Origin of the sequence: Streptomyces enissocaesilis, from assembly GCF_039533765.1 — a bacterium.
In the GTDB taxonomy this organism is placed as follows: domain Bacteria; phylum Actinomycetota; class Actinomycetes; order Streptomycetales; family Streptomycetaceae; genus Streptomyces; species Streptomyces enissocaesilis.
The window spans coordinates 1-113,568 of record NZ_BAAAUD010000005.1; the positions used below are offsets into that span (position 1 = coordinate 1).

A 113,568-nucleotide genomic window follows, 5' to 3' on the forward strand; every position below is an offset into this window, starting at 1 on the left:
CCCTTTACCGATAAATCCGCAGGTCAGGGCCTTGATCGAATGCTGCCGAGCCCCCTCCGAACCTCGGCATAGACAGAGGTGTCTTGATTGGATATTGGGGTTCCCCGTGCCCGTGCCTCCGCTGATCAGGAACGAGAGCCGGGCCTCGACGAGCGCCCGCAGCATCCGGTCACCGCCGGGCGGCACCGTCCCCGCTTCGACCAGCTCCGCCGGTGAGAACGCCTTGGGGCGCACCACCCTCAGCGACAGGCACGTGGATCCGACCGCCACCGGCGGCAGTACCGCGTGCATCCGCGTCCCGTCGGGCAGCCTGGCGTCCACCCACGGCCTCGCGTCGTCGAGCCGGCGTCCCGCCACCGCCGCGAGCCGCTGCGCGAGCCTGCGGACCGCCGCCGCGTCGGTGAAGGAGACACCGGTGAGTTCGAGCCCGCATCCCCGGTCCACCCACACCCGGTCGGGCGCGGACACCAGCACGTCCGTCACCGAGGGATCGGCGAGCAGCGGCTCCAGCGTCCCCGTCCCCACCAGTTCGCACCGCAACTCCTCGGCCGCTCCCAGCACCTCCGCGTCGCCCAGCAGCCGCCCCTGGGCCCGCAGCGCGGCCGCCACCCGGGCCGGCGTCGGTTCGGCCCCGCTCTCCGCGAGCCGCTGCCTCACGGCGTCCAGCAGTCCCGCGCTCATGAGACACCGCCCCCGGCGAGCGCCTGCTCCCAGAACGCCGTGCAGAAGCGGGCCAGCGGTCCGCGCACGCTGCCGCCCGGCGGCGTTCCGTACGCCTGCGCCTCCAGCAGTCCCGGCTCCACCGGCAGCTCACCGGCCAGCGGAAGCCCCAGCAGCCTCGCCACCGACTCCTCGTCCAGTCCCACGGCGTACGGTCCGCGTACGACCGCGCGCAGGTCCCTCAGCACCATGCCCGCCGTCGACGCCACCCGGCTCGCCGCCGCGACGGCCCGCAACTCCGCCGGCACCACCAGCAGGCCGAGATCCAGCTGGGCCAGTGCCTCCGCCACGGCCTCGTCGACCCGGCGCGGCAGGTCCACGACCACCACCCCGCCACGCCGTCGCGCGGCGGCCAGCACCGCGCGCATCGCTTCCGGCGGAATCACCACACGGTCGCCCCGGTCCCAGCTCAGCACACGCAGCGCGTGCAGCTCCGGCAGCGATTCCTCGAGCGCGCCACTGCCGACCCGCCCCCTGGACTCGGCGAAATCCGGCCACCGCATGCCTTCGGCGGCCTCCCCGCCGAGCAGTACGTCGAGCCCGCCGCCCAGTGGGTCGCCGTCGATGAGCATCGTGCGCCGGCCCGTCCGGGCGGCGGCCACCGCCAGCGCGCAGGCCAGAGTCGAAGCCCCTGCCCCGCCCCGTCCGCCGAGCACCCCCACGGTCAGGGCCTGGCGCCCCACGCCCTCCGCCACATCGGCGATGCGCTCGACGAGCCAGCTCTCGGCGTCGGGCAGGCGCAGCACATGGTCGGCACCGATCTCCACCGCCCGCCGCCACACGCCGGGGTCGTCCTGGTCCTTGCCCACGAGCAGCACACCGGGTCTGCGCGCGCCGCCGCGTCCGAGCACCGCCCCGCGCACCCGGCCGGCGGCGTCGTCGCCCACCAGGATCAGCGGCGCGCTCTCCCAGGTACCCCTGTGCTCGGGCACCGCGTGGTGGACTTCCGGTTCGACGCCGGCCGCGGCACACAGCCGCAGCAGATCGTCGAGCAGGTCGACGTCCTCGGTGACGATCAGCGGTCCGCCCTGCCGCGCTCCGGCGGCCGGCGGTCGGTCGGGTGTGATGGATCCGGCCACGATCTCCGCCCCCTCTCACTGCGATTCCTTCGGTCCGCGAACTTCGTGGACGGAATCACCGTGCGGGGATCTGGGAAATCGTGTGGATCTTGCTAAAAAACTGGGGACAACCCGTTGGTTGTGAATATCCCGCTCACCTATACCAGTGACTTCCGGAGAGCGGCGGAACCACTACCCAGCGTCACGAGTCTCATGAGCGGGAGGCAGACGCCAAGGCAGTCCGGAGGGAGGGAGATGATCGGAACCGGAGGGCGAAAACGCGTCCGGACATGCGACGACCCCCGTCGGGGGGGAGAACGGGGGTCGTCTCCACGGCCGACTCGGGGGGGAGGAGTCGGACCGGGGTAGCACGGTCGCGAACGATCCGTGACTTCCATGGTATACCCGAGAGCCTTCTCAGGCAAACCCACACGCCACAGCGTACGCCGAATGGCGGGCGCCTATGCTCGCCTCGTGGAAAACCACTCCCTGCCCCGAACAGCCGCCTTCTTCGACCTCGACAAGACCGTCATTGCGAAGTCGAGCACGCTGACCTTCAGCAAGTCCTTCTATCAAGGCGGACTGATCAGCCGCGGGGCTGCTCTCCGCACCGCCTACACCCAGTTCGTCTTCCTCGCCGGCGGCGCGGACCACGACCAGATGGAGCGCATGCGCAACTATCTCTCCGCGCTCTGCAAGGGCTGGAACGTCCAGCAGGTCAAGGCGATCGTCGCCGAGACCCTGCACGACCTGATCGACCCGATCATCTACGACGAGGCGGCCTCCCTCATCGAGGAGCACCACACCGCCGGCCGCGACGTCGTGATCGTCTCCACCTCCGGCGCCGAGGTGGTCGAACCGATCGGTGAGCTCCTGGGGGCCGACCGGGTCGTGGCGACCCGGATGGTCGTCGGTGACGACGGCTGCTTCACGGGCGAGGTGGAGTACTACGCGTACGGCCCCACCAAGGCCGAGGCGGTCAAGGAGCTCGCCGCGTCCGAGGGGTACGACCTGGCGCGCTGTTTCGCGTACAGCGATTCGGCGACCGACATCCCGATGCTCGAGTCCGTCGGCCATCCCTACGCGGTCAATCCGGACCGGGCGCTGCGCCGTGAGGCACTCGCCCGCGAATGGCCGGTTCTCGTCTTCAACCGGCCCGTCCGCCTCAAGCAGCGGCTGCCCGCCTTCTCCATGCCGCCCCGCCCCGCGCTCGTCGCCGCGGCAGCGGTAGGAGCGGCCGCCGCCACCGCGGGCCTGGTCTGGTACGTCAGCCGCAGACCCGGTCAGCGGGCCCGCCGACCGCGACATGACCAACCATACGAAAACTTTGCCCAGATTTAGACCAAAAAGTAAAGAAGCGCGCCCAGGGCTTTCCCTTCGCGGGCTCCAGGAGTACAAAGGACTCAACGGCCCGCGAGACCAAGGACATCCGAGAGGATGACCTTTGAAGCACGAAGGCCCCACGGACCGAGCATGGAAGTTGAGCACCCACGCGACGTCGACCCGTCGATTACGGGCCAGCCGCACCAGGTGGCGGGCAAAGTTCCCGGCCTGATGGGCAAAATTCGAGGACGCTTGGTAACTCGGCGGACATGCCAGCGGCGGTACCGCTCAGCGGTACCGCCGCAACCCTTTGCCCGCCCGCTCTCCCGCCCGTCCGCCCGGGCGAGTTCGGCGGGCGAGTTCAGGCAGCTCCGCGCTGGAGCGCCTCGCACACGGCCGTCGACTCCCTGACGCCCAGCCCCACCGCGCGCCCGCAGTGCGCGATCCACGCCGCCATGCCCTCCGGCGTCCCCGACGCATAGCCGTCCAGCGCCGCCACGTACGCCGCGCGCCCCAACTCCCCGTGCCCGACCTCCGCCGGGCAGACCGACTTCGGGTCGAGGCCGCTGCCGATCAGGACGATCCGCTCGGCGGTGCGCGCCACCAGGCCGTTGTGCGAGCCGAACGGGCGCAGCGCCAGCAGTTCGCCGTGCACCACGGCCGCCGTCACCAGCGCCGGCGCGGAACCGCCCGCGATGACGAGTTCCGAAAGCCCCTCGAGCCGGCCCGCCACCTCGTCGGCGCCCGGCAGCGGAAGTTCGACCAGAGGCTCGTCCACCGGCTCGCCCGCGAGCCGCGGCCGCCCCACCAGCTCGTCCGACACGCCCGCACCGCCCGCCGCCACCAGATGCAGCCGGGCCAGCACCCGCAGCGGCGACTGACGCCAGATGGACAGCAGCTGTCCGGCCTCCGCGGTCAGCCGCAGCGCCGCGCCGACCGTCCGCGACTCCTCGTCGACGCTGAAGTCGGTACGCCGACGCACCTCTTCCAGCGCCCAGTCCGCGCCCGAGAGCGCCGCCGAGCCACGCGCCCCGCGCAGCGCCGCCTCCGCGGTGATCTCGTTGCTGCGGCGCCGCATGACGCGGTGTCCGTAGACCCGGTCGACGGCCTTGCGCACGGAGTCCACGACCTCGGGCACACCGGGCAGCGCGCCGAGCGCCGCGAGGGGATCAGCGTTCGTACTCATAAGTAAGGAGCCTACGCATCCCTGGCACCCGCCCCACCTTGGAGTGGTCTTCTTCACTCGGGAGGCACACGGCACGCAATCGTGCGATTACCCTTGGTGAACATGAAGATCGCTTTCGTGGGGAAGGGCGGCAGCGGCAAGACGACGCTGTCCTCGCTCTTCATCCGCCACCTCACCGCCAACGAGGCCCCGGTCATCGCCGTGGACGCCGACATCAACCAGCACCTGGGCACCGCGCTCGGCCTCGACGAGACGGAAGCCGCCGCGCTGCCCGCGATGGGCGCGCACCTCCCCCTCATCAAGGAGTACCTGCGCGGCACCAACCCCCGTATCGCCTCCGCCGAGAAGATGATCAAGACGACGCCACCGGGTGAGGGGTCCCGCCTCCTGCGGGTGAGCGAGGACAACCCGGTGTACGACGTGTGCGCCCGTACCGTGCGGCTCGACGACGGCGAGATCCGGCTCATGGCCACCGGCCCCTTCACCGAGTCCGATCTGGGCGTCGCCTGCTACCACTCCAAGGTCGGCGCGGTCGAGCTGTGCCTCAACCACCTCGTCGACGGTTCGGACGAGTACGTCGTCGTCGACATGACGGCCGGGTCCGACTCCTTCGCCTCCGGCCTGTTCACCCGCTTCGACATGACCTTCCTGGTGGCCGAACCGACCCGCAAGGGGGTCTCCGTCTACCGCCAGTACAAGGAGTACGCCCGGGACTACGGCGTGTCCCTCAAGGTCGTCGGCAACAAGGTGCAGGGCCAGGACGACATCGACTTCCTGCGCGAGCAGGTGGGCGACGACCTCCTGGTGACCGTCCGCGCGTCCGACTGGGTCCGCACGATGGAGAAGGGCCGCCCCTCCCGCTTCGAGCTGCTGGAGGCGGACAACCGCCTCGCCCTCCAGACCCTGCAGAACGCCGCGGAGGACTCGTACGCGCACCGCGACTGGGAGCGCTACACGCGCCAGATGGTGCACTTCCACCTGAAGAACGCGGAGAGCTGGGGCAACGCGAAGACGGGCGTCGACCTGGCTGCCCAGGTCGACCCCGCCTTCGTACTCGACGAGCGTCTCGCGGAGGCCGGTGCCGCTCAGCCGGCGTGACCGGGGAGGTCGCCCCGGCGCTCGGGCGGGCGGCCGTCCGGGTGGGCGGTGCCCGGCCGGGCACCGCTCGGGGCGGCCGCGGCGGGCCGGGCGGCCAGGAATGACGCCCAGCCTCCCTTCGGGGCCTCGCCGACCCCCAGGGTGCGCATCTTCGCCAACACCTTCGGGTCCTGCGCGTCCAGCCAGTCGACGAGCTGCCTGAAGGAGACACAGCGCACGTCCCGCTGCACACAGACCGTCTTGATCGTCTCCTCGACGGCACGCATGTACGTGCCGCCGTTCCAGGACTCGAAGTGGTTGCCGATGATCAGCGGGGCACGGTTTCCGTTGTACGAGCGGTCGAAGGCATCCAACAGGCCGTCACGCATCTGGTTGCCCCAGAACTCGTGCTGGGACGGATCGCCCTTGACCGTTCCCGACTGGTTGACCATGAAGTTGTAGTCCATCGAGAGCGTTTCGAAGGCCCGTCCCGGCACCGGGACCAGCTGGAGCGGAATGTCCCACAGGCCCAGGGTCTTCTTCGGCCACACCTGCTTGCCGACACCGCTCGAGTCGTAGCGGAAGCCCAGCTCCTTTCCGGCCCGCATCATGTTCTTCTGCCCTTCCAGGCAGGGCGTGCGGGCGCCGATGAGCTCCTTGTCGTAGTCGAAGGGCAGCGGCTTCGCCTCCTTCAGGCCCGAGTTGGTCTTCCAGCGCTTCACGAACGCCTTGGCCTGCGCGATCTCGCTCTTCCACTCCTCCTCGGACCAGGTCCCGACGCCGCCGTCCTTGCCGCAGAAGTGGCCGTTGAAGTGCGTGCCGATCTCGTTTCCGTCCAGCCACGCGCCGCGCAGCTGGTCCACGGTGTCGCTGATCCCCGCGACGTCGTTGAAGCCGATGTCGGAACGGCCCGGTGAGTGCTGAGGCGGGTCGTAGAAGTGCCGCTTGTCCTCCGGCAGCAGGTACACACCGCTGAGGAAGTACGTCATCGTCGCGTCGTACTTCTTGCCGACCTCGCGGAAGTGGGAGAAGAGCCGCTGGCTGTCCTCACCCGCCCCGTCCCAGGAGAACACCACGAACTGTGGCGGCTTCCGACCCGGCTTCAGCCGCTCGGGCCCGGGCAGATGCGGCTGCCTGCCCGTGTACGCCGTGGAGCCGTCGCCGATCAGGCGTACCGCGTTCTCGGGCGCCGCGGCGGGGGAGCCCTTCCTCTCCCCATGGGCGCCTCCCCCGGCTCCGGCGGCCTCGGGGGGTTCCGGGCCGACGGGTCCGGAACAGGCGGCGAGCACGCCCGCCATGGTCATCGCGGCGACGCCGAAGGCGATCCTCTTCGTGGCGGCCATCATCCGCCCACCCTCTTCCCTCAGGTTCCCTGCGTTGAAGTGCCGACACTGCGCGGCAAACCTCGCACGCCCCACCGAGGAGAAAAGTATGACAAGCCGCTTAAATTCTTTATTCACTAAAACAGGTTAAATATAGGGCCATTTGCTCCTAATGAGCCCCTTGGTTCTTTACTCTGCATTACCATTCATTTACTGAGAGTTGAAAGTCCCGCTGCTGCACGCCGTGACCCACGGCCGCGTCCCCCATTCCGCGACCGCGCTGCCCCGGAGGAGACGGGAACCATGTCCGCTTGCGTCCCCACCCGCACCGACCACTCTTCGCGCACCCCGCGCCCATCCCGATTCCGCCGTCCCCACAGCCCCCCGCCCGGGGACGGCGGCAACCGCCCCCGCCGATTCCGTATCGCGGGAGCCGACTTCTCGGCCTCCATCTGTGTCTTCCTGATCGCGCTGCCGCTCTCCCTGGGAATCGCCCTGGCCACCGGCGCCCCGCTCCAGGCCGGCCTCGTCGCCGCCGCCGTCGGCGGCATCGTCGCCGGCCGGCTGGGCGGAGCGCCGCTCCAGGTCAGCGGACCGGCCGCCGGACTCACGGTGGTTACGGCCGAGCTGATCCTGCAGTACGGCTGGCGCACCACCTGCGCCATCACCGTCCTCGCCGGCGCCGCCCAACTGGCGCTGTCATGCGTGCGCGTGGCCCGTTCCGCGCTCGCCGTCAGCCCGGCGATCGTGCACGGCATGCTGGCCGGCATCGGCGCCACCATCGCCCTGTCCCAGCTCCACATCGTCCTCGGCGGCACACCGCAGAGCTCCGCCGTCGACAACGCGCTCGGCCTGCCTGCCCAGTTGGCCGATCTCCATGGCCCGGCCATCCTGGTGAGCGCCCTCACCGTCGCCGTGCTCCTCTTCTGGCCGCACATTCCGGGGCGTGCGGGCCGGATCGCCCGCACGGTCCCGGCAGCCCTCGTCGCGGTGGCGTCCGCCGCCGCGCTCGCGGCACTGACCGGGATGAAAGTGCCGCGCGTCGACCTGCCGTCCTGGAGCAGCCATGCGCTGCCCGGGCTCCCGGAAGGGCCGGTGCTCGGGATCGCCGCGGCCGTGCTCACGGTCACGCTGGTCACGAGCGTGCAGTCACTGCTCTCGGCCGTAGCCGTCGACAAGCTGGTGTCCGCGCGCAAGGAGCCGCGCACCGAGGGGATGCGCTCGGACCTCGATCGCGAACTGGCCGGACAGGGAGCCGCGAACATCGTGTCCGGGGCGCTCGGCGGGCTGCCGGTCGCCGGTGTCGCCGTACGGAGCGTCGCCAATGTGTCGGCGGGCGCGGTCAGCCGGCACTCCACCATGCTGCACGGTCTGTGGATCGTGCTGGCCGCGCTCTTCCTCGTCCCGGTGCTCGACCTGATCCCGCTGCCCGCGCTCGCCGCACTGGTGATGGTCATCGGTTTCCAGATGGTGAACATCACGCACATCCGCAGCGCCTCCCGCCACCGGGAGATGCTGGTGTACGTGGTGACGGTCACCGGGGTCGTTCTCATCGGCGTACTGGAAGGTGTGGCGATGGGGATCGCGGTCGCGGTCGCGGTCGCACTGCACCGGCTGGCCAAGACCCACGTCACCACGGAGGCCACGGCGGAAGGCGTCCACCACATCAGAGTGCGGGGCCAGTTGACCTTCCTCGCGGTGCCCCGGCTGAGCCGTGCGCTGAACCAGGTGCCCCCGGGGGACGGCGTGGTCGTCGAACTGGAAGGGTCCTTCATGGACCACGCGGCGTACGAAACGCTCCAGCACTGGCGGGACTCGCATGCCGCACAGGGGGGCCGGGTCGAAATCACCGGGCGTTCGGGCCACCGATTCGCCGAGCCGGCCCCCGGCACCGGCTCCGCCGGCCTCCCCCACTCCACCGAACCCACACACCCCGCCCGTTCCAGCCGTTCCGCCCACACCTGCTGCCGGCCGTGGACCCCCTGGCGCAACCACCACTGCGCCGACCACGCCGCCGCGCCGCCCCTCACGCCGGGTCGGGCGAGCGCCGGCGTCGGCGCCGGCCAACTGGCCACCGGGGTCAGCGCCTTCCAGCGGAACACGGCGCCGCTGGTGCGCGAGGAGCTGGCCCGGCTCGCCCGCGAGGGGCAGACGCCCTCCCAGCTCTTCATCACCTGCGCGGACTCCCGGCTGGTCACCAGCATGATCACGTCCAGCGGCCCCGGCGACCTCTTCACCGTGCGGAATGTGGGCAACCTGGTTCCGCCGCCCGGTGTGGAGAGCGCGGACGACTCGGTCGCGGCGGCCATCGAGTACGCCGTGGACGTACTGGAGGTGCAGTCCATCACCGTCTGCGGACACTCCGGTTGCGGTGCGATGCAGGCTCTGCTCACTGCACCGCAGGAGGGGGCCCAGACCCCGTTGCGGCGCTGGCTGCGGCACGGCGCGCCCAGCCTGGAGCGGATGAGGGACAAGCACCACTCCTGGGCGAGGATCTCGGGACGGATGCCGGCCGACGCGATCGAGCAGCTCTGCCTGACCAATGTGATCCAGCAGTTGGAGCATCTGCGCACCCACGATGCGGTACGCCGGCGGCTCGCCGAGGGCACGCTCGAACTGCACGGCATGTACTTCCATGTCGGCGAAGCCCAGGCATATCTGCTGAAGGGCGGTGTCCGGGCCGACGGGACCGGAGAGGTCTTCGACCGGGTCGGCCCCTCGGAGGCGGAGGACAGGACGGAAAACGGGGTGGAAGGCGGGGCGGAAGGCACGCTTGAGGAGTCGCGCGCCTGAACCGATCCGCCTCCGCGTCCGTGAGACCGTATGGCCCCTCCCCGCACCGCCCTGCGGGGAGGGGCCGCACGCCGCCACAAACACCGGCCGGATGCGGCCCGTCCCGGCTCACAGGTCTAAACCAATTTCCGGAGAGCCCTTGTCACCCGGGCACGAGACTGATGAGCTAGGGCACGGGACACATCGGACGCCCTGGGAATGGGAGATGTCGTGAGCAACGAAAGCCTGGCCAACCTCTTGAAGGAGGAGCGCCGTTTCGCGCCGCCCGCCGAACTGGCAGCGCACGCCAATGTCACGGCGGAGGCGTACGAACAGGCCAAGGCGGACCGGCTGGGCTTCTGGGCCGAGCAGGCCCGGCGGCTCACCTGGGCCACCGAGCCGACCGAGACACTCGACTGGTCGAACCCGCCCTTCGCGAAGTGGTTCGCCGACGGCCGGCTCAACGTCGCGTACAACTGCGTGGACCGCCACGTCGAGGCCGGCCACGGCGACCGCGTCGCCATCCACTTCGAGGGCGAGCCCGGCGACAGCCGCGCCATCACCTACGCCGAGCTCAAGGACGAGGTCTCGCGCGCCGCCAACGCCCTCACCGAGCTGGGCGTACGCAAGGGCGACCGGGTCGCCGTCTACCTGCCGATGATCCCCGAGGCCGCCGTGGCGATGCTGGCCTGCGCCCGTATCGGCGCCGCGCACTCGGTCGTCTTCGGCGGTTTCTCGGCCGACGCCATCGCCTCCCGCATCCAGGACGCTGACGCCAAGCTCGTCATCACCTCGGACGGCGGCTACCGGCGGGGCAAGCCCTCCGCCCTCAAGCCCGCCATCGACGAGGCCGTCGCCAAGTGCCCGCAGGTGGAGCACGTTCTGGTCGTACGCCGCACGGGCCAGGACACCGCGTGGGACGACAGCAAGGACGTCTGGTGGGACGAGGTCGTCGCCCGCCAGTCCGCCGAGCACACCCCCGAGGTCTTCGACGCGGAGCACCCGCTCTTCATCCTCTACACGTCCGGTACGACGGGTAAGCCGAAGGGCATCCTGCACACCTCCGGCGGCTACCTCACCCAGGCCGCCTACACCCACCACGCCGTCTTCGACCTCAAGCCGGAGACCGACGTCTACTGGTGCACGGCCGACATCGGCTGGGTGACCGGCCACTCGTACATCGTGTACGGGCCGCTGGCCAACGGCGCGACCCAGGTCATGTACGAGGGCACGCCCGACACCCCGCACCAGGGACGCTTCTGGGAGATCGTGCAGAAGTACGGCGTCACGATCCTCTACACGGCGCCGACCGCGATCCGCACGTTCATGAAGTGGGGGGACGACATCCCCGCCAAGTTCGACCTGTCCTCGCTGCGCGTCCTCGGCTCGGTCGGTGAGCCGATCAACCCCGAGGCCTGGATGTGGTACCGCAAGCACATCGGCGCCGACACGTGCCCGGTCGTGGACACCTGGTGGCAGACCGAGACCGGCGCGATGATGATCTCGCCGCTGCCCGGCGTCACCGCGACCAAGCCCGGATCCGCCCAGCGCGCGCTGCCCGGCATCAGCGCGACCGTCGTCGACGACGAGGCGAACGAGGTGCCCGACGGGGGCGGCGGCTACCTGGTCCTGACCGAGCCGTGGCCGTCCATGCTCCGTACGATCTGGGGCGACGACCAGCGCTTCATCGACACCTACTGGTCCCGCTTCCCGGGCAAGTACTTCGCGGGCGACGGCGCCAAGAAGGACGACGACGGCGACATCTGGCTGCTCGGCCGGGTCGACGACGTGATGCTGGTCTCCGGCCATAACATCTCGACCACCGAGGTCGAGTCGGCGCTCGTCTCGCACCCGTCCGTCGCCGAGGCGGCCGTCGTCGGCGCGACCGACGAGACGACCGGCCAGGCCATCGTCGCCTTCGTGATCCTGCGCGGTACGGCGTCCGAGACGGACACCCTCGTCGCCGAGCTGCGCAACCACGTCGGCGCCACCCTCGGCCCGATCGCCAAGCCCAAGCGGATCCTCCCGGTGGCCGAGCTGCCCAAGACCCGCTCCGGCAAGATCATGCGGCGACTGCTGCGGGACGTCGCCGAGAACCGGCAGCTGGGCGACGTCAGCACGCTCACCGACTCCTCGGTGATGGACCTGATCCAGACCAAGCTGCCGAGCGCCTCCAGCGAGGACTGAGAACGAGCGCCGGCGGGCCGGGGCCGGCCCCGGCCCGCCGGCCCGACCGTCCGGGGCCGCCTCGGCCCGCCGGCCTCTCGGTCCCGGCCGCGTTGGTACGCCCCAGAACGGGCACCCGGCTCCCCGCGCCGGGTGCCCGTTCTGCTCGTAAAGTGATGATCACCGGATTCCGCCCTTGCACACCCCCGGTAGAGTGGGTGCCCGCGTCAGGAACGCGTCGATACTCCACAGGTGTGCCGGGAAGTCTGGTCGGCAATGTGCTCCATGCTGCCCACCGACCGGAGGTTTTCACTCGTGGCCGCGCCTACCTCAACCACCCCGCCCAACCCGTCCGGCCCCCGCAAGTTCCTCGGACGGCTCTCGCTTCCCGAACGTACGTTCGTGGCGGATGCCCTGCGCACCGAGACCGTCGGCGGCGTACTGCTCCTCATCGCCGCGATAACCGCGCTGATATGGGCGAACACCGGGCTCAGTGACAGCTACGCGTCCATACGCAACTTCCACCTGGGGCCCGCCTCGCTCGGCCTCGACCTCTCCGTCCAGCACTGGGCGGCCGACGGCCTGCTCGCCGTCTTCTTCTTCGTCGCGGGCATCGAGCTCAAGCGCGAGCTGGTCGCCGGCGAACTGCGCGATCCCAAGGCCGCCGCACTGCCCGTCGTAGCCGCCCTCAGCGGCATGGCGATGCCGGCCCTGGTGTACGTCCTGGTCAACGTCCTCGGGGGCGGGTCCCTGGGCGGCTGGGCCGTCCCGACCGCCACCGACATCGCCTTCGCGCTCGCCGTCCTCGCGGTGATCGGCACCTCGCTGCCGTCCGCACTGCGCGCCTTCCTGCTCACCCTGGCCGTCGTCGACGACCTGTTCGCGATCCTGATCATCGCGGTCTTCTTCACCAGCGACCTCGACTTCCTCGCCCTCGGCGGCGCGGCCGTGGGTCTCGTCGTCTTCTGGCTGCTGCTGCGGGGGCGCGTGCGCGGCTGGTACATCTACGTACCGCTCGCCCTGGTGATCTGGGGCCTGATGTACAACAGCGGCGTACACGCCACCATCGCCGGTGTGGCGATGGGCCTGATGCTGCGCTGCACCCGGGACGAGAACGGCGACGCGCACTCTCCCGGTGAGCGCATCGAGCACCTCGTACGTCCCCTTTCGGCGGGAATCGCCGTGCCGCTGTTCGCCCTCTTCTCCGCCGGTGTCACCATCTCCGGCGAGGCGGTCGGCAACGTGTTCACCCGGCCCGAGACCCTCGGTGTCGTCCTCGGCCTGGTGGTCGGCAAGGCCGTCGGCATCTTCGGCGGCACCTGGCTGGCGGCCCGCTTCACCAAGGCCGAACTCAATGACGACCTGGCCTGGCCGGACGTCTTCGCCGTCGCCTCGCTGGCCGGCATCGGCTTCACCGTCTCGCTGCTCATCGGCGAACTCGCCTTCACCGGGAACGCCGCGCTGACCGACGAGGTCAAGGCCTCCGTGCTCATCGGGTCGCTGATCGCCGCCGTGATCTCCGGGATCCTGCTCAAGCTCCGGGTGCGCAAGTACCGCTCGATGGTCGAGGACGAGGAGCGCGACGACGACCACGACGGCATCCCGGACGTCTACGAGCTCGACCAGCCCGAGTACCACCTGCGGATGGCCGCGATCTACGAGGAGAAGGCCGCGGCCCACCGCAAGCTCGCGGAACTCGCGGGGGCATCCGGCGGCAAGGGCGACGGTCCGGCATGATCTGACATCAGATCCATCGAAACAGCAGACGTAGAAGAGGGAGAGAGCGATGAGTGACCCCGCCCGCACCGCTGACAGCGTCCGCACCGCTGCCACCGTCCGCACTGCCGGTACCGTCGGCACCGTTGACACCGTCGACCGCAGTCTCGGCCAGTTGGTCGCCTCGGCGACCGCCGAGATGTCCGCGCTCGTGCACGACGAGATCGCGCTGGCCAAGGCCGAGCTGCGGCAGGACGTCAAGCGCGTCGGCATCGGCGGCAGCGCCATCGGCGTCGCGGGGGTGTTCGCGCTCTTCTCCCTGCCGGTGCTGAGCTTCGCCGCGGCGTACGGCATCCACAACCTGGGGCTGGGTCTCGCCTGGTCCTTCCTGATCGTCGGCGGAGCGTTTCTGCTGCTGGCGGGCCTGCTGGCGCTGATCGCCGTGTCGAAGTTCAAGAAGGTCAAGCCGCCGGAGAAGAGCATCGCCTCGGCCAAGCAGACGGCGGCCGTGCTCCAGGGTGCCAAGCCTCATCCCCGCCAGGTCGGTGACAAGGCAGTGGCTGTGGCACGCTCGTCCACATGACGGCCCCTGATTCCGACTCCGGCGCTCCCGCGCCCGCACTCGCGTCCGTGCCCACCCCGACACCCGCTTCAGCCGTACGCCCCGACGGCCCGTGGACCCACCGCGAGGTCGCGGCGAACGGCGCGCGCTTCCACATCGCGGAAGTCGGGGACGGGCCGCTCGTACTGCTGCTGCACGGTTTCCCGCAGTTCTGGTGGACATGGCGGCACCAGATGACGGCGCTCGCCGACGCCGGGTTCCGGGCCGTCGCGATGGACCTGCGGGGCGTGGGCGGCAGCGACCGTACGCCGCGGGGTTACGACCCGGCGAACCTCGCGCTCGACATCACCGGCGTGGTGCGTTCGCTCGGCGAGCCGGACGCGGCGCTCGTCGGGCACGACCTCGGCGGGTACCTGGCGTGGACGGCGGCCGTGATGCGGCCCAAGCTGGTGCGCCGGCTCGTGGTCTCCTCGATGCCGCATCCGCGGCGCTGGCGCTCGGCGATGCTCTCCGACCTGTCCCAGACACGGGCCGGGTCGTACGTCTGGGGATTCCAGCGCCCGTGGCTGCCCGAGCGTCAGCTGGTCGCGGACGACGCGGCGTTGGTGGGGCGGCTGATCCGTGACTGGTCGGGGCCGCGACTGCCGGACGACAAGGACATCGACGTGTACCGGCGGGCCATGTCGATCCCGTCGACGGCGCATTGCTCGGTCGAGCCGTACCGGTGGATGGTGCGGTCCATGGCACGGCCGGACGGCATCCAGTTCAACCGGCGCATGAAGCGGCCGGTGCAGGTGCCGACGCTGCATCTGCACGGCTCGCTGGACCCGGTGATGCGCACGCGCAGCGCGGCGGGTTCCGGCGAGTACGTCGAAGCCCCGTACCGATGGCGGTTGTTCGACGGGCTCGGGCACTTTCCGCACGAGGAGGACCCGGCGGCCTTCTCGACCGAGCTGGTCAACTGGCTGAAGGATCCCGAGCCGGACCGCTGACTCACCACCGAGCCACCGGAACGCTTGTCCTACCAACGGCCAATTGCCCGGCGCATAGGCCAATTGGCTGCCCCCGGCGCGATTACGGACCATGAGGCACGGGCACAGGTCGGGTATGGGCTGGACGCACGACTACGGTCACGCAGCACGCAATCGCCGCTCGGCCACCGCGCTGAGCACCCAGGAAAGGGGCGGTCCGCAGGACCAGAGCCACGGCCACGGCCCGCCTTCCCGCACGATCGGAATCCCCCGTATTCTCCGCCGCCGGGCCCGCTGGGTCTCGGCGCGGTTGCGTCATCCCCGCGACTGACGCGACGTACTCGACGGACACGACTGGCACCTCTGTCACACCGGCACACACCTGACGCTGCCGGAGCCACTGGAGCTACCGCACCCCGGACGTGAGATAGGCGAGTCCGGGGTGCGCGCTCCGGTAACCGTCGAGCAGCCTTCGCGCCACCGTGACCGAGTCGACGAGCGGATGCAGGGCGAACGCCTTCACCGCCGCCCGCGCCGATCCGCTCTCCCCCGCCTGGAGTACGCACCGCTCCACCGCCTTGACCGCGGCCACCAGGCCCGCCTCGTGGCCGGTCAGCGGTGATACGGCGAGGGGGTGGGCACCTGCCGCGTCGACCCGGCAGGGGACTTCGACGACGGCCGCGTCGTCGAGCAGCGGCAGCGTGCCCCGGTTGCGGACGTTGAGGATGAGCGTGGCGCGTTCGTCACGGGCGATGGCCCGCATCAGCGCGAGCGCGACGTACTCGTACCCGCCGGACTCCAGGTCGTCGGCGGCGCGCTCGCCCGCGCCCGCCGCCTCCCGGTTCTCCGCCATGTACGTGGCTTCACGCTCGGCCCGGGTACGGTCCCACGCGGCCAGGGCGCCCGACGCCGACGCGCGGTCCGCCATGTCGTCGTAGAAGCGCGCCTGCTGGTCGCGCAGGAACGCGCCGCGGGTCTGCTTCGCCTCGCGGTAGGCGGTGACCGTCTCGCGGTTGAAGTAGTAGTAGTGCAGGTACTCGTTGGGGACGGAGCCGAGCGAGCGCAGCCACTCGGCTCCGAAGAGCCTGCCCTCCTCGAAGGAGGTCAGGGCGCGCTCGTCGTCGAACAGGGCCGGGAGCAGGTTCCGGCCGGGCTCGTCGTCGGCGTACACCCCGCGCAGCCAGCCGAGGTGGTTGAGGCCGGTGTAGTCGAGCCGTGTCCGCGCCGGGTCGGTGACGCCGAGCGCGCGGGCGACGCGGCGCCCGAGGCCCACGGGCGAGTCGCAGATGCCGATGACGCGCTCGCCGAGGTGACGGGACATGGCCTCGGTGACGAGGCCGGCGGGGTTGGTGAAGTTGATGACCCACGCGTCGGGGGCGAGCCGCGCCACGCGCCGCGCGATGTCGACGGCCACCGGAACCGTACGCAGTCCGTAGGCGATGCCGCCCGCGCCGACCGTCTCCTGGCCCAGGACGCCCTCGGCGAGGGCGACGCGCTCGTCGGCGGCCCTGCCCTCCAGGCCGCCGACCCGGATGGCGGAGAAGACGAAGTCGGCGCCGCGCAGGGCCTCGTCGAGGTCGGTGGTGACGGACACGGCCGGCGCGTCCGGGACGCCGGCGGCCTGGTCGGCGAGGACATGGGCGACGGCGGCCAGGCGGGCGCGGTCCAGGTCGTGGAGGGTGACGTGGGTGACGCGGCCTCCGGCGCGGTCGCGCAGGAGCGCTCCGTACACGAGGGGGACGCGGAAACCGCCGCCACCGAGGATCGTCAGACGCATGTGAGGGTGAACCGGCCTCTCGGAATCGTCAGCGTGTCGGAACCGTCAGAGCGCGCATCCCCGACTGTCGACCTGCTGGTTGGCGGCGCTGCCGAGGCGGATGTCCTCGCGGACCTCGTCGGCGGTCAGGGCGTACCCCGTGTCGGCGTCGTCGAGGGACTTGGCGAAGACGACGCCGTAGACCTTGCCGTCGGGCGTCAGCAGCGGGCCGCCCGAGTTGCCCTGGCGGACGGTCGCGAAGAGCGAGTAGACGTCGCGCCGGACCGTGCCGTGGTGGTAGATGTCCGGGCCGTCGGCGTTGATCCGGCCGCGAACGCGGGCGGAGCGGACGTCGTAGGCTCCGTTCTCCGGGAAGCCGGCGACGATCGCGCTGTCGCCGCTGCGCGCGTCGTCGTCGGGGCCCGTGAACTCCAGCGCCGGGGCATCGAGGTTCGGGACGTCCAGTACGGCGATGTCGCGCTCCCAGTCGTAGAGCACCACCGTGGCGTCGTACCGGCGGCCCTCTCCGCCTATCTGCACGGTCGGCTCCTCGACGCCTCCCACGACGTGGGCGTTGGTCATGACGCGGCGTTCGTCGAAGACGAAGCCGGTGCCTTCGAGGACCTTGCCGCAGCTCGGGGCCGTACCGACGACCTTGACGATGGACTTCTTCGCGCGGGCGGCGACGGGGCTTCCCGCGAGCGCCGGGTCCGGGGCCTCGACCTCGGTGATGGGCTCGTTGGAGAAGGGGCTGAAGACCTGGGGGAAGCCGTTCTGCGCGAGGACGGACCTGAAGTCCGTGAACCACATGTTCGCCTGATCGGGCATCACGCGCGAGACGCCGAGGAGCACCTTGGAGTTACGGACCTCCTTGCCCAGCGTGGGCAGCGAGGTCTGCGCGAGCATGGAGCCGATCAGCCAGGCGACCAGGAGCATCGCGACGACGTTGACCAGCGCGCCGCCCGAGGCGTCCAGGACGCGCGCGGGCGACCAGGTGATGTATCTGCGGAGCTTGTTGCCGAGGTGGGTGGTGAGGGCCTGGCCCACCGAGGCGAAGACGATCACGACGACGACCGCGACGACGGCGGCCGTCGAGCCGACTTCCGATCCGTCGGTCAGCCGGTCCCACGCGAGGGGCAGCAGGTAGACCGCGACGAGGCCACCGCCGAGGAAGCCGATCACCGACAGAATGCCGACGACGAATCCCTGTCGGTACCCGACGATCGCGAACCACACCGCCGCGACCAGCAACAAGATGTCCAGGACGTTCACATGGCCACCCTGTCACGCGTGCCAGTCGAGCGGGACCTGCCGGGAACGGTCCCAGGGCCGCTCCCAGCCCGCGTAGTGAAGGATCTTGTCGATCACACCCGCGGTGAAACCCCAGACCAGCGCCGGTCCGACCAGGAACGCCGGGCCGCTGTGACCACGCGGGTGCACGCTCGTCACGCGGTTGGCCGGGTCCGTGAGATCCGCCACGGAGACCGTGAACACGCTCGCGGTCTCGGCGGGATCGACGGCGCCGACCGGGCTCGGCTCGCACCACCAGCCGAGGACGGGCGTCACGACGAAGTCGCTGACGGGGATGTAGAGGCGGGGCAGTACGCCGAAGATCTGGACGCCCGAGGGGTCGAGTCCGGTTTCCTCCTCGGCCTCGCGGAGCGCGGCACGCAGCGGACCTGTCGATTCCGGGTCACCGTCGGCGGGGTCGAGGGCGCCGCCGGGAAAGCACAGCTGTCCCGCGTGCGAGCGCAGGCTGCCCGCCCGCTCCATGAGCAGCAGCTCGGGGCCCTTCCCGCCCTCGCCGAAGAGGATCAGTACGGCCGACTGGCGCCCGGCGCCGCTCTCGGGCGGCAGGAAGCGGCTGAGCTGCTCGGGGCGCACGGACCGGGCGGCCTCGGCCACCGGATCGAGCCACGCGGGCAGCCCGGTGCTCGTCACGGCGACCTCGGGCAGGCCGCCCGCCTCCACGGTCCCGGCAGCCCCGGCCGTCCCGCTGTCGTACGTCTCGCTCCTACGCGCCATGGGCACCCCCGTCGTTACAACGCCCGAAGCGGGCCTGTTCGTTCCGCACCATTTCGTACGCCCGTCACTCGGTGGCCCCCAGTGGGGGCGCCGGCTCTCCCGGGAAGCCCGGCGGGGGCTTCAGCCGCTGCCCGGGGTGGCCGCCCATCTCGTACTTGAGGAGCTTCTTCGCCTTCTCCGGGTCCGTCTCGCCCTCGCCGTAGGACGGGCACAGGTGCGCGATGGGGCAGGCGCCGCAGGCCGGCTTGCGGGAGTGGCAGACGCGGCGGCCGTGGAAGATGATCCGGTGCGAGAGCATCGTCCACTCGCTCTTCGGGAAGATCGCGGCGATGTCCGCCTCGACCTTCTCCGGGTCCTCGTGCCCGGTCCACTTCCAGCGGCGCACGAGCCGCCCGAAGTGGGTGTCGACCGTGATTCCCGGGACGCCGAACGCGTTGCCCAGCACGACGTTGGCGGTCTTGCGGCCGACGCCGGGCAGCGTGACCAGGTCCTCGAGGCGGCCGGGGACCTCGCTGCCGAAGTTGTCCCGCAGGGCCGCGGACAGACCGAGCAGGGAGCGGGCCTTGGCGCGGAAGAAACCCGTCGGCCGGATGATCTGCTCCAGCTCCTCGGGGACCGCGGCCGCCATGTCCTCGGGCGTCGGGTACTTGGCGAAGAGGGCCGGGGTGGTCTGGTTGACCCGCAGGTCGGTGGTCTGGGCGGAGAGGACCGTGGCGACCAGCAGCTCGAACGGGTTCTCGAAGTCGAGCTCGGGATGGGCGTACGGGTAGACCTCGGCCAGCTCGCGGTTGGTCCGGCGGGCGCGGCGGACCATGCCCAGGCGCGACTCCGCCCCGGCGGCCTTCACTGGCTTGGCGACTTTGACAGGATTGGGTGTTTTGTCCTCTTTTTTGGCTTTTTTGGGCTGGGCCGGAACGTGTTCGCCCACAGCGGAATCATGGGCTTCAGTCACCTGTCCGGCCCCCTTGGCCTGCACTCTCACCGGCGATTTGGACACCCGGCCAGCCTAAAGCCCAGCACTGACATCCGCCCCGGTCACAGCCAATTGCCCACCCAATGGGCCCCCTGCCGCACGGTCAGGCACGCCGGTACGTCAAACTTGTGATTGATCGCACCGTTTTACCGTCCGGCATCATGGTGACCACGGTTCCTGTGAGCAGGTCGACAAGGAGAGAACTCGTGGACGACGTTCTGCGGCGCGCCCCGCTCTTCGCGGCGCTCGATGACGAGCAGGCCGCGGAGCTCCGCGCCTCGATGAGTGAGGTGACGCTCGCTCGCGGCGACGCCCTCTTTCACGAGGGCGACCCCGGCGACCGCCTGTACGTGGTGACCGAGGGCAAGGTGAAGCTGCACCGCACCTCCCCCGACGGCCGCGAGAACATGCTGGCCGTCCTCGGCCCCGGCGAGCTGATCGGTGAGCTGTCGCTCTTCGACCCGGGCCCGCGCACCGCCACCGCGACCGCCCTGACGGAGGTCAAGCTGCTCGGTCTCGGCCACGGCGACCTCCAGCCCTGGCTGAACGCCCGCCCGGAGGTGGCCACGGCGCTCCTGCGGGCCGTGGCCCGCCGGCTGCGCAAGACCAACGACCAGATGTCGGACCTGGTCTTCTCCGACGTGCCGGGCCGTGTCGCCCGTGCGCTCCTCGACCTGTCGCGCCGCTTCGGCGTGCAGTCGGAGGAGGGCATCCACGTCGTGCACGACCTGACGCAGGAAGAGCTGGCCCAGCTGGTCGGCGCGTCCCGCGAGACGGTCAACAAGGCCCTCGCCGACTTCGCGGGCCGCGGCTGGCTGCGCCTGGAGGCGCGGGCCGTGATCCTGCTGGACGTGGAGCGCCTGGCGAAGCGCTCGCGCTAGTACGCGCCCGTACGGCTGCCGGAAGGGCCGCCCCCGGTGGGGCGGCCCTTCCGCGTTCCCGGCCCGGCTGTCAGTGGCCGCGGCGTACCGGCCCGCCCGATCACCGGCCCCTTCGGGAGCGAGTGCACCCCGCTCGCCCGTCCCCGTGGCAACGACCGCACGGCGCGTGAGTCCTTCACCTACGGCATACGGCGAGACCGCCATCCCGCGCCCGGCGGACGGGGCGGCCCCCTCCCCGCCCACCGGTTCGAGCGCGAGGAGCTCTGATCAGATCAGGCCGTGGTCCCGCAGGTACTCCAGCTGCGCCCGCACCGAGAGCTCGGCCGCCGGCCACAGTGACCGGTCCACGTCCGCGTACACATGGGCGACGACCTCGGACGCGCTGACGTACCCGTCCTCGACGGCCGTCTCGACCTGCGCGAGCCGGTTCGCGCGGTGGGCCAGGTAGTACTCGACCACGCCCTGCGCGTCTTCCAGGACGGGCCCGTGGCCGGGCAGCACGACCCGCACCCCGTCGTCGACCGCCAGCGACCGCAGCCGCCGCAGCGAGTCGAGGTAGTCGCCGAGCCGCCCGTCCGGGTGCGCCACGACCGTCGTACCGCGCCCGAGGACGGTGTCGCCCGTCAACACGGCCCGGTCGGCGGGCAGGTGGAAGCAGAGCGAGTCGGCGGTGTGCCCCGGTGTCGCCACCACGCGCATCTCCAGCCCCCCGGTGGTGACGACGTCCCCCGCCGCGAGCCCCTCGTCCCCGAGCCGCAGCGCGGGGTCCAGGGCCCGTACGGGCGTACGCGTCAGCTCGGCGAAGCGCGCCGCGCCCTCCGCGTGGTCGGGGTGCCCGTGGGTGAGGAGGGTCAGGGCGACCCGCTTGCCCGCCTCCTCCGCGGTGGCGATCACCGCCCTCAGGTGTACGTCGTCGAGCGGCCCCGGGTCGACGACGACCGCCAGGTCGGAACCGGGCTCGGAGACGATCCAGGTGTTGGTGCCGTCGAGGGTCATCGCGGAGGCGTTCGGAGCCAGGACGTTGACGGCGCGTGCGGTGGCGGGCCCGGAGAGCACGCCGCCGCGTGGCTGCCCGGGAAGCGCTGCCGCGTCGGTCATGCGGTGCCTCCCGTGTTCTCGTTGCGCCCGGCACTCTCCATGGTCCCGGTGTTCCCGACGCGCTTCGTGAACTCCTCGTGGCCCGGCCAGCTCAGCACCAGCTCGTCACCCTCCAGGCGTGCCCGCGCGAGCACCGGCGTCAGGTCCTGGTCCGCCGCGCCCGCGAGGGCCTCGGCGGCCGTGGCGTACGGCTGGAGCGTACGCAGCGTCGAGATCGTCGGCGGCATCATCAGCAGCTCGCCCCTGTCGTAGCGCTCGGTGGCCTCCACCGGGCCGATCCACACCGTGCGGTCCGCCTCCGTCGAGGCGTTGCGGGTCCGCTGACCGGCCGGCAGCGCGGCCACGAAGAACCACGTGTCGTACCGCTTCGGCTCGAACTCGGGGGTGATCCAGCGCGCCCACGCGCCCAGCAGGTCGGAGCGCAGCACCAGCGACCGCCGCCGGAGGAAGTCCGCGAAGGACAGTTCCCGGGCGACCAGCGCCCGGCGGTCCGCCTCCCAGTCGTCGCCCGTGGTGTCGCCGACCACGGTGCCGGCCGTCGGGCCCGCGAGCAGCACGCCGGCCTCCTCGTACGTCTCGCGCACCGCCGCGCACACGATGGCCTGCGCCGACGCCGGGTCCACGCCCAGCCGCACGGCCCAGTCGTCCAGCGACGGGCCCGCCCAGCCCACGTGGTGGTCGTCGTCACGCGGGTCCACCCCGCCGCCCGGATACGCGTACGCGCCTCCGGCGAAGGCCATGGAGGCGCGTCTGCGCAGCATGTGCACGACGGGACCGCCCGCCGTGTCCCGCAGCAGCATGACGGTGGCGGCCCGCCGGGGGGACGCGACGGTGAGCTCACCGCCGGCGAGGGCGCGGATCCGGTCCGGCCACTCGGGCGGGTACCACTGACCATTGGACATGGCCGGAGGCTATCCGGTCCCGGTTGGATGTTCGAGAGGACCCGGGCCCTCAGGCGGACCCGGACCCTCGGACAGGCATGGGCCCTCAGGCAGAGGTGAGCTCGACCTGGATCTCGATCTCGACCGGCGCGTCGAGCGGCAGCACCGCCACGCCCACCGCGCTGCGCGCGTGCACGCCCTTGTCGCCGAGCACCGAGCCCAGCAGCTCGCTCGCGCCGTTGATCACGGCCGGCTGGCCGGTGAAGTCCGCGGCGGAGGCGACGAAGCCGACGACCTTCACGACACGCGCGATGCGGTCCAGGTCGCCGGTGACCGACTTGACGGCGGCCAGGGCGTTCAGCGCGCACGTACGCGCCAGGTTCTTGGCCTCCTCCGGGGTGACCTCCGCGCCGACCTTGCCGGTGCACGGAAGCTTGCCCTCCACCATCGGGAGCTGGCCCGAGGTGTAGACGTACACGCCCGACCGCACGGCAGGCTGGTACGCGGCGAGCGGCGGAACGACCTCCGGAAGCGTCAGGCCGAGCTCCGCGAGCTTCGCCTCCACCACACCGGACACGGCTGTCATGCCTGCTTCTCCCGCTTCAGGTAGGCCACCAGCTGCTCGGGGTTGTTCGGCCCGGGCACGACCTGGACGAGCTCCCAGCCGTCCTCGCCCCAGGTGTCCAGAATCTGCTTGGTCGCGTGCACGAGAAGGGGCACGGTCGAGTATTCCCACTTGGTCATACGGCGACTGTAGTGCCTGCCACAGGCAGCCTCCTGCGTAGGCCGGGCCCCGACTGGTTAGGCTCCAGGACGTGAGCAGGCTCCAGGTCGTCAGCGGCAAGGGCGGTACCGGAAAGACCACGGTGGCCGCGGCACTCGCGCTCGCCCTCGCGACGGAGGGCAAACGCGCCCTCCTCGTGGAGGTCGAGGGCAGGCAGGGGATCGCGCAGCTCTTCGAGACGGAAGCGCTTCCGTACGAAGAGCGCAAGATCGCTGTCGCACCGGGCGGCGGGGAGGTGTACGCCCTCGCGATAGACGCCGAACGCGCGCTCCTCGACTACCTCCAGATGTTCTACAAACTCGGAGGAGCCGGCCGGGCGCTCAAGAAGCTCGGCGCGATCGACTTCGCGACCACCATCGCACCGGGCCTCAGGGACGTGCTGCTGACCGGCAAGGCCTGCGAGGCCGTCCGCCGCCGGGACAAGCAGAACCGTTACGCGTACGACTACGTCGTGATGGACGCGCCGCCCACCGGCCGCATCACGCGCTTCCTCAACGTCAACGACGAGGTGGCGGGACTGGCCAGGTTCGGCCCGATACACAACCAGGCCCAGGCCGTCATGCGCGTCCTCAAGTCACCGGAGACCGCGGTCCACTTGGTGACGCTGCTGGAGGAGATGCCGGTCCAGGAGACCGCCGACGGCATCGCCGAGCTGCGCGCCGCCGAGCTGCCCGTCGGCAACGTCATCGTGAACATGGTCCGGCCCCACCACCTCGACGAGGACGCGCTGCGCACCGCGGCCGGTGAGCGGCGCGCGGACGTCGCCAGGGCGCTCTCGCGGGCCGGACTGGGCGGCGCGCGCCGCGGCGGTCTCGCCGAGCGCCTCATCGACCCGCTCCTCGAACAGGCCGCGGAGCACGCACAACGCGTCGAGCTGGAGCGCGAGCAGCGCGCCGTACTGGCCCGGCTGGGTCTGACGGCGTACGAACTGCCGCTGCTCGGCGAGGGCATGGACCTCGCCGGGCTCTACCGGCTGGGGAAGGAACTGCGGAACCGTATCGCCCCTGGGGGAACTGCATGACCGCGAACGCGACGGACACGGCGGACGCGATGGACGCGGCACCCGTGCTGGACATCGACCCGCTGCTCGACGACCCGGCCACCCGCATCATCGTGTGCTGCGGGTCGGGCGGCGTCGGCAAGACGACGACCGCGGCGGCCCTGGGGGTACGGGCGGCCGAGCGCGGCCGGAAGGTCGTCGTCCTCACCATCGACCCGGCCCGCAGGCTCGCCCAGTCCATGGGCATCGACGCGCTGGACAACACCCCGCGCCGGGTGAAGGGCATAGACGAGTCGGCCGGCGGCGAGCTCTCCGCGATGATGCTCGACATGAAGCGGACCTTCGACGAGATCGTCGAGGCGCACGCGGACGCCGAGCGGGCCCGCGCGATCCTGGAGAACCCCTTCTACCAGTCCCTGTCGGCCGGTTTCGCGGGCACGCAGGAGTACATGGCGATGGAGAAGCTGGGCCAGCTGCGGGCGCGCGACGAGTGGGACCTGATCCTCGTCGACACCCCGCCGAGCCGGTCCGCCCTCGACTTCCTCGACGCGCCGAAGCGGCTCGGATCGTTCCTGGACGGCAAGTTCATCCGGGTGCTGATGGCGCCCGCGAAGGTGGGCGGCCGGGCCGGGATGAAGTTCCTCAACGTCGGCATGTCGATGATGACGGGCACCCTCAGCAAGCTGATGGGCGGCCAGCTGCTGGGCGACGTGCAGACGTTCGTGGCCGCCATGGACACCATGTTCGGCGGCTTCCGCACGCGTGCGGACGCGACGTACCGGCTGCTCCAGGCGCCCGGCACGGCGTTCCTGGTGGTCGCCGCACCGGAGCGGGACGCCCTGCGCGAGGCCGCGTACTTCGTCGAGCGGCTGGCGGCGGAGGAGATGCCGTTCGCCGGACTCGTACTCAACCGGGTTCACGGCAGCGGCGCTTCCCAGCTCTCGGCCGAGCGGGCGCTTGCCGCCGCGGAAAATCTTGACGAGGGCCGCATTGTGGATCAGGAGGCCGGGAAGGCTGGTGTTCGTGACTCCTCGGCCACCTCTCCCGACGCGGAAGTCGATGACGAGACCCCTCCCGGAACCGCACCGGACCCCACTCAGGACCACGGCCCCGGCGACACCCACAGCAGTGACACCCACCGCACCGTGGAGCAGTTGACGGCGGGTCTGCTGCGCCTGCATGCCGAGCGCATGCACGTCCTCGCGCGCGAACAACGCACACGTGACCGCTTCACCGCACTCCACCCCGAGGTGGCGGTGGTCGAAGTGGCCGCCCTCCCGGGCGACGTGCATGACCTGGTGGGACTCCGGGCCATCGCTGACCGGCTCGCCGCCGGTGAGGCCGCCGAGCCCGATGGGGCCGCCCGGTCGGACTAACCCACAGCCGCGTACTCGATGTACGCCCCGGTCTCGTCGTCCTCGACCAGGATGCCCGTGCTGCGCTCGTACTCGGTACGAGCGGTCTCAAGGAGCCGGCGCCAGGAAGTGACGGTGGGGCGCCGGCGCAGAAGTGCGCGCCGCTCCCGTTCCGTCATGCCGCCCCACACGCCGAACTCGACGCGGTTGTCCAACGCGTCGGCCAGGCACTCGGTCCGCACCGGACATCCGGTGCACACCGCCTTGGCCCTGTTCTGCGCTGCTCCTTGTACGAACAGTTCATCCGGATCGGTAGTGCGGCAGGCTGCCTGCGCACTCCAGTCGGTTACCCAGCCCATACCGGCGCCGTCCTCTCCCGAATCGAGGCTCCCCCACGGCGACAGCGGCATATTCACCGCTGCCAGTTGAGGACGTTACGGAAGGTGGACACAGCGCAACACCCCCTTCGGGCCCAATCTTGAATGGCCCGAACGGACTATGCGTAAGCGACAGATCACCCGACGGAGTGATGCGAGGGCATACGTAACCAACCCGGCAAAGCGGGGAAGTTCGGTCGTGTCACAACGGAAACCACGTGACGCACGAGGCGGAATCGGACATGTGTGTGCCCCATTCCGGAGCTGACGGAATTTGACACCGGCGATGTCAGGGGGCTTGATGCGAAACCGCACTGCTGTGACAGTTGGCAGCAGCTTAGGCCAAGGCCTATACGCGTGTCCGGCGAATGAGAACGTAGGCTGCCCCCATGCCAAAAAAGCGCTCGGGCGGGGGTCTCACCAAGGCCCAGCAGGCCGCCAAATTCATCGGTGTCGCCGCGCTCTCCGGAGCCGTACTGGCGGGCATCGCACTGCCGGCGGCCGGAGCGCTGGGTCTCGCGGCCAAGGGGACGGTCGAGGGATTCGACGAGATTCCCGCGAACCTCAAGACGCCGCCGCTGAGCCAGCGCACCACCATCCTCGACGCGCAGGGCGGACCCATCGCCACGGTCTACTCGCGTGACCGCACCGTCGTGGACCTGAAGGACATCTCCCCGTACATGCAGAAGGCGATCATCGCGATCGAGGACGCGCGCTTCTACGAGCACGGGGCGATCGACCTCAAGGGTGTGCTGCGCGCGGCCAACCGCAACGCCCAGACGGGCGGCGTCTCGGAGGGCGCGTCGACCCTCACCCAGCAGTACGTCAAGAACGTCTTCGTCGAGGAGGCCGGTGACGACCGCACCAAGGTCGCCCAGGCCACCCAGCAGACGATCGGCCGCAAGGTCCGCGAACTCAAGTACGCGATCCAGGTCGAGGAAGAGCTGGGCAAGAACAAGATCCTCGAGAACTACCTCAACATCACCTTCTTCGGGCAGCAGGCGTACGGCGTCGAGTCCGCGTCCAAGCGCTACTTCAGCAAGTCCGCCAAGGACCTCGAGCTGGAGGAGGCCGCGCTGCTGGCCGGCATCGTGCAGTCGCCGACCCGCTACGACCCGGTCAACGACTCCGAAGAGGCGACCAAGCGGCGCAACACCGTGCTCCAGCGCATGGCCGACGTCCACGCCGTCCCGCAGGCCGAGGCCGACCGGGCGATGGCCACCCCGCTCGAGCTGAACGTCAGCAGGCCCAAGAACGGCTGCATCACCGCCGTCAGCGGCGCGGGCTTCTTCTGCGACTACGTGCGCGAGGTCTTCCTGTCCGACCCGGTCTTCGGGAAGACCAAGGAGGAGCGGATCAAGGTCTGGAACAAGGGCGGCCTGAAGATCCGCACGACGCTGGACCCGAAGGCGCAGGGGTCGGTGCAGGCGTCGATCAAGAACCACGTCTACCAGTCCGACAAGGTCGCGACGGCCGTCACGCTGGTCGAGCCCGGCAGCGGCAAGGTCCTCGGCATGGGCCAGTCCCGGCCGTACGGCTTCGGGAACAACGAGACGACGATCAACTTCTCCGCCGACAAGAAGATGGGCGGATCGGCCTACGGCTTCCCGACCGGCTCGACCTTCAAGCCGTTCGTGGCGGCCGCGGCCCTGGAGCAGGGCATCCCGGCGACGAAGACCTACTCGTCACCGTTCGAGATGGACTACCCGACGGTGCAGACCTGCGGCAGCAGCCCCTGGGTCAACGTCGGCGGCGAGCGGGTGCCGAACGAGTCCGAGTCCGAGGTGGGCCCGTACCCGTTGCAGGAGGCGATGGCCCTCTCGGTCAACACCTACTTCATCCAGATGATCGAGGACATCGGCATCTGCCCGGTGACGAAGATGGCCGGCAAGCTCGGCGTCGTCACGGCCGACGGACAGAAGCTGAAGGAAGTGCCCGCGATCTCGCTGGGCACGGAGGGCATGTCCCCGCTGACGATGGCGAACGCGTACGCGACCTTCGCCAACCGCGGCACGTACTGCACGCCGGTCTTCATCGAGGCGGTCACGACCGCGCAGGGCAAGAGCCTGCCGGTGCCCAAGTCGTCCTGCTCGCGGGCGATGTCCGAGAGGACCGCCGACACCATCAACACCCTGCTCATGGGTGTGGTCGACTCCGGTACCGGCCAGGAGGCCGGGCTCACCAGCCGCGACAACGCCGGCAAGACGGGTACGACGGACAGCCGCCACAACGCCTGGTTCGTCGGCTACACGCCGAACCTGTCCGGCGCGGTCTGGGTCGGCGCGGCCGGCGCCGAGCAGGTCTCGATGGAGAACATCACCATCGGCGGCGTCTACCACTCCAAGGTCTACGGCGGCCAGGTCCCGGGGCCGATCTGGAAGGACGCGATGAGCGGCGCGCTGGACGGCGAACCGGCGCCCGATTTCAACACCGTCCACATCCCGAAGCCGGGCAAGGACAAGGGCAGGGACAAGGACGACCGGGACGAGGGCGACGACAACAAGCCCGGTGACAGCAGGCCCGGCGACAGCGACCGGGGCAACGGCGGTGGCCGGGGCAATGGTGGCGGCCGGGGCGGGAACGGGCCGTAGGCAGCGGCGGCACACACAGCGGAAGGGGCGCCCGGTGAAGACCACCGGGCGCCCCTTCCGCCGTACCGCGCCTGCGTGCACCCCTACGCCTGTGTACGGGTGCGTACGGGTGTACGACGTGCTCAGCCCGCCAGGAGCTTCTTCACCGCGGCCGCGACCCGGCCGCCCTCGGCGCGGCCCGCCACCTTCGGGTTCACGATCTTCATGACCGCGCCCATCGCGCGCGGCCCCTCGGCGCCCGCGGCCTTCGCCTCTTCGACCGCCTGCCCGACGACGGCTTCCAGCTCGCCGTCGCTCAGCTGCTGCGGCAGGTACGCGTCGAGGATCCTGCCCTCCGCCAGCTCACGCTCGGCCGACTCGGTCCGGCCGCCCTGGGTGAAGGCCTCGGCCGCCTCGCGGCGCTTCTTCGCCTCCTTGGCGATCACCTTCTGCACCTCGTCGTCGGAGAGCTCGCGCGCCGTCTTGCCGCCGACCTCTTCCTTGGTGATCGCGGTGAGGGTCAGCCGGAGCGTGGACGAGGTCAGCTCGTCGCGCGCCCTGATGGCGGCGGTGAGGTCTTCCTGGAGCTTGGACTTGAGCGTGGTCATGGGCCAAGTGTGGCAGGTGCGCACCGGCTGACGCCCACCGATTTCGTGCGCCCGGGCCGTCTGCGACGATGGGCACATGCGCGCACGTTACGGGGTACCCCTGAAAGTCACCGCAGGAATCACGGCTGTTGGCGCGGCCGGCCTCGCCTACGCCGCCGGATTCGAGGCCCGCTCGTTCCGGCTCCGCCGGGTGACCGTGCCCGTACTCCCGCCGGGGGCCCGGCCCCTGCGCGTACTCCAGGTCTCAGACATCCACATGGTGAGCGGGCAGCGCAAGAAGCAGCGCTGGCTCCAGTCGCTGGCCGGCCTGCGTCCCGACTTCGTCGTCAACACGGGCGACAACCTCTCCGACCCGGAGGGCGTGCCGGAGGTGCTGGACGCGCTCGGCCCGCTGATGGAGTTCCCGGGGGTCTACGTCTTCGGCTCCAACGACTACTACGGCCCCAAGCTCCGCAACCCCGCGCGCTACCTCATCGAGAAGGCCCAGGGCAAGCACGGCCTGAACGGCAACGCACCGGCCGTCGGCGTCGTGCACAACCCGTGGGAGCGGCTGCGCGACGGCTTCGACGCGGCGGGCTGGGTGAACCTCACCAACACCCGGGGCCGGCTCAAGCTCGGCGGGCTCGACGGCATGGAGATCGCCTTCACCGGCGTCGACGACCCGCACATCAAGCGGGACAGGTACACCGAGGTCGCCGGCGGCCCGGACCGCTCGGCCGACCTCTCCATCGGCGTGGTCCACGCCCCGTACCTGCGCTCGCTCGACTCCTTCACCGGCGACGGCTACCCGCTGATCCTGGCCGGTCACACGCACGGCGGCCAGCTCTGCATCCCCTTCTACGGGGCCCTGGTCACCAACTGCGACATCGACACGGACCGGGCGAAGGGCCTCTCGACGCACTCCGCCGAGGGCCGGCGCGCCTACCTCCACGTCTCGGCGGGCTGCGGCACCAACCGCTACACCCCGGTCCGCTTCGCGTGTCCGCCGGAGGCGACCCTGCTGACGCTCGTGGCGCGCCCCTGAGGGAGCGGGCCCACCGCGGGGCGGCGACGGACGACACCACCCGCGTGGTCACCGGCCCTGCGGCCCGGCCCGCGAGGCCGCAAAACCGGATTTCGCCTCCGGGCGTGCGTCCGCTAAAGTAATCGATGTCGCCGCAACGCGCGCGACAATCGGGGTGTAGCGCAGCTTGGCAGCGCGCTTCGTTCGGGACGAAGAGGTCGTGGGTTCAAATCCCGCCACCCCGACAGCTGAAACACCAGGTCAGGCCCGGTTTCCTCCTCAGGGAACCGGGCCTGACGCGTTCCCTGGGCTTGCCTCGGGAGTGAGCGGGGAGCGGATCATGAAAATCCCCCCGGGGAGTGGACCTGAAATGCGCCCGCCAGGCGCCGCCCGCTGGCGCCCCTTCAGCGGCTCCCTCTTGCACGCCTGGCGCGGCATCGAACTGTGCGTGATCGACATCCGACACGGCCAACGATGTGAACGGCGGCGTGCGATCGCTCCCGCGTCGGACAGCCGCGCACCGGCCTGCACGCCCTGTCGCGTCGTTCGGCACCGGTCCCTCCCCTCGTGGGGACCGGTACCGAACGACGCGACAGGGAGTCGATCCGCGCTGGCACGGCGCGGATCGAGGAATGGCCGGACCCGTGGTCGACGCGTCGGCGGTCCGGATGGGACCGGCTCCACGGATCTTCAGGCTGACGCGACGAGATCGTCGCCACCGTCTCGCAACTCCGGCGGAAACTGACCGAGGACATGCGCGTCATGAGCCGGCGCTCCGAGCACTGAGCTGGTGGCCTGTCCGGACGACGCGTGGCTGCTTCGCTGCTTCGTGATCCTGTCAGCTGTGGCTCCCGCCGAGGAGGTCCCGGCATAAAGCCAAGGGCTTAACCGCAGGTCAGCCATATAGAGTGAGTTTTCCGGTCCGGATGTCCAGGTGCGGGGAAGTAAGGGGTGGAGGCCTTGAGTTCCGACTCAGAGGCACGCACAGCCTTCGCGGAACGTCTCGCGCTGCTGTACAAGGAGGCCGGCAACCCTCCCCTCAAGCGCGTGGCTGAGGCGGTCGTCCAGCTTCAGCGGGTCGACGAACGTGGCCGGCCAGTGCGGGTGTCCGCTCAGCGGATCAGCGACTGGCGACGAGCCAAGAACGTGCCTGCCCAGTTCGCCGCCCTCGCAGTAGTGCTGCACATCCTGATCCCCCAAGCACGGCGCTCGCAGCCCACGCCGGTGTCCACGGGACTGTACGACCTGGCCCAGTGGCAGCGGCTGTGGGAGCGCGCGGTGGCCGACCCAGTCGGCGACCGCGCCGCGACATCCTCGGAAAAGGAGGAACGTCCCCCGATCGAAGCCCCGGCTGTCCCCCGTGGTGTGTGCCCATACCGGGGGCTGGCTCCGTACCGTCAGCAAGACGCCCGGTGGTTCTTCGGCCGAGAGCGGAGCACGGATGTCCTCGTTGATCAGCTCCGCGCAGCGGAGAAGACAGGTGGCTTGGTCATGCTCGTGGGCGCCTCAGGGGCGGGAAAGTCCTCCCTGCTGAACGCCGGCTTGGTGCCCGCATTGCAGAACGGCGCATTGGGCGACGGGGACAGCCAGGCGAGGGAGGTACTCCAGCTCGTGCCGGGAGGCGATCCTCTCGCGGAGCTGACCCACCAGATCCCTGAGCTCGCACCTGTGGTCTCTGCCGCGGAGCCTGATATTCCGCAATTCGAGCACACGGTGAGGGATGCCTTCACCGCGTGGTCGCAACGCCGGACGTCCTCCCCCGCCCGTCCCGTTGTCATCGTGGATCAGTTCGAGGAGGCGTTCACCCTCTGCTCCCACGAGGCGGCCAGGCGTACTTTCATCCAGCTCCTCCACGCTGCGTGCACGCACGCCGACTCGGGTGACCCCGCCCCCGCGCTCGTAGTCCTCGGCATACGCGCCGACTTCTACGAGCAATGCCTCGGGTATCCCGAACTGGCCGACGCGCTTCAACACCGGCACATGGTGCTCGGGCCACTGACCACCACGGAGCTGCGCGAAGCGGTGACGGGCCCGGCCAAGGCCGTGGGTATGGAACTCGAACCTGGGCTGGCAGAACTGATCGTCCGGGAAGTGAGCGCTGACGGCCCCCGCGGAGGGCACGGCGCGGGGGCACTGCCGCTCCTCTCCCACGCCCTGCTCGCCACCTGGCAGCGACGAAAGGCGGGGAGGCTGACGCTGGCCGGCTACCGCGCGGCGGGCGGAATCCAGGGAGCGGTGGCGGCGACCGCCGAGCGGGCCTGGTCGAGCCTCGACCCTGCAGCACGCACGGCCGCGAGACTGCTCCTCCTCAGGCTGGTCAGGCTGGGCGAAGACACCCAGGCCACCCGTAGGCGGGGGACGCGGCGCCAATTGGCGGAAGAGTCCACAGACCCGAACAAGACCAAGGAATCACTCGAAGCACTGGTTCACGCCCGATTGGTGACGCTCGACGCGGAGACCGTGGAAATCACCCATGAAGCTCTGCTTCACGCCTGGCCACGCCTGCGCGACTGGATCGACGAGGACAGGACCGGCAACCTGCTGCGCCAGCGACTGGAGGAGGACGGCAGGGCCTGGGAGGGCGCGAACCGCGACGTGTCACTGCTCTACCGGGGTTCCCGTCTGGAGCAGGCCGACAACTGGGCGAAATCTGCTGGTGACGCCTCTCTGACCCGGAGCGCGGTGGAATTCCTGGCTGCTTCGGTCAGACTGCGCAGGCGCACAGTCTGGATTAGCCGTGGTGCGGTGTCGGCTCTGATCGTCCTGGCGATGCTGGCCGTCGGTTCGGCGGTCGTCGCGTGGCAGCAGCGGGGCGATGCCGTGTTCGAGCAGGTGGTCGCCGAAGCCGATCGCGTCCAGTACACCGACCCGTCGTTGTCCGCTCAGCTCGACCTGGTGGCTCACCGCTTGCGGCCGGACGACGAAGGCACGAGCAATCGGTTGATCTCGATTGTGAACGCGCCGCTGGCCACGCCGCTTTTTGGCCACACCGGTGCCGTCTACCTCACCTCGTTCAGCCCGAACGGGCGGGTCCTGGCCACGGCCAGCTACGACCGGACCGTTCGACTGTGGGACGTGACAGACCCGTCTCGCCCCGAACAGCTGGGCAAGCCCCTCACCGGCCACACGAGTTGGGTGAGTAGCGCGGTCTTCAGCCCGGACGGCCGCACCCTCGCCAGCGCTTCGGACGACGGCACGATCCAGCTGTGGGACGTGCAGGATCCCAGTCACCCACAGCCGCTCGATGCGCCCTCGACCGGCCACGGCAGCACGATCTACCTGCTCACCTTCAGCCCGGACGGGCACACTCTGGCCTCCGCCGGTGAAGATCGCACCGTTCGACTGTGGGACGTGGAGGACCCGCGCCGTCCCAAGGCGCTCGGCGCCTTGACCGGCCACACCGACGCTGTGCGCTCCGTGGCGTTCAGCCCCGACGGACGGACGCTGGCAGCTGGTGGCGACGACGACACGATCAGGCTGTGGGGCATGGCCGATCCCCGTCGTCCGACGCCGATCGACACGGTGCTGACCGGCCACGAGGGCACGGTGCACTCCGTGGCCTTCAGCCCCGATGGCCGCACTCTCGCCAGCGGCAGCGCGGACGACACCATCCGGCTCTGGAACGTGGCCGACCCACGTCATGCCGCCCAACGCGGCGCGCCGCTCACCGGCCACACCGGGCGCGTATGGTCAGTGGCCTTCAGCCCCGACGGAGCCATGCTCGCCGCCGGCAGCGCAGACAGCACCGCAACCTTGTGGAACGTCAGCGATCCGGCATACCCGTCTCAGGTCGGCGAGCCCCTCGCAGGGAGCAGCGGCGAGATGTACGCCTTGGGCTTCAGCCCCGATGGCCGAACCCTCGCCACCGGGAACGGCGACAACAAGGTCCGCCTGTGGTCGATACCGACGTCGGACATGATCGGCCGAATCGGAGCGTTCCGCCCGGACGGGCGAGTGCTCGCCACGGCCGCGCGCGACGGGAGGGTTCGGCTGTGGAACGTGGAGAACCCCAAGCGGCCCGTGTCGCTGGGCAAACCGTTCATGCCTGGGAAGGGTGACGTGCGTTCGCTGGCCGTCTCCCCCGACGGCCACACACTCGCGGTGTTGACGGGAAGCCGCGCAGTACAACTGTGGGATGTCACCGATCCGACCGGGCCTGTCCCCCATGGGCCGCCCGTCGCGCTGCAGACACGGTTCGCCGGCCCCGGCGCGCTGGCGTTCAGCCCGGACGGCCGCACGCTGGCAACCGCCCATGACGACCGCACCATACAGTTGTGGAACGTTAGCGATCCGTCCCGCCTTCTCCCACTTGGCGCTCCGCTCTCCGGTCACAAGGGCTACGTCAACGCCCTCGTGTTCAGCCCGGATAGCCGCACTCTGGCCAGCGGCAGCGCGGACGACACCATCCGGCTGTGGAAGGTGGGCGACCCACGTCGTGCCGCCCAACTCGGCGCGCCGCTCACGGGACACCTCGGCCCCATCAACGCGCTCGCCTACAGTCCGGACGGCCATACATTGGCCAGCGGGAGCGACGACAACACGGTCCGGCTCTGGAACGTCACCGACTCCCGCAGGGCGACCCGGCTGGCCTCTTCCCTCACGGGCCACACCGAAGCGGTCGTATCGCTGACGTTCAGCCCGGACGGCAGCACCCTGGCGAGCGGTGGCAACGACAACACGGTCCGACTCTGGAACGTCGACCTCCCGTCCAAGGCCGCTCCCATCGGTCAATCGATGAGCCCCAACGCCAAGACAGGCAATTTCTTGGCGTTCAGCCCCAGAAGCCACAGGCTCGGAGTGTCGAGCGGGACCGATACGGTCCGGCTGTGGAACCTGGACGTCGACGAGGCCATTCGTCGCATCTGTTCGACCACGGGGGGCGTACTGACTCCGGAGAAATGGGCCGAGTATCTGCCCCGCCTCTCGTACGAGCCTCCCTGTGACCAGTAGCTGACCCGAGGCTCAGCCGACGGCATGTTCCCAGGGCATCATGCGGGATGCTGCAATCCTCTCTGCAGCGGCCCTGGTCCCTGATTCCCCCTGCGGCTTGCGCTGCGTGATCCCGATCACAACGCCTCGTTTCAGCTGAGCATCCGGGTCCCGCCGCACAAACGGCCTTGTTACTGTTGGCTACGGCCCGATCGCTGGTGCATCCCCCGTCGCCAGCGGTCGGGTTCTTCCGTGTCGTGCGGAGTGCATCGGCAACGTGGACAGAGGTGCGCGGAGCACTCAGCACACACCTGACATGACGAAGTTCCGCCGTCGGCTGGGCCCGTGAGCTCATGTGGTACCAGCACCCGATTGTGACGCGCAGGCGTGAGCCGGGGGCGGCGGCCAGTTGTTCATTCGGGACGGGTGGGGAGGCGATTGAACTCGACCGCATCGAAGAGCTGGTCATCGCCCGTCCGCCGACTCCCGAAGAGGCCGAGGAACTGGAGCTCCCGCCGGGGACGGCGGTCGTCGTCCTCCGCGAGACCTCGTACGACACCGACAACCGCGCCGTGGAGATCTCCGATGTGACGCTGCCCGGCGACCGCACGGAGATGCTCTTCACCCCTCCCCTGGAAAGGTGGTGAGTGCTGCCGTGAGCCGGCGCATCATCATCGTCACCGCTGTCCACGCTCCGTCGGCGCGTTTCCTGCCGGACGCGTACAAGTCCATCTGCGAGCAGGAACTCCCCGACGGCTGGGAGTGGCACTGGCTGATCCAGGAGGACGGCAGGACCGACCAGGTCGCCCCGCACGTGCCCGACGACGAGCGCGTGTCCTTCCGCCAGGGCCGGCCGGGCGGTCCCGGTGTCGCACGCATGATGGCGATGGCCCACGCGGACGGCGACTACGTCAAGGTCCTGGACGCCGACGACCAGTTGGCCCCGGGGGTACTGGCTCGCGATCTGGCCGCACTCGAAGCGGACGCGTCGCTTGGTTGGGCCACGTCCCGCGTGCTCGACTTCCTGCCCGACGGCTCGACGGCCGGCTTCCCCGGCGACCCGGAGGCCGGCGCGATCGAGCGCGGCAAGGTCCTGGAGTACTGGAAGGCGAATGGTTTCCGCGCCCAGGTCCACCCAGCGACCCTCTTCGTCCGCAAGGACCTGCTCCTCGCCCTGGGCGGCTGGATGGCTCTTCCCGCCTCCGAGGACACCGGGCTGCTCATGGCTCTGAACGCGACGAGCCGCGGCTGGTTCTCGGCGGAGGTCGGCCTCCTTTACCGCAAGTGGCCCGGACAGGCCACGAGCCAGGCCTCCCACACGGAGGCCGCGGAGCGCGACGCGCGCATGGCAGTCGTCCAGGCCCGGGCGGAGAAGCTGGCGGAGTTCGGTTGGCGCTACCCAACGCAGGGGTGACCGCCGCACGGATGCCCGAGCCTCCGCAGCCGGCCCGCGCCCGTCTGCGGCAGCCTTCTGCTGAGCACCTGAGAAAGAGCGGCCCTGGTTCCCGAGGGACCCGGGCCGCTCTTTCTCAGGGGAGCGTGTCCGCGTCGACCCTGGAGAAGATCAGATCGCTCTCACCCGTCACGGATCCCCTGAGCCGTTCCGGGACACCGACGGCTCCGTGGAGCGCCGCCACATAGCTCTCCGGCGTGTAGTCGTTGACGAGCCGGTACGGGTGGAAACCGTGCTCCCGCATCATCTCCATAAGCTCGTCGGCGGAGTCGCCGACCTGCGACATCCGTTCCGGGGTGACCTCGACTGTGATCTCCGCGTCGGGTCGGAGCCGGGAGAGCACGGGCGCCATTCCCCGGATGACGCTGCCCTCGGCGCCTTCCACATCGATCTTGATCACCCGAGCGCGAGTGATCTCGTCGTCGGTGAGGAGATCCGGGAGCGGTCGCGCCGCAATCTCGAACGTGGACTCCGCCTGCCCGTCGTACGGGACGATGCTGTTCGCGCCCATGTTGGCGGAGCTGGCGAGCACGAACTCCAGGACCTCATCGGTGTCTGAGACGGCACTGTTGATCGCGCGAACGTTGCCGTACTCGTTGAGCGTGACGTTCCGCAGGAGACGCTGGTGGAACACCGGCGAGGCCTCGATGGCGACGACCCGGCCGTCCGCCCCGACGAGCCGCGCGGCGAGGAGGCTGTAGTAGCCGATGTTCGCGCCGACATCGACGTACGTGTCCCCCGGCCGCAGTCGCCGTTGGAGCCAGCCGGTCATGTACGGCTCCCAGACCCCGAACAGGTAGAGGTACCGCTGGATGAGGTCCTGGGTGTCGACCGCGACCCGGGCACCGAACCGCGTGTCGGTGACACGGCGGCGGGGATGCTCCCGCAGGTGTCGGTTGAGGACTCGGCCGGTGAGCGGGGCCTTGCCGACGGAGACCGGCACGTCACGTACGTAGCGGCGCCCGAGGGTCACCAATGCCTCCAACACTGGGGTGCTCATCCGCTTGCCTCTCTGCCGGGCGTCACTCAACCGTAGCCCTCGGCTGGACGACGCCTTCGGCCCCTTCCAGTAACCGGGGGCCGCCGACCTGCTGAGGGGCTGGCAGTGCGGTTGAAGCTGGTGATGTTCAGTTTGACGTCCCTCACGGTCTTGAGTGTTGTGGGGAGCTCGCCCCGCGCCGTTCGGCCGGGCTGCACGGAGGCAGCACACGAGTTGAACGCTGTCGCCCTCCAGGTCGACTGGCAGGCCAGCGGCGAGGCCGGAGGGACCCTGGAGGAGTGGCGGGAGCGGAACCGTGCTGTGTTCCGGGCCATCGACAACTTCCACGAGGGAGCACGCGTCGACCTCGGGGTGGACGGCAGCGTCTCTGGCGAGAAGCACCCGGAGCGGGACCTCTTGCTCCCCTCCGCAAGACGCGAGGGAGACACCAGTAACGTCTGACCGCTCAACCGCTCCCGGGAGTGCCGGGGAGTGACCGGGGAGTGAGCGGGGAGTGAGCGGGGAGTGGATCATGAAAGCCCTTCCCTTCGGGGTCTCACCAGACCAACGGATACCAATGCCCTGACCTGCGGCGAAGCCAGGGAGCACAGGTCAGCGGGTTATCCGTACTCCGTTCGGGACGAAGAGGTCGTGGGTTCAGATCCCGCCACCCCGACAGCTGAGCATCAGGACCGTCTACTCGCAGAGCAGGTGGCCCTGATGTGTTGTGTGCACCTGTTCCGGGGCGGCGCAGAATGGGGGGATGACTGAGAGCACCGGGTCCGCACAGGCCATGTCCATACCCGACTGGGAGAAGCGCTTCAGGGCGCCGCGCGTCTCGCTGCCCGACTGGGCCGAGGACGCGCCGGACCGCGCGTTGTTCGTGTCCAACGCGACGGGGACGTACGAGCTGTACGCCTGGGACCGGGCGACCGGAGTGCAGCGACAGGCCACCGACCGGCCGAACGGGACCACCGACGGGGTGCTGACGCCCGACGGCGAGTGGATCTGGTGGTTCAGCGACACGGACGGGGACGAGTTCGGCGTCTGGATGCGGCAGCCGTTCGCGGGCGGTGCGGACGAGCCGGCGGCGCCGGGGCTGGAACCGTCGTACCCCGGCGGGCTCGCGCTCGGGCGGGACGGGACGGCGGTCGTGGGGCGCTCGACCGACGAGGACGGGTCCACGGTGCATGTCGTACGGCCGGGCGCCGGGCCCGTCGAGATCTACCGGCACCGGGAGTCGGCCGGCGTCGGAGACATGTCGTACGACGGGACGCTGATCGCGATCGAGCACACCGAGCACGGCGACACGATGCACTCCGCGCTGCGGGTGCTGCGGCTGGACGGCAGCGGTGTGGCCGAGTTGGACGACACCCGCGGCGGGGAGGCCGAACTGGGGCTCGAGGTGCTCGGCTTCGCTCCGGTCGACGGGGACACCCGGCTGCTGGTCGGGCATCAGCGGCGCGGGCGCTGGGAGCCGATGGTGTGGGACGTGGCGTCGGGCGAGGAGACCGAGCTGGGGATCGAGCTGCCGGGCGACGTATCGGCCGAGTGGTGTCCGGACGGGTCCGCGCTGCTCGTCGTCCACAGCTTCGAGGCGCGCAGCGAGCTGTGGCGGTACGACTTCGCCACGCGGCAGCTGGTGGAGGTCGAGACGCCGGCCGGTACGGTGTCGGGCGCCACGGCCCGGCCGGACGGGTCGGTGGAGTTCCTGTGGTCCTCGGCGGCCCGGCCGCCGGTGGTGCGGTCGACGTCGGGGCGCGTGGTGCTCGACCCGCCGGGGGCGAAGGCGCCGGCGTCGGTGCCGGTGGAGGACGTGTGGGTGGAGGGGCCCGGCGGGCGGATCCACGCACTCGTACAGAAGCCGGGCACCGGACAGGGACCGTTCCCCACGGTCTTCGAGATCCACGGCGGGCCCGCCTGGCACGACAGCGACGCGTTCGCGGCCGGGCCGGCGGCGTGGGTGGACCACGGCTACGCGGTCGTGCGGGTCAACTACCGCGGTTCCACCGGGTACGGGCGCGCGTGGACGGACGCGCTCAAGCACCGGGTCGGGCTGATCGAGCTGGAGGACATCGCGGCGGTCCGGGAGTGGGCGGTCTCCTCCGGCCTCGCGGACCCGGCGAAGCTGGTACTGGCGGGCGGTTCGTGGGGCGGGTACCTGACGCTGCTCGGTCTCGGTACGCAGCCGGATGCCTGGACGGTGGGGCTGGCGGCGGTGCCGGTCGCCGACTACGTGACGGCCTACCACGACGAGATGGAGGCGCTGAAGGCGCTGGACCGCACGCTGCTGGGCGGCTCGCCGGAGGAGGTCCCGGAGCGCTTCGAGGCGTCCTCGCCGCTGACGTACGTCGACGCGGTGCGGGCCCCGGTCTACATCTCCGCGGGTGTCAACGACCCCCGCTGTCCGATCCGCCAGGTCGAGAACTACGTCGACCGGCTGGCGGCGCGGGGAGCGGTGTGCGAGGTGTACCGGTACGACGCGGGGCACGGGTCGCTGGTGGTGGAGGAGCGGATCAAGCAGGTCCGGCTGGAGCTGGAGTTCGCCGCCCGGCATCTGGGGTAGCGGGAGCGGGGGCCGGGGGCGGAGTCCTGGGGCGGGTCCCCGGCCCTGGCCCCGGTGCCCGCACGGGCCGGGGCGCCCGCGTCCGGAGACCCCGGGCTGTGTGCGGGGCGGGGTGGGCCCGTACCTTGGTGGGGTGTACCGGTTCCTGCTGACGCCCCGCTGGTGGGGGATCCACCTCTTCGTCGTGCTGGCCATTCCCTTCTGTGTCTTCATGGGGTCCTGGCAGCTCGGGCGGTTCGAAGACCGCGTCGAGACCCACCAGGCCGCCGAGGAGAGGCCCGATCCGGGCACGCAGGCCGCCGTACCCCTCGAAGAGCTGCTTCCCGTCGACAAGGAGACCTCCGGGCGGCCCGCCACCGCGACCGGGCGCTACGCCGAGCAGTTCGTCGTGCCCGGACGGGAGCTCGACGGCAAGCGCGGCTCCTACGTGCTGACCCTGCTGCGTACGGACGACGGCAAGGCACTGCCCGTCGTCCGCGGCTGGCTGCCCGCCGGGGGCAGGGCCGCGGCCGCGCCCCCGGGCGAGGTCACCGTGACCGGCGCGCTCCAGGCGTCCGAGAACTCGGGCACCGACGGCGTGCACACCGGCGGCGGACTGCCGGAGGGGCAGGTGGGGATGGTCAGCGCCGCCTCGCTCGTCAATCTCGTCCCGTACGACGTGTACGACGCCTGGATCACCCTCACCGAGGGCGATCCCGGCCTGCGGCCCGTCCCCGCGGTCGCACCGCAGGGCAGCGGCCTCGATCTCAAGGCGTTCCAGAACCTCGGCTACACCGGCGAGTGGTTCGTCTTCGCGGGCTTCGTGCTCTTCATGTGGTTCCGGCTCATGCGCCGTGAGGCGGAGGCCGCCCGGGACCTCGCCCTCGGAATCCTGCCGGAGGGCCCGCAGGCGCCAGAGGTGACAGAGGTACGGCAGAGCGAGGACGGGCAGCAGGCTGCCGAGGTGGCGGTCGGCGCGGGCACCGGCGACGCCGCCGGTGCCGACGGCAGGCGCGACTGAGGGGTGCGGCGACGGGGCGGGCGCCGTCTCCGGCCGTGCCCGCCCCGTCGCCGCACCCCCGCGCTCCGTTACTGCGCCGCCAGCACGCCCGTACGGTAGATCGTCCCCGCGCACGCGTTGGAGATCGTCGCCGCCGCGCTGGACGCACCGGCCTCCGGTGTGTGGCTCACCGAGACGCTGCCGTCCGCCGTGCCCAGTTGCGGCTCCATGCCGGCCTCCTGCGCCTCGCTCCCGTCGCCCGTACCGCCGGCGCCACCGGCCCCGGCGTCTTCCGTACCGCCCGTCGGGTCCGGGTCCGGGTCCGGGTCCGGGTCCGGACCCGGGCCCGGGCCCGGGCCCGGATCGCTGGGCTCGGGGTCGGGAGAGGGGTTGGTCGTCGGACAGCTCTCCGTCGGCACCCAGGCGAACTTCACCTCGTACGCCATGTCGGGCTCCAGCAGCAGGCCGGTCGTCTCCAGGGACGGGTCCGGCAGACCGGCCGCCGCGTCGCCCGAGGTGTGGTCGACGACGTTGACACGGCTGGGGTCGGCCGCGCCCATCGGCTGCGCGTACACCGAGCCCCGGCCGGCGACCGTGCACTGCATGCCGGAGACGTTGACGACCCGGAACGTGCCGTACACCTTGCCCTCGGCGTCGGGCGCGCCGGTGCCCGCCGAGACGACCGCGAGCTGGCTCGCGCCGCAGGTCGGCGTCGCCGCGGGCAGGCTGTCCGGAGCGTCGGCGCCACCGCCGCCGCCACCGCCGCCACCGCCGGTGCGGCGGCTCTTGCCGGTGTCCGAAGAACCCTTCTCGGCGTCCTTCTCCTTCTCCTTCTGCTGCTTCTTCTCTTCTCGGGAGAGCTCCTTCTCGGAAGGCTTCTCCACCACTCTTTTGCCCTTGCCGCCCTCGACGCCCTTCTCCCAGCCGGTGCCGCCGTGCGCGTCCCGCCCGTGGCCGGCTATCGACGAGCGGCTGTCGGCCGCCTCGTCGGAGTTCGCCACATGGACGAAGGCAGGGACCGCCGTGCCGATGAAGAGCGCGGCGGCCGCCATGCCGACGACGGCCTGGCGCCGTCTGGCGCGCCGGGCGGGGACCGCCCTGCGCAGGTGTTCCAGGGCGTCTCGCGAAGGCTCCAGCTCTTCCACGGCGCCGCGCAGCATCCGGCGCAGGGCGAGCTCGTCGCCCATGCCGAGGTCGTCGTCCGTGCCCGGGCCGTCGCCCGCAGGGGGAGCGTCGCCCGTGCCGGGAGCCTCGTCCGTATCGGGAGCGTCGCCCGCAGCGGAAACCTCGCTCGTGCCCCGGCCGTCGTCCGTGCCGGGCTCGTCGCGCTCGTTCGGACTGTCGTTCACTGTCGTTTTTCCAGTCAGGTCGTTCAACGGCCCGTCCGGCCCGTGCCGCTCTTGCTTTTCACTCATGCCGAAGCCTCCATGGCGACGCGGAGCGCCGCTATGCCGCGTGAACCGTACGCCTTCACCGAACCCAGGGATATCCCCAGCGTCTCGGCGCACTGAGCCTCCGTCATGTCCGCGAAGTACCGCAGGACCAGCACCTCGCGCTGACGCCGCTGGAGCCCCCGCATCGCCTTGATCAGCGCGTCACGCTCCAACTGGTCGTACGCCCCCTCCTCCGCGCTCGCCATGTCCGGCATCGGCTTCGACAGCAGCTTCAGGCCGAGGATGCGGCGGCGCAGCGTGGAGCGGGAGAGGTTGACGACGGTCTGGCGCAGGTAGGCCAGGGTCTTCTGCGGGTCGCGGACCCGGTTGCGCGCGGAGTGCACACGGATGAAAGCTTCCTGCACAACGTCCTCACACGAGGCCGTGTCGTCGAGCAGGAGGGCCGCGAGTCCGAGCAGGGAACGGTAGTGAGCCCGGTAGGTCTCGGTCAGGTGATCGATTGTGGTGCCCGCGGTCATGACGTCCTCAGCGCCCTCACGCGCGGACGGTATACGGGCGGGGCGTGCGGTCGGCATGGGGGCGATCACCGGCATGCCGCCGGGCGTGCGGGGCCGCCGGAGCGGGCGCACTGCTGCGCCTCGAGCCGGGCCCACTGTGATGTCGAGTACCTCTGCCACGCCTGTTGGACACGCTTCCCCCCGACAGGGTTGTACGCACGAGGCACCGCTTTTGACGGTGTTGCAAACGCCCGCATGCGCACCCGCCCTCCTGAATGCCCCGATTGTCGCGGCGTTTTGCCGGGGCGACCGCAAAGACGCTCCCCTCCCAACTGCCGGTTCCAGTAAGGCGGGGAGCGAATAGTCGAACAGAACCGCGCTCGGGTTCAAGTGGTACAGACTTCTTCTTGATCACAGAGCGTTCACAGATCCTACAAAGGATTCCGCTTTTCACCGCTCCGGTTTCACCGCCGGACTACACGGCTCCCAGCTCGGCGGCCACCAGCTCGGCGATCTGCGTGGTGTTGAGCGCGGCGCCCTTGCGGAGGTTGTCACCGCACACGAAGAGTTCGAGCGCCGTCGGATCGTCCAGCGACCGCCGCACCCGTCCCACCCATGTCGGGTCGGTCCCCACCACGTCGGCCGGCGTCGGGAACTCCCCCGCCGCCGGGTCGTCGAACAGCACCACGCCCGGCGCGGTCGCCAGGATCTCGTGCGCCCGCCCGACCGAGACCTCGTTCTCGAAGCGCGCGTGCACCACCAGGGAGTGCGTGGTGAGCACCGGCACCCGGACGCACGTGACCGACACCGGCAGACCGGGCCGGTCCAGGATCTTGCGCGACTCGGCGCGGATCCTGAGCTCCTCCGAGGACCAGCCGTCGTCCGCGAGCGTGCCGGCCCACGGCACCACGTTCAGCGCGATCGGGGCGGCGAAGGGCCCGGTGTCGTCGCCCACCGCGCGTCGTACGTCACCGGGGTGCGTCCCCAGTTCCGTACCCGCCACAAGCGAGAGCTGGGTGCGCAGCGCCTCGACGCCGGCCCGGCCCTCGCCACTCACGGCCTGGTACGAGGAGACGACGAGCCCGGCGAGACCGAACTCGGCGTGCAGCGCGCCGACCGCCACGATCATCGACAGCGTCGTGCAGTTGGGGCTCGCCACGATGGACCGCGGGCGGGTCCGTACGGCATGCGGATTGACCTCGGGAACGACCAGCGGGACATCCGGATCCATCCGGAAGGCCGCGGAATTGTCCACCACCACCGCGCCCTGGGCGGCGGCGACGGGCGCCCACCGCGCGGCCACCTCGTCGGGTACGTCGAACATCGCGACGTCGACGCCCTTCAGGGTCTCTTCCGAGAGCGCCAGGACCTCGGTCTCCTCCCCGCGCACGACCAGCTTGCGGCCGGCCGAGCGCGGGGAGGCGAGGAGTCGGATCTCGCCCCAGACGTCGGCGTGCTGGGACAGGATCTGGAGCATGACGGCGCCGACGGCTCCGGTCGCTCCGACGACCGCGAGCGTCGGCTTGCCGGTCACCGCCCGGTGCCTCCGTAGACGACCGCCTCGTCGGAGTCGCTGTCCAGGCCGAAGGCGGAGTGCACGGCGCGCACGGCCTCGTTGACGTCGTCGGCGCGGGTGACGACCGAGATGCGGATCTCGGACGTCGAGATCAGCTCGATGTTCACACCCGCGTCGGCCAGCGCCTCGAAGAAGCCCGCCGTCACCCCCGGGTTCGTCTTCATACCGGCGCCGACCAGGGAGATCTTGCCGATCTGGTCGTCGTAGCGGAGGGAGTCGAAACCGATGGTGCTCTTCGTCTTCTCCAGGGCGTCGATGGCCTTGCGGCCCTCGGTCTTGGGAAGGGTGAAGGAGATGTCGGTCAGACCCGTCGACGCGGCCGAGACGTTCTGCACGACCATGTCGATGTTGATCTCGGCGTCCGCGATCGACCGGAAGATCGCCGCGGCCTCGCCCGGCTTGTCCGGTACGCCGACGACCGTGACCTTGGCTTCGGAGACGTCGTGGGCGACTCCGGAGATGATGGCGTGCTCCACCTGCTGGTCCCCTTGCGGCTCGTTGCTGACCCAGGTGCCGCGCAGCCCCGAGAAGGACGAGCGGACGTGGATCGGGATGTTGTAACGGCGTGCGTACTCCACGCACCGGTGCAGCAGCACCTTGGAGCCGGAGGCGGCGAGCTCCAGCATGTCCTCGAAGGAGATCCAGTCGATCTTCCGGGCCTTCTTCACGACCCGGGGGTCGGCGGTGAAGACACCGTCCACATCGGTGTAGATCTCACAGACCTCGGCGTCCAGCGCTGCCGCGAGGGCGACCGCGGTCGTGTCCGACCCGCCCCGGCCGAGGGTGGTGATGTCCTTCTTGTCCTGGGACACACCCTGGAAACCGGCGACGATGGCGATGTTGCCCTCGTCGAGGGCGGTGCGGATCCGGCCCGGCGTGACATCGATGATGCGCGCTTTGTTGTGGACCGAGTCGGTGATGACACCTGCCTGGCTGCCCGTGAACGACTGGGCCTCGTGGCCCAGGTTCTTGATCGCCATGGCCAGCAGGGCCATGGAGATCCGCTCACCCGCGGTCAGCAGCATGTCGAATTCACGTCCGGCAGGGATCGGGGATACCTGCTCGGCGAGGTCGATCAACTCGTCCGTCGTGTCGCCCATCGCCGAAACCACGACAACGACCTGGTGGCCGTTCTTCTTGGCATCGACGATTCGCTTGGCGACCCGCTTGATGCCTTCGGCATCGGCTACGGAGGAGCCTCCGTACTTCTGCACGACAAGGCCCACGTGCGCTCCTCGTTAGTCATTACTGCGGTCGGCTCATTTTACCGAGCGGGCCGGGACCGCCCACGTGATATCGCATCGTGAGATGTCCCGCTCACGATCCGACCGCACGGCGACCCGCCCGCCCGGTGGGAATGCCTGCCCCGGCGGACTGCGGGTACGCGGAACGTGGGGCGGGTCACACGCTCGCGCGCTCCCGCGCACCGCAGGTCACCGCAGGTCTCAGGTCGCCGTGTGCAGGCCCAGTGGACCCGCCAGCTCCTCGGCCATGACCTTGCCGGCTTCCTTCTCCAGGTCCTCCTCGTCCAGGTCCTCGTCCGTGTCCAGGCCGTCCAGCTCCTGCAGCGGCTGGTCCAGGCGGACGTGCGCCACCAGGGACTGGAGGGCGCGCAGACAGGCGGAGGCGGTGGGGCCCCAGTTCGAGAAGTACGAGAACTGCCACCACCACAGCGCTTCGGTGGTCCGCCCCGCCCGGTAGTGGGCCAGGCCGTGGCGCAGGTCGGTGATGATGTCGGCCAGGTCGTCGGAGATGCGGCAGGCGACGGGCGCCTTGCGCGGCTCGTACGGGTCGAAGACCTCGGAGTACACGTCGATCGGGTCGAGCATGACGGCGAAACGCCGGCGCAGGTCGTCCGGGTCCGGCTCCGGACCGGTGTCCGCCTCGTAGCGGTCGTCGGGAACGATGTCCTCGTGCGCGCCCAGCCGGCCGCCGGCCAGGAGGAGCTGGGACACCTCCAGCAGCAGGAACGGGACCGCGCTGTCGGGCTCGTCGCCCTTCGCCACTTCCGTGACGGCGACGATGAAGCTCTCGATCTGGTCGGCGATCTGGACCGCGAAGTCGTCCGGGTCCTGCACCACCGCGTGCAGCAGCTTGGCGTCAGACATCGAGCAATCGTCTCCCCTCGAAGGCACGGCCCAGCGTGACCTCGTCGGCGTACTCAAGATCTCCCCCGACGGGGAGTCCACTGGCCAGGCGCGTCACCCGCAGACCCATCGGCTTGACCATCCTGGCCAGGTACGTGGCGGTCGCCTCGCCCTCCAGGTTCGGATCGGTGGCCAGGATCAGCTCGGTGACGGTGCCGTCCGCGAGGCGCGCCAGCAGCTCGCGGATCCGCAGGTCGTCGGGGCCCACGCCCTCGATGGGGCTGATGGCCCCGCCGAGTACGTGGTAGCGGCCGCGGAACTCGCGCGTCCGCTCGACCGCGACGACATCCTTCGGCTCTTCGACGACACAGATGACCGCCGGGTCGCGGCGCGGGTCACGGCAGATCCCGCACCGCTCCTCCTGTGCGACATTGCCGCACACCGCGCAGAAGCGGACCTTGTCCTTGACCTCCATGAGGGCATGGGCGAGGCGGCGCACATCGGTCGGCTCGGCCTGGAGGATGTGGAAGGCGATCCGCTGCGCGCTCTTGGGACCGACGCCGGGCAGCCTGCCCAACTCGTCGATGAGGTCCTGGACCACGCCTTCGTACAACGGATTGCCTTCCTCGCCCTGCCGGTGTTGCGGTCTTGCCTGGTACGTACGGTAGTTCCTGCGGGGCCGCCTTAGAAGGGCAGACCCGGCATCCCGCCCAGCCCCTGGGCCAGCGGGCCGAGCTTCTCCTGCTGGAGCTGGTGCGCGTTCTCGTTCGCGGCCTGGACCGCGGCGACGATCAGGTCCGCGAGGGTCTCGGTGTCCTCCGGGTCGACCGCCTTGGGGTCGATCACCAGGGCGCGGAGCTCTCCGGAGCCGTTGACGGTCGCCCTGACCAGGCCACCGCCGGCCTGACCGTCGACATCGGTCCGCGCGAGCTCGTCCTGCGCCTTGGCGAGGTCCTGCTGCATCTTCTGGGCCTGCTGGAGCAGCTGCTGCATGTTGGGCTGGCCACCACCGGGAATCACGGTCACTCCTGGCACTTCGTCGACGATTGTTTCGGTAAGGCGAGCCTACGTGTTCGACGGGCAGCGCGCGCCATGCCCTGCGAGGCGACTCTTTCGGGTGAGACCTCCGGGCCCCCACGGCTGACCACGTCCTGGTTCCGGCCGGAAAAACTGGTATGCCGACCCCACGGACCACCATTCGGCGGTAGGAAGAGCACGCCACACCACTTCACGCAATGTCACGGATCACGCATACAGCGCAAGCGCAGAGGAGTGCCCGGTGAGCCAGCCGGAGATGCAGCCCGAGGGGTCGCCGGTCCGGGGGAGGGCGGGGGCGTCCCCGAGCGGTCGCACGACGAGGACGACCTGACCGGAAGGCCCTTCCCCCTCGGCGACTGGGGCGAGCCGGCGGAGCGCCTCGACGAGCTCTACCGGTGGGTGGAGGCGAACGCGCTGCGCACGGCCGGCTGGTACCTCGCCGACCGGACCTGGAAGCGGCGCGGGGCCCGTGCGCTGCGGACGGGCACGGCCGCCGGCGTGATCACCGGGGCCGCGCTGCCGCTCGTCGACCTGGCGGGGGCGGTGGACGGCGCCGCGGGGTGGGGCTACCTGGCGCTGCTGCTGGGAGCCGCGTGCGTGGCCTGCGACCGGTACTTCGGGCTCACGTCGGGATGGATCAGGGACGTGGCCACGGCGCAGGCGGTGCAGCGGCGTCTGGAGGCGCTGCAGTTCGACTGGGCGTCGGAGAGCGTACGGGAGATCCTCGGCCCGGCGGAGGGGACGGCCGGCGAGGCGGCCGAGCGGTGCCTGACCGTGCTGCGGCGGTTCTCGGAGGACGTGGCGGAGCTGGTGCGGTCGGAGACCGCGGACTGGATGACGGAGTTCCGGGCGGGGTACGTGCCCCTGGGGACGCGGCCCGCGGAGGGGGCGGGCACGGCCCGCCCGGACGGCGGGGCGCCGGCCGGGCGGTACACGCTGCCTCCGGGGACGCGGCCGAACATGCCGCGGCAGCGGCCCCCGGAGTCGCCCCGCTGAGGCGGGAGCGGCGGCTTCGTACGGCTAGCTGAAGATGATCATGGAGCCTTGGCCGAGGCTCCGGGTCGCCGCCGCGTGCAGGCCCAGCCAGACGTGGCGTTCGCGGGCGAAGGGACTGTCGTCGTACGGAAGGGCGCCCGCCGGCTCTTCCAGGGTGGTGGGCCGGGCGGGCGGAGGGGGCGGTGACGGCGGGTTCACCGGATCGATGCCTATCGCGGGGGCGACGAATTCCAGCTCGCGCAGCAGGCCCTGGGTGGAGCCCAGCGGGCCGCCGCCCGCCAGGAGTTCCTCGGTGGACAGGGGCGCCGCGTAGTCCACCGGGACGTACGCGCCCGCGTGGTCGTAGTGCCAGACCAGGTGCGACTGCTGGGCCGTCGGTTCGAACATCTCCAGGAGCTGCTCGTAGTCGCCGCCCAGGGCGTCCACCGGCGTCACCTCCAGGCCGCAGATCCGGAGCAGGTACGCGCGGCGCAGGAAGTGCAGGGCGTCGTAGTCGAAGCCCGCCACCGGGGCGACGTCGCCCGAGAGGCCCGGCATGTAGGCGAACACGGGAACGGTCGGCAGGCCCGCTTCGGTGAGGGCCTTGTCGTACGACGCGATCTCTTCGGCGAAGGGGTTGTCGGGGCTGTGGCACAGCACATCGACGAGGGGGACCAGCCACAGGTCACAGGCCACGTACGGCTCGCTCTCCACTGGGTTCGTGCAGCAGTCCAGGCAGCGTAGTGCTACCGGGTCGCCGCGCACAGTTCGCAGGTCGCCCCAGTCTGTTCACTCCCGGCCGCCCACGTCCCAGATCCAGGCCCCTCCCACGTACTCGGCCTCCTCGCCGAGCAGCCGCGTCACCGCGTCGCGCAGCGCCGGGGCGTTGTCCTGCGGTGCGAGTACGACCACTCCCGCCCGCCAGAACTCCAGGTCCGCGCGTGCCTGGGCCCGCCGGTCGGGGCCGATGCCGGGGATCGCGCCGCCGTAGCGGATGTCGCGCAGGAGGTTGGAGGTGTGGCGCGGGGGCGCGCCGTAGATGCCGATGCGCTCCGGTCCCCACGGGCCGTTGAAGTAGCCGCCGGCGACCGGGAAGTGGGGCGCGGTGGCGGACTGCCAGTGCAGCGCCTCCGCGTTGCCGGGGTCCGGGAGCGGTACGGGGACCACCGATTCGCCCTCGGCGACGTACGACTTCCACGTGCCGTCCGCGATGAACGCCGGCACCTCGGGGCGCTCCCGCACCGGCATCGGCGTCGGGACGATCGGCACGAGCGCGAGGGCGAGGGCCGTCAGGCCGAGGGTGCGGGGCAGGCCGCCGGGGAAGGCGCGGACGCGGTCGGCCGCCAGCGCCACCAGGACGCCCAGCACCGGGGCGCAGATCATCGCCACCCGCGACTCGATGACCGACTCGAAGAGCGGCTGGTGGGCGAGTGCCCGCCACGGTCCCGGCAGGATCACCTCGGTGTGCGGGACGCGGAACCTGGGGCCGAGGGAGAGCAGCGCCGCGGCGAGGCCGGTGAAGGTGAGCGCCTTGACCAGCGGGAGCCGCCACAGGCTCAGCGCGACGGCGGAGGCGAGACCGGCCAGCGGCCAGCCGTAGAAGGCGTTCTGCTCGGTGCGGTTCATGGCGAGCGGATCGGCCCGCGCCTCGTCGCCCAGCAGCGCGCGGCCGGAGAACTCCAGGAAGGCGAGCGGGCTGTTGCCGGCGTCGTCGCCGTGCAGCACGCTGTGGTAGCTCTGCGGCCCGAAGAACTGCCAGTACAGCGGGAAGGCGACCAGCGGCAGGCAGACCGCGGCCGCCACCCCGAGCCCCTTGAGCAGCGGGCGCCGCACCGCACGCGCCACGTCGCGGTGCGCGAGGGCGTACGAGAGCGCGAAGAGCAGCATGCCCATGGCGGCGAGGAGGAGCGGCTCCTCGCCGAGGAAGATCTGGTACGCCGCGAACAGCCCCAGCAGCGCCCCGTCGCGCACGGCCCTCGGCGGCTCGTCCGGGTCGCAGAGGCGCAGGGCCCGGTCGATGATCACCGGGATCATGAAGAGCACCGCGAAGTTGGGGTGGGCGTTGGCGTGCGAGACCATCGGCGGCGCGAAGGCGCACAGCGCGGCGCCGGTGGCGGCCGCCCAGCGGCTGCGCACGAGCCGCTTCGCGATCAGCCAGTACCAGGCGACGGCGGTCGCGGCCAGGCCGGCGGTCAGGACGAGTGCCCAGGTCACGGTGGGCCCGAGGGCCAGGGTGACGGGGGCGAGCGGCACGGACAGGCCCAGCATGACGGTGTTCGCCATGAGGTTCACGCCGTCGGGATGGTTCTGGACCGTCGTGAAGAGCGGGTTGCGGAAGTGGGTGACGTTGTCGGCGGTGACGGCGAAGAACCACTCCCACTGGTTCTGGTCCTGCCCGGAGTCGGCGAGGTAGTGGTGGTCCAGGTCCGCCCAGAGGTCCTTGTAGAGCAGCAGCGGGGCGAGGAGGAAGAGCGCGGTGACGGCGAGGTCGACGGGCCGTACGCGCCGCGCCTTCAGCCGCACCAGTTCGAGGAGCACCTTGCCGTAGTCGGCGGGCCTGACCTTGGAGCCCTCCTGGTGCGCCCAGCGGACCGGTACCTCGGCGACCCGCCATCCCGACCGCCGGAAGAACTGCAGGATCTCCACGTCCGTCCCCCACCCGTCGAGGCGGGCGTCGGCGAAGGCGGTGCGCGCCTTGTCGCCGTCGAAGAGCTTGAAGCCGCACTGGGTGTCCCGTATGCCGGGCACGGCGACGGCCCGTATGAGCCGGTTGCCCATCCTGCCGAGCCACTCGCGGACGCGCTGCTGGTGCACGTCGATGGACGAGTCGGGGTGCGCGCGCGAGCCGATGGCGGCGGCGAGCCCGCCGTCGTACTCGGACAGCTCCTTGTCGAGGCGGTCGAGTTCCTCGATGGGGGTGGCCAGGTCGGCGTCCGTCACGAGCACCCTGGCTCCGCGCGAGGCGAGGACGCCGCGCCGCAGGGCGTGCCCCTTGCCCCGGTTGCCGGTCTCGTCGGCCTCGACCAGCAGGATGCGCGGCTCCCGGGCCGCGGCGGCCCGTACCGCGTCGGCCGTGCCGTCCGTGGAACCGTCGTCGACGACGATCAGCTCCCAGCCGCCCCAGCGGCCCGGGTCGGCGCGCAGGTGGGCGCAGATCGCGTCCAGGGTGGGGCCCAGGCGCCGTTCCTCGTTGTACGCGGGGACGACGACCGTCAGGTCGGCTCTCACTGTCGCGGACACTCCAGCCGCTCGCCGTTCTGGCCGTGTTCGCCACTGCTGTCACTGCCGCCGCGCTGACCGCTCTCAAGGCTTTCGGCCCACGCCAGCATCTTCGCGTGGTACGCCCCGATGACCGCCCGTACCGCCTCGACGTCCCCGCGCGTCACCGCGTCCACGACGTCCGAGTGGCCGTTCCACATCCGGGCCCCGAGGTCCGGGTCGCCCCGCAGGTGCGGGACGGAGAAGACCCAGCAGCGCAGCCGCAACTGGTGCAGGAACCCGGAGATGTGCGGGTTCTCGACGAGGACACCGAGCTCGCGCCAGAAGCGCAGGTCGTACCCGATGAATATGTCCAGGTCCCCGGCGCGGGCCGCCCGCGCCGCCTCGTCCGCCCGGCGTCTCACGGCCATGAGCACACCGGCCCCCGTCACGCTCCGGCCGCTTTCGGCGAGCTTGCGGAAGACGCCGTCGGCGATCAGGGAACGCGCTTCGACCATGCCCCGGAAGTCCTCCACCGAGATCTCGCGGACGCGGAAGCCGCGGTGCTGGTCGGAGTCGAGCAGGCTCTGCGCCGCCAGGTCGACGAGCGCTTCCCTGACGGGCGTCGCGGAGACCCCGTACTGGTCGGCGATCTGCTTGACGGTGAATTCCTGCCCCGGCCGCAAACGCCCCGCGAGCACCTCGTCACGCAGTGCGTCGGCTATCTGCTGCCGCAGGGTATTGCGGGTCACAGGTCCGCTCGCGGGCATGGCGTCTTTCCCCTTCGTCCGGCTCCGGACACCTTAGGCGGTGCCGCCGGGAGCCTGCGGGAGGGGCGGCGGCGCCCCCTTCGCGCGCGGGCGGGAGGCGCGGGAAGGGGGCGCCGCGGGGAGAGGCGCGGGTCAGGCGGTGGTGTGCTCGTCCGCCGCCGACAGGGCGGTGTCCAGGACCGCCAGGCCCTCCTTCGCCTCCGCCTCGGTGACGTTGCACGGCGGGACGACGTGCGTGCGGTTCATGTTGATGAAGGGCCACAGGCCGTTCTTCTTGCAGGCCGCGCCGAACGCCGCCATCGGGGCGTTGGCCTCGCCCGTCGCGTTGTACGGGACGAGCGGTTCGCGGGTCTCGCGGTCCTTGACCAGGTCGAGGGCCCAGAACATGCCCGTGCCGCGGATCTCGCCGATGCTCGGGTGGCGCTCCGCCAGCTCGCGCAGGCCCGGGGCGATCACCGTCTCGCCGATGCGCGCGGCGTTCTCGACGACGCCCTCCTCCTCCATCACCCGGAGGGTGGCGACGGCGGCCGCGCAGGCCAGCGGGTGGCCGGAGTAGGTGAGGCCGCCGGGGTAGGGGCGCTTGTCGAAGGTCTCGGCGATCTCGGCGGAGATCGCCACGCCGCCCAGCGGCACGTAACCCGAGTTGACGCCCTTCGCGAAGGTCATCAGGTCCGGTACGACGTCGAAGTGCTCGGAGGCGAACCACTTGCCCGTACGGCCGAAGCCCGCCATGACCTCGTCGAGGACGAAGACGATGCCGTACCGGTCGCAGATCTCGCGCACGCCCGCGAGGTAGCCGGGCGGCGGCGTCATGATGCCGGCCGTGCCCGGGATCGTCTCCAGCACGATCGCGGCGATCGCGGCCGGGCCCTCGAAGGCGATGGTGTCTTCGAGGTGCTGGAGCGCGCGGGCGCACTCCTGGGCCTCGGTCTCGGCGTAGAAGGGCGAGCGGTACAGGAACGGCCCCCAGAAGTGCACCGTCCCCGACGTGCCGTTGTCGGAGGCCCAGCGGCGCGGGTCGCCGGTCAGGTTGATCGCGGTGGTCGTACCGCCGTGGTACGAGCGGTAGGCGGCCAGCACCTTGTGGCGGCCCGTGTGCAGACGGGCCATGCGGACGGCGTTCTCGACGGCCTCGGCGCCGCCGTTGGTGAAGAAGATCTTGTCGAGGTCGCCGGGGGTGCGCTCGGCGATGAGGCGTGCGGCCTCGGAGCGCGCTTCGACGGCGAAGGCGGGCGCGAAGGTGGAGAGGGTCGCGGCCTGCTCCTGGATCGCCGCGACGACCTTCGGGTGCTGGTAGCCGATGTTGGTGAAGACGAGGCCGCTGGCGAAGTCGAGGTAGCGGTTGCCTTCGTAGTCCCAGAAGTACGAACCCTCGGCGCCGGCGACGGCGAGCGGATCGATCAGGCCCTGGGCGGACCAGGAGTGGAACACGTGGGCGCGGTCTGCGGCCTTCACGGCCGCGCCGGCCTGAGAATCGACATGAGGGGTCATGGGGCCAGCGTAGAGACGCCCAGGTCGGGCACGACATGGCCACCCTGTATGGACTGCGCCACTTTGGTGAGCAGGGTGTCGATGCCCTCGGGCACTCTTGACAACACACTGTCCATTCGACAGCTTATTGTCATAAGACTTCGGAACCGGGGAGACCGTCATGACAGCCAGGACCGTGCACCTCGCCGTTTACGACACCTTCGCCGACTGGGAGACGGGCCACACCACCGCCCACCTCGCGCAGAACGGCTACACCGTCCGGACCGTCGCCGCGACCACCGGTCCCGTCACGACCATGGGCGGTCTGCGCGTCCAGCCCGACCTCACCCTCGACGACGTACGCCCCGAGGACAGCGCCCTGCTCGTCCTCACCGGCGCGAGCCTCTGGACCGGGACACCAGGCGCTGCCGCGGCGGGCTCCGGCGACCTCGCCCCCTTCGCCCGCAAGGCGCGCGCGTTCCTCGACGCGGGCGTGCCGGTCGCCGCGATCTGCGGGGCCACGGCCGGGCTGGCGCGCGAGGGGCTCCTCGACGACCGCGCGCACACCGGCGCCGCCTCCTTCTACCTGGCCGCGACCGGCTACAAGGGCGGCGAGCACTACCGCGAGGCGGACGCCGTCACCGCCGAGGACGGCCTCCTGATCACCGCGGGACCGACCGAACCGGTCGCGTTCGCGCGCGAGGTCTTCTCCCGCCTCGGGGTGTACGAGGGCGAGAAGCTCGACGCCTGGTACCGGCTGTTCCACGACTCGGACGCATCCGCCTTCGAGGTGCTGGAGTCATGAGCGGCGAAAGCACCCCGGAGCAGGAACTGGAGCGGGAGCTGCTGAGCCGCACCGCGCTCGGCGTCTTCCGTCTGAACGGCCAGTTCCTCGCCGTCTCCGAGGACCTGGCCCGCCCGGCCGGACTGACCGCCGCCTGGTGGCAGGTCGTCGGCGCCGTCCTCCACGAGCCGCTGCCCGTCGCCGGGATCGCCCGCGCCATGGGGATCACCCGTCAGAGCGTGCAGCGCGTCGCCGACCTCCTCGTGACGAAGGGCCTCGCGGAGTACGCCCCCAACCCCGCCCACCGCCGGGCCAAGCTGCTGCGGCCCACCCCGGCCGGCCGGGACGCCGTACGGAAGATCGAGCCGGGGCACGCGGCGCTCGCGGCGCGGCTCGGCGCGGAGCTGGGCGAGGAGGGGTTCGCCGAGGCGGTGCGGGTGCTGGAGCGGCTCTCCGAGGCGCTGGAAGCGGTCGCGGAGCCTGCGCGCGTCCCGGAACCGTAGGCGCCCGGAACCCGCCGTTGTCGTACCGGCGCACTATCCTCGGTTCGTTGGGGGACGTTTCGGGGGAGGGGTGACGCCGTCATGGAGAAGCTGGGTCCGAAAGACCCGCAACGGATCGGCGCCTACCGGCTGTTGGCACGCCTGGGCGCGGGCGGGATGGGGCAGGTCTACCTGGCCCGCTCCGACCGCGGCCGTACGGTCGCGGTCAAGCTGGTACGTCGGGAACTCGCCGAGCAGGAGGAGTTCCGCGCCCGCTTCCGCCAGGAGGTGGCGGCGGCGAGACGGGTCGGGGGGCAGTGGACGGCGCCGGTTCTCGACGCCGACACGGAGGCGGCGATCCCGTGGGTCGCCACGGGGTACGTCGCGGGGCCGGACCTCCAGACGGTCGTTTCCGGGGACACCGCCGGCCACGGCCCGCTGCCGGAGCGGTCGGTCCACATCCTGGGGGCGGGCCTCGCGCACGCGCTCCGGGACATCCACGCGGCCGGCCTCATCCACCGCGACCTCAAACCCTCCAACATCCTCATCACCATCGACGGCCCCCGCGTCATCGACTTCGGCATCGCGCGCGCCCTGGAGACGACCACGACCACCCTCGCCCTGACCAGAGTCGGCGCCCTGGTCGGCTCCCCCGGGTTCATGGCCCCGGAGCAGGTCCGCGGCGAGCCGATCACCCCGGCGTGCGACATCTTCTGCCTGGGTTCGGTCCTGGCGTACGCGGCGACGGGCCGCCTCCCGTTCGGCACGGCCGACAGCGGCGTCCACGCGCTGATGTACCGCATCGCGACCGAACCGCCGGCGCTGGACCAGGTCCCGGAGGGCCTCCAGGACCTCGTCCGGGCCTGCCTGCACAAAGACCCCACCGCACGCCCCGCCCTCACCGACATCCTGGAGCGCACCCGGGGCGGCAGCGGCAACGAGCCCTGGCTCCCGGCAGCCCTGGTGGCCCACCTCGGCCGCCACGCCGCACAACTCCTGGACGTCGAGGACCCGGCCGATCCGGGACCACCCGGAGTCCCCGGCCTCGCGGACCACGGTGCCGGGAGGGGACGTGCCGGGGCGCTCCCCGCAGGGCGTCGCACGCAGCCACCCCGGACGGACCGCCACCCCGGACGTCCGGCGCCCGAGCAGACGCCCCGGCACGGCACCGGTCCCGGAGTCCCCGCCCCGCACGCGATGCCGACCGTGGCGACGCCGCCCACCCCGTACGCCCAGCCCCAGCCGCACCACACGCCGCCGCAACCCCCGCCGCACCCCGCACCCCCGCCGCCGCACCCCACCCCGCCCGGCGGCTACGGCTACCCCGCGCCGCAGTACGCCTACCAGCCGCCGCCCCCCGAACCACCGCCCCGCAGCGGGCGTGCGACCGCCGCGCTGATCGCCGTGGCGCTGGTCGTCGCGCTCGGCGCGGGCGGTTCCGTGTACGCCTTCATGAACCCGGGCAGCGAAGAACAGCACACCTCCCACCAGGACACCCGCACCGAAAACCCCAGCCCGTCCGCCCAAAGCGAAAAGACACCCGCCCCCTCGCCCACTTCCTCCCCCTCCCCCTCGCCCTCCGCCCAGGACGGCTCCATACCCGCCGGATACCTCGGCACCTGGATCAGCGGCCTCGACAACGAAGCGGGGCACAACACACGGCGCCTCGTCATCCGGCAGGGAAAGGCGGGCGACCCCGTCCTCTCCCTCACCGCGGACGGCCCGGCCGAGGGCGGCGGCACCTACCACTGCGTCTTCGAGGCGGACCTGGCCGCCGACCCGGGCGACGGCTCGCCCCTGCGGATCGGCCCGTCCCGCGTCACCACCGGCGAGCCGATGAGCTCCTGCACACCGGGCGCCGCGACCGAGGTGACGCTGCTCTCCGACGGCCGGCTCCGCCGGGTGAACACCGCCGGCGGCGAGTCCCTCACGTACACGAGATCAGACTGACGAAGCCCCGCACCGCCCGGACACGGCGCGGGGCCCGGACACGGCGCGGGGCCCCGGCGTGTTCTCACGCCGGGGCCCCGCGTCGTACCGCTCGTTGCGTCGGGTCAGATGAACGAGTTGATCTCGATCGTCTCGGTGCGGCCGGGACCGACGCCGATCGCCGAGATCGGCGCGCCCGACATCTCCTCCAGAGCCTTCACGTACGCCTTCGCGTTCTTCGGAAGCTCGTCGAAGGTCTTCGCCTTCGAGATGTCCTCGGACCAGCCGGGGAAGTTCTCGTAGATCGGCTTCGCGTGGTGGAAGTCGGTCTGGCTGTACGGGAGCTCCTCGACGCGCTTGCCGTCGATCTCGTACGCCACGCACACCGGGATCTGCTCCCAGCCGGTCAGCACGTCCAGCTTCGTGAGGAAGAAGTCCGTCAGACCGTTGACCCGCGTCGCGTACCGCGCGATCGGGGCGTCGAACCAGCCGCAGCGCCGGTCGCGGCCGGTGGTGACACCGCGCTCGCCACCGATGCGGCGCAGCGCCTCGCCGTCCTCGTCGAACAGCTCCGTCGGGAACGGACCGGCACCGACGCGCGTGGTGTACGCCTTGAGGATGCCGATGACGCGGCTGATCTTCGTCGGCCCCACGCCGGTGCCCGTGCAGGCGCCGCCCGCGGTCGGGTTCGACGACGTCACGAAGGGGTACGTGCCGTGGTCGACGTCGAGCAGCGTGCCCTGGCCGCCCTCGAAGAGGACGACCTTGTCCTCGTCGAGCGCGTTGTTGAGGATGAGCGTCGTGTCGGCGACGTACTGCTTGATGTTCTCGCCGTGCGCCAGCAGCTCTTCGACGATCTGCCCGGCCTCGATCGCACGGCGGTTGTACAGCTTCGTGAGCAGCTGGTTCTTGATCTCCAGAGCCGCCTCGACCTTCTGGGTGAGGATCGACTCGTCGTAGAGGTCCTGCACGCGGATGCCGGTGCGGTTGATCTTGTCCGCGTACGTCGGGCCGATGCCGCGGCCCGTGGTGCCGATCTTGCGCTTGCCGAGGAAGCGTTCCGTCACCTTGTCGACCGTGACGTTGTACGTCGTGATGACGTGGGCGTTGCCGCTGATCAGGAGCTTGGACGTGTCGACGCCTCGCTCGTTCAGACCGCTCAGCTCGGAGAGCAGGACCGACGGGTCGATGACGACGCCGTTACCGATGACCGGCGTGCACTCAGGCGAGAGGATTCCGGAAGGGAGGAGATGCAGCGCATACTTCTGGTCGCCGACGACGACCGTGTGGCCGGCGTTGTTGCCGCCCTGATAGCGCACTACATAATCAACGGATCCACCGAGCAGGTCGGTGGCCTTTCCCTTGCCTTCGTCACCCCACTGAGCACCGAGCAGCACAAGTGCGGGCACAGGCGTACACCCCTTCCGGGCGGGGCATGTCCAAGGTCAGGGGGCGTACGTACGGTGTACACCCGATACTGAGCCGTCGGACCGGTTGCCCCGGAATAGACGAAGCCCCTGGCGCAATAGCGCAAGGGGCTCTTGCACAAAGATGCTACCCGAGGAAGGACCGAGGTGTCGGCTCCGGAGCCCACCGCGCGCATCGCGCATCCGCTGCTGGTGGTCATCGACCCGGTCGCCCGGCGTACGGACGGCGAGTCCGTGCGTATCGCGAAGGACGTCCTGTGCGCCGGCGCCGACGTCAGGATCTGCCTTCCCGAGGGGCCGGAGGAGTTCGCGCGGGCCCTGGCGCGGCGGGGCGGCCGCCGCCCCGTGGTCGTCGGCGACGACCGGGCGCTGCTGCGCGCGGTGGCGCTGCTGCACCGGGAGAGGGACCTCGGCGACGGCGCGCTCGCACTCGTCCCCGTGGGGACCTCGGTGGACCTCGCACATGCGCTGGGGGTGCCGAAGGGGGCGGTGGCGGCGGCCCGTGCGGTCCTGGAAGGGGCGGTGCGCCGGCTGGATCTGCTGGTGGACGACAGCGACGGGGTGGTGCTGGGCGATCTGCGGATCCCGGCCGCGCCGTCGCCCGTCGCCTCCGCCGTGTCCGTCTGGGGGGTGTGCCGTTCGCTGGTACGCACGCTGGCGCGGCCCGCGCCACGGCCCGCGCCGCCCCTCGCCCGTACGTACCGGCTGCGCGTCGAGGCGGACGGGGTCCTGCTGAACGACCTGGACCGGCCGGTCGAGGACGTCTCGCTGTGCTCGCGCGGCGGCCGCGCCGAGGTGGTGATCCGCCCGCAGGGCGGGGAGCAGGTGCGGGTGGAGGCGCTCGCGGTGACGGTGTCGGGGCCGGACTTCCGCTACCGGGCCGACGCGCTGGTGTCGGGCCCGGTCCGGCGGCGGACTTGGACGGTGCGGCCGGGGGCGTGGGCGCTGCTGCTGCCGGCCTGACGGCGGTGCAGGCCCGGGCGGCGGTGGCGCTGGCGACAGCGCTGGCGGGGGCGGGGCTCGCGGGTCCGCGCCGCCGCGACCTGCCGACCTCACCGGCTCCCCCCGTTCCCCCGACCCCCCGCTCCCCGATCGCCGCAAGGGGTCAGAACTCGACGCGCAGCTCCCGCAACCCCCGGATGACGTACCCCGGCTTCCACTCCGGCTCCGCCACGAGCCGCATCGCGGGAGCGCGGCGCAGCAGCTCCCCGAACGATGCGGCCAGTTCGAGCCGGGCCAGCGGGGCGCCCAGGCAGTAGTGGATGCCCGCGCCGAACGAGACGTGCGGATTGCAGGCGCGGGACAGGTCCAGGGCTTCGGGGCGGTCGAAGGCCGCCGGGTCCCGGTTCGCCGAGCCGAAGAGCAGCGCCACCTCCGCGCCACGCGGAATCACCGTCCCACCGACCTCGATGTCGTCCAGCACCCACCGTTCGAAGAGCTGCAACGGCGTGTCGTACCGCATCAGTTCCTCCACGGCGGTGGGGAGCAGCCCGTGGTCCGCGCGCAGCGCGGCCAACCGCTCCGGATGGCGCAGCAGCGTCCACCAGCCGTTGGCCGTCGTGTTCACCGTCGCCTCGTGCCCCGCGTTCAGCAGCAGCGCGCACGTCGAGACCATCTCCTGCTCGCCGAGCCGGCCGCCGTCCTCGTCGTCGTGCGCGGCGATCAGCGCCGAGACGAGGTCGGGGCCCGGGTCCTCGCGGCGTACGGCGATCAGCTCCCGCAAGTACGCCGAGAACTCGACCGATGCCCGGACCGCCCGCCGGGCCGTCTCCTCCGACGGGTTCAGCTCGTACATCCCGCAGATGTCCGCCGACCAGGGCCGCAGGAGGGAGCGGTCCGGCTCCGGGATGCCGAGCATCTCCGCGATGACGGCGACCGGCAGCGGTTCGGCGACGGCGGACAGCAGGTCCCCGCCGCCCTCCGCGACGAACGCCCCGGCCAGCTCCGCCGCCAGCCGCCGCACGGTGGGCGCCAGCCGTTCCACCGTGCGCGGGGTGAACGCCTTGGCGACCAGGCGCCGGATCCGGGTGTGGTCCGGGGCTTCGAGGTCCAGCAGCCCGTGGTCGTTGAGCGCGTGGAACGGCTCGTGCCCGGACGGCGGCGGCGTACGGCCGAACTCCTCGTGCGTGAAGCGGTGGAGGTACGTACGGCCGAGGCGGCGGTCGCGCAGGAGGGCGGAGACGTCGGCGTGGTGCGGGACCAGCCACTGCCGCGTCGGCTCGTACCAGTGCGCGCGGCCACGGGCGCGCAGCTCGGCGTAGGCGGGGTAGGGGTCGGCGACGAAGGAGGGCGACGAGGGATCGAACGTCTCTGCCATGGACCGACGCTAGCCGCCCGCTACCCCGGTGTCACCAGCCGCGCCTCGTACGCGAACACCGCCGCCTGGGTGCGGTCCCGCAGGCCCAGCTTCACCAGGACGCGGCTCACGTGCGTCTTGATCGTGGACTCGGCGACCACCAGGTGCGACGCGATCTCCGCGTTCGACAGGCCCTGGGCGATCAGGACCAGGACCTCCGTCTCGCGTTCCGTCAGCTCGCCGAACTGGGCGAGCGCGGGCGGGCGCGGGGCCTCCGCCAGCTTCGAGAACTCCGAGATCAGACGCTTGGTGACCGTCGGGGCCAGCAGCGCCTCCCCGGCCGCCACCACCCGCACCCCCTCGGCCAGCTGGCGCGCCGAGGCGTCCTTGAGGAGGAAACCGGACGCGCCGGCCCGCAGCGCCTGGTAGACGTACTCGTCCAGGTCGAACGTCGTCAGGACCAGCACCTTCGCGTCCGCGTCGGCGGCGACGATCTCGCGCGTCGCGTCGATGCCGTTCAGCTCCGGCATGCGGATGTCCATCAGGACGACGTCCGGCCGCAACGCGGCGACCTGCGCGATCGCCTCGCGGCCGTTCACCGCCTCGCCGACGACCTCGATCCCCGGCATCGCGTTCAGCAGCACCGTGAAGCCCTCGCGGACCATGATCTGGTCGTCGACGATCAGTACGCGGATGTCGCGGGCGGTCATGCGGCCGGCTCCGGAGCGGCCTCGGCCGGGGCCGGGGCCACCGGCACGAAGACCGCGACCTCGTAGCCGCCGTCCCCCGTCCCCCGCGCCGTCATCTCCCCGTTCAGCATCGCCACCCGCTCCCGCATCCCCGTGATCCCGTGCCCGGCCCCGGGCGACGGCTTGACCGGCCCCCGCGGCGGTGTGTTCACGATCCGCAGCCCCAGGCCCCCCAGCACGTACGACACCTCCACCTTCGCCGTCGCCCCCGGCGCGTGGCGCAGGGCGTTGCTCAGCGCCTCCTGGATGATCCGGTACGCCGAGAGCTCGACGCCCGGCGGCAGTTCGCGCACCGCGCCCGTCACCGTCTCGTCCACCGTCAGGCCCGCGTCCCGGACGTTGGCGAGCAGCCCGTCGAGCTCGGCCAGCGTCGGCTGCGGGGCGTCCGGCGCCTCGTAGTCCTCCGCCCGTACGACGCCGAGCACGCGCCGCAGCTCGGTCAGCGCCGCCACCGCGTTCTCGCGGATCGTCACGAAGGCCTGCTCCAGCTCGGGCGGCGGGTTCTCGACCCGGTACGGGGCGGCCTCCGCCTGGATCGCGACCACCGACATGTGGTGCGCGACGACGTCGTGCAGTTCGCGGGCGATCGTCGTCCGCTCCTCCAGCAGGGTGCGCCGGTCGCGTTCCACGGCGGTGACGGTCTTCTGGACGGTGACCTCCTCCTTCGCCTCCCGGCGGACGTGCAGCACGGTGACGACGAGCAGCGCCAGGAGGGAGACGAAGGCCATCGCCCCGGTGTCGTCGGAGTGCCCGTAGCTGTTGGCCGACATCATGAGCCCGAAGACCAGCGTCAGGGTCCACATCCAGGCCGCCGTGCGCGGCCGGGTCCTGGCCGCCACCACGACCAGCACGACGAGGTGTCCGACGAAAGCGCTCTCGGTCCACGGGAACGTGACGTCGTAGCCGCCGCTCGCCAGGCCGGCCGACACCAGCGTGGCCGCGAGCGACAGCCACCACGCCAGGACCGGGCGGAACAGGGTCAACACCACGGGCACGGCCGACACGGCGCCTATCAGCAGCATCCCGGCCCCGGAGAAGCGGTCGCTCGCCCCGACCGTGGTCGCCGACAGAACGGTCAGCAGGGCCAGGCCCAGCACCACCGCGTGCGGCGTCCACTGCCCGTACTCCCTCACCCGGGCCGGCAGCTTGCGGGCGAGAGGACGGTCCATGCGCACCCGCGGCAGGGGACGGTAGGCCAGCATCCCCTCGATCAGGTCTTCGCGCAGGCCACTCAGCGCCCCCATCGCCAGGCGGAGCTCGGGGCTGCGGTTCTCGGTTTCGGTCACGTACGAAACCGTAGGCGCCCGGACGGGCGCGGTCGTCCGCCCCCGTGGGGATCCTCCCGCGTCCGTCCCAGGTACTACGCGCCCTCCCTCAGCCACGCGCCCGGAAGGCGTCCGCGTGCTCCGCCGCCCACTGCGCGAAGGTGCGCGCCGGGCGCCCGGTGACCCGTTCGACCGTGTCGACGACGGTGCGGCCCTCCGGCGGGGTGTTCCCGTACACGTCCAGCAGGAAGGCGACGGCCTCCGGGTCCGTACCCGCCTGCCGCCACCGCTCGGCCGCCTGCGCCGCGCTCAGCTCGGTCAGGCCGATCTCCCGGCCGCGCGCCGCCGCCAGGGTCCGCACCTTGTCGCGGACGGTCAGCGTCTCGGGTCCGGTGATCAGGTACGTGCGCCCCGCGTGCCCGTCCTCGGTGAGCGCCACCGCCGCGACCGCGCCGATGTCGGCCTCGTGGACCATCGCGCTGACCCGGTCGACGAAGGGCTCCGCCACCTCGTCCCCCGCGCGGATCCCCTCCGCCCACTCCAGCGCGTTGGCCATGAACTCGACCGGCATGACCAGGGTCCAGTCCACGTCCCCGGCCTCCACCGCGTGCTGGAGCGGGGTCGGGCCGCCCCCGTCGAGGACCGTGACGCGCCGCACGCCCGCCTTCGCCGCCAGCGCGACGATCTCGCCCCCCGTGGTCAGCGGCGCGAAGTACGCTCCCCCGAACGTGATCAGGTGCAGGCCCGTGACGCCCTCCAGCGCGGGGACCAGCGTCCGGGGGTCGGTCAGGTCTCCGCGTACGGTCTCGACCCCGGCCGGGAGGTCCGCCTTCGCCGGGTCACGGGTCAGCGCCCGTACCCGCTCGCCCCTGCGGAGCAGTTCGGCGACCACCTGGCGGCCCACGGTCCCGGTCGCTCCGGTCACGAGAAACGTCATTGCAGGCTCCTTGGCTCGGCTTGTCCCGCCACCGTAGGAACCCTCGCGGACAGGTCCGGTCCGCAAAGAACGACGCGACCGGCGCTCACCGACGGTGCTCACCGACCGGTGTTCAGCGACCGGTGCTCAGTACGCGAGCTGCTCGATCTCCTCCGCGACCACCGCGCACGCGTCCGCCGCCGGGTCGATCAGCGGGAAGTGCCCGACGTCCTCCAGCAGGGTCAGCCAGACCGGCTCGCCCGCCTTCGCCGCCGCGTCGGTGTAGGTCTCGGCGACCGCCTGCGGCACCACGACGTCGGTGCGGCCCTGCACCAGGACCGTGGCGATACCGGTCGGCAGCAGCGCGGCCGGATCGGCGTACGGCCTGCGCTCGTCGAAGTGCTCCTTGCCGCCCACGAGCTCGACGGCCGCCCCCGCGCACACGTCCAGTTCGTGCGCGGCCCCGAGGTCCGCGATCGGCGCGAGCGCGACGACGCCGCGCAGCGCGGGCGCCGCCGGCAGGTGCCACGGCGCGTCGGGGGGCAGTACGTGCCGGGCGGCCGCCCACAGCGCGAGGTGGCCGCCGGCCGAGTGGCCCGTGAGGACGGTGCGCCGGAGGTCGGCGCCGGGCAGGGCCTCCCGTACGAGACCGGGCAGCAGGTCCAGCGCCGCGGCCACGTCGTCGAACGTCTCCGGCCAGCGCCCCGCCACCGGGCCCTCCCCGTGCTGCCGGGGCAGTTCCCTGCCCCGGCGGTACTCGACGTTGGCGACGGCGAAGCCCCGGCGGGCCAGGAAGTCCGCGAACGGCGTGATGTGCTGCCGGTCGTACCGGGCCCGCCAGGCGCCGCCGTGCAGGACGACGACCAGCGGGGCCCGCTCCCGGCCGTCGCGCGGCGCGTAGAAGTCGACCACCTGATCGGGGTGTTCGCCGTACGCGGCGGTCGCGTCGGGCGCGACCGCCGGGTGGGAGAAAGCCGATTCCGCCTCGACAGCGTCCCGTTCGGCTGAGGGGTCCGGCATGCGGGGACCAACCCTTCGGTGCGTACAGCCCATTGATCCAGGTGTCGGGACGCTACCAGCCCTCAGGCCTGCGCTTCTCCCAGGTCTGCGCCCGTGGTGCGACGCAGGACCCGGCCCAGCACCCGTGCCGCCCGCTCCGCGTCCGCGAAGCCGACGTACAGCGGGGTGAAGCCGAAGCGCAGCACGTCGGGGCGGCGGAAGTCGCCCACCACGCCCCGTGCGACGAGCTCCCGCATGACCTCGCCCGCGTCGGCGCCCTCCGCGCCGCCCTCGCACCGCAGCGAGACCTGGCTGCCGCGCTCGTGGTGCGGGACGGGGGTCACCGAAGTGACCAGCCCCTCGGGCACGTACCGGTCCACGCACTCCAGGAAGAAGTCCGTCAGAGCGAGTGACTTCTCGCGCACGTCCTCGACGGCGACGCCCTCCCACACGTCGAGCGCGGCCTCCAGCGCCAGCATCGACAGGATGTCGGGGGTACCGACCCGGCCCCGCGCCGCACCGTCCGCCGGGGCGTAGCCGGGCGTCATGCCGAAGGGGTCGACGTGCGAGTGCCAGCCCGGCAGCGGGGAGTCGAAGGCGGCCTGGTGGCGTGCGGCGACGTACAGGTAGGCGGGGGCGCCGGGACCGCCGTTGAGGTACTTGTACGTGCAGCCGACCGCGAAGTCGACGCCGTGCGCGTCGAGCCCGACCGGCAGCGCGCCCGCGCTGTGGCACAGGTCCCAGACCGTCAGGGCGCCGGCCGCGTGGGCGGCGGCGGTGAGTCCCGGCAGGTCCTGGAGGCGGCCCGTGCGGTAGTCGACGTGGTTGACGAGGGCCACGGCGGTGCGCGGGCCGAGTGCGGCCGCGAGGTCCGCGGGGGCGACGGGGACGACCCGGCGGCCCGTCATCCGGGCCGCGGACTCGGCGATGTAGCCGTCCGTGGGGAAGGTCGAGGCGTCGACGAGGACCTCGTCCCTGGACTCCGGCGCCAGCCGGACCGCGCCCACCACCGCCTTGAAGACGTTGACGCTCGTGGAGTCGCCGGCCACGACCTGGCCCGCGGCCGCGCCCACGAGCGGGGCTATCCGGTCGCCGATCCGCTCGGGCGCGGTCCACCAGCCGCTCTCGTCCCAGGAGCGGATGCGCATCTCGCCCCACTGACGGGTGATGACGTCGGCCATCCGCCCCGGCACGTGGCGCGGCAGCGCGCCCAGCGAGTTGCCGTCCAGGTAGACGCCCTCGTCGTCGAGCGCGAACAGCTCGCGGTGCTTGGCAAGGCCGTCGGCGGAGTCGAGCGCGGCGGCCCGCTCCTGGAGGTCCGGGGAGTCCGGGAAACCGGGGGAATCAGACATGGCTGCGGGCCGTCCAGAGCTCGGGGAAGACGTTCTTCGTGGCGCGCTTCTCCAGCCAGGCCACACCGGCGGAGCCGCCGGTGCCGACCTTGGAGCCCATGGCGCGCCGGGTCGCGACGAGGTGGTCGTTGCGCCAGCGCCAGACCAGCTCGCCGACATCGGTCAGCAACTCGCCCAGGCGCACCAGTTCGGCGTTCTGGTCGCCCTGGTAGAGCTCGGTCCAGACCGCTTCGACCTCGGGCGAGGGCTCGTACTTCTGCGACAGGTCGCGGTTCAGCACGGAGTCCGGCACCGGCAGACCGCGCCGGGCGAGCAGCCGCAGCGTCTCGTCGTACAGGCTCGGCTCGTGCAGCGCCTTCTCCAGCTCGGCGTGCACGCGCGGGGCGCCGCGGTGCGGGACGAGCATCGAGGCGGACTTGTCGCCGAGCAGGAACTCCATCCGGCGGTACATCGCGGACTGGAATCCGGAGCCCTCGCCGAGCGCGCTGCGGTACGAGTTGAACTGCGCGGGGGTGAGGTGGGCGAGCGGCCGCCAGGAGGCGTTGAGGGCCTCCAGTTGGCGCAGGGAACGCTTGAGCGCGTCCGTCGCGACCCGCAGGTCGTCCTGTCCGAGCGCCTTCGCAGCGGTTTCCCACTCGTGGACGATGACGGTGAACCACAACTCCATGACCTGGGTCGTCACCAGGAAGACCATCTCTCCGGGGTCGTCGGAGAGGGGGTGCTGGAGGTGGGTGAGGACATCCGCCTGCACGTAGTCCTCGTAGGGGGTGGTGCCCGCGAAATCGAGGTTCGGGGTGTCCGAACCTGCCGCCTGGGCATCGGGGTTTTGCGACATCGCTGTCTCCTCGACACGAACTTCCAGGTAGCGGTCCGCCCCTTCCTTGTGGCTACGGAGCCCCGGTCCCTTCCCGGCATCATAAGACGTGTCCGCGGAACACGGGAGGCCCGCGCCCGGCGGCACGGGCCGCCACGGCTGTCGCCCCCGGCCGGCCGAGAGGCCGGCCGGGGGCGTCGGCCCAGGGGTCAGCCGAGGGTGTCGGCCGCCGCCGGGGACGAGTCCCGCAGGAACGTCGAGCAGCGCTCGTACTCCTCCTGCTCACCGATCGACTGCGCGGCGCGGGCGAGCGCGTGCAGCGCGCGCAGGAAGCCGCGGTTCGGCTCGTGGTCCCACGGCACGGGGCCGTGGCCCTTCCAGCCGGCGCGGCGCAGCGCGTCGAGGCCGCGGTGGTAGCCGGTGCGGGCGTAGGCGTACGACTCGACGACCCGGCCGTTCTCGAACGCCCCGTCTGCGAGCTGCGCCCAGGCGAGCGAGGACACGGGGTACTTCGCGGCGACGTCGGACGGCGCCGTGCCGTTCGCGAGCAGCTCGCGCGGTTCCGGGTCGTCGGGCAGGTGGGTCGGGGGCGGTCCCCCGAGCAGGTCTTGGTGAATGGCCATGGGCCCCAGTCTGCCTGGCGCGCGGCGCGGTCGTTGCCGCCGGGGGCGCGGGGCTTGTTCCCCTCCAGCGGCGGTGCCGTCACCCCGCAGGGTTCCCTGCGCTCCAATGCCCACACTCCCGCACCATTCCGACACTGCGGCACACCGCTGCCTGCGAAGCCTCGCCCGTACCCGGCTCATCGACGCCCGCTCCGCCCTGGCCCCCTAGACACCCTGTGGTCCACCTGAACACACGCCAAGGGGCAAGCCAGGTCCGGCGATGTCACGCGCGGATTACGTCCTTGCCCAGGGTCGCTAAGCGCCGGCGCATCACTGTGGAAAGTCCGATTCACAGGAACCGAATCTGCCGCACGAGGTACCGCTTGACGATGCTCAGCACCGGGGCGACTCCCATATTCGAATGCGCGTTCCATTATGGGCACTGGAGTGTGAATAATCCCCTTTGGTGGGGTAGTCGACTGTGCTGACACGTACGGTCTGCCGTGGGAAAGCAGACATGGGGCGCAAATACAGGCTGTACCCCACCGTGGTTCAGGAGCAGACCCTGACCAGGTGGGGTCATACAGCACGTGCTCTGTGGAATGTGGCCCTCGCTCAGCGCAGTCATGTGTACCAGCAGCGCGGCCGCAGTGTTCGCGCGGTTGAGCATTGCCGCTATCTCACCGAGGCCCGCTCCGAGAGCGAACTGGCGTGGCTGGCCGAGTTGCCCGCGCAGGCCGGCCAGCAGGTGCTGCGGCACTTGGATGCGGCGTACGACAACTTCTTCAGCCCTGCACACCCTGCGGGGTTCCCGGCGTTCAAGAAGCGCGGGTGCCGACTCTCCGTCCCGCTGCCGGGCCAGGCGGCCGCGGTACGCAAGCTCAACCGACACGGCGGACGCGTGAAACCCAACCGGCCGACCACTCATGGACAGTGGTCGGCCGAAGGGAATCTCCCGGCCTCGGCCAGGAGAAAATCGTCAATTGAGCTTCGTGCCCGTGGAGCGCAGGTTCGCGCACGCCTCGGTGACGCGCGCGGCCATCGACGCCTCGGCCAGCTTGCCCCAGGTGCGCGGGTCGTACGTCTTCTTCGAACCGACCTCGCCGTCGACCTTCAGGACGCCGTCGTAGTTCTTGAACATGTGGTCCGCGATCGGGCGGGTGAAGGCGTACTGGGTGTCGGTGTCGAGGTTCATCTTCACGACACCGTTCTCCAGCGCGGTGGCGATCTCCTCGGCCGTGGAGCCGGAGCCGCCGTGGAAGACGAAGTCGAAGGGGCCCGGGGAGGCGGTCTTGCCGTACTTCTCGGCGACACCCGCCTGGAGGTCCTTCAGCAGCTCGGGGCGGAGCACGACGTTGCCCGGCTTGTAGACGCCGTGCACGTTGCCGAACGAGGCGGCCAGCAGGTAGCGGCCCTTCTCGCCCAGGCCCAGCGCCTCGGCGGTGCGCAGCGCGTCGTCGACGGTCGTGTAGAGCTCGTCGTTGATCTCGTGGGTGACGCCGTCCTCCTCGCCGCCGGTCGGGGTGATCTCGACCTCGAGGATGATCTTCGCGGCGGCGGCCTTCGCGAGCAGCTCCTGGCCGATGGCCAGGTTGTCGGCGAGGGTCTCGGCGGAGCCGTCCCACATGTGCGACTGGAAGAGCGGGTTCAGGCCCTTGGCGACGCGCTCGGCCGACACGTCGATCAGCGGACGTACGTACGTGTCCAGCTTGTCCTTGGGGCAGTGGTCCGTGTGCAGCGCGATCGTCACCGGGTACTTCGCGGCGACGATGTGCGCGAACTCGGCCAGCGCGACGGCGCCGGACACCATGTCCTTGGAGTACTGGCCGCCCAGGAACTCGGCGCCACCGGTGGAGATCTGGATGATGCCGTCGCTCTCGGCCTCCGCGAATCCGCGCAGTGCCGCGTGCAAGGTCTGGGTCGAGGTCACGTTGATGGCCGGGTAGGCGAACTTGCCTGCCTTCGCCCGGTCGAGCATCTCGTTGTAGACCTCGGGGGTTGCGATGGGCATCTGTCCGCTCCTTATGACGTGCGGGTGTGTGGTGCTGGGCCCTGACCTGGGGGCGACGTCATCGTCGCCCCCATCTTTCCAGACTCTCGCCCCGGCTCCACCCTGCGTACGGTCCGGACCTGCGCGAAGGGCGGACCGTTTCACATGAAACAATCCGCCCTCGGTCGAACGCGCAGGTCAGGATGGGCGCGGGTGCGGTTACGCGAGCCCGAGCTCGTCCAGCGAGTAGGCGTTGATGTACGGAAGACCCGCCTCCGCGATCTTCGGGGCCGCGCCCCGCTCCACGATCACCGCGACGCCGACGACCTCGCCGCCCGCCTCGCGGACCGCCTCGACGGCGGTCAGCGGCGAGCCGCCGGTGGTCGAGACGTCCTCGACGACCAGGCAGCGGCGGCCCTTGACGTCCGTGCCCTCGATGCGGCGCTGCATGCCGTGCGCCTTGCCCGCCTTGCGTACGACGAAGGCGTCGAGCCGCTGCCCGCGCGCGTGCGACGCGTGCAGCATGGAGGTGGCCACCGGGTCGGCGCCCAGCGTCAGACCGCCCACGCAGTCGTAGTCCAGCTCGGCGGTGGCGTCGAGCATCACCTGGCCGACCATCGGCGCGGCCTCGCCGTCCAGCGTGATCCGGCGCAGGTCGATGTACCAGTCGGCCTCGATCCCCGAAGACAGGGTCACCTTGCCGTGCACCACGGCCTTGTCCTTGATCTGCTGGAGCAGCTCACCACGTACGTCAGTCATGCCCATGAGCTTAAAGCCGCCGTCGCCGCCGCCGCGTCACAGCCGCCGCCAGGTCCAGGTGGTCTCGGTCTCCAGGGGCTCGATGGGCGTCACGTACCGCGGCATCGTGTTGATCCCGTTCGGCGGCCCGGTCTGCGGCTCCACGCACACCGCTTCGGTCTGCTCGTCGTAGACGACGACCCACTCGGCGCGGCTGGCCACCTTCAGCTCCAGCTGCCCCGGCCAGGTGAGCGTGACGTCCACGCCGTCCGGCATCCCGAAGCAGTCGTCCCACGGGCCGGGCCGGGGCTCGGTCCGCCGTCCGGTGGGGAGGTGGTCGTCGCCGCGCTCCTCCTGCCAGGCGGGGGTGAAATCGATCCGCACGTCCTCCCCGCCGAGGTTGCGGAGGAACCAGGGGTGCCAGCCGGCCTGCGCCGGGAAGGAGTCGCTGTACGTCTCGATCCCCATCGTCAGGGTGAGGGAGTCCCCGGTCAGCCCGAAACCCTGGGTGACCCGGCCCTGGTACGGCCACGGCTCGGCCAGGTCGTACGTGAACGCGGCCTCGCTCTTCTCGGCGCGGGCCGTGTGCCAGGCGGTGTCCCGGCCCGTGCCGTGGATCGCGTGGGGCGGGGAGTTGAGGGGCATCTGGTGCGGGGTCGCGCCGCTGAGGAACCTGCCGTGGCCGATGCGCCCGCACCACGGCACCATCGGGAAGCAGCCGTACCGCTCCCCCTGCCGCAGCAGCTCGGTCCCGCCGATGCGCAGGCCGGTGATGCGGCAGCCGTTGTCCGGGTCGATGATCAGCTCGGCGTCGCCCGCCGCCAGTCGCGTCTCTTGGGTGCTCACGTTCCCGACCCTAAGGTCTGCCGCCCGGCGGGGCGTGCGCGACGGCGTTGTTCCTCGACGTTCCCTCGCGTTCCCCCGTTCCCTCGCGTTCCCCCCGGCCGTTGTTCCCGCGGCCGGGGCTCAGCGTCTGCGCCGCAGCACCCGCCCCACCACGACCGCCGAGGCCAGCGCGAACGCGGCGGCGGGGGCGATCCAGCGCAGGGTGTCGGTCGTCGACGTCGACTGCGGGGCGGGTACCGGGGCGTACCGCCCGCGCGGCGGCGCGTGGTCGACCTCCTCCGCACTGCGGCCGATCATGGTGCGGCGCGCATGCGCCGCCTCGGCCGGCGGCTCCGGCGGCGAGGGCACCCCGGGCACGTCCGCCAGGCCGGGCACGTCGGCCAGCGGATCCAGCGACGGCGGCGGCACCTCGGTCTCGAAGACCGACGCCCGCGGCTCACCGCTCCCTCCGGCGTCGGCGACGACCTCGGCATCGGCATCGGCATCGGCCGCCGTGCGTGCGTCCGCCCGCGTGTCGCCGGCCGGGGGTTCCGCCAGGCGGGTGGTGAAGCGGTCCAGCAGGCGGTGGGACGCGGACAGCGTCGCCGGCGCGTCGAGCTCCGCGATGCGGCCCTCGCCGCTCGCCGTACCCGTGTACGTCACCGTCGTACCGCCGTCGGCCTCCCTCAGGCGTACCGTCAGCGCCACCTTGACCGACCCCGTGCCGCGGGCCTCCGTGCCCCGGCCCTCGACGGTGAAGGTGCCGTCCGGGCGGCCGGTGACGCGCAGGGTCCCCCGGTACGTGATCGTGTGGCCGTCGATGCGGACCCTCAGCCGTCCGGTGAGCGGACCGGACGCCTCGTCGGCGTCCTGCTGGAGGCCGGGAACGCAGCGCGCGACCCGGGCGGGGTCCCCCAGGGCGTGTCGCAGGGCCTCTGCCGGAACCGGAACGAACACCTCATGCTCCATGGGACCCGAGCCTACTCACGCATGCCCGCCCCGCACCCGCCCCGGTGGGGAATCCGTACCGGGAATCCGCACAAGTGATCCGACGGACACCACGGGCGGTCAGTGCGCGTACCGCGGATGCACCAGCGTCGACGCCACCACTCCCGGCACCCGCGCCTCCTGTGCCGACCGCTCCCCGGCCCGGAGCACCGCCGGCGTCAGCGACCGCAGCCGGGGGGCACCGGCCGCGAGGCCGAGGGCGGGGCGCGTGTCCCGCGCGGCGAGTACGAAACCCCAGTCGCGCGGGGCCACCGCCGTGCCCGGGTCGCGGTCGGGGCCCGCGACGAAGCCGGAGAGGCGGCCGGTCGTACGGTACGGGCGTGTCCGCAGCCCCGCGGCCCGCAGCGTCGCGTCGACCGTCCAGTAGACGCGCGGCCGGGTCGCCAGCGGCCCCGCGTGGACGGCCATCCGCCCGCCGTCCGCCAGGACGCGTGACGCCAGCCCGAAGAACTCCTGGGAGTACAGCTTCGTGCTCGGTGTGATGCCGGGGTCGGGCAGATCCGAGATGACCACGTCGTACGGCCGCCCGCCCCGCCCCCCGTCCCGCAGCCAGGTGAACGCGTCGGCGGTCTCGACCCGCAGCCGCGGATCCCGGTGGGCTCCCCCGTTCAGCGCCGACAGGGCGGGGTCGTCGCGGGCCAGTTCGACGAGATCCGGGTCCAGCTCCACCACCGTGAGCGACTCCACGTCCGGGTAGCGCAGCACCTCCCGCGCCGCCAGCCCGTCACCGCCGCCCAGGATCACCACGCGCGCATGGTGTCCGCGCATCGCGGGGTGGACCAGCGCCTCGTGGTACCGGTGCTCGTCGCGGCCGCCGACCCGCAGCCGCCCGTCGAGGAAGACGTCGAGCCGCCCGTCCGGACCGCCGGTGACGACGATCTCCTGTACGCCGGTCTGCACGGCGACCCGCACCCCTTCCCCGTACACCGCCCGCCGCGCCGCCCGCTCGAAGTCGTCGACGAGGGCCGTCGCGGTGGCGAGCAGCGCCAGCACCAGCACGTTCGCGACGACCAGCAGACAGCGCTCGCGCCGCGCCAGTTCGTGCCGGAAGAGCCACAGCACCAGCGCCCCGCCCGCCACCGTGTTGACCGCCCCGGTCAGCAGCGCCCCGGTCAGCTGACCGAACAGCGGCAGCAGGAGGAACGGGAAGGCGAGGCCGCCGACCAGCGCCCCGACGTAGTCCGCGGCGAAGAGGTCCGCCACGTCGCCGCTCGTGTCCCGGCCCTCCCCGCGCCGGGCCATGCGCTGGATCAGCGTCATCAGCAGCGGGATCTCGGCGCCGATGAGCACCCCGATGGCCAGCGAGAAGCCGACCAGCGCGTACCGCGCCCCGCCGAACCAGGCGAACGTCGTGTAGAGCACCAGCGCCGAGGTGCCGCCGACCAGGGCCAGCGCGGCCTCCACCAGTCCGAAGCCGACCGCGGCGCGGCACCGCAGCCGCTTGGCGAGCAGCGAGCCGACGCCCATCGCGAAGACCATCACCGAGAGCACGACGGACGCCTGGGTGACGGAGTCCCCGATCAAGTACGAAGCGAGGGCGACCAGTTCGAGTTCGTACACGAGGCCGCACGCGGCGCAGACGAAGACCGCGCCGAGCACCAGGAAACGGCCGGTCCGCGGACGCACGGGCAGGGCCGCCGGGGCTTCCGGCGCCGACAGCGACACAGGCGCATCGATCACCATGGGAACGGTACGTCACGGCGGACTGACCGACCGTCACCCGTAAGAGTGCATCTACAGAGTCGCAGGCATACGTGCGCCGACCCGTGATCGCGTCGCCACCAACCGGCCCTCCTGCGGATACGCGTGCCAGGTGCGCCACCGCACCTGGCCCTCGCACCGCTGCGCCAGCATCGCCGTGAACGCGTGCGGACTGCCGGGGAACGTGCCCGCCAGGCCATGGGGGTGGTCGGCGACGAGCGCGAGGAGTTCCTGCGCCCGGCCCGCGAACTGCCCCTGGGAGAGCGTCTCCACACGGGCGGCGAACTCGTACTCCCACGCTCCGAGCCGTTTGGCCACGCCCAGCGGCAATGGCGTACTGGTGCCGGACATGCAGGCGACCGTCTCGGAACAGGTGCTTTCGTCCTCCTCCAGGAGCACTTGGTGGGAGGCGCCGAGGAGCCTCAACTGGATCGTGGCGCCGCCCAGTCGCAGGTCGAGCACGGCGAGGGCCGGCAGCGGCCCGAGCCCCAGCGCCCAGGCCAGATCGGCGGCGCGCGTGTCGGTGTAGGCGGTCTTGAGGGTCGTGAGCATGAGTGGGCTCCGCAAACAGGCGTTCGGAAAGGCAGACAGGGGTCACCCGGGATGCGGTGTGGGGGAATTCGGGGACCGCCTGCTCGGGTCCACATGAGGTCCGAGGGCTGGTGTTCTCGACAGCGAGGGAATCACGTAGGGTGCTGCGGTCACAGCGCTTTTACCCAACTTGACGTGGTTTCCACCCCCCGGGGGACTACCGGTTCAATTGTTCAACAGAAAAGCACCCGGCGGGAGTTGCCCCGCCGGGCGCATGGGTCTGACGTTCTGCGCGGTGCTGTTGCGGTATACGGAGCGACGGCTCCGCGTTGCGGTGGAAGCGGAGGCGACTGCCCCGTGTCAGTCGCCTCCGCCCCCGCCGCAACCACCCCCGCCCCCGCCGCAACCGCCCCCGCCGCCCCAGGACGAACCACGGTTCTGGCTGCCCTCCCACCAGCTGCCGCCACCGCTGTAGTGGCCGCCCGGCCCCCGGCCGCGCTTGCCCGCGAGCACGGTCAGCCCCACGATCACCAGCAGGCCGAATCCCACGATCCCCACGGCCCTCACCGCCCTTCCGGTCCCCCGAAGCGAGGTGCTCGCTTCTTCCGTGTGCGTGTCTTGCGTGACCGGGTGATGCCCTCGGCGGTGCGGAGCCAAAGCAGACTTGAGCAACTCCAGAGCTTCGGCCCAGGATGGCCGTCATGACGACGCCGACAGACCAAGCACACGGCCGGGACCACGGCCACCGCCCCCTGCTCAACCGCAGGCTGGCGGAGTTCGGGACGACGATCTTCGCGGAGATGTCGGCGCTGGCCCTGAGCACCGGCTCGATCAACCTCGGCCAGGGCTTCCCCGACACCGACGGCCCCGAGGAGATCAGGGAGGCGGCCGTTCGTGCCCTGCGCGACGGCCGCGGCAACCAGTACCCGCCCGGCCCCGGCGTCCCCGAGCTGCGTACCGCGATCGCCGCCCATCAGGAGCGCTTCTACGGGACGTCCTACGATCCCGGCACCGAGGTGCTCGTCACCGCCGGCGCCACCGAGGCGGTCGCCGCGTCCCTCCTCGCCCTGGTGGAACCCGGCGACGAGGTCGTCGCGCTGGAGCCGTACTACGACTCGTACGCCGCCTGCATCGCGATGGCGGGCGGCACCCGCGTCCCGGTCACCCTGCGCCCGCACGAGGACCGGTACGTACTCGACCTGGACGAACTCCGTGCCGCCGTCACCCCTCGCACCCGCCTCCTCCTCCTCAACACCCCGCACAACCCCACCGGCACCGTCCTCTCCCGCGAGGAGCTGACCGCGATCGCCGCGCTCGCGGTCGAGCGCGATCTCCTCGTCGTCACCGACGAGGTCTACGAACACCTGGTCTTCGACGGCGAGCACATCCCGCTCGCGTCGCTGCCCGGCATGCGCGAGCGCACGGTCACCGTGTCGTCGGCGGGAAAGACGTTCTCCTTCACCGGCTGGAAGGTCGGCTGGATCACCGCGTCCCCCGCCCTGGTGACGGCCGTCCGCAGCGCCAAGCAGTACCTGACGTACGTGTCGGCCGGGCCCTTCCAGTACGCCGTCGCCGAGGCCCTGCGGCTGCCGGAGGCGTACTTCACGGGCCTCCGCGAGGACCTGCGGGCCAAGCGCGACCTGCTGTCCGCCGGGCTCGCCGATGCCGGCTTCGAGGTCTACCGCCCGGCCGGCACGTACTTCGTCACCACCGACATCCGTCCGCTGGGCGAGACCGACGGCTTCGCCTTCTGCCGTGCGCTGCCCGAGCGGTGCGGGGTGGTCGCCGTCCCGAACGCGGTCTTCTACGACCACCGGGAGGAGGGCGCCCCGTTCGTGCGGTTCGCCTTCTGCAAGCGGACCGAGGTGCTCCAGGACGCGGTGGCCCGTCTGAAGGGCCTGGCCGGCGGCTAGCACGGTCGGCCGGCACCGGGCTGTCGTCGGGTTACGGGGTGTGCCTGGTGACGACCGCCCCGGTTCCGCTGTGCGGCGCGCCGCCGCTCAGGCGTCGTCGCCGCCGTCGCCGTCGGCGGAGTCGACGTCCTTCTCCAGGCCGAGCTGCTCGACGAGCCACTTGTCGAACTCGATCGAGGCGCGCACCCAGCCGACCGTCGACGAGACGAAGTGCTCCAGGCTGACGCCGGTGCCGATCAGCATCTGCGCCTCACCGATGAGACGGACGGTGCCGTCGTCGTGGGTGTGGCTGTAGACCTTGGGCCACAGCGTGCGGCGGTTCCAGTCGTCGATCAGTTCGAGGAGCTGGACCTTCTCCTCGATCGCGTGCGGCCGGTCGTAGAAGGTCCGCACCGAGAAGACCTGCTGGTCGTCCTCGCCGCGGAACATGAAGTACGTGCGGAATTCCTCCCACGGCGCGGCGAGGTCGCCCTCGTCGTCGACGACGTACTTCAGCTCCATCTGGTCGAGCAGCTGCTTGACGAGGTCCTGGTCCGGGACGACGGGGCCGGCCGGCCCTTCCGGCTGCGGTTCGGGCTGGCCCCCGAAGTTGGGAATCGAGGACGGGTCGATAGACATGTTCAGTACTCCTGGGATCTCGCGTGTGGGGTCTCGGGTGGCTGCCTGACATCGACCCTAGCCGCGAAAGCGGGCCGGGGTCCTTCGCCCTCCGCTGAACTCCGCCGGACTGCGCCGGAACCGCTACCGGGCGGCGCCCACGACCAGTCCGTCCTCGAAGCGGTCCACCCGTACCGTGTCGCCGTCGGTGACCTCGCCCGCCAGGATCTCCTTCGCGAGCCGGTCGCCGATCGCCGTCTGGATGAGGCGGCGCAGCGGCCGGGCCCCGTAGGCCGGATCCTGGCCCTTGTCCGCCAGCCAGGCCAGGGCGGCCGGGGTGACGTCGAGGGTGAGGCGGCGGTCGGCGAGGCGCTTGGCGAGGCGGCCGATCTGGAGCTCGGCGATGTGCGCCAGCTCGTCCCCCGACAGCGCGGAGAAGACGACCAGGTCGTCGAGGCGGTTGAGGAACTCCGGCTTGAAGGAGGTCCGTACGACCTCCAGGACCTGCTCCTTCTTCACTTCCGCGCTGGTCAGAGGATCGACGAGGTACTGACTTCCGAGGTTGGAGGTCAGGATGAGGATGGTGTTGCGGAAGTCCACCGTCCGGCCCTGGCCGTCGGTGAGGCGGCCGTCGTCGAGGACCTGGAGCAGGATGTCGAAGACCTCGGGGTGCGCCTTCTCGACCTCGTCGAGGAGTACGACGCTGTACGGGCGGCGGCGGACCGCCTCCGTGAGCTGGCCGCCCTCCTCGTAGCCGACGTAGCCGGGCGGGGCGCCGACCAGCCGGGCGACGCTGTGCTTCTCGCCGTACTCGCTCATGTCGATGCGGATCATCGCCCGCTCGTCGTCGAAGAGGAAGTCCGCGAGCGCCTTGGCCAGCTCGGTCTTGCCGACACCGGTCGGGCCGAGGAAGAGGAACGAGCCGGTCGGACGGTCGGGGTCGGCGATGCCGGCGCGGGTGCGGCGTACCGCGTCCGAGACCGCCCGTACCGCCTCGTGCTGTCCGATCAGGCGCCTGCCGAGTTCGTCCTCCATGCGCAGCAGCTTCTGCGTCTCGCCTTCGAGCAGGCGCCCGGCGGGGATGCCGGTCCAGGAGCCGACCACGTCCGCGATGTCGTCGGGGCCGACCTCCTCCTTGACCATGGTGTCGGTACGGGCCTCCGCCTCGGCGGCGGCGGCCTCCTCCAGCTCGCGCTCCAGGCCGGGGATCTCGCCGTACAGCAGCTTGGAGGCGGTGTCGAAGTCGCCGTCGCGCTGGGCGCGCTCGGCCTGGCCGCGCAGGTCGTCGAGCTTCTCCTTCAGCTCACCGACGCGGTTGAGGCCCTGCTTCTCCTTCTCCCAGCGGGCGTTGAGGCCGCGCAGCTCCTCCTCCTTGTCGGCGAGGTCGCGGCGGAGCTTCTCCAGCCGCTGCCTGCTCGCCGGGTCGGACTCGTTCTTGAGCGCGAGCTCCTCCATCTTCAGCCGGTCGACGGAGCGCTGGAGCTCGTCGATCTCGACGGGCGAGGAGTCGATCTCCATGCGCAGGCGCGAGGCGGCCTCGTCGACGAGGTCGATGGCCTTGTCGGGGAGGAAGCGGGAGGTGATGTACCGGTCGGAGAGGGTCGCGGCGGCCACCAGCGCGGAGTCCGCGATCTGCACCTTGTGGTGGGCCTCGTACCGCCCCTTGAGGCCGCGGAGGATTGCGATGGTGTCCTCGACGCTCGGCTCGGCGACCAGCACCTGCTGGAAGCGGCGTTCCAGGGCGGGGTCCTTCTCGATCCGCTCGCGGTACTCGTCGAGGGTCGTCGCGCCGACCATGCGCAGCTCGCCGCGGGCCAGCATCGGCTTGAGCATGTTTCCGGCGTCCATGGCGGAGTCGCCGCCGGCGCCGGCCCCCACGACGGTGTGCAGCTCGTCGATGAAGGTGATGATCTGGCCGTCGCTCTCCTTGATCTCGGAGAGGACGGTCTTGAGCCGCTCCTCGAACTCGCCGCGGTACTTGGCCCCGGCGACCATCGCGCCCAGGTCCAGCGACACCAGCCGCTTGTTCTTGAGCGACTCCGGCACGTCGCCCTTGACGATGCGCTGGGCGAGTCCTTCGACCACGGCGGTCTTGCCGACGCCCGGCTCACCGATCAGCACCGGGTTGTTCTTCGTACGCCGCGACAGCACCTGCACGACGCGCCGGATCTCCTGGTCCCGCCCGATGACCGGGTCGAGCTTCCCCTCGCGCGCGGCCGCCGTGAAATCGGTGCCGAACTTCTCCAGGGCCTTGTACTGGCCCTCCGGATCGGGTGTGGTCACCCGGCGTCCTCCCCTGATCTTCTCGAACGTCTCCAGCAGTTCCGCGGCGCTCGCGCCCTCCTGGGACAGTACGTCCCCGGCCCTGCCGCCCTTGGCCGCGATGCCGATGAGCAGGTGCTCGGTGGAGAGGTAGTCGTCGCCCAGCTCCTTCGCCCGCTGCGAGGCGTCGGCGATGACCGCGAGCAGCTCGCGGCCCGGCTGCGGCGGAGCGACGGTCGACCCCGTCACGCTGGGCAGCGCGGCGAGCACGCGCTCGGCCCCGGCCCGTACGGCCGCCTGGTCCGCCTCGACGGCGGCCAGCAGATCGACGATGTTCTCGTTGTCCTCGCCCGCGAGCAGGGCCAGCAGCAGATGCGCGGGGGTGAGGTCCGCGTGCCCGTCCTGCACGGCGCGACTGCTCGCCGACTGGATCGCGTCCCGGCTCTTGTTGGTCAGCTCTGCGTCCACTGCGCTCTCTCTCCTCCTCGGCGGGCGGGGATCTTTCTCCCTCAACTATGACTTGTTCAGCATGCGCAAAGTTGAGTCTATTCCACTCAAGGCGAAGAAGGACAGCACGACTACGCTGCCACCATGACCATCGACGTACGCAACCCCGGTCCGGAGTACCTCGCCTTCTGGCGCGAGTACCACCTGTGCACGCTGACAACCCCGCGCCCGGACGGCTCGCCGCACGTCGTCCCGGTCGGCGTGACGTACGACCCCGAGGCGGGACTCGCCCGCGTCATCACCAACAAGACCAGCACGAAGGTCGCGAACGTGCGGGCGGCGGGGCCGGACGGGGCACGGGTCGCCGTCTGCCAGGTGAAGGGCGGCCACTGGGCGACGCTGGAGGGGCGCGCGGTCGTCCGTACGGAACCGGAGCTGGTCGCGGAGGCGGTACGCCGCTACGCCGAGCGGTACGCGCGCACGCCGGCGCCGAACCCGGACCGCGTGCTGATCGAGATCACCCTGGACCGCGCGATGGGCCGCGCCCCGGGCGCGGCCTGATCCGGGTCGGGCGCGGGTCAGGGCCCGGACCCCGATCCGGGTCCGGGCAGCACAGCGGCGCCATCGTGTTCAGGTCCACGATGGCGCCGCTGTGTGGGGGAGCGCCTGAGCGATCGGTAACGACGGGGGAATCGCTTCAGGCGCTGCGGGGGGTGGCTGTGCTGGTTTCTGGTTCGAACAGCTGGTGGTCACGCTGGTCGAGATTGACGAACACCATGCCGTAACGCACGGCACAGCGAACGGGCTTGGGTGCCCCCCGGGGCCTGCGGAGGCACCGGTAGGCACGGACGTCCTCATCCTCTTCACGCGCGACCAGGATCGGCTCGCCGAACAGGGTGACCATCAGCGAGTCGCCACGGTGGGGAATGGCCGTGACCAGGTCGATGAAGTGCCACCCCGAGCGGTAAGCGGTGGCCATCTCGCGTCTGAAGGTGCGGTCGTCCGGTGGAACGGTCATGCGTCCGTCTTGGCCGGCGCGACGCCCCAGCCGGTGTCCGACGGGCCTTCCGCCTGTACGTTGCCCCAGCCGGTGTCCGGCGGGCCGGCCGGCTGAGCTTTGCCCCAGCCGGTGTCGAGCGGCGATTCCATCACGCCGCTGCCACCCAGGGCCCCGAAAGCCACGGCCGCAGAGAAAGCAACGGCAAGCGCCGAGCGAAGCAATATTTTGTACATGGTCGGCTTCGTCCTCACTTGAAGGTTTCCTCTCCCCCGTGTCACAAAGACGATGGCTCATTCAGGCACGTCAACGCCACAGAACCGATGCATCATGTTCCTGTATGTTCAGGACCCTGGGGGGTGGAGATTTGCCTATAAATCAATCAAAACCGACACATCCCCATGCTGTCACTGAGCTGTGTGACGACGGGGCGGAGTTCTATGCCAGTGCTCTGAGCGCGGGACGGATCGCCCGCGCCGAGGTGCAGACGGCCCCGTGCCTGCTGGATTTCGCCCTGCTCCATCCCGATCCGGACGACGAGACATGGCTCCGTCCGGTTCCACCGTCCGTCGCGCTGGCGCAGCGACTCCACCCCCTGGAACGCGAAATCCAGGACCGGAGACGCCATTCCCTCGAACTGACCGAATCCTTCGAGCCGTTCATGGCCATCAGCGCCCAGGATCCGGCGCCCACGCACGCGATCACCGTGCTGGAAGGCTTCTCCCGGATCAACGCGGCGCTCAACCTCGCCACCGCGGAGTGCCGCAACGAGGTACTGACGATCCAGCCCGGCGGACGGCGCACCGAACACATTCTCAACCAGGCCCTCGAACGCGACAGGCCGCTGATAGACCGCGGGGTCCGGATGCGCACCCTGTACCAGCACACCGTCCGGCACAGCCAGGGCACGATGGCCTACGTGGACCGGATAGCCGACGGGAAGGTCGAGATCCGGACGCTCGAAGAACTCGTCGAGCGGCTCATCATCTGCGATCAGACGGTCGCCTTCATCCCGGCCCGCGACGACCAGCAAGTCGCCCTGGAACTGCGCCACCCCGGGCTCGTCCAGTACCTGATCGGCGTCTTCGAGCAGTTCTGGCAACGAGGCGTACCGCTCCAGGAGCAGGTCTGCTACAAGCACACCCCCGACGGCATATCCGGTGTCCAGCGCTCCATCGCCAAGCTCCTCGTCGAGGGGTACGTCGACGAGGCCATCGCCCGCCGGCTCGGTATGAACGTACGCACCGCCCGCGCGCACATAGCCAAGCTCGCCGCCACCCTCGGCAGCGGCAGCCGCGCCCAACTCGGCTACCTCATCGCTCAGTCCGGCGTCCTGGAGCAGGATCACTGACCGCGTCCACCGCCCACACTCTCCTCCTGGCTACGATTTCGCCACCGTCATCTTGTTGCACTGCAAAAAACGGGGGGGCCCAGATGAGCGGAGACGGGGAAGAACCAGCGCATTCGCACGGCAGCCGGGAACTGTGCGACCCCGCGATCCGGCTCTACACCGAAGCGCTCCGCACGGGGCGCATCGCACGCGCCGACCTCGCACCCGCCCCGTGCCTCATCGACATGGCGCTGCTGCACGCCGATCCCCGGGACGCCGCGTGGATGCGCCCCGTGCCGCCGTCCGCCGCGCTGGCACACCTGCTTCAGCCCATCACGCGGGAGATCCACGAGCGGGTACGTCTGACCGCCGAGCTGACCGACGCATTGGCCCCGCTGACGGCCCTCGCGAGCGAGGACCCCGATCTCGCCATCACCGTGCTCGAAGGAAAGCCGCTGATCGGCTCGGTCATCGGTGACACCATCGGCGCCGCCACCGAGGAGACGCTGACGGTGCAGCCGGGCAGCACCCGGCCGCCCAACGCCCTGCGAGAGGCACTGGCGCACGCCCTGTCCGCCAGCGAGCGGGGCGTCGACCTCCGTCACATCTACCAGCACTCGGCGCGTTACAGCCCGCACCTCAGGGACTACCTGAAGCACTTCACTCCCGAACAGCTGCAGGTGCGCACCGTGGAGCAGACCGTCGAGCGGCTGATCATCATCGACCGCGCGGTCGCCTTCATCCCCGCCACCCGCCAGCGCGACGTCGCCCTCGAAATCCGGCACCCCGCCCTCGTCACCTATCTCGTCCAGGTCTACGAGGTCCTCTGGGCCCAGGCCACCCCCATCGCGGAGCACCTGCCCCCGGTGTCCCCCAGCGCCCCCGTCACCGCCGTGCAACGCAGCATCGCGCGGCTCCTGGTCGAGGGGAACACCGACGAGGTGGTGGCCCGCAAGATGGGCATCAGCGTACGGACCTGCCGCGCCCACATCGCCAAACTCGCTCAGGCGCTCAACGCCTCGGGCCGGACCCACCTCGGGGCGCTGCTCGTCCAGTCCGGCATCGCCGAGGCGCCCCGTTCGCAACTGCCCCCATTCGACCTGGCGGAGCGGTAGTTCCCCACACCCTCACCCTCAAGGCCGGCTGAACCGGCCCGGCCGACAGCGAGAGGCCCGGCCCCCGCTCACGGGGTGCCGGGCCTTCGCGTGTCCGACGGAGCTACTCCGACGGCCTCTTCGGCCGCCAGACCACCAGCGCGCTCGCCTGCCGCACGTCCTCGTACCGGACCAGGTCGCGCCGGTACGACGCGTGCACCTGCGCCTCGCGCTGCTGCAGCGCGCTCGCCGCGCCCTCCACCGCCGCCGAGAGTTCGGCGACGCGCTGCTGGAGCGCGATCACCTGGTTCTCCAGCTCGATGATGCGCTTGATGCCGGCCAGGTTGATGCCCTCGTCCTGCGACAGCTGCTGCACCTGGCGGAGCATCTGGATGTCACGGGCCGAGTAGCGCCGGCCGCGCCCGGCCGTGCGGTCGGGGGAGACCAGGCCGAGGCGGTCGTACTGCCGCAGGGTCTGCGGGTGCAGACCGGAGAGCTGTGCCGCGACCGAGATGACGTACACCGGCGTCTCGTCGGTCAGCTGGTACGGATTGCGACGCTGGCGCGGGTCCATCTCATGCTCCCTTCGCGGCCTGGAACAGCTCCGCCCGCGGGTCCTCCCCCGCGGTCGCCTCACGGTAGGACTCCAGTGCCTGGCGGGCCTTGTCGTCAAGGCTCCTGGGCACTTCGACCTCCACGGTGACCAGCAGGTCGCCGCGGGTGCCGTCCTTGCGCACCGCGCCCTTGCCGCGGGCGCGCATCGTGCGGCCGCCCGGCGTACCGGCCGGCAGCTTGAGGGTGACCGGCGGCCCGCCCAGCGTCGGGACCTTCACCTCGCCGCCGAGCGCCGCCTCCACGAAGGTGACGGGCACGGTGACGGTGAGGTTGTCGCCCTTGCGGCCGAAGACCGGGTGGGCGTCCACGTGGACCACGACGTACAGGTCGCCGGCCGGGCCGCCCCGTTCGCCGGGACTGCCCTTGCCGCGGAGCCGGATCCGCTGGCCGTCGGAGACGCCCGCCGGGATGCGGACCTGCATGGTGCGCGACGACTTGGCGCGGCCGCTTCCCTTGCACACGTCGCAGGGATCCTGGGCGATGAGCCCGCGGCCCCGGCAGTCGACGCACGGGTCGGTGAGCGAGAAGCCGCCACCGCCGCCGCGCGACACCTGTCCCGTACCGACGCAGGTCGGGCACACGCGGGGCGTGCCGTTCTTGTCGCCGGTGCCGGAACACGCCTTGCAGGGCGCCTGGCTGGACATCCGCAGCGGGACCGTGGCCCCGTCGACCGCCTCGGTGAAGCTGAGCGTCACCTCGGACTCGATGTCCTGGCCGCGGCGCGGCTGCGTACCCGTACGCGCACCCGGACCGGCGCCCCGGTTGAACAGGCCCCCGAACACGTCCCCGAGGCCGCCGCCGAACCCGCCGGCACCGCCGGTCTGGGCCCCGCCCTGGGCGCCTCCGAAGAGGTCGCCCAGGTCGAAGTTGAAGGTGCCGCCCCCGGCGCCCGGGCCCGGCCTGAAGCCGCCGTTCCCGAACAGAGCACGCGCTTCGTCGTACTCCTTGCGCCGCTTGGAGTCGCCGAGGACGTCGTTCGCCTCGGAGATCTCCTTGAAGCGGTCCTCCGCCTTGGCGTCGCCCTTGTTGGCGTCCGGGTGGAACTCGCGGGCGAGCTTCCGGTACGCCTTCTTGATCTCGGCCTCGGTGGCGTCCTTCGGGACGCCGAGAACCTTGTAGTAGTCCTTCTCGACGAAGTCCTTCGTGCTCATCCCCGACGCCCCTCCTTCCTGCCGTTACGTGTACTGCTCCTGGTCGCGTCAGCCCTCGTCCGGGCCACCGCTCTCCTCGTCCGGAGCCTTGGCCGCGGGCTCGTCCGCCTTGGCGGGCGCGGCGCCGGGCTGGGGCTCGGCCACCGCGACCCGCGCGGGGCGGATGGTCCGCTCGCCGATCCGGTAACCCGGCTGCAGGATCGCGACACACGTCGTCTCTTCGACGTCCGGTGCGTACGAGTGCATCAGCGCCTCGTGGATCGTCGGGTCGAAGGACTCGCCCTCCTTGCCGAACTGCTGCAGGCCCATCTTGGCGGCGACCGTCTCCAGCGATTCGGCCACCGACTTGAACCCGCCCACCAGCTCGCCGTGCTCCCGCGCGCGGCCGATGTCGTCGAGGGTCGGGAGGAGCTCGGTCAGGAGGTTCGCGACGGCGATCTCCTTGACCGTGACCCGGTCCCGCTCCACGCGGCGACGGTAGTTCTGGTACTCCGCCTGGAGCCGCTGGAGGTCCGCGGTGCGCTCGTTGAGCGCCATGCGTGCCTGGTCCAGCTGCGCCGTCAGAGCTACGTCCTGTACGTCCCCCGCCGGGGCTGCCGGGTCCGACTCCTCCGCGGAGTCGGTCCCTGCCTTGTCGGGCGCGGCGGCCTGCGGTTCGGCGTCTTCGGGAGTGGCGCCGGAAGGGACGTCGGGCTTCTCCTCGAAGCCCGGAGTCTCCTCCGTCATGCGGCGCCTCCCTGACGGCCGGCGTCCTTCTCGTCGTCGACGATCTCGGCGTCCACGACGTCGTCGTCCGCCTTGGCCTGCTCGGCGCCGGGAGCGTCGCCGCCCGCGGCCTGGGCACCCTCGGCGTTGGCGTACATGGCCTGGCCCAGCTTCTGGGAGACGGCCGCGACCTTCTCGGTCGCCGTGCGGATCTCGGCGGTGTCCTCGCCCTTGAGCTTCTCCTTCAGCTCGCCGACGGCGGTCTCGACCTCGGTCTTCACGTCACCCGGAACCTTGTCCTCGTTGTCCTTGAGGAACTTCTCCGTCTGGTAGACGAGCTGCTCGGCCTGGTTGCGCGTCTCGGCGGCCTCGCGGCGCTTGTGGTCCTCGTCCGCGTACTTCTCGGCCTCTTCGCGCATCCGGTTGACCTCGTCCTTCGGCAGCGAGGAGCCGCCGGTGACGGTCATCTTCTGCTCCTTGCCGGTGCCGAGGTCCTTCGCGGCGACGTGCATGATGCCGTTGGCGTCGATGTCGAAGGCGACCTCGATCTGCGGGACCCCGCGCGGGGCCGGCGGCAGACCGGTCAGCTCGAACATGCCGAGCTTCTTGTTGTACGCCGCGATCTCGCGCTCGCCCTGGTAGACCTGGATCTGCACGGACGGCTGGTTGTCCTCGGCCGTCGTGAAGATCTCGGAGCGCTTGGTCGGGATCGTGGTGTTGCGCTCGATGAGCTTGGTCATGATGCCGCCCTTGGTCTCGATACCGAGAGACAGGGGCGTGACGTCGAGGAGCAGGACGTCCTTGACCTCACCCTTGAGGACACCGGCCTGGAGCGAGGCGCCGATGGCGACGACCTCGTCCGGGTTCACACCCTTGTTGGCGTCCTGGCCCCCCGTGAGCTCCTTGACGAGCTCGGCGACGGCCGGCATGCGGGTCGAGCCACCGACGAGAACGACGTGGTCGATCTCGGAGAGCTGGATGCCCGCGTCCTTGATGACGTTGTGGAACGGCGTCTTGCAGCGGTCCAGGAGGTCGGCGGTCAGCTGCTGGAACTGCGAGCGTGTGAGCTTCTCGTCCAGGTGCAGCGGGCCCTCGGCCGACGCCGTGATGTACGGCAGGTTGATCGAGGTCTCGGTGGAGGAGGACAGCTCGATCTTGGCCTTCTCGGCCGCCTCGCGCAGACGCTGGAGCGCCATCTTGTCCTTGGAGAGGTCCACGCCGTGGCCGGAGTGGAACTGCTTCACGAGGTAGTCGACGACGCGCTGGTCCCAGTCGTCACCACCGAGGTGGTTGTCACCGTTGGTGGCCTTCACCTCGACGACGCCGTCGCCGATCTCCAGCAGCGAGACGTCGAAGGTGCCGCCACCGAGGTCGAAGACGAGGATCGTCTGGTCGTCCTTGTCGAGGCCGTACGCCAGGGCGGCGGCGGTCGGCTCGTTGACGATGCGCAGGACGTTCAGGCCCGCGATCTCGCCGGCCTCCTTCGTCGCCTGACGCTCGGAGTCGTTGAAGTACGCCGGGACGGTGATGACCGCGTCGGCCACCTTCTCGCCCAGGTACGCCTCCGCGTCGCGCTTCAGCTTCTGCAGGATGAAGGCGCTCATCTGCTGCGGGTTGAACTTCTTGCCGTCGAGCTCGATGTTCCAGTCGGTGCCCATGTGGCGCTTGACCGACCGGATCGTCCTGTCGACGTTGGTGACCGCCTGGCGCTTGGCAACCTCGCCGACCAGCACTTCACCGTTCTTCGCGAAAGCGACGACGGACGGCGTGGTCCTGGCCCCTTCGGCGTTGGTGATGACGGTGGGCTCGCCGCCCTCCAGAACGCTGACGACGGAGTTGGTGGTGCCCAGGTCGATGCCGACCGCACGTGCCATTTCGATTCCTCCAGCTGACTTGAGTGGAACAGGCTCAAGGATGCACGACGTATCCCGCCGCGTCAACAGACCTGAGTCGGGGGGGCTCAACTCTTATGCGGCCCTTATGGGCAGGCGCGCGGCACGCCACCACTCGATGGAGCGCCATCTCGGGGCGAAAGGCATGAAAAAGTGCAGCACATGCCCGCAAAGCGGATCTTCGACCTGACGGTCGCCCCCGTCCTGCTGCTGCTCGCCCTCCCCGCCCTGCTCCTCGCCGCCGCGGCCGTGGCCGTGACGTCGCCGGGCCCGGTCCTCGTACGCCGGACCCGTGCCGGCCTGGCCGGGCGCCCCTTCGGCATGCTGACGCTGCGCACCGACCCCCGCACCGCGACCGGCCGACTGCTGCGCCGGTCGCGCCTCGACCTGCTCCCGCACCTGTTCCACGCGGTGCGGGGCGAGATGTCCCTGGTCGGGCCGCGCGCGCTGCCCCCGGACCATCCGTCGGCCACCCGGGTGCGCCTGCTGGTGCGGCCGGGCGTCACCGGCCTGTGGCAGGTCGGCGGGCGGCCGGGCCTGCCGTGGGAGGAGATGGAGATACTGGATCTGCACTACATCGAGCACCACTGGCTCGGTCTCGACCTGGCGATCCTCGCCCGCACCGTTCCCGCGGTCCTCGCCGCACGGGGCTGAGGGAACCCTTACGCGACACAGATCACCGCGTGCGCAACTACAGTGCGGCGGCATAAGTGGGTACGCTCAGCACGGAATGATTAAGTTACCGCTTAGTAATCCCATAGACCTCCCACCCTCGCACGCCCGAGGAGCCCCCTCATGCAACTCGCCGCGATCATCGTGTCGTTGGTCCTGACCGTGGTCGGCGTTGCGCTCATCGCCCGAGCCGTCGCGCAGATCTACCGGTTCGTCAAGCTGGGCCAGCCCGTCCCCGCGGGCAGCCGCACCGGCAGCCCGAAGCAGCGCACGATCACCCTGGCCAAGGAATTCCTCGGCCACAGCCGGATGAACAAGTGGGGGATCGTCGGCGTCGCGCACTGGTTCGTCGCGATCGGCTTCCTGACGCTGCCGCCGACCCTCGCCCAGGCGTACGGTCAACTGTTCCGGGCGGACTGGGTGCTGCCGGTCCTCGGCGGCTTCCTGCCGTTCGAGATGTACATCGAGTTCATCGGCCTGATGACGGTGGTGGGCATCCTCGTCCTGATGGCGATCCGGCTGCTCAACCTGCCCTCCCGGGCCGGCCGCAAGTCGCGTTTCGCGGGCTCCAAGGCCTGGCAGGCGTACTTCGTCGAGTACATCATCCTGACGATCGGCCTGGCGATCCTGGTGCTGCGCGGCCTCGAAGGCGCGATCCACCACGTCGACGGCTACGACGCCGCGTACTTCGTGTCGTACCCGCTCGTCCTCGCCTTCGACGGGCTGAGCGTCTCCACGCTCCAGACGCTGATCTACCTCACCGCGATGATCAAGATCGGCACCTCGCTGATCTGGATGATCACCGTCTCGCTGAACACCGACATGGGTGTGGCGTGGCACCGCTTCCTCGCCTTCCCCAACATCTGGTTCAAGCGTGAGGACGACGGCTCCGTCGCCCTGGGCGCGCTCCGGCCGATGACCAGCGGCGGCAAGGAGATCGACTTCGAGGACCCGGGCGAGGACGACACCTTCGGCGTCTCCCAGGTCGAGCAGTTCAGCTGGAAGGGCATCCTCGACTTCTCCACCTGCACCGAGTGCGGCCGCTGCCAGTCGCAGTGCCCCGCCTGGAACACCGGCAAGCCGCTCTCCCCGAAGCTCCTGATCATGTCGCTGCGCGACCACGCGCACGCCAAGGCGCCGTACCTGCTCGCGGGCGGCGGCAAGACCATGGAGGGCGACGAGAAGGCGACGGCCGAGCAGCTGAAGGACGTGCCCGCGTCCGCTCTCGCGGAGGCCGAGCGTCCGCTGATCGGCACGCTGGAGGAGAACGGCGTCATCGACCCGGACGTGCTGTGGTCCTGCACCACCTGCGGCGCGTGCGTCGAGCAGTGCCCGGTCGACATCGAGCACGTCGACCACATCGTCGACATGCGCCGCTACCAGGTGATGATCGAGTCCGCGTTCCCGTCCGAGGCGGGCACGATGCTCAAGAACCTGGAGAAGAAGGGCAACCCCTGGGGGCTGGCCAAGAAGCAGCGCGTCGAGTGGACCAAGGAGGTCGACTTCGAGGTGCCGATCGTCGGCAAGACGATCGAGGACCTGTCCGAGGTCGAGTACCTCTACTGGGTCGGCTGCGCGGGCGCCCTGGAGGACCGGGCGAAGAAGACCACCAAGGCCTTCGCCGAACTGCTCCACATGGCGGGCGTCAAGTTCGCGATCATGGGCGGCGACGAGAAGTGCACCGGTGACTCGGCCCGCCGCCTGGGCAACGAGCCGCTGTTCCAGCAGCTCGGCCAGGAGAACGTGGCGATGCTGAACATGGCGTACGGCGAGGACGACGAAGACCCGTCGACCCGCAAGCCCAAGTCGTCGAAGAAGATCGTCGCGACCTGCCCGCACTGCTTCAACACGATCGCGAACGAGTACCCGCAGCTGGGCGGCGAGTTCGAGGTCATCCACCACACGCAGCTGCTCCAGCACCTCATCGACGAGGGCAAGCTGGTCCCGGTGACGCCGGTCGAGGGTCTGATCACGTACCACGACCCCTGCTACCTGGGCCGCCACAACAAGGTCTACACGCCCCCGCGCGAGATCATGTCGGCCGTCCCGGGCCTGCGCCAGCAGGAGATGCACCGCCACAAGGAGCGCGGCTTCTGCTGCGGCGCCGGCGGTGCGCGGATGTGGATGGAGGAGCGGATCGGCAAGCGCATCAACACCGAGCGCGTCGACGAGGCGCTGTCCCTCAACCCGGACATCGTGTCGACGGCCTGCCCGTTCTGCCTGGTCATGCTCACCGACTCGGTCAACGGCAAGAAGAACGACGGCGCCGCGAAGGAATCCCTCCAGGTCGTGGACGTGGCTCAGCTGCTCCTCGACTCGGTGAAGACCCCGGCCGATCCGTCCGGCCCGTCCGGTACGGAAGAGCCCGAGTCGGCGGCGGACCAGCAGCCCGTTCCGTAACCGCCTCTCGAACCGCCTCGCGCCCTACCGACGGCCGGTCCCGCCTTCCCGGCGGGGCCGGCCGTCGGCGTGCGGGGCGCGTCGCCGCGGAGCCCCCGGAGACATGACCGACCCTCGGAGATCCGGCAGGGACCTCGGAGATCTGGTCGGGTCCTCGGAGTTGTGGTCGGGCCCTCGGAGATGTGGTCGGGCCCCGTACAACTCTCCTGCCCCACCGGCGGTCTCCTCTGCGCCGGACACCTCGTGTCCCACCTCCCGTCCGACGACTCCCGGATCACGACCTCGGGCGCCCGCTCCATCGGCCCGTCCGACGTCGGCGTCTCCACGACCGGCGCCCCCGTCCTCGGCGGCAACGCCGCCAACTGACACGCCCCGGCGCGGCCTTCGGCCGCTGATCCGTCCGTGTACGTGACGCACGAGCACCGGGCGGCACAGGGGCACCACCGGCCGGCGACCGGTGGTGCCCCTGTGCCGCCCGTACCGCTCCAGATCCTCTTCGGCTCCGCGGACGGCCTCACCGGCAGGGCGGTCGAGCCGCGCATCCCCGAGCGCGCCCGGTTCGGCGACGAGTGGCCCGGCCACCCCGTGTGCGGCGACGCCTCAACACCTCGGGCTGACGCCCGTCCGGTCCCACCCGCCCCTCAGCCCCGTCCGATCCCCTGGTCCCGTCCGGACCCGTCCGGTCCCGTCCGATCCCCTAGGGGATGTCACAGCTCGGCCGCAAAGCCGGGCCTGTTGCCGCAGGCCCGGCATGCCACCCACCCGGACCAGGTACGTTCGATTCGTGGCTGGATTCAGGATCGGACGCGGCCGGGACAACCGCACCCCGCAACAACAACCGCAGCGGCAACCGCAGCAACGGCAGCAACAGCCGTACGGGCAGCAGGCAACACCGCCTCAGGCCCCGTACGGCCAGCAGCAGTGGCCGCAGACACCGCAGTACGGCGGACAGCACGGCGAGCCCGAATACTTCGGCGACCCGCACCCGGGCCACGCCCAGGGCGGTCACGGCAGCCACGGCGGCCCCGCAGGAGGTGACCCGTACGCCAACAGCAACAACAATCCGGGTCACACCCAGGCGTTCAGCATCGGCGAGGACCCGTACGGCGACGGCAGTACCTACCACGCCGGCGACAGCCCCGCCCCGCCCGCGGGCCCGCGCCTGCACTGGAAGCAGCTGCTGAGCGGCATCGTGCTGCGCCCGGGACCGACGTTCTGGCAGATGCGCGACTACCCGGTCTGGGGCCCGGCCCTGACCGTGACGTTCCTCTACGGACTGCTCGCGATCTTCGGCTTCGACAAGGCCCGCGAAGAGGTCATCAGCGCGACCCTGACCAACGTCATCCCGTACGTCCTCACCACCGGTGTCGCGGTGGTCGTCTGCGGTCTGATCCTGGGCGCGGTGACGCACACGCTCGCCCGCCAGCTCGGCGGCAACGGCTCCTGGCAGCCGACCATCGGCCTCTCGATGCTGATCATGTCCCTGTCGGACGCCCCGCGCCTGGTCTTCGCGCTGTTCCTGGGCGGCGAGAACGGGCTGGTCCAGGTGCTCGGCTGGGTGACCTGGCTGGCGGCGGGCGCCCTGTTCACCTCGATGGTGAGCAAGTCGCACGACCTGCCGTGGCAGAAGGCCCTGGGCGCGTCCGCGATCCAGCTGGTGGCGCTGCTGTCCCTGATCAAGCTGGGCACGATCTGACGTACCCCGTCGGCGCACCACGCCGTCGTACCCCGCACGGCAACGGAAGAAGGGCCCCGGCGCGACACCGCGCCGGGGCCCTTCCCACTTCTCCGCCTCTCCGCCTCGTCAGGCGTCGAGGACCTGCCCCGCCCGACGGATAACCGGCGGAGCGACCGACCAGGGGAAATTGATCCACTCGTCGGTGCGCTTCCACACGTACTCGCACTTCACGAGCGAGTGCGCCTTCTCGTAGATGACCGCGCTGCGCACCTCCGCCACATGATCGAGGCAGAAGTCGTGCACGAGCTTGAGCGTCTTGCCCGTGTCCGCCACGTCGTCGGCGATCAGCACCTTCTTGTTGCTGAAGTCGATCACGTTCGGCACCGGCGCCAGCATCACCGGCATCTCCAGGGTCGTACCGACCCCGGTGTAGAACTCGACGTTGACCAGATGGATGTTCTTGACGTCGAGCGCGTACGCCAGCCCGCCCGCCACGAAGACCCCGCCGCGCGCGATGCTCAGCACGATGTCGGGCTCGTACCCGTCGTCGGCGATGGTCTGCGCGAGCTCGCGCACCGCGTTGCCGAACCCCTCGTACGTCAGGTTCTCCCGCACGTCACTCTTACCCATACCCGGCATCACACCTGCGTCCGATGGAAATTGAGGAAGGACCGCGAGGCCGTCGGCCCGCGCTGTCCCTGATAACGCGACCCGTACCGCTCGGAGCCGTACGGGAACTCGGTGGGCGAGCTCAGCTGGAACATGCACAGCTGCCCGATCTTCATACCGGGCCACAGCTTGATCGGCAGCGTCGCCAGGTTCGACAGCTCCAGCGTCACGTGCCCGGAGAAGCCGGGGTCGATGAATCCGGCGGTCGAGTGCGTGACGAGCCCGAGCCGTCCGAGCGAGCTCTTGCCTTCCAGCCGCGACGCGAGATTGTCCGGCAGCGTGATCGTCTCGTAGGTCGACGCCAGCACGAACTCACCGGGGTGCAGGATGAACGCCTCATCCCCCTCCGGCTCCACCTCCCGCGTCAGGTCCGACTGCTCCACAGCCGGGTCGATGTGCGGGTAACGGTGGTTCTCGAACACCCGGAAGTAGCGGTCGAGCCGCACGTCGATGCTCGAGGGCTGCACCATGGATTCGTCGTACGGATCAATACGCACGCGTCCGGCGTCGATCTCGGCCCGGATGTCCTTGTCTGAGAGAAGCACGCCCCGAGGATACGCAGAACGCGCGGGCCCGCCCCAATCGAACGGCCCCGCGCGCTCCTCACTGCCGGTCACTGCCTGCGCTAACGCTGCTCCAGCACCACCGGCACGGCATTCCGCAGCCGGGCGCAGCGCGGGCAGCGGATGAGCCGCCCCGGCCCGATCCGGCCGGCTCCGAGCCGCTGCAGCGGGAATGATGTGGTGCTGAACACGTGCCCTTCGGCACAACGGACGACGGTGGGCTCCATCAGGTCCATCAAGTCCCTTCCCCAACAAAGCATGGACGAGAACGCCACATTAGGGGATGAAGAGGACGCCCCTCCAGGCGGCACTCCGCCCTCCAAGGTACGACCCCACCCGAACCCGAAAACCGCCATCACAGACACGGGGCCGGGGGGTGGGGTACACTGTCGGACGACGCGGCGCCGGTCAACGGCCCGCTGCGCGGGTGTAGTTTAATGGTAGAACATGAGCTTCCCAAGCTCAGAGCGCGAGTTCGATTCTCGTCACCCGCTCTTTGATGAAGGCCCCGGTCAGCGACCGGGGCCTTGTTCGTTGCCTAGACCTCTCAGGGGCCGCGCACCACCTCCGCACCGCCTACTCCCACCCCGCGGACGCCACTCCTGGATGTGCCAGCGCTTCGGTGCGCTCCTGGTCTGTGCCTGGTCATCCGCCCACTCCGCAGATTCGATGTCAGACGCATGGTGCAAGGTAGCCGAGGGCGGGGCTGTCACGGTCCGCCTGGGCAGACGAGGAACCTGTGGAGAGAGTGGCATGCCGAAGATCCCCAAAGGGCGGCGCGTAGGCCAGGCTGCGGTGAACGCGCTGCGCACGCTGCTTGAGGAGCACGACCACATCGTGCAGGAGATATCCGGGCAGAACGACTTCGGTGAGGATTTCTACGTCACCTTCACCGATGACGGGGATGTCACCAGCGACACGATCAAAGTCCAGGTCAAGGGAGGGGACAGCTGGCGTCGAGGCAACGGCTACGTCGTGCCCGTCGACCGGCATCGCGATACCTGGTCAGAGGGCAACATCCCTGTCTACTGCGTGGTGTACGACCCAAACAGCAAGAACCTGTACTGGGCAAACGCCACCCAACAACTCCGCCGCTTCGGTTCCTTCAATGCACCACACTTCATCGGGATCAGCCCCAATGCGGTGCTGGACAACACCACCATAAATTCCTTTGTCGCCCAGGCACGCCGCTACGTCGGGCGCTATCGGGGTCGGCAAGCCGTCCTCACCCATCTCGAGGAAATGTCCGGAGCCGAATTCGCCCCTGCAGATCACGTTCTTCACTTCGTCAACGGCGACGACGATGACCTCATCTTCTGGAAGCGCCCGGGCGACGTAGTGGCGACGCTGCTGCTCAGCACCCAGGAGTGGGAACCAGCTTGGGTCACTCTGGAGTCGCTGATGCGGTCCGAGCTTCCGATGTCGGAAACCTCGAACGGCCGCGAGATCCTGGACCCCGATCTGTGGACCGCCGAGGACCTGGGGCTGAACCGAACCGAGATCATGTGGGTGGTTGCGTGCTTCGCCTCCACCCGACAAGCCGACGAAGGTCCGGAAGGCGAACTCGTCGAGTGCGAGGAATATCCAAGTTGCACCGGGGAGGAACTCAAGGAACACGGCAGTATCGAAGCGGACGTCATCCATACATACGTGCTCGACTGCATACCCGACCGCATCGATGCCGAGCCCGACCTCGTGCAGCGCTCAATCCGAGCGATGCGAGAGGAAACCGATCTGGAACCGAACATCGTCGCCGAACTCGGCTCCCTCGAAACCGACCCACGTGTCGTCCGACAGGTGCACAAGCTCAGCCGGGCAACGGTGGAGACGGTGGACGACATCGAACCGGAGGCATACCGGCTGGCCATCCTCTATCTCATCCAATGCATCTACGTAGGTGGCCCCTCTCTCCCCCTCGACGAACAGGTCCGAATCGTGTGGCGCATCCCCGGGCCGACGACACCCACGTCACAGGCTCGATGAACGCGAACAGGGTGCACAGCCCCGCAGCCCGCCCAACAGGGAGGGAGCCGCATCCGGATCGTCGCCGTGATCGTCAGTACCTGACGGCGACGCCGTCAGCCGACCGACACTGCGACCGCGTCACAACTTCTCTGGAGATGCTTCCGAAATCCAAGGGCACCTCGCCTGGCCAAGTCGAAGAAGCGCGCCGGCCAGGGCCTTTCGCTTGCCTACCAAGACACCGCTGCTCCCGCCCCACCGCGAGTACCGGAGCACCGCAAGCCACCCCCTGCATACTGCAGTATGCTTTTCGTGTGCCCTCAACGACTCGCATCACCGTCACGCTCCCCAGCGATCAGGTGGCGGAGCTCCGCAAGCTCACGGACAACGTTTCCGGCTACGTAGCGGAAGCCGTAGCCCGCCAGATCAGGCACCAGCTCCTGGGCAACGACCTTCGCCGCCACGAGGAAGAACACGGTCACTTCAGCGACGAGGAGCTCGCCGAAGCCCGCGCAAAGATCCTTGGCGCCAGCGACTCCACCAAGAATGCGGACGCCGCGTGAGCGAGCGCATCGAAACCGTCGTCCTGGACTCAGAGGGGCTCTCCGCCTGGATCGCGCAGGACCGCAAACTCCTCGCAATGCTGCAGGTCTTCCACGACATGGGAGCCGATCTCGTGATCGGCGCGAACACCATCGTGGAAGTCAGCCACTCCCGTACCAACATTCCCCGCCTGAACTGGGCCCTGTCCCGTATCAAGGTAGAACCGGTCACCGAGCAAGCAGCCAAAGCGGCAGCGGAGCTCCTCAAAGGCGCCGGACTGCACGGACACAAGTACGCCATCGACGCCACGGTCGCCGAAGTCGCCCTGCGCCAGCCGAAACCCGTCGCCCTGCTGACGTCCGACAGCGACGACATGACCAAGCTCTGCGGCAGCCAGGTCCGCATCATCCCTCTCTGACCCGCCGGCCCACCCGGAGCATGCACCTCGGCAGGTTGTGTTGCACTGCCGCCGCCCGTGCCCCATCCGTGCCCAGCCGAGCGGACAACAGCGGTCATGTACGGCGCCCGGAGTCCACTCCGACTTCTCACGCCTCGGCCAAACATGCAGGTCAGATCCAATACGACCGTTCAAGAACCGTTGATTCCCAAGCTCAGAGCGCGAGTTCGATTCTCGTCACCCGCTCCAAGCGAAAGCCCCAGGCCATCGGCCCGGGGCTTCTTTGTCGTCTGGAGCGGCTCAGGTGTAGCGCACCCTCCGAGCCTCTCCTGCGGGCTTCAGGCCCCACAAGGAAGCATCAGTTGGCCCCGGGCCGTCAGAGGGGCAAGTCGTCGGGCAGGACTCGGAACGCTTTGTGGCGGCCGAGAGGGCGGACGGCACGAAAGCCGCGCCGGTCCAGGGTGAGAATCGCATCGGTGTCGTAGTCGCCCGCCAGGGCCACATTCACCGCGTCAGCCAGATCGAGATCGATTCCCAGGTAGCGGGCACGGACGGATTGGGCAACGCCCAGGCGTTCCTCAGTAATCTCGGGTACAGAGACCCGACCGCGGCGCATCCAGCCCCGGATGTCCTCGATCGCACCCACCGCGGCCTCACGGCCGAGTTCCCGGGTAGCCACGTGATCGAGTTCGGCCAACAGCAGCGGAGACATGACGAGCAGCCCGGCGGCCATGATCGCTTCCTGGGCCGCCTCGCGCTCCGGGTGCGTTGAATCGAGGGCGGCCAACAGGCCGGACGTATCGGCGATGACGATGATCACGCAGCGGTTCCGGGATCCGTCTCGCGCCGGACGGCGTCGGCGACGGTGTCACGCACTTCGTCATTACGAAAGGTGCGCCCCGGGCCGGGGAAGGTACGGGAGAACAGTGGCTCGTCCCATACCCGGTTGGCCATCGCGGCGAGATGGATTCCTTGCCTGATGATCTCAGCCTCGCTTATACCGCGGCGTTTGGCCGCTTCTTTGATGATCGCGAGGTCTTCCGGGTCGGCGTAGACGTTAGTCCGCTTCATCGGCATGTACCAGCCCTAGTCCATGTACCAAAGTGATGTACGTCTGCGCGCTGGCCAGGAAACATCACGCGCTCGCAGCGCCTCGACGACCACAGGTCATCCACGCCGAAGCCGCGTCCCCTGCTTCCCGTGGCCCGAGTGAAGTCACCGCCGCGAGGGCACTCCTCCGAGGGCCCCGTGCCACTACGTGCCATCCGGAGGAGTAAGCAGTGGCCGGAATGGCCCTCACGGGCGTGCGAGAGGGGCCCGGCGGATTCTCCGGGCCCCTCTCACGTCCTGCTCAGAGCCAGGAGTCCCAGATGCCGTACGCCGTCGAACGGCTCACGGCCTCGGCGCCCGAGGCGTCCAGGCGTACGACGCGGTAGTAGTACAGGCCGAGCCGGTCCTCGTGCACCGTGGTGTCCATGTGGAACGCGGTGTCACCCGCCGTGCCCTCGGCCAGGGTGACGTAGGCGGCCGTGGCGGGGTCCCAGCGTTCCACGCGATAGCTCGCGAACCGGGAGCAGTCCCCGAGGCCGGCGCTCTCGGAGCAGCCGACGTACAGCTCCGGGTACTGGTCCTCACGGACCTCGGTCTCCGTCCAGCCCGGCGGCCGGGTGTCGGGCAGGGTGACCGAGACCTCGGCGGGGCGGAGGACGTCGAGCGGCTCGTCGTCGTGCTGGAGCCGGTCGTCCGTGGCGGCCACCTTGTAGACGTGGGTGGCGCCGTCGGGGACGGTCGGGCAGAGGATCTCGGTCGTGGCCAGGGAGCTGCCGGTCCAGCAGTTCTCCTTCCAGACCGTCTCGCCGCTGTCCGGGTCCGTGACGCCCTGCCACACGTGGTAGCCGGTGACGTCGGCGTCGGCGGGCGGCGTCCAGGTCAGCCGGACGCCGAGCGGGACGCGTTCCGCGGTCAGGTCCCGCACCGGGGCGGGACGCTCGGTGTCCGGGGTGGTCTCCGTGGCGGCCGGGCCGGGCTGAGAGACACGCCCGTACCGGTCGGTCGTCACGACCCGGTACTCGTACGTCGTCTCCGACGTGCCCTGGACGTCCCAGCAGACGCCGTTGACCTGCTTGCGAGCGGACAGGGGGGCGTCGTCCGCCCAGGTCCAGTACGTCTCCGGGTCCTCCAGCGGCTCGTCCTGCGAGGTGAACGGCTTGCACTTGTCCACGACGCCGGTCTCGCCGGTCGCGGTGTCGGTGCGGACGATCTTGTACGTCGGAAGGGGCGTTTCGTCGACGGTCCACGGGTCGACGCTGCTCCACTCCACCATCACCCCCTCACCGAACCTGTGGGCGGTGGTCTTGAAGGCGGGGATCGCTTCCGGCCGGTCGGCCATCTTCAGCGTGATCTCCACCGGCGCGGCGGCGTTGCCCTTGGCGTCCACCGAGCGCACCGCGTACCGGTAGCTGTCGGCGACGGCGGCCAGCTGACGCGGCACCACGTCGGTCTGCGTGGCCGTGCTCCCCCCGGGCCGGGCGTCGTCATAGCCGCCGGTCGCCGGGTCGTACTGGAGGACCTGGTACGAGGCGGCCCCGGTGACGGGCGACCACAGCAGATGCGGAACGCCCGACCGGTACTCGACGCGCAGCTGCGTGACGGCGGCCGGCGGGGTCAGGTCGGGGGTGGTGAACGTCGTGGCGGCCGAGTACGCCGACCAGTTCCCGGCGGCGTCCCGGGCCCGGCCCCGGTAGGTGACCTTGCTGCCGTCGGCCGGATAGCCGGTGTCGCAGATCGCACCCTTGGCGCCGGAGTGGACGGTGCTCCAGCGGTTCGTGGCGGCGTCGAGCCGCTGCATCTCGTACCAGGCGATGTCGGTGGCGTTCTTCGCGGTGGTGACCAGCTGCGGGGCCGCGTAGGGCTGGCCGGACGGGCACGCGTCCCACTCCACGAAGGGCGCGGCGGGCGGCGTCCTGTCGACGGTGGTCACGAGCCGGTCGGCGCTGCCGCCGGAGATGTTGCCCGCCTTGTCGACGGCCCGCACCTCGTAGTAAAAGGCCTCGCCGGTCTTCGGCAGGGTGCTGTCGGTGTACGACGTGGCGGTGGTCGTCGCGAGCGGCTTGCCGGGATACGCCGTGCCCTTCAGCCGCCGGTGAATCCGGTAGTTCGCAAGGTCCATCTCGCTGTTCCTGGACCAGGTGAACTTGGCCGCTCCGGTGGTGGTGTCGTAGGAAACGGCCGCGCCCGTCGGGGTGAGGGGCTTGACCTTGTCGACGTCGACGGAGGTGCGCGGCGTGTAGGCGTACTTGACGTCCGCGGAGCCCGTCCAGTTGACGAAGTCGATGCGGAGCGCGTGCTTGCCACTGGGAATCGTCACGTCGACCGTCTTCCTGACGGTGCCGGAGACGTTCTTCCACAGGTCGATCTTGCGGACACCGTCGAGGTAGACCCGTACGCCGTCCTGGGCGGACGCCGTGAACGTGAAGGGGCCGCCCGAGCCGAAGTCGCGCGTCACCGACCAGCGCACGCCGAAGTTGTTGGACGGTACGCCGGAGACGGGAGCGCCCGTGCCCCAGTTCTGGTCGATCGTGGAGTCGCAGTCCGTCTTCTTCGGCGTGCCCGTGAACGTCGTGTTCGCGAAGAACTGCCGTGTGAAGACGGGGGAGGCGCAGCTCACCGCCGCGGAGGCGGGTACGGCGGTGGCGTAGAGCACTCCGCCTGCCGTGGCCAGAGCCAAGGCGGTGGCGGTGGTGCGTCTGGCTGGGTTCATCAAGTCCTTGGGTCCTGTTCAGCGGCAGATGTCGATCGGCACGTCGCCGAACAGGACCGACGGGAGCGCCGATTGGTTGTACGAGCCCCGGCCGGTCACCGCAGCGGTGACGGCCCCGTCGTTCGGGGGGCAAGGTCTCCAGTACCTCGCCCCGCCCGGCGCCGGCGCACCGGGGCCCGCCGGCGGCATGGAGCGATCCGCGGTTCGCCCGGCGAAGCCCACGTTCCACGCCGTGAAGAACACCGAGTTCCAGGACCGGGCCGAGCAGGGAAGGAAGTGCGGTGACAAGACCGGAGTGCGCCCCGGCGGCTCCGTCCCGTACCCCTTCGTCCCGCCTTCTCGCCGCGCCCGCTGTGTGCTGTGCGATTCCAGGTCGAAACGTTTCTGCACTCTCGCACGCGCTCCGCTCGCCCCGCGTTCCGTGCTTGACGGACTTCATGAGACGCGGCGCGGTCGCCCGACCTCAGCCGAATTTGCATTTGATCCTATTTTCTTCCGCGCCCTTGTCACGGCATCGCTGTGTGCAGGTAGCTATTGCGTACGCCCGCTCCTTCGCTCCGGGCTCCCGATGAGCCCTGGGCAGGGCGGCAGTGCACCGGCTTCCGGTGCGCGGCCGGCCAGGGAGGCGGCCGTGCCACCTGCACGTGAGGAGAAGTCATGAAGAAGGCTTACGAAGCACCGACCCTCGCCCGGCTCGGGACGTTCCGGAAGAAGACCGGGCTGCTGCGGAGCTCCGGCAACGACCGGCTGATCCTGAGCAAGAACTGACGGCCGAGGCTCTGATCCGACGTCATGACTGAGCTGCACGAGAGTGCGGGGGCGGGCCCCGGCGACGCGCACTTCACGGTCTTCACCGACCGTGAGGACGCGGCCGCCGTGGCCCGCTCCCTCTCCCGCCCCGGAACACGGACCCTGAATCACGCCTCGGGCCGGCCCTGGCTGGTGGGGCGGTGGCACGACCAGGAGATCGTCACCGCGCGCGCCGGCCACACGGCCCTCGCCGTCATCGGCTGCTGCCCCATCGACGCCGCGGAGCTCGAACGGCATGCCGCGCGGCTGCGCGATCTCGCCGGACTCGACGCACTGGCCCGTTCCCTCCCCGGGAGCTTCCACCTCGTCGCCGCGCTCGACGGGCGGATCAGGGTGCAGGGCACCGCGTCCGGTCTCCGGCTGGTCTTCCACGCCCGCGTCGGCGGAACGCAGGTGGCCGCCACCCGGGCCGACGTACTCGCCACCGCTCTCGGCGCCGGTCCGGACGAGGAGCAGCTGGCCGTCCGGCTGCTGTGGCCGGTACCCCATCCGCTCGCCGAGGCACCCATGTGGCGGGGCATCACCGCGGTCTCCCCGCACGACGCGCTGATCGTCGCGGCGGACGGGCGGACCGTACGCCACTCGCGCTGGTGGACACCGCCCGAGCCGGTGCGCACGCTCGCCGACGGCGCGCCCCTCGTCCGTGCGGCCCTCACCGAGGCCGTCGACGCCCGTACGCGCCGGGGCGGCGTGGTCAGCTGCGATCTGTCCGGCGGCCTCGACTCCACCTCCGTCTGCTTCCTGGCCGCGCGGTCACCGGCCCGCGTGGTGGCGAGCACCTGGCCGGGGCGCGACCCCGCCGACACCGATCTGTACTGGGCCGAACAGGCCGCCCGGTCCCTGCCGGACGTCGAGCACGTCGTCTGGGACGCCGACGCCTCGCCGCTGGTCTACGACGACCTGCTCGGCATCGACGACCTGCTGGACGAACCGACCATCGGCGTCATGGACCGCTCACGGGTCCTGCACCACCTGCCCGCCCTGGCCGGGCGCGGCAGCCGGCTTCACCTGACCGGCATCGGGGGCGACCACGTGGCCTGGTGCTCCGAGGCGTACTACCACCGGCTGCTGCGCACCCGCCCGCTGTTCGCCGTCCGCCAGCTGCGCGGCTTCCGGGCCCTGTGGCAGTGGCCGCTCGCGGACACGGTACGTGCGCTGGCCGATTCACGGCCGTACGGGAAGTGGCTGGCCGACTCCGGCGGTCACCTGCGGGACCCCGCGCCCGCCGGCGTCAGCACCGGTCTCGGCTGGGGCATGCCCCCTCGCCTCTTCGACTGGGTCACCCCCGACGCCGAACGGGCGGCCCGGCGGGCGCTGCGCGAGGCCGCCGCGCACGTGGTCCCGCTCCACCCGGACCGCGGCCTGCACGCCGACCTCGAACAGATCCTTTCCTGCACCCGCGTCCTCCGCCAGTGGGACCGGATGGCGGCCCGGGCCGGGGTGCCGATGGCATCGCCGTTCTTCGACGACCGGGTGATCGAGGCATGCCTCGCGGTCCGCCCGAGCGAGCGCGTCACGCCCTGGCGGTACAAGCCCCTCCTGACCGCCGCCATGAGCGGGATCGTGCCCGACGCGTGCCTGCGGCGCACCAACAAGGCCGCCGCGTCCATGGACGCCGCCAACGGACTGCGCGAACACCGCGCCGACCTGCTGGCGCTCTGGGAGGACTCGCGGCTGGAACAGCTCGGACTGGTCGACGGCGCGGCCCTGCGCCGGCTGGCCCAGCGGCCGGGCACACCCGAACTGCGCGACGCGATCCTCTACTCGACCATCGCCGCCGAGGTGTGGCTGCGCGGACTCGACCGGACGACCGGCCGCAGGACGCCCACCTCCTCCTGACCACGGCTCCCAGCGGAAGGGCACACGCATGGCACTGAAGTTCGGCGCCGACGTCTCCACTGCCGAGACCGACTACGGCACGGTCCTCCTGGACGAACGCACCGGGCAGTACTGGGAGCTGAACCCCACCGCCACCCTGGTGGTCAGCACGCTGATGGCGGGCGGTGACGAAGCCGACGCGGTCGCCGAGCTCACCGACACGTTCGACATCGGCCCCGACCGGGCGAAACAGGACGTCGACGCCCTCGTCCGGCAACTGCGGGCCTCGGGGCTGGCCCGATGACGACACCCAGCGCACTGGACAGGCCCTCCGGGGTGCCCTTCGCGCGGCGGCTGGCCGCCCGTGCCGTCCTGCTGCCCGCCGTCGCCCTCTCCCTCCTGCCGCCCCGCCGGATCCGTGCCGTACTCGGCCTCGTCCGCCGGGGGGCCGCCCCGGCCACCGCCGCACAGGCCAAGAACGCCCGGGACGCGATGTGCGCGGTGAGCCTGCGCTGCGCCGGCCCGAAGGGCTGCCTGCCGCGTTCCCTGGGCGCGGCGCTCGTGTGCCGCCTCTCGGGGACCTGGCCGGCCTGGTGCACGGGGGTGAGCACGGTGCCGCCGTTCACGGCGCACGCCTGGATCGAGGCGGACGGCCGCCCCGTGGGCGAGGGCGTACCCGACGACTACTTCACCCGGCTGATGACGGTCGCCCCCGCGATCCGAACGGACCGATGACCGGCACCGAAGCGGACCCGGCTGAGCCGGCTGAGCCGACGGCCCAGGAGGATCGCTCCACCCGGGCCGCGGTCGCCACCATGTACCGGCTGACCACCGGGCACCGGGCCTCCGTCGCCGTCGCCACCGCGCTCACCCTGGCCGGCTCCGCCCTGGGACTCGCCCAGCCGCTCGTCGCCAAACACGTCGTGGACGGGAGCGGACAGGGACAGGTGCTGTGGCCGCTGCTGCTCCTGGCCGCGCTGTTCGTCACCGAGGCGGCGACGGGCGCGGTGGGCCGCTTCGTCCTGGAGCGCATGGGCGAAGGCGTCGTACGGGGGCTGCGCCACAGCCTGGTGGCGCGGCTGCTCCGGCTGGAGATGAGGGAGTACGGCCGGCACCGCAGCGGCGACCTCATCTCCCGGGTCACCGCCGACACCACCCTGCTGAGGGAGGTCGTGTCCCAGGCGCTGGTCGACCTGGTGACGGGGGCCCTCGTCGCGGCGGGCGCCGTCATCCTCATGGTGTGGATCGACCCGCTGCTGCTGCTCCTGGTCGCCCTCACGGTGGCCGCCGCCGCCGCGATCGTCGCTTCGCTGCTGAAGGGCATCAGGGTGGCGTCCGAACACATGCAGGATTCCGTCGGCGCGATCGCCGCAGATCTGGAGCGCGCGCTCGGCGCCCTCCCGATGGTCCGGGTCCACCGCGCCGAGGACCGCGAGGCGGCCCGCATCGGGGTACGCGTCGAAGCGGCCCACAGCGCGGGCGTACGGACCGCGAAGCTCGCGTCCGTGATGAGTCCGGCGGTCGAACTCGCCGTCCAGGGCTCCTTCCTGATCGTCCTGGTGATCGGCGGCCTGCGGGTCGACGGCCGCGCCACCTCCCTCGGCGATCTGGTCGCCTTCCTGCTGTACGCCTCCTACCTGGTGCTGCCGTTGTCGTCGGTCTTCCGCGCGGTCGGCCTCATCCAGCGCGGCATGGGCGCCTACCAGCGCATCGAGCAGGCGCTGTCCCTGCCCGCGGAACCCCCGCAGCGGGAGACGCCGGCCGTGTGGGCGCGTACGCGCGAACCGGCCCGGCAGACCGTTTCGCCCGAGGAGCCCGTCCTCGCCCTGCGGGACATCGGCTTCGGCTACGTCCCGGACCGGCCGGTGCTGCGGGGCCTGTCCTTCAGCGTCGCGCACCGGCAGCAGGTCGCCCTGGTCGGCCGGTCGGGCGCCGGAAAGAGCACGGTCTTCGCCCTGGTGTCCAGGTTCTACGAACCGGACTCCGGGGCCCTGCTGTTCGACGGCCTGCCCGCCGGCGGACTGAGCCGCGCCGCGTGCCGCGCACGCATCGCCGTCGTCGACCAGAACACCCACGTCGTCCACGGCACGCTGCGGGACAACATCACCTACGCCGTGCCCGACGCCACCGAGGCCGAGGTGCGACACGTCGTCGAACTCGCCCGGCTCGAAGGTGTCGTACGGCGGCTGCCGGGCGGCCTGGCAGGAGTGCTCGGCGAACGCGGCGGCACCCTCTCGGCGGGAGAGCGCCAACGTGTCGCCCTGGCCCGCGCCCTGCTCGCCCGCCCCGCGCTCCTCCTGCTCGACGAGCCCACCTCCCACCTCGACACCATCAACGAGACGGCGCTCACCGCGGTGATGAGGGACGTCACCCGGGAGTGCTCCGTGCTGGTGATCGCCCACCGGCTCTCCACCGTGCAGCACGCCGACCGGATCGTCGTACTGGACGACGGCCGCGCCGCCGCCTGCGGACGTCACGAGGAACTGCTCACCGGCAGCCCCGTCTACCACGAGCTGGCCGCCGGACAGATGCTCCGCCCGGCCGGCACCCGGACCTCCGCCGTCACGACCCCCCGCACCCGCCCCCGCCACCCGCTGTGAACCGGTTCGAAGACCTCGTGCCGCGTGCGTGCCGAGCGCGCCCGCCGGCCGGCACGGGCGGGCGGGACGGTGGGCACGCGTACGCCGACGGAGGGGTGGGCGCTTCGGCAGGGTCCGGTACGCCCGGCGTAGGGGCGGAGGGCGACCGCAGGCCGTCGATGCGCCCGTACAGCCGGAACCGGTACGCGCCGTCTCCCTCCGTCCACTCCCGTACGAGACGCCAGAGGCGCACGGGGGACAACGCGGGGCGGCGCCCGTCCGGCGTCCTCGGTGCCTGTCCACAGCCACGGCTTTCCGCCGGCCTCCCCCGCTCGGCTGTGGACAACGCGTAGCCGCCCCCGGCCCGTACGGTCCGGGGGCGGGTCTGCTCAGGGGGCCCGGCCGTCCCCACGCCTCGCACGGCCGGACGGCGTGGTGGGCATGGCGGGCATGGTCCGGGGCGGTCAGCGGATGGCGGTGAAGTCCGTGCCCACGACGAGGGTGACGGTGCCTGCCACGGCGCTCGCCTCCTGCTTCGCCGTGACACCGGGCAGCCGGGACGCGAGCACCCCGGCCTGCTTTTCGAGGCCCTGGGGATAAGTCACCGCGCTCTTCTCCGCGGAGGCGGGGGCGTTGCCGGTGCCGGTGACCGTGTAGCCGGCGGACCTCAGCGTTTCGGCGACCTTCGCGGCCTGGCCGGGCATCCCGCTGCCGTTGAGGACCTGTACGCGCACCGTGGCGGCGTACACCGGTCCCTTGGAGTCGGCCGTCAGCTTCTCCTTGTCGACCTCCTGGTCCTTGGCCAGCGAGGTGAACAGGTCGGCGGCCTGCGGGTACTGCCACACCACGTTGGCCTTGTCGGAGGGATCGTCCGCCTCGCGCCCGTAGTTCGGCACGGTCAGGAAGGTCAGCCGGTCGCTCGGGATGCTCTTGATCTCGTTCGCGAGACCGGTCAGCGGCTTGATCCCCGCCAGCTTCTCGTCCGTGGTCAGGGACTTGGTGGCGGAGTCCAGGAATCCGTACAGGGCGGTCGGGCTGGTGAGCTTCTGCTTCGCCTTGGCGGCGAGGGCTTCCATGAACTCCTGCTGGCGGCCGATGCGTCCGAGGTCCGAGCCGTCACCGACGCTGTAGCGGGTACGGACGTACCCGAGGGCCTGCTCGTCCTTGACGGTCTGGCACCCGGCCTCCATGTCGAGGTGCGCCTTCTCGTCACGGATCGCCGTCTCGGGGCAGACCTCGATGCCGTCGAGGGCGTTGACCATGCCCTTGAAGCCCTGGAAGTCGACGGACATGAAGTGGTCGATCCGCAGTCCGGTGGACTGCTCCACCGTCTTGATCGTGCAGGCGGCGGCTCCCGCGACCTCGCCGCTCGTGCCTCCGATGGCGAAGGAGGAGTTGATCTTGGCATGACGGGGGTCGGACGTCGTGCCGTCGCCGCGGTCGCAGGCGGGAAGGCTCACCCACGAGTCGCGCGGCAGGGACACCACGGTGGCCCATTCCCTGTCCGCGGACAGGTGCATGACCATCAGGGTGTCCGAGTGCATGGTGTCCAGGTCCCGGCCGTACTTCGCGTTCTTGCCGTCCCGCGAATCGGAGCCCACCACCAGGATGTTCTTCGAACCCGGACTCAGGTTGACCGGCCTGCCGCCGCCCAGCTTGTTGTCCAGGTCCGCGGAATTGATGTTCCCGTCCAGGCCCGTGTAGACCCAGGCCCCGGCCCCCGCCGCCGCCAGTACGAGAACGGCCAGCGCCCCGCCGGTCCACAGCGCTATTCGCCCGCGCCGGGTCAGCCGGGCCGGCCGCTCCTCCACCTTGCGGCGGCGCCGCGTCGGCTGTGCCCGGCGACCGTGCCGCCGCCTGTCCTGCGTACCCACTCTGGCGTCCTCCGGGCCTTCGTATTCGTCCGTCCTCGACCGCCATTGCATGCGATGCGTGAACTTTACAGTCGCGCAGAGGGGGCAAATCCGTCAGGCGAAGACCCCCCTCGGCCAACGGTCCGGATCGTCGGCCCTGTTGGGGAGGGGTGCGGGAACTTCTCGTCGCGCGACGAGAGGGACGACACAGAACCGGAGAGGACCGCGTCGCGGTCGTCCCGCCGGCCGGGCAGCTCGCGCACGCGCAGGGCACCGGGGCGGCCGCGCCCGCCACCGGCGTCCACCCGGGGGGACCGGCCGGTCCGGGCGCCGGTCACCGCCTGCTTCCCGTACGGCCTGGTCAGGACTGTGCCGACCGTGGTGTACGCCGGCTCCCCGCCGGGCCGCTCCTGTACCCGGGCGCCGGAACCGGAACATCCCGGGGGGAGAGGACGGCGTTCAGTTCCATGTCGGGCCGGCGGGCTCCTGGACGGTGGCGTCGAGGCGGTTGAAGAAGTCGGTCGTGGCGATCATGAGGATGAGGGCGGCGAGCTGATCCTCGTCGAAGCGGCCGGCGGCCTCGTCCCAGACGGCGTCCGGCACCGCCTGGCCGGTGCGGTCGGCGATGCGTGCGGCGGCTTCGGTGAGGGCGGGGGCGGCGCGTTCGGCGTCGGTGAAGAACGGGGCTTCGCGCCAGACGGCGACGGCGTGGAGCCGTGCGTCGCTCTCACCGGCCTTCTTGGCACTGGCCACGCCGCCGTGCACGCAGGCGCCGCAGCCGTTGATCCGACTGGCCCGCAGGTGGACCAGTTCCAGGGTCCGCCGCGGTACGCCGCCCTGGTGCACGCCCTTGAGCAGGTTCCGGACCCCCTTCATGGCGTCGGGCAGCACCATCGCGGGGTTCTTCATCCGGGCTTCCACGGTGCTGTCCCTCCAAGCCGCCGCAGAGCAGCGGTCGTTGAGACGGTCGACTACCGTCCTCCTACCGCTCTGACGGATCGGCACACGGAGATGTGACAGATGAGCGAGAAAGACTTTCTGACGCAGCGGTTCGAGGAGCACGGAACGCATCCGCGCGGCCCGTGGCGCGGCGGCAGGCGCCGGGCTGCCGGAACAGGTCCTCAACACCCTTACCGAGGTACGTCTGTTCGGCATCGGTGAGGTGGACGGCCGTCTCGCCGGGGTGACCGCCAGGACGGCGGCGTACGCGGAGGCGGGCGCCGACGGCGTCTTCGTCCCCCGACTCCTCGATCTGGGCGTCCTGCGCGAACCGGCCCGGGGCCTGCTGCCGGTGAACGTCATGGCGGGGCCCGGTGGTCCGGCCGTCGTCGGGCCGGCCGAGGCCGGGGTGCGCCGGATCGGCGTCGGCACGGGTGTGGCGCACGCCGCGTGCACCGCGGCTCGTGACGTCGCCGTGGAACTGCTGGGCGAGGGAAGTTGCGGGGCGCTGGACGGTTCGCCGGACTTCTCCGCGCTGAACGGCCTGTTCGGGAAGTGACCGTACGAGCGGGCGGCGGTGGGCCGGGGGCTGCCGGGCCGAGGTCTGCCGGATCAGGATCTGCCGGTCCGAGATCCGCCGGTCCGGGGTGCCGGGCCTCATGCGCGCAGGCGCAGGCGCTGTCCGGGGTAGATGCGGTCCGGGCCCTCGTCGAGGATGTGCCTGTTCAGTTCGTACAGGGCCTTGGTGCCGCCGGGGACATCGGCGTGGTACGCGATGGCGGAGAGGCAGTCGCCCTCACGCACGGTGTAGGTGGGTCCGCCGACGGCTTCGCCGGAGCGCTGCGCCGGCACCCGGGACACCGCCGGGGGCTGGTAGGTGCTGCCGCCGGCACCGGCGCTCGGGGTGCGGTGGGTGCTGCCGCCGGACCTCGTGCTCGGGGCCTGGGGGGTGGCGTCGGAGGTTCCCGAGCTTCCGGCGTGGGCCGCCGCGCGGCGGCCGCACTGGGGCCACGCGGACAGACCGACGTCCCGGGCTACGCGCTGGGCCACGGCGATCTGTTCCGACCGTGAGGCGAGGTCGGCGCGGGGGGCGTACTGGTGGCCGCCGTAGGCGCGCCAGGTGGAGGGGGCGAACTGCAGGCCGCCGTAGTAGCCGTTGCCCGTGTTGATGTTCCAGCGGCCGTTGCTCTCGCAGGCGGCGATGGTCTCCCAGTCCGTTCCCGACGGGGCGGATCGCACATCGGACCGCGCATCGGACCGCACATCGGCTCGCGCAGTGCTCTGGCCGGCGAGCCCCAGAACGCTCAACAGGGCCAACAGCAGAGGCAGGATCGTTTCAGCAGTCCGCTTGACGAGGGGTGAAGGCGACATCCGGGTTTCCTCCGCTGTGCTCCGGCAGCGCCGTGACGCAGTGGTCGTCACGGCCGATGGGCATGCAAGGAATAACCCACCGATATGCTTTTAGGTGGGTATGCGGAGTTCGACGTGCGGGTTTTCACCCGGGTGGAGGCTTGTGCCGAGCGGTGGCCGGCCCCCCTCGACCGCCGCCGACGCGGTGGCGGCGTACAGCGCACCGGAGCAGACGCCGGGGCCGGTACGGTGGCGCGCCGGAAGCTCCCCCCGCACCCGTCAGTCGCCTCCCTGCGCGTCATTCCCGTCGCCGGGCGGGACAGCATGCTGCTCAACCTCAGCGGCGCGCACGCCCCGTACTTCACCCGCAACCTGGTCGTCCTGACCGACTCCGAGGGCCGCACCGGCGTCGGGGAGGTCCCCGGCGGCGAGCCCGTCCGCACCACGCTGGAGGAGGCCCGGGACCTGGTGGTGGGGCAGCCCGTCGGTGACCACCACGCGGTGCTCCGGTCCGTGCGCACCCGCTTCGGGGCCTCAAGCCCGCCGACCGGCTCGTCACCGCCGCGTCGCCGCGGAAGACCACGTCACTCGCCGCGCAGGGCCCTCTCTCCCCCTCTCCTGAAGGAGTACGTCGCGCCCTGGCTCCACCTCGCGATCACCATCGGGACGCCCCGGCGGGTGACGCCGGTGCCGGTGCGGCGGCGGGCGGCTGACGGCCTGTCGGCAGCCGCCCGCCGGCCTCGGTGGAACCCTCGTTGCCGCCCTCAGATGCAGGGGCGCCGGCCCGGTGAAGTAGGTTCAGCTGACTTGGGATTGTCAGAGTGAAATCGGGGTTGGTGCGCAAGTGCTGGTGGCGGACAGATACCGGCTGGACACACCCATCGGGCGGGGCGGGATGGGCGAGGTCTGGCGGGCCACGGACGAGGTGCTGGGCCGGCCGGTCGCCGTCAAGCTGCTGCTGGGCAACGGGGCCGACGCGTCGGCCGCGGCCCGGTTCCGCCTGGAGGCCCAGACCGCCGCCCGGCTGAGCCATCCGCACCTGGTGGCGGTGTTCGACTTCGGGGCGTGGGAGGACCAGTTCTACCTCGTCATGGAGCTCGTCGAGGGGACGAGCCTGGCGCAGACACTGGTCACCGAGGGCGCGCTGCGGGCCGACCGGGTCGCCTCGATCGCCGCCCAGGCGGCAGCCGGGCTGGCCGTGGCCCACCGCCAGGGGGTCGTGCACCGGGACATCAAGCCCGGCAACCTGATGACGAGCTTCGACGGTACGGTCAAGATCGCCGACTTCGGCATCGCCCAGTTCGTCGACGACCCCGCCACCGCGCTCACCACCGCCGGCCAGATCGTGGGCACCAGCCTCTACCTGGCGCCGGAGCGCGCGCTGGGCCGGCCCGCGGGCCCGGCCTCCGACATGTACTCCCTCGGCTGCGTCCTCTACCAACTGCTGGCGGGCCGTCCGCCGTTCCAGGCCGACACCGCGACCGGCACGCTGTACCAGCACGTCGACGCCGCCCCGGTGCCGCCGCGCGAGCTCGGGATCGACGTACCCGCTCCCTTCGAGACGTACTTGCTGGGGCTGCTCGCCAAGCAGCCCGAGGACCGGCCCACGGCCGAGCAGGTGGCCGACTGGTTCCGCCAGGACACCTGGCGCGGACACTCCCAGCCGCTCACCGCCCCGCAGCCACAGCCACAGCCACAACGGCACCGGCAGCGGCAGCCGGCGCCCCTTCCGGCGGACCAGCCCGCGCCCGGGGCCGCCCACACGTACGCCCTGCCGGCGACGGGCACGGCGCGGCCGGCGTCCCGGCGCCGCGCGGCGCCCGCCCAGCGCCCCAGTACGCGGGTGTTCGTACGGCGCAGACCCCGGGTCGCGAGTGCGATCGCAGGTGTCATCGCCTTCCTCGTGGCGGTACTCGTCGGGATGGCCTGGATGGCGCCCGACACCGGCTCCGCCGAAACCCCGGAGCCCGGCCCCGACATCACCGCGGAGTCCTCACAGGAGTGAGGCAGAGTGAGGAAACACACGGTGGTGAGCGTGCCCGGCGCACCCGCGGCACCGGTGGTCGGAAGTAAATGAAAAATTTTAGGAATGAGTGCTTCAGTCCCGGGCAGGAGCGCCCCTTGAAGGGTTTGCAGATTTGATTGGGAGGGCGAGGACATGACGACGATGCCTGTGGGAGCTACCGACGTGATGACGACGGACACGCTGACGCCGCAGCCGCAGGCGGAGTTGATCGGTGACCTGCCCTGGATCGAGGACGCGGGCAAGGTCGCGCCGAAGGACGCCCGGGCCCTGTCCCAGCTGTTCTTCGACCAGTTGCAGGTGCTCGAAGAGGGCACGCACGAATACCAGTACGCCCGCAACACCCTGATCGAGATGAACCTGTCCCTGGTCCGGTTCGCCGCCGGTCGCTTCCGCAACCGCGGCGGCGGCGACATGGAGGACATCGTCCAGGTCGGCACCATCGGCCTCATCAAGGCCATCGACCGGTTCGACCTCTCCCGCGAAGTGGGGTTCGCCACTTTCGCCGTGCCGTACATCGTCGGCGAGATCAAGCGGTTCTTCCGTGACACCAGCTGGGCCGTCCACGTCCCCCGGCGGCTCCAGGAGCTGCGTGTCGACCTGGCCAAGGCCAAGGAGGAGCTCTCCCTGCGCCTGGACCGCGATCCGACGGTGAAGGAGCTCGCCGAGCACCTCTCCCTCTCCGAGGAAGAGATCATCGAGGGCCTCGTCGCCTCCAACGGCTACACCGCGGGCTCCCTCGACGCCCCCGGCGACGGCGGTGAGGGGTCCGACGCGAACGGGCGGACGTTCGCCGACCGGCTGGGCGAGCCGGACCCGGCGATGGAGAGCGTGGAGGACCTGCACACGCTGGCGCCGCTCCTGGAGGAGCTGGACGACCGCGACCGCCGCATCATCGAAATGCGGTTCGGCCAGGAGATGACCCAGTCGCAGATCGGCGAGGAGCTCGGCGTCTCCCAGATGCAGGTCTCCCGGCTCCTGTCGCGTGTCCTGAAGCGGCTGCGCACCAAGATGCTGGTCGAGGACTGAGCGGAAACCCCGGTGGACCTCCCCCGGCCGTCGGTGCCGGAGTACGGGCCGGTGCCGGCGGAGCCCCCGCCCGTACTGACAGCACCGCCCCCGAAGTGGCACAGTGGAACGATGCCTCCCAGCCCTCCGTCGCGCCTCCACGACCTGGCGCACACCGCTTCCGACATGACGGACCTGCTCGCGGTCCTCTGGGGGAGGGCGCAGATGGAGGCGCCCTCCGGGCCGATCTCGCCGTCGCAGCTCCGTGCGCTGCTGGCGATCGAGCGCCTGGAGGGCGGCAACCTGCGGACGCTGGGGGAGGCGCTGGGCTCCAGCCCTCCCGCCACGAGCCGGCTGTGCGACCGTCTGGAGGCGGCCGGCCTGGTGGAGCGGCGCCTCAGTCCGTCCAGCCGCCGCGAAGTGCAGTTGCACCTGAGCAGGCCGGGGCGGGCGCTGCTCGGTGAGGTACGGGAGTGCCAGGTGCGGGAGCTCGGCCCCGTACTCGAGGCGATGTCGTCCGAAGCCCTCGCGCAGCTGGCCACCGGCCTCGCCGCGTTCAGGGACGCCGCCGCTTCGGTGATCGACGGCGGCGCCGCGGACGACGCCCGTATGCGTGTGGTGCGCCCCGCCTGAGACGGGACGGAGGTCCGGGTGTCACAGCCCACCCCCCACAACAATTGTTGTCAAAAGACAACAGAGCAATCTACCCTCTTCGCGGACGCACCGGACAGCCCGGCGGACCAGGCCGACCGTGGCGAGAGGAGAGACCCGGACATGGGGACACTCTCCGACCCCGCCCAGACCGCCCTGTGGAACTGGGAACAGCCGACCGTGCTGCTCATCGAGGACGACCCGGGCGACGCGCTGCTCGTCGAGGAGCTGGTGGCCGACGGCGGTGTCTCCATAGAACTGCGCTGGGCCAGGTCCCTGGCGGACGCCCTCGAGCAGCTGTCCTCGGACAGGCCGCACTGCATCCTGCTCGACCTCCACCTGCCGGACGCCCAGGGCCTGGAGGCCCTGGAGAAGGTCCTGGGGCAC

General features: G+C 70.8%; 103 protein-coding genes, 2 tRNA genes and 4 pseudogenes (1 of these 109 only partly in view). 50 read left to right on the forward strand and 59 right to left on the reverse strand.

Annotated elements, in window-relative coordinates; translation table 11 throughout:
* Both ABD374_RS00830 and ssd read right to left on the reverse strand, forming a co-directional pair.
* On the reverse strand, positions 1-681 hold a 681-nt coding region (locus ABD374_RS00830; protein ID WP_344488955.1), incomplete at its 3' end, for an ATPase, T2SS/T4P/T4SS family.
* Positions 678-1,799: a septum site-determining protein Ssd gene (ssd, locus tag ABD374_RS00835; protein ID WP_344488958.1), complete on the reverse strand. Its 1,122-nt coding sequence runs from the start codon at positions 1,797-1,799 to the stop codon at positions 678-680. The genes ssd and ABD374_RS00830, both read right to left, overlap by 4 nt.
* Before the next feature lie 429 nt (positions 1,800-2,228).
* Between ssd and ABD374_RS00840 the strand changes: the two genes are divergently transcribed.
* Positions 2,229-3,119, forward strand: coding sequence for an HAD family hydrolase (locus ABD374_RS00840; RefSeq protein ID WP_344488961.1), 891 nt, complete (start codon positions 2,229-2,231; stop codon positions 3,117-3,119).
* A 343-nt stretch (positions 3,120-3,462) separates the two neighbouring features.
* On the opposite strand, the gene ABD374_RS00845 is transcribed toward ABD374_RS00840, so the two are convergent.
* Complete coding sequence (locus ABD374_RS00845; RefSeq protein ID WP_344488964.1) at positions 3,463-4,287, reverse strand: Fic family protein; 825 nt, start codon at positions 4,285-4,287, stop codon at positions 3,463-3,465.
* A 102-nt stretch (positions 4,288-4,389) separates the two neighbouring features.
* On the opposite strand from ABD374_RS00845, the gene ABD374_RS00850 reads away from it, so the two are divergent.
* A complete protein-coding gene (locus ABD374_RS00850) occupies positions 4,390-5,385 on the forward strand; it encodes an ATP-binding protein (protein ID WP_344488967.1) in 996 nt (331 codons plus the stop codon).
* On the opposite strand, the gene ABD374_RS00855 is transcribed toward ABD374_RS00850, so the two are convergent.
* Complete coding sequence (locus tag ABD374_RS00855; protein WP_344488970.1) at positions 5,373-6,710, reverse strand: polysaccharide deacetylase family protein; 1,338 nt, start codon at positions 6,708-6,710, stop codon at positions 5,373-5,375. The two genes, ABD374_RS00850 and ABD374_RS00855, sit on opposite strands and share 13 nt — an antisense overlap.
* 279 nt (positions 6,711-6,989) lie before the next feature.
* Here ABD374_RS00855 and ABD374_RS00860 point away from each other — a divergent pair, with 279 nt between their 5' ends.
* From ABD374_RS00860 to ABD374_RS00885, 6 genes are all read left to right on the forward strand, one after another.
* Entirely contained in the window at positions 6,990-9,479 is a 2,490-nt protein-coding gene (locus ABD374_RS00860) for a bifunctional SulP family inorganic anion transporter/carbonic anhydrase (RefSeq protein WP_344488973.1), read from the forward strand.
* A gap of 198 nt (positions 9,480-9,677) precedes the next feature.
* Complete coding sequence (gene acs, locus ABD374_RS00865; protein WP_344488976.1) at positions 9,678-11,645, forward strand: acetate--CoA ligase; 1,968 nt, start codon at positions 9,678-9,680, stop codon at positions 11,643-11,645.
* A 294-nt stretch (positions 11,646-11,939) separates the two neighbouring features.
* Entirely contained in the window at positions 11,940-13,361 is a 1,422-nt protein-coding gene (gene nhaA / locus ABD374_RS00870; RefSeq protein ID WP_425577088.1) for a Na+/H+ antiporter NhaA, read from the forward strand.
* A 49-nt stretch (positions 13,362-13,410) separates the two neighbouring features.
* The gene (locus tag ABD374_RS00875) at positions 13,411-13,923 is read left to right on the forward strand and encodes a phage holin family protein (protein ID WP_344488979.1); all 513 of its coding nucleotides are present in this window, start codon (positions 13,411-13,413) and stop codon (positions 13,921-13,923) included.
* Positions 13,920-14,894, forward strand: a complete 975-nt coding sequence (locus ABD374_RS00880; protein ID WP_344488982.1) for an alpha/beta fold hydrolase — start codon at positions 13,920-13,922, stop codon at positions 14,892-14,894. The genes ABD374_RS00875 and ABD374_RS00880 overlap by 4 nt, the downstream gene beginning before the upstream one ends.
* Before the next feature lie 115 nt (positions 14,895-15,009).
* Complete coding sequence (locus ABD374_RS00885) at positions 15,010-15,204, forward strand: hypothetical protein (protein ID WP_344488985.1); 195 nt, start codon at positions 15,010-15,012, stop codon at positions 15,202-15,204.
* Positions 15,205-15,279: 75 nt separating this feature from the next.
* Here ABD374_RS00885 and ABD374_RS00890 read toward each other — a convergent pair whose 3' ends face one another.
* From ABD374_RS00890 to nth, 4 genes are all read right to left on the reverse strand, one after another.
* Positions 15,280-16,650, reverse strand: coding sequence for a 6-phospho-beta-glucosidase (locus ABD374_RS00890; RefSeq protein ID WP_344488988.1), 1,371 nt, complete (start codon positions 16,648-16,650; stop codon positions 15,280-15,282).
* A 45-nt stretch (positions 16,651-16,695) separates the two neighbouring features.
* The gene (locus ABD374_RS00895; RefSeq protein WP_344488991.1) at positions 16,696-17,901 is read right to left on the reverse strand and encodes a MarP family serine protease; all 1,206 of its coding nucleotides are present in this window, start codon (positions 17,899-17,901) and stop codon (positions 16,696-16,698) included.
* Between the two features lie 12 nt (positions 17,902-17,913).
* Entirely contained in the window at positions 17,914-18,654 is a 741-nt protein-coding gene (locus ABD374_RS00900; protein WP_344488994.1) for an NUDIX hydrolase, read from the reverse strand.
* Positions 18,655-18,718: 64 nt separating this feature from the next.
* Positions 18,719-19,582, reverse strand: a complete 864-nt coding sequence (nth, locus tag ABD374_RS00905) for an endonuclease III (protein ID WP_425577089.1) — start codon at positions 19,580-19,582, stop codon at positions 18,719-18,721.
* 251 nt (positions 19,583-19,833) lie between these two features.
* Here nth and ABD374_RS00910 point away from each other — a divergent pair, with 251 nt between their 5' ends.
* A complete protein-coding gene (locus ABD374_RS00910) occupies positions 19,834-20,508 on the forward strand; it encodes a Crp/Fnr family transcriptional regulator (RefSeq protein ID WP_014046869.1) in 675 nt (224 codons plus the stop codon).
* A gap of 267 nt (positions 20,509-20,775) precedes the next feature.
* Here ABD374_RS00910 and ABD374_RS00915 read toward each other — a convergent pair whose 3' ends face one another.
* The 4 genes from ABD374_RS00915 to sp36 form a co-directional block, all read right to left on the reverse strand.
* Positions 20,776-21,606 carry an MBL fold metallo-hydrolase gene (locus tag ABD374_RS00915; RefSeq protein ID WP_344489001.1) on the reverse strand — a complete coding sequence of 277 codons (831 nt, stop codon included), beginning with the start codon at positions 21,604-21,606 and terminating at the stop codon, positions 20,776-20,778.
* Positions 21,603-22,508, reverse strand: coding sequence for an NUDIX hydrolase (locus ABD374_RS00920; protein WP_344489004.1), 906 nt, complete (start codon positions 22,506-22,508; stop codon positions 21,603-21,605). Before ABD374_RS00920 ends, ABD374_RS00915 begins: the two co-directional genes overlap by 4 nt.
* A gap of 85 nt (positions 22,509-22,593) precedes the next feature.
* Positions 22,594-23,073: a RidA family protein gene (locus tag ABD374_RS00925; RefSeq protein ID WP_344489007.1), complete on the reverse strand. Its 480-nt coding sequence runs from the start codon at positions 23,071-23,073 to the stop codon at positions 22,594-22,596.
* Positions 23,070-23,231 (reverse strand): Sp36 family protein, encoded by a 162-nt coding sequence (sp36, locus tag ABD374_RS00930; protein ID WP_019355547.1) that lies wholly within the window; start codon positions 23,229-23,231, stop codon positions 23,070-23,072. The genes ABD374_RS00925 and sp36 overlap by 4 nt, the downstream gene beginning before the upstream one ends.
* 71 nt (positions 23,232-23,302) lie before the next feature.
* Here sp36 and bagA point away from each other — a divergent pair, with 71 nt between their 5' ends.
* Both bagA and bagB read left to right on the forward strand, forming a co-directional pair.
* Complete coding sequence (bagA, locus tag ABD374_RS00935; RefSeq protein ID WP_344489010.1) at positions 23,303-24,292, forward strand: ATPase BagA; 990 nt, start codon at positions 23,303-23,305, stop codon at positions 24,290-24,292.
* Positions 24,289-25,647 (forward strand): ATPase BagB, encoded by a 1,359-nt coding sequence (gene bagB / locus ABD374_RS00940; protein ID WP_344489013.1) that lies wholly within the window; start codon positions 24,289-24,291, stop codon positions 25,645-25,647. The genes bagA and bagB overlap by 4 nt, the downstream gene beginning before the upstream one ends.
* Here the strand turns inward: bagB and ABD374_RS00945 are convergent.
* Positions 25,644-25,985, reverse strand: coding sequence for a WhiB family transcriptional regulator (locus ABD374_RS00945; protein WP_344489015.1), 342 nt, complete (start codon positions 25,983-25,985; stop codon positions 25,644-25,646). The two genes, bagB and ABD374_RS00945, sit on opposite strands and share 4 nt — an antisense overlap.
* Positions 25,986-26,392: 407 nt before the next feature.
* On the opposite strand from ABD374_RS00945, the gene ABD374_RS00950 reads away from it, so the two are divergent.
* Positions 26,393-28,594, forward strand: coding sequence for a transglycosylase domain-containing protein (locus ABD374_RS00950; RefSeq protein ID WP_344489017.1), 2,202 nt, complete (start codon positions 26,393-26,395; stop codon positions 28,592-28,594).
* Positions 28,595-28,716: 122 nt separating this feature from the next.
* Here ABD374_RS00950 and ABD374_RS00955 read toward each other — a convergent pair whose 3' ends face one another.
* Positions 28,717-29,181, reverse strand: coding sequence for a GatB/YqeY domain-containing protein (locus tag ABD374_RS00955; protein ID WP_344489020.1), 465 nt, complete (start codon positions 29,179-29,181; stop codon positions 28,717-28,719).
* A 76-nt stretch (positions 29,182-29,257) separates the two neighbouring features.
* Between ABD374_RS00955 and ABD374_RS00960 the strand changes: the two genes are divergently transcribed.
* The 5 genes and pseudogenes from ABD374_RS00960 (at position 29,258) to ABD374_RS00980 (ending at position 36,527) form a co-directional block, all read left to right on the forward strand.
* Positions 29,258-30,205 carry a metallophosphoesterase gene (locus tag ABD374_RS00960; RefSeq protein WP_344489022.1) on the forward strand — a complete coding sequence of 316 codons (948 nt, stop codon included), beginning with the start codon at positions 29,258-29,260 and terminating at the stop codon, positions 30,203-30,205.
* Between the two features lie 150 nt (positions 30,206-30,355).
* Positions 30,356-30,429, forward strand: a tRNA-Pro gene (locus ABD374_RS00965).
* Between the two features lie 706 nt (positions 30,430-31,135).
* Entirely contained in the window at positions 31,136-35,134 is a 3,999-nt protein-coding gene (locus ABD374_RS00970; protein WP_344489025.1) for an nSTAND1 domain-containing NTPase, read from the forward strand.
* A gap of 416 nt (positions 35,135-35,550) precedes the next feature.
* A pseudogene (locus ABD374_RS00975) lies at positions 35,551-35,760 on the forward strand (UTRA domain-containing protein); the annotation flags it as partial.
* Between the two features lie 8 nt (positions 35,761-35,768).
* Positions 35,769-36,527 carry a glycosyltransferase family 2 protein gene (locus ABD374_RS00980; RefSeq protein ID WP_344489028.1) on the forward strand — a complete coding sequence of 253 codons (759 nt, stop codon included), beginning with the start codon at positions 35,769-35,771 and terminating at the stop codon, positions 36,525-36,527.
* Between the two features lie 115 nt (positions 36,528-36,642).
* Here ABD374_RS00980 and ABD374_RS00985 read toward each other — a convergent pair whose 3' ends face one another.
* Positions 36,643-37,566, reverse strand: a complete 924-nt coding sequence (locus ABD374_RS00985; protein ID WP_344489031.1) for an FkbM family methyltransferase — start codon at positions 37,564-37,566, stop codon at positions 36,643-36,645.
* A gap of 105 nt (positions 37,567-37,671) precedes the next feature.
* On the opposite strand from ABD374_RS00985, the gene ABD374_RS00990 reads away from it, so the two are divergent.
* The 3 genes from ABD374_RS00990 (at position 37,672) to ABD374_RS01000 (ending at position 41,111) form a co-directional block, all read left to right on the forward strand.
* Positions 37,672-38,007, forward strand: coding sequence for a hypothetical protein (locus ABD374_RS00990; protein WP_344489034.1), 336 nt, complete (start codon positions 37,672-37,674; stop codon positions 38,005-38,007).
* 301 nt (positions 38,008-38,308) lie between these two features.
* On the forward strand, positions 38,309-40,111 hold the full coding sequence (locus ABD374_RS00995; RefSeq protein WP_344489037.1) for a S9 family peptidase: 1,803 nt from the start codon (positions 38,309-38,311) through the stop codon (positions 40,109-40,111).
* 133 nt (positions 40,112-40,244) lie between these two features.
* Entirely contained in the window at positions 40,245-41,111 is an 867-nt protein-coding gene (locus ABD374_RS01000) for an SURF1 family protein (RefSeq protein WP_344489040.1), read from the forward strand.
* Between the two features lie 68 nt (positions 41,112-41,179).
* Here the strand turns inward: ABD374_RS01000 and ABD374_RS01005 are convergent, their stop codons facing one another.
* The 7 genes from ABD374_RS01005 to ABD374_RS01035 all read right to left on the reverse strand — a co-directional run bounded on the left by ABD374_RS01005 (position 41,180) and on the right by ABD374_RS01035 (position 47,664).
* Positions 41,180-42,505 (reverse strand): hypothetical protein, encoded by a 1,326-nt coding sequence (locus ABD374_RS01005; protein WP_344489043.1) that lies wholly within the window; start codon positions 42,503-42,505, stop codon positions 41,180-41,182.
* Entirely contained in the window at positions 42,502-43,161 is a 660-nt protein-coding gene (locus ABD374_RS01010) for a SigE family RNA polymerase sigma factor (protein WP_344489046.1), read from the reverse strand. Before ABD374_RS01010 ends, ABD374_RS01005 begins: the two co-directional genes overlap by 4 nt.
* A 295-nt stretch (positions 43,162-43,456) precedes the next feature.
* Positions 43,457-44,515 carry an aspartate-semialdehyde dehydrogenase gene (locus tag ABD374_RS01015; RefSeq protein ID WP_344489048.1) on the reverse strand — a complete coding sequence of 353 codons (1,059 nt, stop codon included), beginning with the start codon at positions 44,513-44,515 and terminating at the stop codon, positions 43,457-43,459.
* A complete protein-coding gene (locus tag ABD374_RS01020) occupies positions 44,512-45,783 on the reverse strand; it encodes an aspartate kinase (RefSeq protein ID WP_214899771.1) in 1,272 nt (423 codons plus the stop codon). The genes ABD374_RS01015 and ABD374_RS01020 overlap by 4 nt, the downstream gene beginning before the upstream one ends.
* A gap of 219 nt (positions 45,784-46,002) precedes the next feature.
* Positions 46,003-46,665 carry a DUF5063 domain-containing protein gene (locus ABD374_RS01025; protein ID WP_344489056.1) on the reverse strand — a complete coding sequence of 221 codons (663 nt, stop codon included), beginning with the start codon at positions 46,663-46,665 and terminating at the stop codon, positions 46,003-46,005.
* Positions 46,658-47,257, reverse strand: a complete 600-nt coding sequence (gene recR, locus ABD374_RS01030; RefSeq protein WP_344489059.1) for a recombination mediator RecR — start codon at positions 47,255-47,257, stop codon at positions 46,658-46,660. The genes ABD374_RS01025 and recR overlap by 8 nt, the downstream gene beginning before the upstream one ends.
* A 71-nt stretch (positions 47,258-47,328) precedes the next feature.
* A complete protein-coding gene (locus ABD374_RS01035) occupies positions 47,329-47,664 on the reverse strand; it encodes a YbaB/EbfC family nucleoid-associated protein (protein ID WP_344489062.1) in 336 nt (111 codons plus the stop codon).
* A 252-nt stretch (positions 47,665-47,916) separates the two neighbouring features.
* Between ABD374_RS01035 and ABD374_RS01040 the strand changes: the two genes are divergently transcribed.
* Positions 47,917-48,678: an SLATT domain-containing protein gene (locus tag ABD374_RS01040; protein ID WP_425577091.1), complete on the forward strand. Its 762-nt coding sequence runs from the start codon at positions 47,917-47,919 to the stop codon at positions 48,676-48,678.
* 24 nt (positions 48,679-48,702) lie between these two features.
* On the opposite strand, the gene ABD374_RS01045 is transcribed toward ABD374_RS01040, so the two are convergent.
* The 4 genes from ABD374_RS01045 to ABD374_RS01060 all read right to left on the reverse strand — a co-directional run bounded on the left by ABD374_RS01045 (position 48,703) and on the right by ABD374_RS01060 (position 54,116).
* Positions 48,703-49,353 (reverse strand): hypothetical protein, encoded by a 651-nt coding sequence (locus tag ABD374_RS01045; protein ID WP_344489516.1) that lies wholly within the window; start codon positions 49,351-49,353, stop codon positions 48,703-48,705.
* Between the two features lie 93 nt (positions 49,354-49,446).
* The gene (locus ABD374_RS01050; protein WP_344489065.1) at positions 49,447-51,885 is read right to left on the reverse strand and encodes a glycosyltransferase; all 2,439 of its coding nucleotides are present in this window, start codon (positions 51,883-51,885) and stop codon (positions 49,447-49,449) included.
* Complete coding sequence (locus ABD374_RS01055) at positions 51,882-52,625, reverse strand: GntR family transcriptional regulator (protein ID WP_344489067.1); 744 nt, start codon at positions 52,623-52,625, stop codon at positions 51,882-51,884. Before ABD374_RS01055 ends, ABD374_RS01050 begins: the two co-directional genes overlap by 4 nt.
* A gap of 132 nt (positions 52,626-52,757) precedes the next feature.
* Complete coding sequence (locus ABD374_RS01060) at positions 52,758-54,116, reverse strand: aspartate aminotransferase family protein (RefSeq protein ID WP_344489071.1); 1,359 nt, start codon at positions 54,114-54,116, stop codon at positions 52,758-52,760.
* A 160-nt stretch (positions 54,117-54,276) separates the two neighbouring features.
* Between ABD374_RS01060 and ABD374_RS01065 the strand changes: the two genes are divergently transcribed.
* The 3 genes from ABD374_RS01065 to ABD374_RS01075 all read left to right on the forward strand — a co-directional run bounded on the left by ABD374_RS01065 (position 54,277) and on the right by ABD374_RS01075 (position 57,311).
* Positions 54,277-54,900 (forward strand): DJ-1/PfpI family protein, encoded by a 624-nt coding sequence (locus ABD374_RS01065; protein WP_344489074.1) that lies wholly within the window; start codon positions 54,277-54,279, stop codon positions 54,898-54,900.
* Positions 54,897-55,382, forward strand: a complete 486-nt coding sequence (locus ABD374_RS01070; protein ID WP_344489078.1) for a MarR family winged helix-turn-helix transcriptional regulator — start codon at positions 54,897-54,899, stop codon at positions 55,380-55,382. Before ABD374_RS01065 ends, ABD374_RS01070 begins: the two co-directional genes overlap by 4 nt.
* Before the next feature lie 81 nt (positions 55,383-55,463).
* The gene (locus ABD374_RS01075) at positions 55,464-57,311 is read left to right on the forward strand and encodes a serine/threonine-protein kinase (RefSeq protein ID WP_344489081.1); all 1,848 of its coding nucleotides are present in this window, start codon (positions 55,464-55,466) and stop codon (positions 57,309-57,311) included.
* 104 nt (positions 57,312-57,415) lie between these two features.
* Here ABD374_RS01075 and ABD374_RS01080 read toward each other — a convergent pair whose 3' ends face one another.
* On the reverse strand, positions 57,416-58,699 hold the full coding sequence (locus tag ABD374_RS01080) for an adenylosuccinate synthase (protein ID WP_344489084.1): 1,284 nt from the start codon (positions 58,697-58,699) through the stop codon (positions 57,416-57,418).
* A gap of 165 nt (positions 58,700-58,864) precedes the next feature.
* Here ABD374_RS01080 and ABD374_RS01085 point away from each other — a divergent pair, with 165 nt between their 5' ends.
* A complete protein-coding gene (locus ABD374_RS01085; RefSeq protein WP_344489087.1) occupies positions 58,865-59,680 on the forward strand; it encodes a diacylglycerol kinase family protein in 816 nt (271 codons plus the stop codon).
* Between the two features lie 142 nt (positions 59,681-59,822).
* On the opposite strand, the gene ABD374_RS01090 is transcribed toward ABD374_RS01085, so the two are convergent.
* The 8 genes from ABD374_RS01090 to ABD374_RS01125 all read right to left on the reverse strand — a co-directional run bounded on the left by ABD374_RS01090 (position 59,823) and on the right by ABD374_RS01125 (position 67,731).
* On the reverse strand, positions 59,823-61,034 hold the full coding sequence (locus ABD374_RS01090; RefSeq protein WP_344489090.1) for a cytochrome P450: 1,212 nt from the start codon (positions 61,032-61,034) through the stop codon (positions 59,823-59,825).
* A gap of 20 nt (positions 61,035-61,054) precedes the next feature.
* Positions 61,055-61,723, reverse strand: coding sequence for a response regulator (locus ABD374_RS01095; RefSeq protein ID WP_344489093.1), 669 nt, complete (start codon positions 61,721-61,723; stop codon positions 61,055-61,057).
* Positions 61,720-63,006, reverse strand: coding sequence for a sensor histidine kinase (locus tag ABD374_RS01100; RefSeq protein WP_425577099.1), 1,287 nt, complete (start codon positions 63,004-63,006; stop codon positions 61,720-61,722). Before ABD374_RS01100 ends, ABD374_RS01095 begins: the two co-directional genes overlap by 4 nt.
* Positions 63,007-63,136: 130 nt before the next feature.
* Positions 63,137-63,964, reverse strand: a complete 828-nt coding sequence (locus tag ABD374_RS01105; RefSeq protein WP_344489099.1) for an NAD(P)H-binding protein — start codon at positions 63,962-63,964, stop codon at positions 63,137-63,139.
* 126 nt (positions 63,965-64,090) lie between these two features.
* Positions 64,091-64,963: an alpha/beta hydrolase gene (locus ABD374_RS01110; RefSeq protein WP_344489102.1), complete on the reverse strand. Its 873-nt coding sequence runs from the start codon at positions 64,961-64,963 to the stop codon at positions 64,091-64,093.
* 62 nt (positions 64,964-65,025) lie between these two features.
* Positions 65,026-66,294, reverse strand: coding sequence for a kynureninase (gene kynU / locus ABD374_RS01115; RefSeq protein WP_344489105.1), 1,269 nt, complete (start codon positions 66,292-66,294; stop codon positions 65,026-65,028).
* Positions 66,287-67,129: a tryptophan 2,3-dioxygenase family protein gene (locus tag ABD374_RS01120; protein ID WP_344489108.1), complete on the reverse strand. Its 843-nt coding sequence runs from the start codon at positions 67,127-67,129 to the stop codon at positions 66,287-66,289. Before ABD374_RS01120 ends, kynU begins: the two co-directional genes overlap by 8 nt.
* A 188-nt stretch (positions 67,130-67,317) precedes the next feature.
* Entirely contained in the window at positions 67,318-67,731 is a 414-nt protein-coding gene (locus ABD374_RS01125; RefSeq protein ID WP_344489111.1) for a DUF3151 domain-containing protein, read from the reverse strand.
* Positions 67,732-68,227: 496 nt separating this feature from the next.
* On the opposite strand from ABD374_RS01125, the pseudogene ABD374_RS01130 reads away from it, so the two are divergent.
* Positions 68,228-68,344: pseudogene (locus ABD374_RS01130) on the forward strand (helix-turn-helix domain-containing protein); the annotation flags it as partial.
* Between the two features lie 345 nt (positions 68,345-68,689).
* On the opposite strand, the gene fbaA reads toward ABD374_RS01130, so the two are convergent.
* The 7 genes from fbaA to ABD374_RS01165 form a co-directional block, all read right to left on the reverse strand.
* Positions 68,690-69,721, reverse strand: a complete 1,032-nt coding sequence (gene fbaA / locus ABD374_RS01135; RefSeq protein WP_344489114.1) for a class II fructose-bisphosphate aldolase — start codon at positions 69,719-69,721, stop codon at positions 68,690-68,692.
* Positions 69,722-69,919: 198 nt separating this feature from the next.
* On the reverse strand, positions 69,920-70,459 hold the full coding sequence (pyrE, locus tag ABD374_RS01140) for an orotate phosphoribosyltransferase (protein WP_344489117.1): 540 nt from the start codon (positions 70,457-70,459) through the stop codon (positions 69,920-69,922).
* A 36-nt stretch (positions 70,460-70,495) separates the two neighbouring features.
* Positions 70,496-71,284: an aldose epimerase family protein gene (locus ABD374_RS01145; protein WP_344489120.1), complete on the reverse strand. Its 789-nt coding sequence runs from the start codon at positions 71,282-71,284 to the stop codon at positions 70,496-70,498.
* A gap of 120 nt (positions 71,285-71,404) precedes the next feature.
* Positions 71,405-72,232: an SRPBCC domain-containing protein gene (locus tag ABD374_RS01150; protein WP_344489123.1), complete on the reverse strand. Its 828-nt coding sequence runs from the start codon at positions 72,230-72,232 to the stop codon at positions 71,405-71,407.
* Positions 72,233-72,331: 99 nt separating this feature from the next.
* Complete coding sequence (locus ABD374_RS01155) at positions 72,332-73,951, reverse strand: polyamine aminopropyltransferase (protein ID WP_425577092.1); 1,620 nt, start codon at positions 73,949-73,951, stop codon at positions 72,332-72,334.
* Positions 73,952-74,005: 54 nt separating this feature from the next.
* Positions 74,006-74,524 carry a DUF2617 family protein gene (locus ABD374_RS01160; protein WP_344489129.1) on the reverse strand — a complete coding sequence of 173 codons (519 nt, stop codon included), beginning with the start codon at positions 74,522-74,524 and terminating at the stop codon, positions 74,006-74,008.
* A 339-nt stretch (positions 74,525-74,863) separates the two neighbouring features.
* A complete protein-coding gene (locus ABD374_RS01165; protein WP_344489132.1) occupies positions 74,864-75,061 on the reverse strand; it encodes a hypothetical protein in 198 nt (65 codons plus the stop codon).
* Positions 75,062-75,204: 143 nt separating this feature from the next.
* Between ABD374_RS01165 and ABD374_RS01170 the strand changes: the two genes are divergently transcribed.
* Complete coding sequence (locus ABD374_RS01170) at positions 75,205-76,416, forward strand: pyridoxal phosphate-dependent aminotransferase (protein ID WP_344489135.1); 1,212 nt, start codon at positions 75,205-75,207, stop codon at positions 76,414-76,416.
* Positions 76,417-76,503: 87 nt separating this feature from the next.
* Here the strand turns inward: ABD374_RS01170 and ABD374_RS01175 are convergent, their stop codons facing one another.
* Together ABD374_RS01175 and clpB are read right to left on the reverse strand one after the other, a co-directional pair.
* Positions 76,504-77,034: a type III secretion system chaperone family protein gene (locus ABD374_RS01175; RefSeq protein ID WP_344489138.1), complete on the reverse strand. Its 531-nt coding sequence runs from the start codon at positions 77,032-77,034 to the stop codon at positions 76,504-76,506.
* Positions 77,035-77,157: 123 nt separating this feature from the next.
* Entirely contained in the window at positions 77,158-79,743 is a 2,586-nt protein-coding gene (clpB, locus tag ABD374_RS01180; RefSeq protein ID WP_344489141.1) for an ATP-dependent chaperone ClpB, read from the reverse strand.
* Positions 79,744-79,866: 123 nt separating this feature from the next.
* Between clpB and ABD374_RS01185 the strand changes: the two genes are divergently transcribed.
* Positions 79,867-80,283 carry a pyridoxamine 5'-phosphate oxidase family protein gene (locus ABD374_RS01185; RefSeq protein WP_344489143.1) on the forward strand — a complete coding sequence of 139 codons (417 nt, stop codon included), beginning with the start codon at positions 79,867-79,869 and terminating at the stop codon, positions 80,281-80,283.
* 136 nt (positions 80,284-80,419) lie between these two features.
* On the opposite strand, the gene ABD374_RS01190 is transcribed toward ABD374_RS01185, so the two are convergent.
* Together ABD374_RS01190 and ABD374_RS01195 are read right to left on the reverse strand one after the other, a co-directional pair.
* Positions 80,420-80,740, reverse strand: coding sequence for a (2Fe-2S)-binding protein (locus ABD374_RS01190; protein ID WP_344489145.1), 321 nt, complete (start codon positions 80,738-80,740; stop codon positions 80,420-80,422).
* Positions 80,737-80,955, reverse strand: a complete 219-nt coding sequence (locus tag ABD374_RS01195; protein ID WP_344489148.1) for a hypothetical protein — start codon at positions 80,953-80,955, stop codon at positions 80,737-80,739. The genes ABD374_RS01190 and ABD374_RS01195 overlap by 4 nt, the downstream gene beginning before the upstream one ends.
* Positions 80,956-81,059: 104 nt before the next feature.
* Here ABD374_RS01195 and ABD374_RS01200 point away from each other — a divergent pair, with 104 nt between their 5' ends.
* Both ABD374_RS01200 and ABD374_RS01205 read left to right on the forward strand, forming a co-directional pair.
* Positions 81,060-82,070: a helix-turn-helix transcriptional regulator gene (locus ABD374_RS01200; RefSeq protein ID WP_344489151.1), complete on the forward strand. Its 1,011-nt coding sequence runs from the start codon at positions 81,060-81,062 to the stop codon at positions 82,068-82,070.
* Between the two features lie 83 nt (positions 82,071-82,153).
* Positions 82,154-83,164, forward strand: a complete 1,011-nt coding sequence (locus ABD374_RS01205) for a helix-turn-helix transcriptional regulator (RefSeq protein WP_344489154.1) — start codon at positions 82,154-82,156, stop codon at positions 83,162-83,164.
* Between the two features lie 103 nt (positions 83,165-83,267).
* On the opposite strand, the gene ABD374_RS01210 is transcribed toward ABD374_RS01205, so the two are convergent.
* From ABD374_RS01210 to dnaK, 4 genes are read right to left on the reverse strand one after another with little or no spacing between them, the layout of a single operon-like run.
* On the reverse strand, positions 83,268-83,717 hold the full coding sequence (locus tag ABD374_RS01210; protein ID WP_344489157.1) for a heat shock protein transcriptional repressor HspR: 450 nt from the start codon (positions 83,715-83,717) through the stop codon (positions 83,268-83,270).
* Between the two features lies 1 nt (position 83,718).
* Positions 83,719-84,909, reverse strand: a complete 1,191-nt coding sequence (gene dnaJ, locus ABD374_RS01215) for a molecular chaperone DnaJ (RefSeq protein WP_344489160.1) — start codon at positions 84,907-84,909, stop codon at positions 83,719-83,721.
* A 48-nt stretch (positions 84,910-84,957) separates the two neighbouring features.
* Complete coding sequence (gene grpE / locus ABD374_RS01220; RefSeq protein ID WP_344489163.1) at positions 84,958-85,635, reverse strand: nucleotide exchange factor GrpE; 678 nt, start codon at positions 85,633-85,635, stop codon at positions 84,958-84,960.
* Positions 85,632-87,488 carry a molecular chaperone DnaK gene (gene dnaK / locus ABD374_RS01225; protein ID WP_344489166.1) on the reverse strand — a complete coding sequence of 619 codons (1,857 nt, stop codon included), beginning with the start codon at positions 87,486-87,488 and terminating at the stop codon, positions 85,632-85,634. The genes grpE and dnaK overlap by 4 nt, the downstream gene beginning before the upstream one ends.
* A gap of 180 nt (positions 87,489-87,668) precedes the next feature.
* Between dnaK and ABD374_RS01230 the strand changes: the two genes are divergently transcribed.
* The 5 genes and pseudogenes from ABD374_RS01230 (at position 87,669) to ABD374_RS01250 (ending at position 92,274) form a co-directional block, all read left to right on the forward strand.
* Positions 87,669-88,160, forward strand: a complete 492-nt coding sequence (locus ABD374_RS01230) for a sugar transferase (RefSeq protein ID WP_344489169.1) — start codon at positions 87,669-87,671, stop codon at positions 88,158-88,160.
* A gap of 141 nt (positions 88,161-88,301) precedes the next feature.
* A complete protein-coding gene (locus ABD374_RS01235) occupies positions 88,302-90,578 on the forward strand; it encodes a (Fe-S)-binding protein (RefSeq protein ID WP_344489172.1) in 2,277 nt (758 codons plus the stop codon).
* Between the two features lie 243 nt (positions 90,579-90,821).
* Positions 90,822-90,944 carry a hypothetical protein gene (locus ABD374_RS01240; RefSeq protein ID WP_344489175.1) on the forward strand — a complete coding sequence of 41 codons (123 nt, stop codon included), beginning with the start codon at positions 90,822-90,824 and terminating at the stop codon, positions 90,942-90,944.
* Positions 90,945-91,043: 99 nt separating this feature from the next.
* Positions 91,044-91,175: pseudogene (locus ABD374_RS01245) on the forward strand (FG-GAP repeat domain-containing protein); the annotation flags it as partial.
* 187 nt (positions 91,176-91,362) lie between these two features.
* Complete coding sequence (locus tag ABD374_RS01250) at positions 91,363-92,274, forward strand: Yip1 family protein (RefSeq protein ID WP_344489178.1); 912 nt, start codon at positions 91,363-91,365, stop codon at positions 92,272-92,274.
* Between the two features lie 108 nt (positions 92,275-92,382).
* Here the strand turns inward: ABD374_RS01250 and ABD374_RS01255 are convergent, their stop codons facing one another.
* The 3 genes from ABD374_RS01255 to ABD374_RS01265 form a co-directional block, all read right to left on the reverse strand.
* Entirely contained in the window at positions 92,383-92,886 is a 504-nt protein-coding gene (locus tag ABD374_RS01255; RefSeq protein WP_093799906.1) for a phosphoribosyltransferase, read from the reverse strand.
* 8 nt (positions 92,887-92,894) lie between these two features.
* Entirely contained in the window at positions 92,895-93,470 is a 576-nt protein-coding gene (gene dcd, locus ABD374_RS01260; protein WP_093799907.1) for a dCTP deaminase, read from the reverse strand.
* An 80-nt stretch (positions 93,471-93,550) separates the two neighbouring features.
* Positions 93,551-93,724, reverse strand: coding sequence for a hypothetical protein (locus tag ABD374_RS01265; protein ID WP_344489187.1), 174 nt, complete (start codon positions 93,722-93,724; stop codon positions 93,551-93,553).
* Between the two features lie 187 nt (positions 93,725-93,911).
* Here ABD374_RS01265 and ABD374_RS01270 point away from each other — a divergent pair.
* The 4 genes from ABD374_RS01270 to ABD374_RS01285 all read left to right on the forward strand — a co-directional run bounded on the left by ABD374_RS01270 (position 93,912) and on the right by ABD374_RS01285 (position 96,411).
* A tRNA-Gly gene (locus tag ABD374_RS01270) sits at positions 93,912-93,982 on the forward strand.
* Positions 93,983-94,241: 259 nt separating this feature from the next.
* The gene (locus tag ABD374_RS01275) at positions 94,242-95,471 is read left to right on the forward strand and encodes a DUF4365 domain-containing protein (RefSeq protein WP_344489190.1); all 1,230 of its coding nucleotides are present in this window, start codon (positions 94,242-94,244) and stop codon (positions 95,469-95,471) included.
* A gap of 293 nt (positions 95,472-95,764) precedes the next feature.
* Entirely contained in the window at positions 95,765-96,013 is a 249-nt protein-coding gene (locus tag ABD374_RS01280) for a type II toxin-antitoxin system CcdA family antitoxin (RefSeq protein WP_344489193.1), read from the forward strand.
* Positions 96,010-96,411 (forward strand): PIN domain-containing protein, encoded by a 402-nt coding sequence (locus tag ABD374_RS01285; RefSeq protein ID WP_344489197.1) that lies wholly within the window; start codon positions 96,010-96,012, stop codon positions 96,409-96,411. Before ABD374_RS01280 ends, ABD374_RS01285 begins: the two co-directional genes overlap by 4 nt.
* Before the next feature lie 355 nt (positions 96,412-96,766).
* Here ABD374_RS01285 and ABD374_RS01290 read toward each other — a convergent pair whose 3' ends face one another.
* The 3 genes from ABD374_RS01290 to ABD374_RS01300 all read right to left on the reverse strand — a co-directional run bounded on the left by ABD374_RS01290 (position 96,767) and on the right by ABD374_RS01300 (position 100,150).
* Positions 96,767-97,210, reverse strand: coding sequence for a PIN domain-containing protein (locus tag ABD374_RS01290; RefSeq protein ID WP_344489200.1), 444 nt, complete (start codon positions 97,208-97,210; stop codon positions 96,767-96,769).
* On the reverse strand, positions 97,207-97,467 hold the full coding sequence (locus ABD374_RS01295; RefSeq protein ID WP_344489203.1) for a ribbon-helix-helix domain-containing protein: 261 nt from the start codon (positions 97,465-97,467) through the stop codon (positions 97,207-97,209). Before ABD374_RS01295 ends, ABD374_RS01290 begins: the two co-directional genes overlap by 4 nt.
* 274 nt (positions 97,468-97,741) lie before the next feature.
* Complete coding sequence (locus ABD374_RS01300) at positions 97,742-100,150, reverse strand: PA14 domain-containing protein (RefSeq protein ID WP_344489206.1); 2,409 nt, start codon at positions 100,148-100,150, stop codon at positions 97,742-97,744.
* Positions 100,151-100,807: 657 nt separating this feature from the next.
* Here ABD374_RS01300 and ABD374_RS01305 point away from each other — a divergent pair.
* From ABD374_RS01305 to ABD374_RS01325, 5 genes are read left to right on the forward strand one after another with little or no spacing between them, the layout of a single operon-like run.
* On the forward strand, positions 100,808-100,918 hold the full coding sequence (locus ABD374_RS01305; protein WP_344489209.1) for a keywimysin-related RiPP: 111 nt from the start codon (positions 100,808-100,810) through the stop codon (positions 100,916-100,918).
* Between the two features lie 24 nt (positions 100,919-100,942).
* Positions 100,943-102,799: a lasso peptide isopeptide bond-forming cyclase gene (locus ABD374_RS01310; RefSeq protein WP_344489211.1), complete on the forward strand. Its 1,857-nt coding sequence runs from the start codon at positions 100,943-100,945 to the stop codon at positions 102,797-102,799.
* A gap of 28 nt (positions 102,800-102,827) precedes the next feature.
* On the forward strand, positions 102,828-103,082 hold the full coding sequence (locus ABD374_RS01315; RefSeq protein ID WP_344489213.1) for a lasso peptide biosynthesis PqqD family chaperone: 255 nt from the start codon (positions 102,828-102,830) through the stop codon (positions 103,080-103,082).
* Positions 103,079-103,513 carry a lasso peptide biosynthesis B2 protein gene (locus tag ABD374_RS01320; protein WP_344489215.1) on the forward strand — a complete coding sequence of 145 codons (435 nt, stop codon included), beginning with the start codon at positions 103,079-103,081 and terminating at the stop codon, positions 103,511-103,513. Before ABD374_RS01315 ends, ABD374_RS01320 begins: the two co-directional genes overlap by 4 nt.
* Positions 103,510-105,378, forward strand: coding sequence for an ABC transporter ATP-binding protein (locus tag ABD374_RS01325; RefSeq protein WP_344489218.1), 1,869 nt, complete (start codon positions 103,510-103,512; stop codon positions 105,376-105,378). Before ABD374_RS01320 ends, ABD374_RS01325 begins: the two co-directional genes overlap by 4 nt.
* Positions 105,379-105,821: 443 nt before the next feature.
* Here ABD374_RS01325 and ABD374_RS01330 read toward each other — a convergent pair whose 3' ends face one another.
* Complete coding sequence (locus tag ABD374_RS01330; RefSeq protein WP_486388619.1) at positions 105,822-107,168, reverse strand: LCP family protein; 1,347 nt, start codon at positions 107,166-107,168, stop codon at positions 105,822-105,824.
* A gap of 501 nt (positions 107,169-107,669) precedes the next feature.
* Positions 107,670-108,119, reverse strand: coding sequence for a carboxymuconolactone decarboxylase family protein (locus ABD374_RS01335; protein WP_344489221.1), 450 nt, complete (start codon positions 108,117-108,119; stop codon positions 107,670-107,672).
* Positions 108,120-108,279: 160 nt separating this feature from the next.
* Here ABD374_RS01335 and ABD374_RS01340 point away from each other — a divergent pair, with 160 nt between their 5' ends.
* Positions 108,280-108,708 carry an isocitrate lyase/phosphoenolpyruvate mutase family protein gene (locus tag ABD374_RS01340; protein WP_344489522.1) on the forward strand — a complete coding sequence of 143 codons (429 nt, stop codon included), beginning with the start codon at positions 108,280-108,282 and terminating at the stop codon, positions 108,706-108,708.
* A gap of 98 nt (positions 108,709-108,806) precedes the next feature.
* Here the strand turns inward: ABD374_RS01340 and ABD374_RS01345 are convergent, their stop codons facing one another.
* Positions 108,807-109,520, reverse strand: a complete 714-nt coding sequence (locus tag ABD374_RS01345; protein WP_344489224.1) for a transglycosylase family protein — start codon at positions 109,518-109,520, stop codon at positions 108,807-108,809.
* 303 nt (positions 109,521-109,823) lie between these two features.
* On the opposite strand from ABD374_RS01345, the pseudogene gudD reads away from it, so the two are divergent.
* From gudD to ABD374_RS01370, 5 genes and pseudogenes are all read left to right on the forward strand, one after another.
* Positions 109,824-110,027: pseudogene (gudD, locus tag ABD374_RS01350) on the forward strand (glucarate dehydratase); the annotation flags it as partial.
* 316 nt (positions 110,028-110,343) lie between these two features.
* Complete coding sequence (locus tag ABD374_RS01355) at positions 110,344-111,504, forward strand: serine/threonine-protein kinase (protein WP_344489227.1); 1,161 nt, start codon at positions 110,344-110,346, stop codon at positions 111,502-111,504.
* Positions 111,505-111,690: 186 nt separating this feature from the next.
* Positions 111,691-112,551, forward strand: a complete 861-nt coding sequence (locus ABD374_RS01360) for an RNA polymerase sigma factor SigF (RefSeq protein WP_344489525.1) — start codon at positions 111,691-111,693, stop codon at positions 112,549-112,551.
* A 111-nt stretch (positions 112,552-112,662) separates the two neighbouring features.
* A complete protein-coding gene (locus tag ABD374_RS01365; protein WP_344489230.1) occupies positions 112,663-113,163 on the forward strand; it encodes a MarR family winged helix-turn-helix transcriptional regulator in 501 nt (166 codons plus the stop codon).
* Between the two features lie 141 nt (positions 113,164-113,304).
* Positions 113,305-113,568 carry the 5' portion of a PP2C family protein-serine/threonine phosphatase gene (locus ABD374_RS01370; protein ID WP_344489233.1) on the forward strand. Its footprint extends 942 nt past the window's final position, so only the first 264 of its 1,206 coding nucleotides appear in the window; its start codon is at positions 113,305-113,307; its stop codon lies beyond the right edge, outside the window.

Bases quoted from the DNA above. Each gene is read 5' to 3' on its own strand.
- ABD374_RS01060 (WP_344489071.1), bottom strand. From the start codon at position 54,116: ATGACCCCTCATGTCGATTCTCAGGCCGGCGCGGCCGTGAAGGCCGCA.
- ABD374_RS01170 (WP_344489135.1), top strand. From the start codon at position 75,205: ATGACGACGCCGACAGACCAAGCACACGGCCGGGACCACGGCCACCGC.
- ABD374_RS01110 (WP_344489102.1), bottom strand. From the start codon at position 64,963: ATGCCGGACCCCTCAGCCGAACGGGACGCTGTCGAGGCGGAATCGGCT.
- ABD374_RS01295 (WP_344489203.1), bottom strand. From the start codon at position 97,467: ATGCCGATGAAGCGGACTAACGTCTACGCCGACCCGGAAGACCTCGCG.
- ABD374_RS01200 (WP_344489151.1), top strand. From the start codon at position 81,060: ATGTTCAGGACCCTGGGGGGTGGAGATTTGCCTATAAATCAATCAAAA.
- ABD374_RS01150 (WP_344489123.1), bottom strand. From the start codon at position 72,232: ATGGAGCATGAGGTGTTCGTTCCGGTTCCGGCAGAGGCCCTGCGACAC.
- ABD374_RS01120 (WP_344489108.1), bottom strand. From the start codon at position 67,129: ATGTCGCAAAACCCCGATGCCCAGGCGGCAGGTTCGGACACCCCGAAC.
- ABD374_RS01095 (WP_344489093.1), bottom strand. From the start codon at position 61,723: ATGACCGCCCGCGACATCCGCGTACTGATCGTCGACGACCAGATCATG.
- grpE (WP_344489163.1), bottom strand. From the start codon at position 85,635: ATGACGGAGGAGACTCCGGGCTTCGAGGAGAAGCCCGACGTCCCTTCC.
- ABD374_RS01265 (WP_344489187.1), bottom strand. From the start codon at position 93,724: ATGGACCTGATGGAGCCCACCGTCGTCCGTTGTGCCGAAGGGCACGTG.
- ABD374_RS00890 (WP_344488988.1), bottom strand. From the start codon at position 16,650: ATGCGTCTGACGATCCTCGGTGGCGGCGGTTTCCGCGTCCCCCTCGTG.
- ABD374_RS01100 (WP_425577099.1), bottom strand. From the start codon at position 63,006: ATGGGGGCGCTGAGTGGCCTGCGCGAAGACCTGATCGAGGGGATGCTG.
- kynU (WP_344489105.1), bottom strand. From the start codon at position 66,294: ATGTCTGATTCCCCCGGTTTCCCGGACTCCCCGGACCTCCAGGAGCGG.
- ABD374_RS01310 (WP_344489211.1), top strand. From the start codon at position 100,943: ATGACTGAGCTGCACGAGAGTGCGGGGGCGGGCCCCGGCGACGCGCAC.
- ABD374_RS01230 (WP_344489169.1), top strand. From the start codon at position 87,669: ATGCCCGCAAAGCGGATCTTCGACCTGACGGTCGCCCCCGTCCTGCTG.
- ABD374_RS01300 (WP_344489206.1), bottom strand. From the start codon at position 100,150: ATGAACCCAGCCAGACGCACCACCGCCACCGCCTTGGCTCTGGCCACG.
- ABD374_RS00855 (WP_344488970.1), bottom strand. From the start codon at position 6,710: ATGATGGCCGCCACGAAGAGGATCGCCTTCGGCGTCGCCGCGATGACC.
- acs (WP_344488976.1), top strand. From the start codon at position 9,678: ATGGGAGATGTCGTGAGCAACGAAAGCCTGGCCAACCTCTTGAAGGAG.
- ABD374_RS01065 (WP_344489074.1), top strand. From the start codon at position 54,277: ATGACAGCCAGGACCGTGCACCTCGCCGTTTACGACACCTTCGCCGAC.
- ABD374_RS00945 (WP_344489015.1), bottom strand. From the start codon at position 25,985: ATGGGCTGGGTAACCGACTGGAGTGCGCAGGCAGCCTGCCGCACTACC.
- ABD374_RS01235 (WP_344489172.1), top strand. From the start codon at position 88,302: ATGCAACTCGCCGCGATCATCGTGTCGTTGGTCCTGACCGTGGTCGGC.
- ABD374_RS01195 (WP_344489148.1), bottom strand. From the start codon at position 80,955: ATGTACAAAATATTGCTTCGCTCGGCGCTTGCCGTTGCTTTCTCTGCG.
- ABD374_RS01275 (WP_344489190.1), top strand. From the start codon at position 94,242: ATGCCGAAGATCCCCAAAGGGCGGCGCGTAGGCCAGGCTGCGGTGAAC.
- ABD374_RS01175 (WP_344489138.1), bottom strand. From the start codon at position 77,034: ATGTCTATCGACCCGTCCTCGATTCCCAACTTCGGGGGCCAGCCCGAA.
- ABD374_RS00955 (WP_344489020.1), bottom strand. From the start codon at position 29,181: ATGACCACGCTCAAGTCCAAGCTCCAGGAAGACCTCACCGCCGCCATC.
- ABD374_RS01210 (WP_344489157.1), bottom strand. From the start codon at position 83,717: ATGGACCCGCGCCAGCGTCGCAATCCGTACCAGCTGACCGACGAGACG.
- ABD374_RS00900 (WP_344488994.1), bottom strand. From the start codon at position 18,654: ATGGCGCGTAGGAGCGAGACGTACGACAGCGGGACGGCCGGGGCTGCC.
- ABD374_RS01335 (WP_344489221.1), bottom strand. From the start codon at position 108,119: ATGAAGAACCCCGCGATGGTGCTGCCCGACGCCATGAAGGGGGTCCGG.
- ABD374_RS01255 (WP_093799906.1), bottom strand. From the start codon at position 92,886: ATGGGTAAGAGTGACGTGCGGGAGAACCTGACGTACGAGGGGTTCGGC.
- ABD374_RS01125 (WP_344489111.1), bottom strand. From the start codon at position 67,731: ATGGCCATTCACCAAGACCTGCTCGGGGGACCGCCCCCGACCCACCTG.
- ABD374_RS01070 (WP_344489078.1), top strand. From the start codon at position 54,897: ATGAGCGGCGAAAGCACCCCGGAGCAGGAACTGGAGCGGGAGCTGCTG.
- ABD374_RS01185 (WP_344489143.1), top strand. From the start codon at position 79,867: ATGACCATCGACGTACGCAACCCCGGTCCGGAGTACCTCGCCTTCTGG.
- ABD374_RS00995 (WP_344489037.1), top strand. From the start codon at position 38,309: ATGACTGAGAGCACCGGGTCCGCACAGGCCATGTCCATACCCGACTGG.
- ABD374_RS01315 (WP_344489213.1), top strand. From the start codon at position 102,828: ATGGCACTGAAGTTCGGCGCCGACGTCTCCACTGCCGAGACCGACTAC.
- ABD374_RS01320 (WP_344489215.1), top strand. From the start codon at position 103,079: ATGACGACACCCAGCGCACTGGACAGGCCCTCCGGGGTGCCCTTCGCG.
- fbaA (WP_344489114.1), bottom strand. From the start codon at position 69,721: ATGCCCATCGCAACCCCCGAGGTCTACAACGAGATGCTCGACCGGGCG.
- ABD374_RS00845 (WP_344488964.1), bottom strand. From the start codon at position 4,287: ATGAGTACGAACGCTGATCCCCTCGCGGCGCTCGGCGCGCTGCCCGGT.
- ABD374_RS00950 (WP_344489017.1), top strand. From the start codon at position 26,393: ATGCCAAAAAAGCGCTCGGGCGGGGGTCTCACCAAGGCCCAGCAGGCC.
- ABD374_RS01055 (WP_344489067.1), bottom strand. From the start codon at position 52,625: ATGCCCGCGAGCGGACCTGTGACCCGCAATACCCTGCGGCAGCAGATA.
- ABD374_RS00850 (WP_344488967.1), top strand. From the start codon at position 4,390: ATGAAGATCGCTTTCGTGGGGAAGGGCGGCAGCGGCAAGACGACGCTG.
- ABD374_RS00875 (WP_344488979.1), top strand. From the start codon at position 13,411: ATGAGTGACCCCGCCCGCACCGCTGACAGCGTCCGCACCGCTGCCACC.
- dnaJ (WP_344489160.1), bottom strand. From the start codon at position 84,909: ATGAGCACGAAGGACTTCGTCGAGAAGGACTACTACAAGGTTCTCGGC.
- ABD374_RS00960 (WP_344489022.1), top strand. From the start codon at position 29,258: ATGCGCGCACGTTACGGGGTACCCCTGAAAGTCACCGCAGGAATCACG.
- ABD374_RS00880 (WP_344488982.1), top strand. From the start codon at position 13,920: ATGACGGCCCCTGATTCCGACTCCGGCGCTCCCGCGCCCGCACTCGCG.
- ABD374_RS00920 (WP_344489004.1), bottom strand. From the start codon at position 22,508: ATGTCCAATGGTCAGTGGTACCCGCCCGAGTGGCCGGACCGGATCCGC.
- bagB (WP_344489013.1), top strand. From the start codon at position 24,289: ATGACCGCGAACGCGACGGACACGGCGGACGCGATGGACGCGGCACCC.
- ABD374_RS01325 (WP_344489218.1), top strand. From the start codon at position 103,510: ATGACCGGCACCGAAGCGGACCCGGCTGAGCCGGCTGAGCCGACGGCC.
- ABD374_RS00915 (WP_344489001.1), bottom strand. From the start codon at position 21,606: ATGACCGACGCGGCAGCGCTTCCCGGGCAGCCACGCGGCGGCGTGCTC.
- ABD374_RS00840 (WP_344488961.1), top strand. From the start codon at position 2,229: ATGGCGGGCGCCTATGCTCGCCTCGTGGAAAACCACTCCCTGCCCCGA.
- ABD374_RS01360 (WP_344489525.1), top strand. From the start codon at position 111,691: ATGACGACGGACACGCTGACGCCGCAGCCGCAGGCGGAGTTGATCGGT.
- ABD374_RS01025 (WP_344489056.1), bottom strand. From the start codon at position 46,665: ATGTCTGACGCCAAGCTGCTGCACGCGGTGGTGCAGGACCCGGACGAC.
- ABD374_RS00985 (WP_344489031.1), bottom strand. From the start codon at position 37,566: ATGAGCACCCCAGTGTTGGAGGCATTGGTGACCCTCGGGCGCCGCTAC.
- ABD374_RS00925 (WP_344489007.1), bottom strand. From the start codon at position 23,073: ATGACAGCCGTGTCCGGTGTGGTGGAGGCGAAGCTCGCGGAGCTCGGC.
- ABD374_RS01365 (WP_344489230.1), top strand. From the start codon at position 112,663: ATGCCTCCCAGCCCTCCGTCGCGCCTCCACGACCTGGCGCACACCGCT.
- ABD374_RS01305 (WP_344489209.1), top strand. From the start codon at position 100,808: ATGAAGAAGGCTTACGAAGCACCGACCCTCGCCCGGCTCGGGACGTTC.
- ABD374_RS01005 (WP_344489043.1), bottom strand. From the start codon at position 42,505: ATGAGTGAAAAGCAAGAGCGGCACGGGCCGGACGGGCCGTTGAACGAC.
- pyrE (WP_344489117.1), bottom strand. From the start codon at position 70,459: ATGACTGACGTACGTGGTGAGCTGCTCCAGCAGATCAAGGACAAGGCC.
- ABD374_RS01205 (WP_344489154.1), top strand. From the start codon at position 82,154: ATGAGCGGAGACGGGGAAGAACCAGCGCATTCGCACGGCAGCCGGGAA.
- ABD374_RS01190 (WP_344489145.1), bottom strand. From the start codon at position 80,740: ATGACCGTTCCACCGGACGACCGCACCTTCAGACGCGAGATGGCCACC.
- ABD374_RS01105 (WP_344489099.1), bottom strand. From the start codon at position 63,964: ATGACGTTTCTCGTGACCGGAGCGACCGGGACCGTGGGCCGCCAGGTG.
- dnaK (WP_344489166.1), bottom strand. From the start codon at position 87,488: ATGGCACGTGCGGTCGGCATCGACCTGGGCACCACCAACTCCGTCGTC.
- ABD374_RS01090 (WP_344489090.1), bottom strand. From the start codon at position 61,034: ATGGCAGAGACGTTCGATCCCTCGTCGCCCTCCTTCGTCGCCGACCCC.
- ABD374_RS00860 (WP_344488973.1), top strand. From the start codon at position 6,990: ATGTCCGCTTGCGTCCCCACCCGCACCGACCACTCTTCGCGCACCCCG.
- sp36 (WP_019355547.1), bottom strand. From the start codon at position 23,231: ATGACCAAGTGGGAATACTCGACCGTGCCCCTTCTCGTGCACGCGACC.
- ABD374_RS00885 (WP_344488985.1), top strand. From the start codon at position 15,010: ATGGGCTGGACGCACGACTACGGTCACGCAGCACGCAATCGCCGCTCG.
- ABD374_RS01160 (WP_344489129.1), bottom strand. From the start codon at position 74,524: ATGCTCACGACCCTCAAGACCGCCTACACCGACACGCGCGCCGCCGAT.
- ABD374_RS01075 (WP_344489081.1), top strand. From the start codon at position 55,464: ATGGAGAAGCTGGGTCCGAAAGACCCGCAACGGATCGGCGCCTACCGG.
- ABD374_RS01345 (WP_344489224.1), bottom strand. From the start codon at position 109,520: ATGTCGCCTTCACCCCTCGTCAAGCGGACTGCTGAAACGATCCTGCCT.